Origin of the sequence: Slackia isoflavoniconvertens (assembly GCF_003725955.1) — a bacterium.
Lineage (GTDB): Bacteria > Actinomycetota > Coriobacteriia > Coriobacteriales > Eggerthellaceae > Slackia > Slackia isoflavoniconvertens.
Window position 1 is genome coordinate 1 of record NZ_QIBZ01000003.1, and the last position, 115,343, is coordinate 115,343.

At 58.9% G+C, this 115,343-nt stretch carries 91 protein-coding genes, 5 tRNA genes, 1 pseudogene and 2 riboswitches (1 of these 99 running past the window's edge); of the genes and pseudogenes, 22 read left to right on the forward strand and 75 right to left on the reverse strand.

Translation table 11 applies throughout. From position 1 onward, the window contains the following. Positions 1-546: 546 nt before the first annotated feature. From tyrS to DMP05_RS01845, 4 genes are all read right to left on the reverse strand, one after another. Positions 547-1,764, reverse strand: coding sequence for a tyrosine--tRNA ligase (tyrS, locus tag DMP05_RS01830; RefSeq protein WP_123218905.1), 1,218 nt, complete (start codon positions 1,762-1,764; stop codon positions 547-549). Positions 1,765-1,827: 63 nt separating this feature from the next. Continuing rightward, a tRNA-Ala gene (locus DMP05_RS01835) sits at positions 1,828-1,903 on the reverse strand. Between the two features lie 86 nt (positions 1,904-1,989). After that, the gene (locus DMP05_RS01840; protein WP_123218906.1) at positions 1,990-2,871 is read right to left on the reverse strand and encodes a P-loop NTPase; all 882 of its coding nucleotides are present in this window, start codon (positions 2,869-2,871) and stop codon (positions 1,990-1,992) included. 183 nt (positions 2,872-3,054) lie between these two features. Next, positions 3,055-5,175, reverse strand: coding sequence for a transglycosylase domain-containing protein (locus DMP05_RS01845; protein ID WP_244595002.1), 2,121 nt, complete (start codon positions 5,173-5,175; stop codon positions 3,055-3,057). A 179-nt stretch (positions 5,176-5,354) separates the two neighbouring features. Between DMP05_RS01845 and DMP05_RS01850 the strand changes: the two genes are divergently transcribed. Beyond that, entirely contained in the window at positions 5,355-7,793 is a 2,439-nt protein-coding gene (locus DMP05_RS01850) for a U32 family peptidase (protein ID WP_123218908.1), read from the forward strand. A 705-nt stretch (positions 7,794-8,498) separates the two neighbouring features. Then, the gene (locus DMP05_RS01855; protein ID WP_123218909.1) at positions 8,499-11,768 is read left to right on the forward strand and encodes an MSCRAMM family protein; all 3,270 of its coding nucleotides are present in this window, start codon (positions 8,499-8,501) and stop codon (positions 11,766-11,768) included. A 76-nt stretch (positions 11,769-11,844) separates the two neighbouring features. Here the strand turns inward: DMP05_RS01855 and rplT are convergent, their stop codons facing one another. Genes rplT through infC form a run of 3 tightly spaced genes read right to left on the reverse strand, consistent with a single transcriptional unit; the run spans position 11,845 to position 13,018 of the window. Next, positions 11,845-12,201: a 50S ribosomal protein L20 gene (gene rplT / locus DMP05_RS01860; protein ID WP_114616200.1), complete on the reverse strand. Its 357-nt coding sequence runs from the start codon at positions 12,199-12,201 to the stop codon at positions 11,845-11,847. A gap of 22 nt (positions 12,202-12,223) precedes the next feature. Continuing rightward, a complete protein-coding gene (gene rpmI, locus DMP05_RS01865) occupies positions 12,224-12,421 on the reverse strand; it encodes a 50S ribosomal protein L35 (protein WP_114616199.1) in 198 nt (65 codons plus the stop codon). 18 nt (positions 12,422-12,439) lie between these two features. Beyond that, on the reverse strand, positions 12,440-13,018 hold the full coding sequence (gene infC / locus DMP05_RS01870) for a translation initiation factor IF-3 (RefSeq protein WP_114616198.1): 579 nt from the start codon (positions 13,016-13,018) through the stop codon (positions 12,440-12,442). 203 nt (positions 13,019-13,221) lie between these two features. Between infC and DMP05_RS01875 the strand changes: the two genes are divergently transcribed. Beyond that, positions 13,222-14,139, forward strand: a complete 918-nt coding sequence (locus DMP05_RS01875; protein WP_123218910.1) for a PHP domain-containing protein — start codon at positions 13,222-13,224, stop codon at positions 14,137-14,139. Between the two features lie 22 nt (positions 14,140-14,161). Here DMP05_RS01875 and hisE read toward each other — a convergent pair whose 3' ends face one another. The 12 genes from hisE to DMP05_RS01930 all read right to left on the reverse strand — a co-directional run bounded on the left by hisE (position 14,162) and on the right by DMP05_RS01930 (position 24,374). After that, a complete protein-coding gene (gene hisE, locus DMP05_RS01880; RefSeq protein WP_123218911.1) occupies positions 14,162-14,479 on the reverse strand; it encodes a phosphoribosyl-ATP diphosphatase in 318 nt (105 codons plus the stop codon). Positions 14,480-14,481: 2 nt separating this feature from the next. Beyond that, positions 14,482-14,820, reverse strand: a complete 339-nt coding sequence (hisI, locus tag DMP05_RS01885) for a phosphoribosyl-AMP cyclohydrolase (protein WP_123218912.1) — start codon at positions 14,818-14,820, stop codon at positions 14,482-14,484. 225 nt (positions 14,821-15,045) lie between these two features. Beyond that, positions 15,046-15,828 carry an imidazole glycerol phosphate synthase subunit HisF gene (gene hisF / locus DMP05_RS01890; protein ID WP_123218913.1) on the reverse strand — a complete coding sequence of 261 codons (783 nt, stop codon included), beginning with the start codon at positions 15,826-15,828 and terminating at the stop codon, positions 15,046-15,048. Further along, on the reverse strand, positions 15,822-16,571 hold the full coding sequence (locus DMP05_RS01895) for a 1-(5-phosphoribosyl)-5-[(5-phosphoribosylamino)methylideneamino]imidazole-4-carboxamide isomerase (RefSeq protein WP_123218914.1): 750 nt from the start codon (positions 16,569-16,571) through the stop codon (positions 15,822-15,824). Before DMP05_RS01895 ends, hisF begins: the two co-directional genes overlap by 7 nt. Further along, the gene (locus DMP05_RS01900; RefSeq protein WP_123218915.1) at positions 16,568-17,308 is read right to left on the reverse strand and encodes an imidazole glycerol phosphate synthase subunit HisH; all 741 of its coding nucleotides are present in this window, start codon (positions 17,306-17,308) and stop codon (positions 16,568-16,570) included. Before DMP05_RS01900 ends, DMP05_RS01895 begins: the two co-directional genes overlap by 4 nt. Next, positions 17,308-17,895, reverse strand: coding sequence for an imidazoleglycerol-phosphate dehydratase HisB (gene hisB, locus DMP05_RS01905; RefSeq protein ID WP_123218916.1), 588 nt, complete (start codon positions 17,893-17,895; stop codon positions 17,308-17,310). Before hisB ends, DMP05_RS01900 begins: the two co-directional genes overlap by 1 nt. Before the next feature lie 148 nt (positions 17,896-18,043). Next, positions 18,044-19,162, reverse strand: a complete 1,119-nt coding sequence (gene hisC / locus DMP05_RS01910; protein ID WP_123218917.1) for a histidinol-phosphate transaminase — start codon at positions 19,160-19,162, stop codon at positions 18,044-18,046. A gap of 3 nt (positions 19,163-19,165) precedes the next feature. Next, positions 19,166-20,542: a histidinol dehydrogenase gene (gene hisD / locus DMP05_RS01915; protein ID WP_123218918.1), complete on the reverse strand. Its 1,377-nt coding sequence runs from the start codon at positions 20,540-20,542 to the stop codon at positions 19,166-19,168. Positions 20,543-20,547: 5 nt separating this feature from the next. Continuing rightward, positions 20,548-22,164 carry an ATP phosphoribosyltransferase gene (gene hisG / locus DMP05_RS01920; protein ID WP_183907159.1) on the reverse strand — a complete coding sequence of 539 codons (1,617 nt, stop codon included), beginning with the start codon at positions 22,162-22,164 and terminating at the stop codon, positions 20,548-20,550. A gap of 137 nt (positions 22,165-22,301) precedes the next feature. Beyond that, on the reverse strand, positions 22,302-23,225 hold the full coding sequence (locus tag DMP05_RS01925; RefSeq protein ID WP_123218920.1) for a flagellar basal body-associated FliL family protein: 924 nt from the start codon (positions 23,223-23,225) through the stop codon (positions 22,302-22,304). Between the two features lie 54 nt (positions 23,226-23,279). After that, a complete protein-coding gene (locus DMP05_RS10220; protein ID WP_260162761.1) occupies positions 23,280-23,411 on the reverse strand; it encodes a hypothetical protein in 132 nt (43 codons plus the stop codon). Between the two features lie 9 nt (positions 23,412-23,420). Then, on the reverse strand, positions 23,421-24,374 hold the full coding sequence (locus tag DMP05_RS01930; RefSeq protein WP_123218921.1) for a substrate-binding periplasmic protein: 954 nt from the start codon (positions 24,372-24,374) through the stop codon (positions 23,421-23,423). Between the two features lie 1,387 nt (positions 24,375-25,761). Here DMP05_RS01930 and DMP05_RS01940 point away from each other — a divergent pair. Then, the gene (locus DMP05_RS01940) at positions 25,762-27,117 is read left to right on the forward strand and encodes a glycosyltransferase family 2 protein (protein WP_244595003.1); all 1,356 of its coding nucleotides are present in this window, start codon (positions 25,762-25,764) and stop codon (positions 27,115-27,117) included. Positions 27,118-27,125: 8 nt separating this feature from the next. Here DMP05_RS01940 and DMP05_RS01945 read toward each other — a convergent pair whose 3' ends face one another. From DMP05_RS01945 to DMP05_RS01955, 3 genes are all read right to left on the reverse strand, one after another. Further along, a complete protein-coding gene (locus tag DMP05_RS01945) occupies positions 27,126-27,980 on the reverse strand; it encodes a TIGR03915 family putative DNA repair protein (protein WP_123218923.1) in 855 nt (284 codons plus the stop codon). Positions 27,981-28,092: 112 nt separating this feature from the next. After that, positions 28,093-29,592 carry a C69 family dipeptidase gene (locus tag DMP05_RS01950; RefSeq protein ID WP_161957445.1) on the reverse strand — a complete coding sequence of 500 codons (1,500 nt, stop codon included), beginning with the start codon at positions 29,590-29,592 and terminating at the stop codon, positions 28,093-28,095. A gap of 94 nt (positions 29,593-29,686) precedes the next feature. After that, positions 29,687-31,003, reverse strand: a complete 1,317-nt coding sequence (locus tag DMP05_RS01955) for a putative DNA modification/repair radical SAM protein (RefSeq protein WP_123218925.1) — start codon at positions 31,001-31,003, stop codon at positions 29,687-29,689. A 298-nt stretch (positions 31,004-31,301) separates the two neighbouring features. Between DMP05_RS01955 and DMP05_RS01960 the strand changes: the two genes are divergently transcribed. After that, on the forward strand, positions 31,302-31,754 hold the full coding sequence (locus DMP05_RS01960) for an LOG family protein (protein ID WP_280176479.1): 453 nt from the start codon (positions 31,302-31,304) through the stop codon (positions 31,752-31,754). Between the two features lie 310 nt (positions 31,755-32,064). After that, complete coding sequence (locus DMP05_RS01965; RefSeq protein WP_123218927.1) at positions 32,065-34,230, forward strand: HelD family protein; 2,166 nt, start codon at positions 32,065-32,067, stop codon at positions 34,228-34,230. Positions 34,231-34,544: 314 nt separating this feature from the next. Here DMP05_RS01965 and DMP05_RS01970 read toward each other — a convergent pair whose 3' ends face one another. From DMP05_RS01970 to nrdG, 8 genes are all read right to left on the reverse strand, one after another. Next, positions 34,545-36,320, reverse strand: coding sequence for an ABC transporter ATP-binding protein (locus tag DMP05_RS01970; protein ID WP_123218928.1), 1,776 nt, complete (start codon positions 36,318-36,320; stop codon positions 34,545-34,547). Between the two features lie 18 nt (positions 36,321-36,338). Further along, positions 36,339-38,930: a DEAD/DEAH box helicase gene (locus DMP05_RS01975; RefSeq protein ID WP_123218929.1), complete on the reverse strand. Its 2,592-nt coding sequence runs from the start codon at positions 38,928-38,930 to the stop codon at positions 36,339-36,341. 379 nt (positions 38,931-39,309) lie between these two features. Continuing rightward, positions 39,310-41,973, reverse strand: a complete 2,664-nt coding sequence (locus DMP05_RS01980; RefSeq protein WP_123218930.1) for an FtsX-like permease family protein — start codon at positions 41,971-41,973, stop codon at positions 39,310-39,312. A gap of 6 nt (positions 41,974-41,979) precedes the next feature. Next, complete coding sequence (locus DMP05_RS01985; protein WP_123218931.1) at positions 41,980-42,759, reverse strand: ABC transporter ATP-binding protein; 780 nt, start codon at positions 42,757-42,759, stop codon at positions 41,980-41,982. A 79-nt stretch (positions 42,760-42,838) separates the two neighbouring features. Beyond that, positions 42,839-43,921: an ABC transporter ATP-binding protein gene (locus DMP05_RS10070; protein WP_244595005.1), complete on the reverse strand. Its 1,083-nt coding sequence runs from the start codon at positions 43,919-43,921 to the stop codon at positions 42,839-42,841. Further along, complete coding sequence (locus tag DMP05_RS01990) at positions 43,897-46,329, reverse strand: ABC transporter transmembrane domain-containing protein (RefSeq protein ID WP_244595006.1); 2,433 nt, start codon at positions 46,327-46,329, stop codon at positions 43,897-43,899. Before DMP05_RS01990 ends, DMP05_RS10070 begins: the two co-directional genes overlap by 25 nt. A gap of 174 nt (positions 46,330-46,503) precedes the next feature. Further along, complete coding sequence (locus DMP05_RS01995; protein ID WP_123218932.1) at positions 46,504-47,037, reverse strand: adenine phosphoribosyltransferase; 534 nt, start codon at positions 47,035-47,037, stop codon at positions 46,504-46,506. Positions 47,038-47,179: 142 nt separating this feature from the next. Continuing rightward, complete coding sequence (gene nrdG / locus DMP05_RS02000; RefSeq protein WP_114616206.1) at positions 47,180-47,788, reverse strand: anaerobic ribonucleoside-triphosphate reductase activating protein; 609 nt, start codon at positions 47,786-47,788, stop codon at positions 47,180-47,182. Between the two features lie 366 nt (positions 47,789-48,154). Continuing rightward, positions 48,155-48,240: riboswitch (NiCo riboswitch) on the forward strand. An 89-nt stretch (positions 48,241-48,329) separates the two neighbouring features. Between nrdG and DMP05_RS02005 the strand changes: the two genes are divergently transcribed. Continuing rightward, a complete protein-coding gene (locus DMP05_RS02005; protein WP_123218933.1) occupies positions 48,330-49,241 on the forward strand; it encodes a cation diffusion facilitator family transporter in 912 nt (303 codons plus the stop codon). Positions 49,242-49,375: 134 nt separating this feature from the next. Here the strand turns inward: DMP05_RS02005 and nrdD are convergent, their stop codons facing one another. Further along, positions 49,376-51,598, reverse strand: coding sequence for an anaerobic ribonucleoside-triphosphate reductase (nrdD, locus tag DMP05_RS02010; protein ID WP_123218934.1), 2,223 nt, complete (start codon positions 51,596-51,598; stop codon positions 49,376-49,378). Between the two features lie 673 nt (positions 51,599-52,271). Between nrdD and DMP05_RS02020 the strand changes: the two genes are divergently transcribed. Continuing rightward, complete coding sequence (locus tag DMP05_RS02020; protein WP_123218936.1) at positions 52,272-53,189, forward strand: MarR family transcriptional regulator; 918 nt, start codon at positions 52,272-52,274, stop codon at positions 53,187-53,189. A gap of 178 nt (positions 53,190-53,367) precedes the next feature. On the opposite strand, the gene DMP05_RS02025 is transcribed toward DMP05_RS02020, so the two are convergent. The 3 genes from DMP05_RS02025 to DMP05_RS02035 all read right to left on the reverse strand — a co-directional run bounded on the left by DMP05_RS02025 (position 53,368) and on the right by DMP05_RS02035 (position 54,233). After that, positions 53,368-53,441, reverse strand: a tRNA-Gly gene (locus DMP05_RS02025). A gap of 3 nt (positions 53,442-53,444) precedes the next feature. Next, positions 53,445-53,521: transfer RNA gene (locus DMP05_RS02030), tRNA-Pro, on the reverse strand. A gap of 58 nt (positions 53,522-53,579) precedes the next feature. After that, entirely contained in the window at positions 53,580-54,233 is a 654-nt protein-coding gene (locus DMP05_RS02035; protein ID WP_123218937.1) for an HAD family hydrolase, read from the reverse strand. A 240-nt stretch (positions 54,234-54,473) separates the two neighbouring features. On the opposite strand from DMP05_RS02035, the gene dtd reads away from it, so the two are divergent. Next, a complete protein-coding gene (gene dtd, locus DMP05_RS02040) occupies positions 54,474-54,920 on the forward strand; it encodes a D-aminoacyl-tRNA deacylase (RefSeq protein WP_123218938.1) in 447 nt (148 codons plus the stop codon). A gap of 262 nt (positions 54,921-55,182) precedes the next feature. Here dtd and trpS read toward each other — a convergent pair whose 3' ends face one another. Continuing rightward, a complete protein-coding gene (gene trpS, locus DMP05_RS02045) occupies positions 55,183-56,232 on the reverse strand; it encodes a tryptophan--tRNA ligase (RefSeq protein WP_123218939.1) in 1,050 nt (349 codons plus the stop codon). Between the two features lie 152 nt (positions 56,233-56,384). On the opposite strand from trpS, the gene DMP05_RS02050 reads away from it, so the two are divergent. Beyond that, positions 56,385-57,020, forward strand: a complete 636-nt coding sequence (locus DMP05_RS02050) for an IMPACT family protein (RefSeq protein WP_123218940.1) — start codon at positions 56,385-56,387, stop codon at positions 57,018-57,020. Positions 57,021-57,151: 131 nt separating this feature from the next. On the opposite strand, the gene DMP05_RS02055 is transcribed toward DMP05_RS02050, so the two are convergent. The 4 genes from DMP05_RS02055 to metA form a co-directional block, all read right to left on the reverse strand. Next, positions 57,152-58,984: an ABC-F family ATP-binding cassette domain-containing protein gene (locus DMP05_RS02055; RefSeq protein WP_123218941.1), complete on the reverse strand. Its 1,833-nt coding sequence runs from the start codon at positions 58,982-58,984 to the stop codon at positions 57,152-57,154. A gap of 51 nt (positions 58,985-59,035) precedes the next feature. Then, the gene (locus tag DMP05_RS02060) at positions 59,036-60,361 is read right to left on the reverse strand and encodes a molybdopterin-binding protein (RefSeq protein WP_123218942.1); all 1,326 of its coding nucleotides are present in this window, start codon (positions 60,359-60,361) and stop codon (positions 59,036-59,038) included. A gap of 159 nt (positions 60,362-60,520) precedes the next feature. After that, positions 60,521-60,958 carry an acyl-CoA thioesterase gene (locus DMP05_RS02065; RefSeq protein WP_114615122.1) on the reverse strand — a complete coding sequence of 146 codons (438 nt, stop codon included), beginning with the start codon at positions 60,956-60,958 and terminating at the stop codon, positions 60,521-60,523. 292 nt (positions 60,959-61,250) lie between these two features. Then, positions 61,251-62,165, reverse strand: a complete 915-nt coding sequence (metA, locus tag DMP05_RS02070) for a homoserine O-acetyltransferase MetA (RefSeq protein ID WP_123218943.1) — start codon at positions 62,163-62,165, stop codon at positions 61,251-61,253. A gap of 352 nt (positions 62,166-62,517) precedes the next feature. On the opposite strand from metA, the gene DMP05_RS02075 reads away from it, so the two are divergent. After that, the gene (locus DMP05_RS02075; RefSeq protein WP_123218944.1) at positions 62,518-63,795 is read left to right on the forward strand and encodes an O-acetylhomoserine aminocarboxypropyltransferase/cysteine synthase family protein; all 1,278 of its coding nucleotides are present in this window, start codon (positions 62,518-62,520) and stop codon (positions 63,793-63,795) included. A 120-nt stretch (positions 63,796-63,915) separates the two neighbouring features. Here the strand turns inward: DMP05_RS02075 and feoB are convergent, their stop codons facing one another. Continuing rightward, on the reverse strand, positions 63,916-66,327 hold the full coding sequence (feoB, locus tag DMP05_RS02080; protein ID WP_244595007.1) for a ferrous iron transport protein B: 2,412 nt from the start codon (positions 66,325-66,327) through the stop codon (positions 63,916-63,918). A 339-nt stretch (positions 66,328-66,666) separates the two neighbouring features. Between feoB and DMP05_RS02085 the strand changes: the two genes are divergently transcribed. Together DMP05_RS02085 and DMP05_RS02090 are read left to right on the forward strand one after the other, a co-directional pair. Further along, positions 66,667-67,620, forward strand: coding sequence for an L-lactate dehydrogenase (locus tag DMP05_RS02085; RefSeq protein ID WP_123218945.1), 954 nt, complete (start codon positions 66,667-66,669; stop codon positions 67,618-67,620). Between the two features lie 199 nt (positions 67,621-67,819). Further along, positions 67,820-68,371: a phosphatase PAP2 family protein gene (locus DMP05_RS02090; RefSeq protein WP_161957447.1), complete on the forward strand. Its 552-nt coding sequence runs from the start codon at positions 67,820-67,822 to the stop codon at positions 68,369-68,371. A gap of 73 nt (positions 68,372-68,444) precedes the next feature. Here the strand turns inward: DMP05_RS02090 and murB are convergent, their stop codons facing one another. Continuing rightward, positions 68,445-69,374 (reverse strand): UDP-N-acetylmuramate dehydrogenase, encoded by a 930-nt coding sequence (gene murB / locus DMP05_RS02095; protein WP_244595008.1) that lies wholly within the window; start codon positions 69,372-69,374, stop codon positions 68,445-68,447. A gap of 266 nt (positions 69,375-69,640) precedes the next feature. Next, positions 69,641-69,755, forward strand: a riboswitch (FMN riboswitch). A 271-nt stretch (positions 69,756-70,026) separates the two neighbouring features. Between murB and ribD the strand changes: the two genes are divergently transcribed. Genes ribD through ribH form a run of 4 tightly spaced genes read left to right on the forward strand, consistent with a single transcriptional unit; the run spans position 70,027 to position 73,652 of the window. Continuing rightward, on the forward strand, positions 70,027-71,229 hold the full coding sequence (ribD, locus tag DMP05_RS02100; protein ID WP_244595009.1) for a bifunctional diaminohydroxyphosphoribosylaminopyrimidine deaminase/5-amino-6-(5-phosphoribosylamino)uracil reductase RibD: 1,203 nt from the start codon (positions 70,027-70,029) through the stop codon (positions 71,227-71,229). Further along, entirely contained in the window at positions 71,214-71,900 is a 687-nt protein-coding gene (locus DMP05_RS02105) for a riboflavin synthase (protein WP_123218947.1), read from the forward strand. Before ribD ends, DMP05_RS02105 begins: the two co-directional genes overlap by 16 nt. A 39-nt stretch (positions 71,901-71,939) precedes the next feature. After that, positions 71,940-73,139, forward strand: a complete 1,200-nt coding sequence (locus tag DMP05_RS02110; protein ID WP_123218948.1) for a bifunctional 3,4-dihydroxy-2-butanone-4-phosphate synthase/GTP cyclohydrolase II — start codon at positions 71,940-71,942, stop codon at positions 73,137-73,139. Between the two features lie 48 nt (positions 73,140-73,187). After that, the gene (gene ribH, locus DMP05_RS02115; RefSeq protein WP_114615129.1) at positions 73,188-73,652 is read left to right on the forward strand and encodes a 6,7-dimethyl-8-ribityllumazine synthase; all 465 of its coding nucleotides are present in this window, start codon (positions 73,188-73,190) and stop codon (positions 73,650-73,652) included. A 271-nt stretch (positions 73,653-73,923) separates the two neighbouring features. Here the strand turns inward: ribH and DMP05_RS02120 are convergent, their stop codons facing one another. From DMP05_RS02120 to DMP05_RS02235, 22 genes are all read right to left on the reverse strand, one after another. Further along, positions 73,924-75,675: an NAD(P)/FAD-dependent oxidoreductase gene (locus DMP05_RS02120; RefSeq protein ID WP_123218949.1), complete on the reverse strand. Its 1,752-nt coding sequence runs from the start codon at positions 75,673-75,675 to the stop codon at positions 73,924-73,926. 3 nt (positions 75,676-75,678) lie between these two features. Then, positions 75,679-77,289 carry an aminoacetone oxidase family FAD-binding enzyme gene (locus DMP05_RS02125; RefSeq protein ID WP_123218950.1) on the reverse strand — a complete coding sequence of 537 codons (1,611 nt, stop codon included), beginning with the start codon at positions 77,287-77,289 and terminating at the stop codon, positions 75,679-75,681. A gap of 3 nt (positions 77,290-77,292) precedes the next feature. Then, positions 77,293-77,652 carry a hypothetical protein gene (locus DMP05_RS02130; protein WP_244595010.1) on the reverse strand — a complete coding sequence of 120 codons (360 nt, stop codon included), beginning with the start codon at positions 77,650-77,652 and terminating at the stop codon, positions 77,293-77,295. A 256-nt stretch (positions 77,653-77,908) separates the two neighbouring features. Then, positions 77,909-78,139, reverse strand: coding sequence for a NifU family protein (locus DMP05_RS02135; protein ID WP_114615131.1), 231 nt, complete (start codon positions 78,137-78,139; stop codon positions 77,909-77,911). Positions 78,140-78,260: 121 nt separating this feature from the next. After that, positions 78,261-78,641, reverse strand: a complete 381-nt coding sequence (locus DMP05_RS02140; RefSeq protein ID WP_114615132.1) for a desulfoferrodoxin family protein — start codon at positions 78,639-78,641, stop codon at positions 78,261-78,263. Positions 78,642-78,805: 164 nt separating this feature from the next. After that, entirely contained in the window at positions 78,806-79,648 is an 843-nt protein-coding gene (lgt, locus tag DMP05_RS02145; RefSeq protein ID WP_123218951.1) for a prolipoprotein diacylglyceryl transferase, read from the reverse strand. Between the two features lie 65 nt (positions 79,649-79,713). Beyond that, positions 79,714-81,348 (reverse strand): LCP family protein, encoded by a 1,635-nt coding sequence (locus tag DMP05_RS02150; RefSeq protein WP_123218952.1) that lies wholly within the window; start codon positions 81,346-81,348, stop codon positions 79,714-79,716. Between the two features lie 12 nt (positions 81,349-81,360). Beyond that, entirely contained in the window at positions 81,361-82,647 is a 1,287-nt protein-coding gene (gene murA / locus DMP05_RS02155) for a UDP-N-acetylglucosamine 1-carboxyvinyltransferase (protein WP_123218953.1), read from the reverse strand. 255 nt (positions 82,648-82,902) lie between these two features. Further along, positions 82,903-83,772: a translation elongation factor Ts gene (tsf, locus tag DMP05_RS02160; RefSeq protein WP_114615136.1), complete on the reverse strand. Its 870-nt coding sequence runs from the start codon at positions 83,770-83,772 to the stop codon at positions 82,903-82,905. Positions 83,773-83,895: 123 nt separating this feature from the next. Beyond that, positions 83,896-84,648 carry a 30S ribosomal protein S2 gene (gene rpsB / locus DMP05_RS02165; protein WP_123218954.1) on the reverse strand — a complete coding sequence of 251 codons (753 nt, stop codon included), beginning with the start codon at positions 84,646-84,648 and terminating at the stop codon, positions 83,896-83,898. A 378-nt stretch (positions 84,649-85,026) separates the two neighbouring features. Beyond that, the gene (locus tag DMP05_RS02170) at positions 85,027-86,361 is read right to left on the reverse strand and encodes an MFS transporter (RefSeq protein WP_123218955.1); all 1,335 of its coding nucleotides are present in this window, start codon (positions 86,359-86,361) and stop codon (positions 85,027-85,029) included. A gap of 450 nt (positions 86,362-86,811) precedes the next feature. After that, positions 86,812-87,588 (reverse strand): GltB/FmdC/FwdC-like GXGXG domain-containing protein, encoded by a 777-nt coding sequence (locus DMP05_RS02175; protein WP_123218956.1) that lies wholly within the window; start codon positions 87,586-87,588, stop codon positions 86,812-86,814. 1 nt (position 87,589) lies between these two features. After that, complete coding sequence (locus tag DMP05_RS02180) at positions 87,590-88,951, reverse strand: NAD(P)/FAD-dependent oxidoreductase (RefSeq protein WP_123218957.1); 1,362 nt, start codon at positions 88,949-88,951, stop codon at positions 87,590-87,592. A gap of 1 nt (position 88,952) precedes the next feature. After that, positions 88,953-89,426: a 4Fe-4S dicluster domain-containing protein gene (locus tag DMP05_RS02185; RefSeq protein WP_123219040.1), complete on the reverse strand. Its 474-nt coding sequence runs from the start codon at positions 89,424-89,426 to the stop codon at positions 88,953-88,955. Positions 89,427-89,431: 5 nt separating this feature from the next. Continuing rightward, complete coding sequence (locus tag DMP05_RS02190; protein ID WP_123218958.1) at positions 89,432-90,940, reverse strand: FMN-binding glutamate synthase family protein; 1,509 nt, start codon at positions 90,938-90,940, stop codon at positions 89,432-89,434. Between the two features lie 3 nt (positions 90,941-90,943). After that, on the reverse strand, positions 90,944-92,173 hold the full coding sequence (locus tag DMP05_RS02195) for a class II glutamine amidotransferase (RefSeq protein ID WP_114615142.1): 1,230 nt from the start codon (positions 92,171-92,173) through the stop codon (positions 90,944-90,946). 1,037 nt (positions 92,174-93,210) lie between these two features. Then, the gene (locus tag DMP05_RS02205) at positions 93,211-94,296 is read right to left on the reverse strand and encodes an S-methyl thiohydantoin desulfurase family protein (protein WP_123218960.1); all 1,086 of its coding nucleotides are present in this window, start codon (positions 94,294-94,296) and stop codon (positions 93,211-93,213) included. Positions 94,297-94,700: 404 nt separating this feature from the next. Continuing rightward, complete coding sequence (locus DMP05_RS02210; protein ID WP_123218961.1) at positions 94,701-96,272, reverse strand: hydantoinase/oxoprolinase N-terminal domain-containing protein; 1,572 nt, start codon at positions 96,270-96,272, stop codon at positions 94,701-94,703. Positions 96,273-96,432: 160 nt separating this feature from the next. Next, on the reverse strand, positions 96,433-97,530 hold the full coding sequence (locus DMP05_RS02215) for an S-methyl thiohydantoin desulfurase family protein (RefSeq protein ID WP_114615146.1): 1,098 nt from the start codon (positions 97,528-97,530) through the stop codon (positions 96,433-96,435). A gap of 355 nt (positions 97,531-97,885) precedes the next feature. Next, the gene (locus tag DMP05_RS02220) at positions 97,886-98,596 is read right to left on the reverse strand and encodes a vitamin B12 dependent methionine synthase (RefSeq protein WP_244595011.1); all 711 of its coding nucleotides are present in this window, start codon (positions 98,594-98,596) and stop codon (positions 97,886-97,888) included. Next, complete coding sequence (locus DMP05_RS02225) at positions 98,596-99,459, reverse strand: methylenetetrahydrofolate reductase (protein ID WP_123218962.1); 864 nt, start codon at positions 99,457-99,459, stop codon at positions 98,596-98,598. The genes DMP05_RS02220 and DMP05_RS02225 overlap by 1 nt, the downstream gene beginning before the upstream one ends. Before the next feature lie 379 nt (positions 99,460-99,838). Then, positions 99,839-101,449, reverse strand: coding sequence for a peptidase U32 family protein (locus DMP05_RS02235; RefSeq protein ID WP_244595012.1), 1,611 nt, complete (start codon positions 101,447-101,449; stop codon positions 99,839-99,841). Positions 101,450-101,785: 336 nt separating this feature from the next. On the opposite strand from DMP05_RS02235, the gene selD reads away from it, so the two are divergent. The 4 genes from selD (at position 101,786) to DMP05_RS09785 (ending at position 106,684) form a co-directional block, all read left to right on the forward strand. Further along, on the forward strand, positions 101,786-102,844 hold the full coding sequence (selD, locus tag DMP05_RS02240) for a selenide, water dikinase SelD (protein ID WP_123218965.1): 1,059 nt from the start codon (positions 101,786-101,788) through the stop codon (positions 102,842-102,844). Positions 102,845-102,889: 45 nt separating this feature from the next. Continuing rightward, a complete protein-coding gene (selA, locus tag DMP05_RS02245) occupies positions 102,890-104,341 on the forward strand; it encodes an L-seryl-tRNA(Sec) selenium transferase (protein ID WP_123218966.1) in 1,452 nt (483 codons plus the stop codon). Between the two features lie 199 nt (positions 104,342-104,540). Beyond that, a complete protein-coding gene (selB, locus tag DMP05_RS02250) occupies positions 104,541-106,466 on the forward strand; it encodes a selenocysteine-specific translation elongation factor (RefSeq protein WP_123218967.1) in 1,926 nt (641 codons plus the stop codon). A gap of 120 nt (positions 106,467-106,586) precedes the next feature. Beyond that, a tRNA-Sec gene (locus DMP05_RS09785) sits at positions 106,587-106,684 on the forward strand. A 114-nt stretch (positions 106,685-106,798) separates the two neighbouring features. Here DMP05_RS09785 and DMP05_RS02255 read toward each other — a convergent pair. The 6 genes and pseudogenes from DMP05_RS02255 to DMP05_RS02280 all read right to left on the reverse strand — a co-directional run bounded on the left by DMP05_RS02255 (position 106,799) and on the right by DMP05_RS02280 (position 110,383). Continuing rightward, the gene (locus DMP05_RS02255; protein ID WP_148039675.1) at positions 106,799-107,062 is read right to left on the reverse strand and encodes a putative Se/S carrier protein; all 264 of its coding nucleotides are present in this window, start codon (positions 107,060-107,062) and stop codon (positions 106,799-106,801) included. 9 nt (positions 107,063-107,071) lie between these two features. Next, the gene (gene yedF / locus DMP05_RS02260; RefSeq protein WP_123218969.1) at positions 107,072-107,677 is read right to left on the reverse strand and encodes a sulfurtransferase-like selenium metabolism protein YedF; all 606 of its coding nucleotides are present in this window, start codon (positions 107,675-107,677) and stop codon (positions 107,072-107,074) included. A gap of 163 nt (positions 107,678-107,840) precedes the next feature. Then, positions 107,841-108,107 (reverse strand): putative Se/S carrier protein, encoded by a 267-nt coding sequence (locus tag DMP05_RS02265; protein WP_161957448.1) that lies wholly within the window; start codon positions 108,105-108,107, stop codon positions 107,841-107,843. 2 nt (positions 108,108-108,109) lie between these two features. Further along, entirely contained in the window at positions 108,110-109,270 is a 1,161-nt protein-coding gene (locus DMP05_RS02270; RefSeq protein ID WP_123218971.1) for an aminotransferase class V-fold PLP-dependent enzyme, read from the reverse strand. Between the two features lie 29 nt (positions 109,271-109,299). Next, positions 109,300-109,617, reverse strand: a pseudogene (locus DMP05_RS02275) (2-hydroxyacyl-CoA dehydratase); the annotation flags it as partial. Positions 109,618-110,017: 400 nt separating this feature from the next. Then, complete coding sequence (locus tag DMP05_RS02280; RefSeq protein WP_123218972.1) at positions 110,018-110,383, reverse strand: hypothetical protein; 366 nt, start codon at positions 110,381-110,383, stop codon at positions 110,018-110,020. Positions 110,384-110,600: 217 nt separating this feature from the next. Between DMP05_RS02280 and DMP05_RS02285 the strand changes: the two genes are divergently transcribed. Next, positions 110,601-111,101, forward strand: coding sequence for a YbhB/YbcL family Raf kinase inhibitor-like protein (locus DMP05_RS02285; RefSeq protein ID WP_123218973.1), 501 nt, complete (start codon positions 110,601-110,603; stop codon positions 111,099-111,101). Positions 111,102-111,472: 371 nt separating this feature from the next. Here DMP05_RS02285 and DMP05_RS02290 read toward each other — a convergent pair. From DMP05_RS02290 to metG, 6 genes are all read right to left on the reverse strand, one after another. Continuing rightward, a tRNA-Ala gene (locus DMP05_RS02290) sits at positions 111,473-111,548 on the reverse strand. A 120-nt stretch (positions 111,549-111,668) separates the two neighbouring features. Further along, positions 111,669-112,037 (reverse strand): Veg family protein, encoded by a 369-nt coding sequence (locus DMP05_RS02295; RefSeq protein ID WP_123218974.1) that lies wholly within the window; start codon positions 112,035-112,037, stop codon positions 111,669-111,671. Between the two features lie 167 nt (positions 112,038-112,204). Next, entirely contained in the window at positions 112,205-113,122 is a 918-nt protein-coding gene (gene rsmA / locus DMP05_RS02300) for a 16S rRNA (adenine(1518)-N(6)/adenine(1519)-N(6))-dimethyltransferase RsmA (protein ID WP_123218975.1), read from the reverse strand. Positions 113,123-113,251: 129 nt separating this feature from the next. Beyond that, complete coding sequence (locus DMP05_RS02305) at positions 113,252-113,839, reverse strand: flavodoxin family protein (protein ID WP_123218976.1); 588 nt, start codon at positions 113,837-113,839, stop codon at positions 113,252-113,254. Next, the gene (locus tag DMP05_RS02310; RefSeq protein WP_123219042.1) at positions 113,836-114,987 is read right to left on the reverse strand and encodes a TatD family hydrolase; all 1,152 of its coding nucleotides are present in this window, start codon (positions 114,985-114,987) and stop codon (positions 113,836-113,838) included. Before DMP05_RS02310 ends, DMP05_RS02305 begins: the two co-directional genes overlap by 4 nt. Positions 114,988-115,097: 110 nt before the next feature. After that, positions 115,098-115,343 carry the 3' portion of a methionine--tRNA ligase gene (gene metG / locus DMP05_RS02315; RefSeq protein ID WP_123218977.1) on the reverse strand. Its footprint extends 1,362 nt past the window's final position, so 246 of the gene's 1,608 nt are visible here — the last part of the coding sequence; its start codon lies beyond the right edge, outside the window; its stop codon occupies positions 115,098-115,100.

A 115,343-nucleotide genomic window follows, 5' to 3' on the forward strand; every position in this document is an offset into this window, starting at 1 on the left:
GGGGATGCGGGGCGGGAGGGGAGTTCCGAACTGGCGCTTCGCCCCGGTCCATAGACGCAACCGCCCCGGAGGCCCGGCGCTTGCGCGCCTCGGCCTTCCGGGGCATTCGACTCAGCTGCATGTATTCAACTACCTATATATAAGTTGAAGGATTGGGCTCACCTTCAGACCAGGAGCCCTTCCGCCTTCGATACGCAAGCGGCTCTTCCCCCCTATCGTTGGAGCTTCCTTATTCGCCTTCGTCAAACTTCTCACGAAGGAGGGGTAGCCTCCCGAAAGAAGAACGGCCGCCTCCGGGCCCGCCCGCCTTCCGCGCGGGCAATCCCCTCGGCGACCGTCCCTGGTCGATTCTCTATGTCGGAGGGCTTCCATCATTTCGATATTGAAGAAGCTAAGGTGCAACCGCCTATTCGAATACTCGAGCATTTCCACTGCGTCCGATCCTACACATGTATGCCGAAGCGCCCCTGGCCTCGTTCTTAAAACCAAAAAGAAGAGAGCTGCCGATGCAGCCCTCTTCTTGAATCGTTATATATGGAGGCAATCTTATGCAAACTTGAAGAACTTCTTCTTGCCAACCTGAACCTCAGCGCCCTTCAAGGATTCAGGCGCGAGATTATACGATTTCGCGGCAAGCGCCTCGCCGTTTACGCGAACCGCGCCTTCGTCGATAAGACGACGTGCGGCCGAAACGCTTTGTGCGGCGCCCGCGTCAACGATGACCTTCGCGAAGTAAACCATGCCGTCTTCGCCCGGCGTGAGATCGGCATCGAAAACAGGAGCGTCGGCCGGGAAGCCATGGGCTTTAAACTTCAAGTCGAAATCGGCCTCGGCGGCCTCGGCGGCAGCTTCGTCGTAGTAGGCAGCAACAATATTGCGAGCCAATGCGCGCTTCACTTTGTTGGGATGAAGCTCGTCGGCGGCAAGGCCCGCCTCAATCTCGTCGATCTTCGCAACGCTCTCGGTCGAAGCAAGACGATAGTACTTCACCATAAGTTCGTCAGGGATGTTCATAACCTTGCCGAACATATCGTTGGGCTCATCGGTCAGACCAATATAGTTGCCGTAGCTCTTCGACATCTTGCGCACGCCATCGGTGCCCTCGAGGAGCGGAAGAGTGAGGGCAACCTGCGGCTCCATGCCCATCTTTTCCATGAGCTCACGGCCGGCAAGCAAGTTGAACAGCTGATCGGAGCCACCAATTTCGACATCGGCCTTAATAACGACCGAGTCGTATGCCTGCATAACGGGATACAGGAACTCGTGCAGCGCGATGGGCAAACCGCCCGTGTAACGCTTATGGAAGTCGTCGCGCTCAAGAATACGAGCAACCGTAAAGTTGCTGATAAGCTTGAGCAGGTCTTCCATCTTCAAATCGAGAATCCACTCAGAGTTATAGCGAAGCGTGGTTTTCTCTGGATCAAGAATCTTAAACGCCTGGTCAACGTAGGTTTGCGCATTCACCGCAATTTGCTCGCGCGTAAGCTGCGGACGAGTGGAGTTGCGGCCCGAGGGATCGCCGATAAGGGCGGTACCGTCGCCAATGATGAGCGTGACATGATGGCCCAAATCTTGGAATTGACGGAGCTTGCGCAACGGAACGGCATGGCCAAGATGAATATCGGGCGCCGTAGGGTCAACGCCAAGTTTGATATTCAAAGCCGTGCCACGCTTGAGTTTTTCGAGCAACAAGTCCTGCGGAACGATAGTGTCGGTACCGGACTGAATGATGTGGAGCTGTTCTTCGGGAGTTATCGAACTCATCCCCTTCGACTATCGTGGATACTAAAAAAGGCGAACACTCTCGTGCTCGCCTCTTGTGAATTCTGGTGGAGCCTAGGGGGATCGAACCCCTGACCTCATGGCTGCCAGCCATGCGCTCTCCCAGCTGAGCTAAGGCCCCGTGTGCGCTTCGTCTATTCAAGGCGCGTTCATGTATTATACGCGTCCCTTAATACAGGTCAAGCGACAATTTTAAGAAAAAGCGACCTACTCCGCAGCTGCATCGCCTTCGACATGCTCAGGCAACGCTTCAAGAGCATCGATGATCGGCTTAAGAGCGCCCTTAACATCATAGGCAGGAATATTGCCGGCATCGACAAGCGCCGCGACGGCAGAATCCATGGGCAGCGTGGCGTACGCGGGAATGTTGTACTTCTTCGCTACTTCTTCGCCCTGAGGCTCGCCGAAAATAAAATGACGCTTGTGGCACTCGTCGCACTCAAAGTAGGCCATGTTCTCGACAAGGCCGAGCACGCTCACGCCCATCTCCTGAGCAAGATTCACCGCTTTGCCGACAATCATGCCGACAAGTTCCTGCGGAGCAGAAACGGTGACGATACCGTCGAGGGGCATCTGCTGGAATACCGTAAGCAGCGTGTCGCTCGTGCCCGGAGGCATGTCAATAAGCAAATAATCGAGATCGCCCCAGTTAACCTGATTGAAGAATTGGGTCAAAATGCCCGTAACCACGGGGCCGCGCCACGCAACCGGCATGTCGTCTTGGGGAAGCAGTAAATTGGTGGAAATGATTTCCACGCCTTCGGCACCAATGCCAGGATTCATGCCGTTTTGATCGGCGCAAAGCGGGCCCTTCGCACCAAAGGCCTTCGGGATAGACGGACCCGTAACGTCGGCGTCCATGATGCCGACCTTCTTGCCTGCGCGCATAAGCTCGGAAGCAAGCAAGCACGTAACCGATGTTTTGCCCACGCCGCCTTTGCCGCTCACAACACCGATAACCTTTTTAAAGCTCGACACAGAATTGGGGGCAAGCTTCGAAGGCGCCGTGCGCTCTCCGCACGATGCAGAACATGAGCCGCAATTATGCGAGCATGTATCGGGAGTTTGGTTCGTAGTATCGTCGGCCATTTCTTCCTTCTTTCTTCAGGTTGCCACCGGCATCGTCCAACCCCCTTGAACCCCGCTGAAACGGAATGCCGGCATGTAGCTTCGTTGCGATAATAGCACTTTATTCCCGAAATAGAATAACGCCAGCCATGGTCGGCTGGCGTTACGGATGCAATTGATGCTATTTAGGTTTATTTGGTCACGCTACCCAGCGGTATCGGTTCCACTCGAACCACCCGCCGTTCCAGACCCGGGTGTTGAAGACGACCCTGGGTCGGGAGCAGTAGTGCCGCCTCCCGTGGTGCCTCCTGGCGTTTCACCCGTGGCGCCTCCCGGCGTTTCGCCCGTGGTGCCTCCCGTGGTGCCACCCGTGGAGCCTCCCGGCGTTTCACCAGCGATGCCTCCCGCGGTTCCACCCGGAGTTTCTTCGGGGGTTTCCTCGGTAGTCCCCTCGGTCGCTTCCTCTTCCTTCTTCTCCTTCTCCTCGTCCTCGTCCTCTGACTTACCGCCGCCCTTATACGCGGAGTTATAGTTCGGAGCAGAAGCCGACTTGAAGTCTTCGTTCGGCTGGCCCTGCAGGCAGGCGCTTATGAGATCGCGCCATATCTCTTGGCACCACGTGTTCGTTTCAAGCTGAACGCTGTTGTCGCGCGAGCCCGTCCATACGGCGCAAGAGAGTTGCGGCGTGTAACCAACGAACCACAAATCGTGCCAATCGTCGGTCGTGCCCGTTTTGCCGGCAGCAATTTGGCCCGAAGGCAAAGCCGCAGCATTCGCGGTGCCGTACGAAGCGTTATAGATAACGCCCTCAAGCACCTGGGTTACCGCATATGCCACGGAGTCGGTGATGACCTGCTTGCCCTCAACACCAGCGGTGTTGTCGACGAGCACGTTGCCAGACCTATCGGTCACCTTCATGATACCCGTAGGGTCGCGATGCACGCCACCTGTGGCAAACGTGCCATAGGCGCCTGCCATTTGGGTGGTATTGGCGTTGTAGACACCGAGGGTAATCGTTGGAGCAGTGCCGAGGTTGTCGCCGTCGAGGCCTAGACGCTCGGCCACCGATTTCACCGATTCGGGCGTAACGCCGCTCGACGTGTCGGTAATAAGGCGTATGAAACCGGTGTTCGACGAAACGGCGGTCATGTTCGCGATCGAAAGGCTGCCGTAATTCTGCTTGCCATAGTTGTAGATTTTCGAACCATTGACTTCAACTGGGCCATTGCAATTCATATACGTCGTTTGCGGGTTGATGCCCTTTTCAATGGCATCGGTAATCGTAAACGCTTTGAACGTCGAGCCCGTTTGGGTGCCCGAGTTACTCGTGGCGATGTTGTACTGATCGGCATCGTAATCTTTGCCGCCGATCATGGCCTTAATGAAGCCCGTATTAGGATCGACAAGCGTGAGTGCGAATTCCTGGTTGCTCGCCGCAAGGCGCCCGGAATCGTACTGCTTCTGCACGGCGGCTTCGGCGTAGCCCTGCATTTCGGGATCGATGGTGGTCACAATTTGCAAACCGCCCTGGAAGACCTGCTCGTGATCGTAAGTCTCAAGAATTTGATCGCGCACATAGCTGGTGAAGTACTTATAGAGGTACACACCGTTCGTGCCGGTTTCCTCTTGAACGTTGAGGTTCAAGTCTTCGGCCTTCGCCGCGTCATATTCCTCTTGGGTGATAACGCCATTGGTGAGCATGCGCGAAAGCACCACGTTGCGACGATCGAGCGCATTGTCGGGGTTGACGACCGGGTTGTACATTGTGGGCGAATTCGGAATGCCGATGAGCGTCGCGGCCTGAGCAATAGTGAGGTCGCTCGCATTCACCGAGTAATAATGCTTCGCCGCAGCCTGGATGCCGTAGCAGTTATCGCCATAGTTGATGGTGTTCAAATACATCATCAAAATCTGGTCTTTGGAATAAATCTGCTCCATCTCTTCGGCGAGCGTCATCTCGCGAACTTTACGCTTGATGGAAATCTCATTCATCTCGGAAGACAAGATGGTGTTGCGCACATACTGCTGCGTGATGGTGGAAGCGCCCTCTTGACCACCGGAGAGATTCACGACTACCGCGCGGACAATGCCCTGCAAGTCAACGCCGCCGTGATCGTAGAAGCGCTCATCTTCCGTCGCAACCGTTCCCTTGAGCACATAAGGGCTCACCTGATCGATTGTGACGGGCTCGCGTTTCTCCATGTACAACTCGGCCAGCACGGTAGTGCCGTCGTTGGCATAGATGGTAGACTGTTCCGGCAAGTCGAAAGCAGTCGTATTCTGCACACTGGGCAAATCGGCGCACCAGTCATCTATCAAGGACATAACCCCCTGATAGCAGCCGTAGCCAACCAGCCCGATGCCGGCCAGAACAATGATGATGGCCCAAAGGCCTGCGTGTGCGCGTTTTTCGCGCTGTTTTCTCCGTGGTTTCATACTGTGCAACGATACCTGAAAGCGATACTATTCGCAAAGTTTTACACGAAGACGATTGGACTTTTTACATGATGAACCCATACAGGCATATGGAACTTCTCGCCCCCGCAGGCTCTATGACGTGTTTGCATGCCGCGGTGGCAGCCGGAGCCGATGCGGTGTACTTGGGTTGCGATGCGTTCAATGCCCGTCGCAGCGCAGATAACTTCACCCTTGACGACCTGGCGCGCGCGTGTGATTTCGCCCACCTGCGCGGGGTTCGCGTGTACCTCACGCTCAACATCGCGATTATGCCTGACGAAATATCGGCGGCGCTCGAGCTTGCCCGCCAAGCATGGCGACGCGGCGTGGACGCCCTCATCGTGCAAGATATCGGGCTCGCCGCCGAAGTGAGGCGCGCGCTGCCCGATGCGCGCCTGCATATCTCTACGCAGATGAACACGCATAACATTGACGGCGTACGAGCGGCGGCGGAATTCGGCGCCGAACGCGTAACGCTGGCGCGCGAGCTGAGCTGCGCTGAGCTCGCCGAAGTCACCGAAGAAGCGCATAGCCTGAATATGGAAACTGAGTGCTTCGCGCACGGCGCCCTGTGCATTTGCTATTCGGGACAATGCCTTATGAGCTCCATGATTGGCGGGCGCTCTGCGAACCGAGGCACCTGCGCGCAGGCATGCCGCCTTCCCTACACCCTTTGCGACGAGGACTCCGACGCAGAACTTTCGGCGCCGGGCGATCGCCTGCTGTCCCCGAAAGACCTTTGCACCATCGACATGCTTCCCAAGCTCGCGGAAACGGGCGTCGACAGCCTGAAAATCGAAGGCCGCATGAAATCGCCCGAATACGTATTCGCTGTGGTCGCCGCCTATCGCGCGGCAATTGATCGCTTGGCATGCGCCATCGACGAAGGCACGTCTCTTGAAGAAGCGGGCGCGACCGAGGAAGAGCATCGCGCGCTTTCCGAAGCCTTCAGCCGCGGATTCACCGAAGCCTACCTTTCCCGCCGCCGCGGGAACGACATCATGGGCTACGGCCGCCCGAACAACCGTGGCGTTTTCGCTGGACGCGTTACGAAGGCGAAAGGCCGCGAGGTTGCCGTGGAGTCCCAAACCGAGCTGCATGAAGGCGACGTGTTGGAATTTTGGACCAACAAGGGACATTTCGCCTCGACGCTTGAGGCGTTTGAGCGCAAGGGCGACATGTATTACTTCGAAATCGACGGCCGCGTGGGCAAAGGCGACCGCGTGTTCCGCGTTCGCGATGCCTCCATGGCATTCCACGATGACGATTTGGAACCTCGCCTTCCCGCGCGCATGCACGTCGTGGCCCATATCGGTGAGCCTTTGCGCTTCGTGGCGGAATGCGCTGGCGTGCAAGCCTCTTTCGAGGGCGCAACGGTAGAGGCGGCCCGCACGAAGGCCATTACTCCCGAAGAAGTGCGCGAGCACGTTGACCGCTTGGGCAATACGCCGTTTTTCCTTACGGACCTTGATGTCGACGTCGACGAAGGCGTGGGCATGGGCTTTTCGGCTCTGCACAAAGCACGCACGCAGGCGCTGAAGATGCTCGCCGAAGCCATGCTCGATCCGTGGCGCGATCGCATTATCGAAAAAACCGAGAAACCCGAGCACGGCCGCGCCATGTCGAAGCCGACCGCCGATGACGCGTGCGTCGTAGCGTTCGCCACGAACCCCGCATGCGCCCGTGCCGCCAAAAAGGCCGGTGCCGATGTGGTATTCGTCGCCGCCCTGAACTATCGTCGCGGCGAAGCATGCTGCGAGGGCCGCATCGTCGACGAGGAGCAGGCGGGATACCCCGGCCGCTGCGCAATCGCCCTGCCCGTGGTGGACAAGCTACCCATGAACAGCGAAGAAGACGTCGACTTGTGGAAGTGGGCGAAACCCGAAAAACCGCTATTCGTCGAAAACCTCGGCCAGCTTGTGCGCGGCGCGAACATGGGCTCGCTTGTTGAAGTGGGGCCGCACCTGCCCATCACGAATGCCGCCTCGCTTTCCGTCGCAGCTACCCTGGGAGCTCGCCGCGTATGGCTTTCCCCGGAGCTTTCCTTGAAGCAAATCGCCGAGCTCGGCAAAGATTCGCCCGTCGAACTGGGCATTGTGGTTTGTGGCAACCAGGAGCTCATGACCTGCGAGCACTGCCTGCTCATGAGCCAGGGCGCATGCAACCAGAAGTGTTCGCAGTGCGAGCGACGCGCGCACGCACACACGCTGCTTGACCGCAAGGGCTATCGTTTCCCCGTGGTAACCGATTGCTTTGGCCGCAGCCACCTCTACAACGCCGTGCGTTTCGACGCCGCACACGTGGTTGACGAGCTTATCGACGCGGGCGTTTCGGCCTTCATGGTCGACACGACGCTCATGAGCGCGAACGAAGCTGGCAAGGCGACCTCCCGAGTCGTACGAGCCATCGAAGCCGCCAAGCGCGGCACGAACGTCGCAAAGGCGGAAGGTTGCACGACGGGACACTTGTTCAGAGGCGTGCAATAAACGCTCCCATGCGAAGCGCCGCAACCTCGCAGTTCGCCTCAAATGCCGCCCGCGTTTCCTCGAAACGGAAACGCGGGCTTTTTTATTGTCCGCCTACCAGAATGGGCGATATGCACGAACGCTTCAGCAAAAACAAGGGGATTTCGAACGATTACCGCAGTATCTATGCGAGGAAATCGCCTGGAATTCAGCCACAACAAGCGGCAATTCGACGCTAAAACGCGAGGAAAAGCGCAGGAAGCGGACAAGGACCGGACAAGGTTTCACCGCTAGCATGGGCGTGCGCCCGCAACGACGCAGACCGCAGCAATCGATTAGGAGGCGACCATGCCTACGTCCCTTTGTCCGCCCAATACCCCCCACGCGTCCTTTTCGCGCCGATCATTTTTCGCCCTTGCTGCCACGGCGGCATCATATGCCGCATTGGGCCCCGTAGTCTTCGAAAACGCACCGTTAGACCGCGCTAGCCAACACCCGCTTTCCCGCCAGGCCTGGGCAGCAGAAACCCGAAGTCCACATAACACAATCGAGGGCATTTTAGGCGCCACGAGATGCGCACTCGATGAACTGAAAGCACACGAATACGATTCGTATTATTTAGGAACCCCCTATGGCAACACCGGGCCCGACGGCGCTGGAGGCGACATTTCCACCTGGGATTGCTGGCACCCCAACGGCAAGCCGAAATCAAATGGACAGGCTTACATGAACTGCGCGGGATTCATCGTCGCAGTGCTTGAAGCGTGCGGCGCCAACTGCGAACCCATAGGGTCTTACGTCGGCTCATCGGGATACAACAGAGGCAACAAATCAAACCTGTCGCGTTGGATTTCCTACCTCAACGACCACTCAGAATTGCGCACACGATACGAAAGCAAAGAAAGCATGCTCGCCAGCGGCAAGCTGCGTAAAGGCGACATCATCATCGCCGATCCGCTCGATTGGGGAACGCCTGGCGCCGATTGCCACATTCTGTTCTTCTGGGGCGACGCGCCGAACCACGACCTGGCATGGCATTCGTCAAGCCATGCAGACGGCGTGGTTGCAGGAGCGTGCCCCGGCAACATGATTTCCCAAATCACCGCAAAATGGGGCAACGTCTATTGGCTCCATGTACCGCTCACGAACCTCATCACGCTTACGCTTCAAAAGCGCTCTGCGGAAATCTCGGTCGCGACGGGCGATGAAGGCACTCCGTTTTATTCGCTTGAGGGGGCACAATTCAGCGTGTTCCAACATTGCGAAAACGGCGTATGCAGCGGACTGATTACCGAATTCTCTACGAATGCGCAAGGCTACGCCGAGATCGAACTTGCTCCGGGCCAGGGCGTGTGGATTCGAGAAGACCGCGCCCCCTTGGGATTTTGTGCCTGGGATGAACCGCGGTATATGGAGGTAGGCCAGGCGACGGGCACGCAAACGCTTGACGATACGCCGAAAACCGTGCGCGTCGCCATCGAGAAGCGAGACGCTGAAACTGGCGAGCGCGCCCAAGGGCATGCGACGCTTTCGGGAGCGCTCTTCGAGCTCGTCGATTCGCAGGGAAATTCCTATACCGCAGAAAGCGCATGGCATGAAAGCGAAGCTGGCGGCGCATGGATAGCGGAATTCCCCGAAATCGCACGAGGAGCTGTTCGCATTCGTGAGATTTCGGCGCCGAAAGGCTATGCCGTCGCGCCACTTCCGCACGCGGATGCCGACGGGTGGGCGGCCGTTGATTTAGCGCCCGAGAGCGATGAGGCCTGCGCAACTGTAGTCCTAACCGCATACGACCGCGTGTTTCGCGGGGACATCGAAGGCGCGAAATTCTTCGAGCATGAGGGCGAAAGCGACGAATCGCTCAAATCGCCTCTTGCGGGAGCGGAATTCGAAATATGGCTGCAAGACGACGGAGGCCTTGCAGACAAGGGCTACAGCGTTGTTCCTATTCTTGACGCACAAGGAAAGGCCGTCGCCTCAAACGATGGGTCGACGCTTTTCGGTTCGCTCATGGGAACCGTCACAACGAAAAGCGACGGACGCTTTACTTCGAAGGATTTACTTGAAAACTGGGAGCCAGAAGCCCATGGCGAACAATCGGCACCGAGCTGTGCCCTACCCTACGGGACATACACCATTGTTGAGACGCATTGCCCTGACGAAGCGCTCAGGCTCGTCGACCCAATCATCGATATCGAAGTGCATGCCGACGCGCACATTGCCTTCATGACGATTGAAGACCATCGCATCTACTCGCCCGTACGAGTAAAGAAGACCGATGCTGAGACGGGCAAAACCGTGCTTTCGCCGGGAACTGTCGTCGAGCTGCTCAGGCAAGATGCAAACGGCGAATACCAACCCGTGTCATTCGACGTGCATACGCCAAGCACTGAACGCATTTCCCGATTCACGATTCCCGAGTCGGGCATGGTGCAATTCCCCGAAAGGCTCGCCTGGGGCAGCTATGCCATTCGGGAAGTTTCAACCATCGCGCCCTACCTCACGCGAAAAGAGCCCGTGTACTTCGAGGTTGCACAAAATCACCGCTGGGAGGAAGACGACGTCATTGAAATAACCCTGCCAAACGAAAAAGCATACGGAGCCATCGAAGGACGCAAGATTGATATCCTGACTGGAGAAGACGTCTCGGGGGCAACCTATGAGGCGCGAGCCGCAACCGACATCGTATTCCCCGATGGGACACTCGCGTTACACAGGGGCGACTTCGCCGGAAGCGCAACGAGCAATGAGGCAGGAGCATGGACGATTGCCCCCTTGCCGCTCGGATCAGGCACCGCGGAATACATCGTAGTCGAAACCCTCTCGCCCGAAGGGTATAGAACCGAAACGAAGCACCACCACGTAACGCTGACATGGGAAAACGACACCGACGAAGTCGTATGCACGGGCATCACGATCGAGGAAGAGCCAACGGGCATCGAAATCACGAAGGTCGATGCGCAAACAGGCGCACCCATTGCCGGGGTCGAATTCATTTTGAGCGCGGGGAAGAGCGAAGGGTGTCAAGAAGGAGGGCAAGAAAAGGACGAGGCATCCCCGACCGTAATCATTCAGAATGACGGAACTGTGGGAAACAGCGAGACCACGATTGATGCGGATGAGACAAAAGAAAGCAAGCAGCTCGGTGAAGCATTGAGGAACGCAGAAGAAAGCACAGACGAAGCACCCGGTGAAGCAAACGCCGACGATGAGGCCGCCGATACGTCTGGCAAATACAAACTCGTAACCGACGAAGAAGGCCTCGCCAAAGTTACGCACCTGCCAAAAGGCCGCGCCTATACGCTCCGCGAAACGCTTCCACGCTTCGACTTGGGCTACGTGACAAGCGATTGGAGCGAAACGCGCTTCCTTGCAAACGACGGATGCTGGTACGAAAGCGAGAACGCCTGGATTGAAGCGCGCGATGCGGGATGCGAAAGCGAAAACGAAGGCGACGCCCTGTGGAAAGAGACCATCGAGAATGATTTCACACGCTTGGCATTTTTCAAGGTCGATGCTGAGCGCTACGAACAAGCCAGCAAAGCGCATGCCGATGACGGCAGCACCGAGCAGGCGGCTTCGCAAGCGAGAATTGAGGGCGGAAAATTCCGTCTTGAAGATTCCCAAGGCAACCCCATTGAGCCTTGCAATGAAGGACTTGAAGCCGAAGGATGGGCCGCCCAAGGAAAAACGCCAGTGGAATTCAGCCACCTGCGCGTTGGGGAAACGTATGTCCTCACTGAAGCATGCGCCCCTGAAGGGTATAAAACCGAAAACCAAGAGCTGCGGATCGAGATTCGCGATACGCCCGAAATCGAAATCGCGATTCTAAAAAACAAGCGAATAAAGCCCCTGCCGAAAACGCTCGATTTCGCAACAAGCCTTATCACAGGAGCGGCAGGGCTTGCTTTCGCGGGAAGCGCGGCGGCAATGGCCGCATACAGCAAGCGTCGATGCGAAATGGAAGCCGCGCGCAAGGCCGAAGAGCGCCCCTGACAGATGCAGCGTTAATCTCTCCAAGCACAAAAAAGCCCCCGCGCTGCGGGGGCTTTTGGCGTTCAGCAAGAACGAATTATTTCAGAGCAGCCTTAGAGACCTCGACCAGCGCGGCAAAAGCCTCGGGGTCGTTGATGGCCATGTCGGAGAGCACCTTGCGGTCGAGCTCGACGCCAGCCTTGTGGAGGCCATTCATGAACACGGAGTAGGACACACCGTTGATACGAGCAGCAGCGTTGATGCGGGTAATCCAGAGACGACGAACCTCGCGCTTCTTGTTGCGACGATCGCGGTACTGGTACTGCAGCGAGTGACGGACCTGCTCCTTCGCCTTCTTATAATGGCGAGACTTGGCTCCGTAGTAGCCCTTCGCACGAGCGAGGACAACGCGACGCTTCTTCTTAGCGGAAACAGAACGCTTAACACGTGGCATTGATAATCACTTCCTAAATCAATTAGCGGAGGCCGAGGTTGCGAGCGACAACACGCTTGTCGGACTCAGCGACAACAGTCTCTTTGCGAAAATTGCGGATACGCTTGGGGCTCTTCTTGCTCTTGATGTGGCTCTTGAAAGCCTTAGCGCGGACGATCTTGCCGGTACCGGTGACGCGGAAGCGCTTTGCGGTGCCCTTATGGGTCTTCATCTTAGGCATAATCGAAGTCCTTTCTGCTTACTCGTTGGATTCGCCGTTGTTTTTGGCGTCTTTATCGGCTGCTTTTTTCACCGCTGCCGGAAGCGGAGCGATGAGCATATGCATGTTGCGGCCCTCCATTTTGGGGGCATTCTCGATAACGGCAACGTCTTTCAAGTCGTCTGCCAAACGTTCGAGAATCGAGAGGCCCTGCTCGGGGTGAGCCATCTCGCGGCCACGGAACATGATCGTGATCTTGACCTTAGCGCCGCCTGCCAAGAAACGAAGCACGTGCTTCTTCTTCGTGGTGTAGTCACCCACGTCGATCTTGGGACGGAACTTCATTTCCTTGATCTCGACCTTGGTCTGCTTCTTGCGAGCCTGCTTGGCCTTGATCGCCTGGTCGTACTTGAACTTTCCGTAGTCCATGATGCGGCACACGGGGGGTTCAGCGTTCGGCGCGATTTCGACAAGGTCCAAACCGGCCTCTTCTGCGATGCGCATGGCCTCGCGGGTGTTGAAGATACCCATCTGAGAACCGTCATAGCCAATCAGACGGCACTCGCGAGTGCGGATTTCTTCATTGAGCCTGGGCTCTTGAGCTGCTATTGCGCTCACCTCCTACATCTCCCGCGGGTTGCGGGTTTGCACTGTAACAAAAAACCCTGCGCGCACGCACAGGGTTCAAGAAGTTCATGAAGAAGTATATTCTTGAGACCCATCAGCTTGCGCCGAAACAGGTGGGAGGTTTTTGCCTCCGCTTGAAACAGCTCGAATATAATAGCAACATTCCCTTTCGGTTGGCAAGAAGAAATTCTTAGATGTGGAGGAAAAGCGTGCACGCATCCATTATTGACTGCCATACCCATACAAATTTCTCCGACGGCGAATCGTCATTCGAGGAAAATGTGCGCGCTGCCGCAGCTAAGGGATGCCGTGTGCTCGTTTCTACCGACCACCTCACGCTGCCGGCCAGCATGGATCCACGATGCGAATGCCAGGTGCCAGCGCACGATTTGCCCGCCCACCAAGCGGCGTTCGATGCCGCACGCGAGCTTGCGGCGCAAATCGCGCCCGACATGGATTTCATTTTTGGATTCGAATGCGACTGGTACCCGGGATGCGAGCGCAACGTCGCACAGTGGGCGCAAAACGCCCGGGTCAAGCTTGGCAGCGTGCATTGGATTGGAGACGCGGGCGACACTTCGATCGCCTCAGGCGAACGCGGCTGCGAGCGCATTGATCCCGCCGATGAGCCCGGCCTCGCCGCGGGCTGGATCGATTATTCGGAAGACATGCACATTTGGGAAGAACTCGGCGCGAACGGCGTGTGGCGTGCGTACGTCGATGCGTGGTGTGCCGCGTGCGAAAGCCCTCTCGCCTTCGATTCGATGGCCCACCCCGATCTGCCTATGCGCTTTTCACAAGATGGATGGTCGGCACCCACGAACGTCGAAAGCCTTTGGGACAAAATGGCCGCGTGCGCGCACGACACGAATCGCCGCATCGAGCTGTCTACCGCGTCGCTTCGCAAAGGGCTGCCCGACTACTACCCCGCCACGGGCCTGCTCGAGCGCTTCTTCAAGGCCGGCGTGTCCATCACAATTGGCTCCGATGCGCATATCGCGAGTGACATATGCTTCGGCATTCTCGAAGCCCAAAAGCATGCTTTTGCTGCGGGGTATCGAACCTTCGACGTACCTCGAGCCGACGGTTCATGGGAAAGCTGGAACCTTTAGATGCGCCCTCACGCCGCGTAGTCTATTTCATGCGTGCGTTGAGCTCTCCAGCAAGCTCATCGATGCTCACACCATAGCGCTCAAGCGTTACAAGCAGGTGATACACCAAATCGCCCGCCTCATAGCGAATATGGTCATGGTCGTTGTCTTTGCACGCCATGATGACTTCACTCGCCTCTTCGGCAATCTTTTTGAGCAGCTCGTCTTCGACGTCGGTAAGAAGACGAGCCGTATAGCTCTCATCGGCACTGGCATCGCGACGGGCGTGAATGGTTGAAGCCAGGCCCTCGATGGTCTCTCCGATGTTGCCCGGTTGTACGTTTGCAGTACGAACACCCATGGCTATTCCTCCTTTGGCGCGCCTTCCGGCGCATCGTAGATTCGATTGAAAAAGCAGCTGCGCGCACCCGTGTGGCACGCGGGACCTGGCGAGTCGACCTTCACAAGCAACGTATCGGCGTCGCAATCGGCGTCGATGGAAATCACACGCTGCATGTTTCCGCTCGTAGCTCCTTTGTTCCAGAGCTCTTGACGGCTGCGGCTCCAAAACCACGTTGTTTTCGTCTCTTGGGTCAAACACAGTGATTCGGCATTCATCCATGCCACCATGAGTACTTCGCCCGTGTCGTATTGCTGCACGACGGCGGGAATGAGCCCTCGATCATCGAACTTCAATTCCATTTCAAAACCTTTCCTGCCACGCAAGAGACGGCGACAGCGACTATCAAGCACCGCTTGGCCGAATGCGCGACTCCAAATCGGCGCTCATCAGAATGCCATCGCCGCCGCTCCCGCACTCCCGCTCTTGAGGCGCATACGGCGCTGGCGGCGAGAGAGCCACGTGCAGGCCCAAACGCATCGCAACTACGCCGGGAGCCGAGCTTCGACACCCAGCGAATGGCGCTTCTAAAAGTCGAGCCGCACGGGAATGCCCTGGCTGGCCATGTATTCCTTCACCTGGCGAATGCTAAATTGGCCAAAATGGAATACGCTTGCGGCAAGCACCGCATCGGCCTCGCCATCGATGACGCCTTCTGCGAAATGTTCAAGCTCGCCAACGCCGCCGCTCGCAATAACGGGAATGCTTACCGCCCGGGCAACTGCGCGAGTGAGCGCTACATCGAAGCCGGCCTTGGTACCGTCGCGATCCATGCTCGTGAGTAGAATCTCACCCGCTCCACGTTGAGCAGCCTGCGCCGCCCATTCAACCGCGTCGAGCCCCGTGGCATTTCGGCCGCCAGCCGTAAACACTTCCCACTTGTCAGCGCCGGGAGCGCCGGGCTTGCCCACGCGTTTCGCATCGATGGCGCACACCACAGCTTGGCTGCCAAATGCTGAAGCCGCCGCGGTAATAAGCGACGGGTCGCGCACAGCCGCCGAATTGAGCGACACCTTGTCGGCGCCCGCCGCAACCATGGCACGCATGCCAGCAAGGTCGCGGAAGCCACCGCCCACCGCATAGGGAATTGAAAGCTCTTCCGAGGCGTGGCTTGCCATATCAATCGTGGTCGCGCGCCCATCGCTTGTGGCCGTGATATCGAGGAACACGACCTCGTCAGCGCCCGCGCGGTCATACGCAGCGGCAAGCTCCACCGGGTCGCCCGCATCGCGCAACGATACGAAGTTCACGCCCTTCACCACGCGACCGTCCTTCACATCGAGGCAGGGAATCACGCGCTTCGTCAGCATGGCGTACCGCCTTTCGCGGCCGCAAGCGCTTCGCTCAGAGCGAATGCGCCCTCGTAAAGCGCGCGTCCGGTGATGCAGCCCTCGATGACGCCGTCGCCCGCCTCCGCGAGCGCCGCGATATCGGCCACGGAAGAAATGCCGCCCGACGCAACCACGGGAAAACCAGCAACCTGGGCAATGTGGCGATATGCCTCGACATCGATGCCCGTCTGCATGCCATCGCGCGCGATATCGGTGAAAACGAGGTGTTTGAATCCCTGGCTCGACAAGCGCCCGACCACTTCATCGGCAGAAGCGCCCACGCCTTCGCGCCACCCATTCACCTTCACCTGGCCGGCCTTGGCGGCCACATCGGCCACGAGCAGCTCCCCAAACTGGGCCGCCGCTGCCTGGGCAAACAACTCGTCGCGCACGAGCACGGTGCCCATGGCGATGCGCTTGGCGCCCAAACGCGCCAGCTCGTCGATTCTTTCGAGCGAACGCACGCCGCCGCCCACGTCGATTGAAATTCCCTCGACCTGGCATAAGGCGGCGATTGCTTTCGAATTCGCTTCGCGGGCGGCCCCATCTTCCTCAAAAGCCGCCGAAAGATCGACCACATGCAGCCACGTAGCGCCTTGTTCGACAAAATCGCGAGCAACCGCGGCCGGATTTTCTGAATAGACCTTCATGCGCGAACGGTCGCCGCGCTCGAGTCGCACGACTTTGCCGGCAACCAAATCAATGGCAGGGAACACGATCATGCGCGGCCTCCTTTCTGCTCAGCAGCCGCTATGGCGACGAAGTTCTTTAGGATGTCGAGCCCACGGGACGACGATTTTTCCGGATGGAATTGGCAGCCGAACACATTGCCGCGCGCCACCACGCACGGGAAGCTGCGCGTGTAATGCGTATGCGCTGCAATGTCGGCGGCACATGCGTCGGCGTCGACCGCGTAGGAATGCGTGAAGTACATGTTCGCGCCTTCGGGAAAGTCGCGTAAAAGTTCGCATGCGCGACCGTTATCGGTCAGATGCACCTGGTCCCAACCTACATGAGGCACTTTGAGGCGCGTCGATTCCAAACGCGAACACGAGCCGGAAAGCACGCCCAAGCCACGCGCCCAACGCTTGGATGACGCCTCGAAAACCTCGGCGGGAGCAAGGTTCGACCCCATGGCATCTTCCGCTAAAGCCGCGGGCGTATCTTCGGGCACGCCCTCATCGCCGCGCTCGAAAAGCAGCTGCAGCCCCAGGCAAATGCCCAAAAACGGCGTTCCCTCGCCAATGGCGTCAAGCACCGCTTGGGCTTCGCCCGATTCCCGCATGAACGCAATAGCGTCGTAGAACGAGCCCACACCCGGCAGCACCACGGCATCGGCCGCGCGAATGTCTTCTGGCGAATCGCTCGCCTGCGCACGGGCGCCTGCGCGGGAAAGCCCACGCACTACGCTCGATAAATTGCCCTTATGGTAGTCGACCACCACAATGCTCGGCGCCATTACAGCGAGCCCTTCGTTGACGGCACGCCCTGAACGCGGCCGTCGAATTCGCACGCGCGGCGCAGAGCGCGGCCGCATGCCTTGAATGCCGCCTCGATGATGTGGTGCGCGTTGGCACCCGCGAGCTCACGCACATGCAGCGTGACTTTCGCATCGCGCGCAAACGCATAGAAGAATTCCACCGCAAGCTCGGTGTCGAAATCGCCTACGCGCGGCGAGGAGATAGGCAATTCACAATATGCCTGGCCACGACCCGAAATATCAACCGCAGCCATGACGAGCGTTTCGTCCATGGGAATGGTTGCGTCGGCAAAACGCGTGATGCCCGCCTTATCGCCAAGAGCCTGCGCGAACGCCTCGCCCAGCACAATGCCCACATCTTCAACCGTATGATGGGCATCGACCTCGACGTCGCCTTGCGCATGCACCGTCAAATCGAACAAACCGTGGCGGCCGAAGGCGTTGAGCATATGATCGAAAAACGGCACGCCCGTAGAAATGTCGCAAACGCCCGAACCGTCAAGGTCGAGCTTTACTGCGATGTCGGTTTCGCCCGTTTTGCGCGAAACCTCAGCAATTCGAGCCATGGACAACTCCTTTCGAAGCGGTTAGAGAGCACTCTATACCAGCTAAACGATTCGTACGAGCCAAAACACCGCTGCGGCCAACGTCTTTTCGGCGTTCGCCGATGGAGTTTTCGGCATGCGGGGGCATGCAGGGCCCAAGCCAGCATGCCTATTCGTGGCACGAATCAATTTCTTCTTTCAGCAACGCGGCCAACGCCGCCAACACTTCGTCGTTTTCTTCGGGCGTGCCAACCGTAATGCGCAGGCAATCGGCCAAGCCGGGCGCATAGCTGAAATCGCGCACGAGAATCGATTTCTCGTCGCGCATGCGTTCACGAACGCGCGTGGCGTTCGGCACGCGCACGAGCACGAAGTTGGCCTCGCTTTCCCAAACCTCGAGAGGAAGCCCGCAAGCGGCAATGCCATGCAGACTCTCGATCACGCGCGCACGCTCGCTGCGAATCGCGTCCACCACGGGTGCGAACTGATCGCGCGCACGAACCGCGGCCAAAGCCGCAGCCTGCGAAAGCACGTTCACCGAATAGATTTGGCGAATCGCGGCGAAAGCATCTATTACATCGGGCGCGGCAATCACATACCCAACGCGCGTGCCTGCCATGCCGAACGCCTTGGAAAGCGTATGCAGCACCACGAGGTTGTCGCATTCCGAAAGCAGCTGCTCGCACGAGGAAGCGGCATCGGCGAACTCGCCATAGGCCTCGTCGACCATCACAAGACCAGGACACGCGGCGCACATCTCGCGCACGAATTCAACTGAAGCCAAATCGCCTGTGGGATTGTTCGGCGAGGTCACGATTGCGATATCGCATTTCGGAGCCGCTTCAAGCACCGCCGCCCGGTCGAGCTCGAACGTTTCCGCATCACGCCACACATCGAGCACCTTGGTTTGCGCAAGCGATGCGAAAAACGCGTATTCCGAAAAGCATGGCGGACAGTTGAGCAGCGTGCGGCCCGCTCCGCCAAAAGCGAGCAGGAAGTTGTAAAGCAGCTCATCGCCGCCGTTGCCCACGCACACCCATGATGGATTGACACCGTGCCACGCAGCGATTTCCGCACGAAGCTCATTCGACATGGGATCGGGGTAACGATTAAGCGGCGTGGCCGCGAGCGCGGCGTCGATGGACGCGCGCGCCGCAGCAGGCATGGGATACGTGTTCTCATTCGCCGAAAGGTTCACGCGGCACGGCGTGAAATTCGGGTCGTAGGGCTCGATACTCGCCAAATGCGGCTGCATGAGCGCCCGAACGCGGTCGGAGAGTTGAGCCATAAGCTACTCCGCCTTTTTGGGAGCAACCAAATCAACCGGCCATGCAATGCGGTTGATGTCGCCCAAATCGACGCCATCGAAGCCCTCGAGGCCCTCTTCGACCATTTTGCGGCGAAGACCAGCCGAGAGCGCGTGAGCCCACAAGCCTTCCGCCTGCGCCATGGTCTGCGTGGCGGGGGCATCGTTCATAAGGCCTTCTGGCGTATAGCAAATAACCGACGAACGCGTAATGAAATCTTGCACAGAAAGAGGGTTCGAGAATGCGGCCGTGCCGCCCGTGGGAAGCGTGTGATTGGGGCCGGCAACGTAATCGCCCAAGGGTTCGGAGCTCCACGGACCCACAAAGATAGCGCCGGCGTTCTCGATTTTGCCGAGCAGGCCCATGGCGTTGTCGCAGTGCAGCTCGAGGTGCTCGGGAGCAATAACGTTCACGGCGTCGATTGCCGCCTCAAGGTCGGCCGCCACTACGACCACGCCCTGGTCGGCAAGCGATGCGCTCGTGATTTCGGCGCGCGGACTTGCGGCCAAAAGCTCGGCGAAACGGCCCTGCACCTTTTCCGCGAACGCAGCGTCGCAGGTCACCAGGTAGCATGTGGCCAAAGGATCGTGTTCGGCCTGTGCCATAAGATCGGCAGCAACCACGGTCGCATCGGCCGTCGCATCGGCGAGAACGCACACTTCCGACGGGCCCGCCACCATGTCGATGCCTGCATCGCCCGAGACGATTTTCTTCGCCGCGGCGACAAACGCATTGCCAGGGCCAACGATTTTCGCGGTCTTAGGAATAGAATCGGTGCCATAGGCAAGAGCGGCAATGGCCTGGGCGCCACCCACAGCATATATCTCATCGACGCCCGCAACTTTCGCGGCAGCGAGCGTGTACGGCGAAATGCCGCCTTCTTTTTGCGGCGGGGTAACCATAACCACGCGCTTTACGCCAGCGACCTTCGCCGGAATGCAGTCCATGAGCACCGTCGAGGGGTACTGGGCGCGGCCGCCCGGAACATACACGCCCGCGGCGGAAACGGGAGTAACCTTCACGCCCAAAATGGTGCCATCGGCGCGAGACGTGAACCACGACTGCTCGACCTCGCGCTCGTGGAATTCACGAATCTGCGCAGCGGCCTTCTTCAAAGCCTCGATGAACGCAGGGTCGACCGCCTGGATAGCTTCGTCCATAAGTTTGGGATCGACGCGGAAATCGTCAACGTCGACGCCATCGAACTTCTTGCAATACTCGCGCAGAGCGACATCGCCGCGCTCACGCACATCGTCGACGATAGCCTGGGCCGACTGCATGATGGCCGCAGGCAAAACCCCCTGGCGCGGAAGCTGACCAGCCGCGAGGCGCTCACCTGGGTTAAGCGTAATGGTTTTCATGGTATCTATGCCTTTCTCGAAGCGGCCAGCTTAGCTGCCAGGTCGCGAACTCTTTCATCACAGCGAATGCTCGCGGGACTTGCAAAGAAACGCGCGGAGCATTTCAGCACCTCATCGACTATGACCAGGTCGTTTTCTCGAAGCGTGGTGCCCGTCGCGGTAATGTCGACGATGCGGTCGGACAGGCCAACCATAGGACCAAGCTCAATGTTGCCATGAAGCGTAACGATATCGGCTTGCACGCCAATTCGATCGTAATACGCCTGGGTGATGCGCGGATACTTCGTCGACACGCGAATGGAACCGCGGCGCGCATAAGCGGCATCGGCCGCGCCCTTCGCGCTCGCAGGCTCGGCAACCACGAATCGGCACGCGCCATAGCCAAGATCGATGAGCTGCACCAAATCGAGGCCCGCCTCAACAAGCGAATCGCGACCGCAAATGCCGCAATCGGCTCCGCCAGAGGCAACGAAGGCAGGGGCGTCGGTGGGCCTCACGATGACATAGTCGACGCCCTGGCCGTGCACAATAAGGTGTCGCCCCACATCGTGCAGCGGTTCGGTGTCGAGCCCCGCCGCCGCAAGCGCCTCAACCGTGTCGGCGAACAGCGACCCCTTCGGCACCGCGATGCGCAGCGGGCGCGCTTCAGCGTTGTTCGCGACGGCTTCCTCGATTTCCTCGAGCGATAAAGCGAAGCCGGCCGAGGGCAAATCGCGCTCGCCCAACCGCGAAAACGCTTCGTCATAGCGCCCACCCGATCCAAGAGGGGTCGATACGCCATCGGCATATACGGAAAACACGAGGCCCGTGTAATAGCCGAACGAGTTCATGACCGAAAAATCAACCGCAAGGTTGTCGGCAAAGCCCGCTTTTTGCGCCGACTCGAACAACGCGCGCAGCTCCGACACGCCCCCATCGGCGATGCCTGCCGCCGCAAGCGCAGCGGAAGCCGCATCGAGCGCCTCAACTCCGCCGCTGATGCGCGGCAAGGTCGCTATTGCGTTCACAAGATTCTCGAGCGCGTCCACGTCTGAAAGCGCCGCATCCAAATCGACGAAATCGGACGCATGCACGCATGAGAGAAGCTCTTCGCGCTTGGAACCAGCGATGCCCGCCGCCGCGAGGAGCTCGTTCATGGGACGAACGCTTCCGCATACAATGCGCCACTTGGAAACGCCCACGGCGTTGAGCGCTTCGGCCGCCATGGACACCACTTCGAAATCGGCCTCGACACCGCTTGCGCCAATGAGCTCGATGCCAAGCTGCGTAAACTGGCGGGAGCGCGCCATGCATTGAGCCTGTTCACGCACGACGGGTGCGGCATAGCGCAAGCGAATGGGCGCTTCCGTATGCGCCAGACGAGTTGCAACGAGGCGTGCGATGGGCATGGTGAGGTCGCTTCTCACCACGAGCAGGCGACCATCGCCATCGAAAAGCTGGAAGGGCGTGACAGCAGACCCGCCGGCCATCGCCAGCGAAGATTGCTCTTCGAGCAAGGGCGTTTCGACCGGCAGGTACCCGCGGGACGCAAACCCGTCACTCACGATGCGGGTTATGCGTTCACGCTCGATGGCCTCATCGGGCATGATGTCTCGGAATCCTCGGGCGGTAATAGGCCTCACTGCGTGTCACCTTCCCCTTTCATATGTGGTAACGTGTTAGACACTTTATCACAGTAGAGTGCTCGAGTATCGCATCGTTACCCTGCTCTTCATAAAAGAAAACCCGCCATTTGGCGGGTTTCTATAAAATCCAGTTTCTAGGCGTTCACATATACATAGAAGAGTCTGAGCGTATCGGACAAATTGTTCGACACGTTCGCCGCGGAATAGTCGTAATTCAAACGGCACTGCCACGCGTGCTGGGCCCCGTCAAGCGCGGCGGGCGCCTCGCCCGAGAAGGTGTATTGCTCTTGGGCAATAGTCTTTCCGTCGTTCGCGTAGGTGCGGTATTCGTCGGCGGAAGGAAGCTCAACCGAGCCATCTTCAACCGTCAAGCCGGCATCGCCGAGCAGGGTCTCAACAACGTGCTTTTCGGTCACCGCGTCGGAAAAGCTCACATCGCCATACCCCAACGTCGACATCGCGGCGGAATAGCCCGCCTGAGTGATTTTTCCATCTTTATCGAGCGTGAGATACACCGAAGGCGTATTGCCCTTCGAGTCGGCCTGCTGCTCGGTAAGCGCAAGCGTCACCGTTTTGCCCACGACTTCGGTGGTCTTCGAATCGCCTTCGCCTTTTTCCTCGGTTATGTCGGAAGAGCTCGCCACGGTGGCACCGCGACCAACCTTCGAGATGGCCTCATCTTCCGTTGATCCGAGCAACGCAACCAAATTCGGAGCGGTAAGGCGGCTGCCCTGCTTTTTCGCATCGGTCGCCTCGGCGGTGTCTTTCAGCGTGGCGGCAGTCGAGCTTGAAGCCTGGCTCGCGACATCGCTTGCTTCCTGGTACAGCATGAATGCGAAATACCCCAATGCCGCGATAAGCACCACGAGCACCGCGCTCACGACGATGAGCACTGTGCGCATGCGCTTCGATTTCTTTTGATGGGCGGAAATGCCCTTCGTGGCTTCAGGCGCGTTGTTCTCCAAAGCATCATATTCGGGCGCAGCCTGAACGGATGCGCCATCAACGAGCTCCGCGTCAGCTTCCTGAACGCGAGCGTGCTTCCCATGCTTGGCCATTCGTATTCCTTTCAATACGCACGTGAGCCCGCCTTAAGCGAGCCCACGTGGAAATTAATGCAGCACCGTATATGCGATAAACGCGATGACGGCAACCACGGCCAGCCCTATAATCGCTTTTTGCATCGTGGTCATAGGGGCGATATCGTTCAGGTCGTTCTCGTCTTCGACGCTTCGCTTGCCCATAGCGATGCCCTACCTCGTCGAACCAGGCTGGACGGCATTCGCCCCCGCCGTGGAGCTCGAAGCGGTTTCGGCCGAGCCGCCTTCCGCGGATTTCTCATCGGAATCGTCTCCAGCGGAAACCGACTTGCTCGAAGACACCTCAATCGTGGAAAGCGCATCAAGGTTCATGGGGGAGCCGAGCCACTTCGTGCACACCGCATCGAAGACGCCGTTGCCGCGCACCGCAGTCAGCGCCGCGGAAATAGCCTTCTGCAATTCCTGATTGCTCGAATTGACACCGATGCAATAGCCGCCTTTGGAACCAAGCAGAGCGATGGGCTGCACGTCGACGCTTTGGACAAGCGCCGCATACGAGCCAATGACCGCATCGGCTGCGACGTACTGCGATTTGCCGGTTTCGACAAGCGAGAACGCCGAGACCAAATCGGAAGCGGGGTTCAGCGCGTCATCGCCGAAAGCGTTTTGAACAGCCCAGGCGCTCGTGGAAGAAGATTGCGCTGCGATGCTCGACGCCTGAACGCTTTCAGGAACGGTTGTAGACCCATTCGAGGCGAACAGGGCAACGCCCGTTTCAATGTAGGGGTCGGAAACCCACATGGTCGAGCTTTTCTCGGTGGACGTCTGGCTCATAACGATGTCGACATCACCATCGGCGAGGGCCGAAGAGGCATTGCCCGCAACGTCGACGAGCTCAAGCTTCAAGCCCAGCTGATCGGCGAGCGCTGCCGCCATATCAACGTCGATGCCCGCATAGCTGGCACTCGAAGAAGACGTGACAAACGGCGCGCCACCATCGGCATCGATGCCCACGCGCAACGTGCCATTCTGCCCAATGGTGGGGGAGCTAATCGTGGGAGTAAGGGTTTTTCCCTCATAGGAACCAGCCTGGCTGCAGCCAGCCAAACCGAGCGCAAAGCAAAACGCGCATGCAAACGCGACAACGAGCGACACGCGATGTTTCATCGTATGAATCCTCTTTCCATATCTATCCAGATTCTTCTTTCGGCTGACCTAGTCTTTGCCCCCACACTCGCGCACTGGGGTTTTGCGAATGATTTCGCTCTGCCCTCTCCCCCAGTGCGGCGTTGCCGCAAAAATCGGCCGGGAGGTGCGACTTACTTCTAGGATACGCCATGCTCGCACGCGCCTATATTAGGGCGGCGCGTACTTACGTGGATCCTTTTGACCGCATCTGCCATGGACTAAGGAGCCTTTTTGCCCCCGCAACTACAGACCCGAAAGAAGTCTCGGGTCAGTTTAGCAGATTTAATGCCCCTGCATGAACGAGCTGCCGTCCTCTATGCAGTGTTAACGCAATGCTGAAGGATTGATTGCGAAGGAATAACCCGTGAATAATTGAAAAATTCTTCACGCATTGCGCTCGCGGAAAGCATGCAAAACAACGGAAATGCCGAGGAAAAAGGAAAGAAAATGTCGGGCGAATGTCACGAAACGGGCAAGGTATCGACAAGGTTTGCGACCTAGCATATCGCCCAGGAGCACGCGAATCGGAAAGAAGGGACCATGGGACTTATCGCCGACGCGATATGCGAAACGCTCTGGCCCACGCGTTGCGCCCTTTGCGATGCTCCGGGCGCCGTTTTGTGCACACGTTGCGCCGCTCGGCTCGATTATCTCGATTTTTGGCGCGCATGCCCACGGTGCGGAGCCGCCTTCGGCTTTTTGCAGTGCGACCATTGCACTCCCCTCGTAAACAAAGAAGAGCACACGCGCCTTTGCGTAAGCGCGCTTCGGTACACAGCGGACACCGGCGTTTTAATCAAAACGTATAAAGACAAAGGAGAGCAACGTCTTTCCGAAACCTTGGCGGCGATTCTTGCGAACGCGCTCCCGCCATCATGGCTGAGGTGGGCGAATGGCGTGACCTACGTGAGCGCAACCAAGGCCGCTCGACGAAGACGAGGCTTCGATCACATGGAGCTTTTGGCCCGAAGCCTTGCGGGCCAATGCGGGCTCCCATGCATACGAGCGCTCAACCCTCCCACCGCGCGCGATCAGCGCATATTGGACAGAGCGGAACGCAAGCGGAATATGCAGGGGCGCTTTACCGCATGCGAGCCTCTTCCAGGCCGGCGCCTTATTCTGATCGACGATGTGTTCACCACAGGCGCAACGATGGATCAGGCGAGCATCGCGCTCGAACGTGCCGGCGCGCAGGTGCGTTGCGCCACCGTCGCGCGAGCGTAAGCGCTCCATCGAAGAACGACGCAACCCCATGAACCGCCAGAGGCCGCCCAATTCTGCAATGGTTGCGCATTTTATGTTCGCGCACGGAAAGGCATATAGGCCCCACGCCGCTCTAACCCTATAATCTTGAAAGTTTACGGAAGTGCCAACGCAGCATTTCAAGCCGCCAATCGATAGGAGCGAGAAGACCGTGTTCGAGCAAATGCTTTCGCATATGACGTTCGTTGACGTCTTCAACTGGTCCGTTCTGCTGGTTTTCAGCATCTGCTACATCTACCAGTTCTACTACGTATTCGTCGTGCTCACGCGCAAACCGCCTTTGCAGGAAGCCAAGGCCAATCACAAATATGCCGTGATGATTTCTGCGCGCAACGAGAGCCAAGTTATCGGCGACCTCATTCACAGCATTCGCGTGCAAAACTACCCGCAAGAGCTCATCAGCATTTTCGTGATTGCCGACAACTGCACCGACAATACCGCGGAAATCGCACGAAACGCTGGCGCAACCGAAGTGTACGAGCGCTTTAACGACGAGGAAGTCGGCAAGGGCTACGCGCTGAATTACGGCTGGCATGAAATCCAAAAACGCGACGATGCCGAAAGCTTCGAAGCGTATTTCGTATTCGACGCCGACAACGTGCTCGATGCGAATTACTTCCGCGAAATGAATAAAGTCTTTGACGGCGGCGCCGAGGCTTCCACGAGCTATCGCAACTCTAAGAACTACGGAAGCAACTGGATTTCTGCCGGCTATGCCATTTGGTTCTTACGCGAGGCAAAATACCTGAGCCAGGCGCGCCTCACACTCAACACGAGTTGCGCTATTTCGGGAACGGGCTTCTTCATTGCCGCCCATGTGCTCAAAGAAAGCGGCGGCTGGAAATGGCACCTGCTCACGGAAGATATCGAGTTTTCCGCAAGCTCCATTATTGAAGGCCGTCGTATCGCCTATTGCCCCACCGCCATGCTCTATGACGAACAACCTATTACTTTCATCGACTCCTGGAACCAGCGCTTCCGTTGGGCAAAAGGCTTTTATCAGGTGTTTTGGCACTATGCCGGCAAGCTGTTCAAGGGTATTTTCACCAACCCGAAGGGCAAGCGCTTTGCGTGCTACGACATGCTCATGACCATCGCGCCCGCCATGCTGCTCACGATTATTTCCATCGGCTTCAACGGCACCATCGCGTTGCTCGCGATATTCGGCGTAATATCGGCAGGCACCATGATCACTTCGGCTTTATCGTCGATGTTCTTCTGCCTGTTTAACTTCATGCTGTTCATGTTCATCTTCGGCGTGCTTACTACCTTTACCGAATGGGACAACATCCATTCCACCACGGCGAAGAAGATCGGTTACCTGTTCACCTTCCCCATTTTCCAGCTCACCTACATCCCCATCGCGTTGGTCGCGTTGGTGAAAAAAGCCAGCTGGAAGCCTATCGCCCACACCATTTCGGTTGACGTTGAGGAAATGAGCCAAACCGGCATGAAATAGAAACGCGCCTATTGGTCCAGAAGGCCACCGGCCGCACTTCCTTTCAGAGCGCCGTTTCGCTGCTTAGGCAGCGGGCGGCGCTCTTCTTTTATTCCCGGACCTCCAAGTGACACATCGCTCAATTCGACGATGTTCTTCCAGAGGCGCTTCGGCATAAAGCTGCGACGCAGCTCTGGGTTGTAGCGCGCATCGATTGCAACGCTGTCGTAGAACGTTTTCCAAGCCTGCTCATAGAAGGCATCATCGACGGCAGCGGGCGGCACAACGAAATCGGGAGAACGAACGAGCTGCCATTCTCCGTTGTGAGAAACGCCGGCAACATGGTGAACTTCATCGAACACGATGAATGGCTGCGTGTTGAACCGGGCCGAGAACCACCCCATAAGCAGCGGCACGACGCTCGCCTTGGGATTGCATACCGCCACATACACGCCATCGCGCGTTTTCGAGAAACGCATGAATTGCACCCAGTAATGATGCTCGTTTCTGACCGATCGAACAATTTCCGCGAAACGCTCAACATCGGGCGCAGCTTTGTCGAATCGTGCGCGAGGACCACGCTTCATGGCGTATCGAACGAAGGAAAGAACCGATGAGCCCGCATCGGGTTCATCGGAAAGCGAGGCGGCAACCACGCATTGATATGTCTCCATGCCGCATACGCGAATAATTCCCGCACGCACACGCCACGCCCGTTCCATATTCGTCTCGACCTCAACGATTCGCTGCCCGAGCCTGGGCATAAAGCGGCACGAAGCCGATACGTCAGAAGGGTATTCCTTCCGTTCAAAGGCGAGAAAGACCGCCGTGAGCAGCCCTTCAAGCGAACCATCATGCACGTAGGCAAGCTCAAGGTCGTCCATCGGCGGCAATCCTTCTTTCTTGAACGATAAGCGCGCTTCGCGCCCTGCCGCAGCATGGCAAACCGCACTATGCGCAAACCCCAACAGCCATCATTGGCCGCTGGGGACCATGCTACAAATTCGGGTTCATCTTAAACGTGAGCGGTGAGGCGATCGACAGGTCGAGCAGAAGCGTCGCAAGGTGCTTTTGAGCATCGGCAACAACCCACGAAGCAAGCTCGCTGTTGCCCTTTTCGTATACCGCCGCGCGTTCTTCGGCGGGAGCCGCCAGTGCCTCGCGATGCACGTGCTGCGCATGCCGCAAGGCTTTTTGCCACTGCTCGCTTTTGTAGTCGCCCGAACGCACCTGCGTGACCGCAAAACGCGCATCGCTTGCCGCCTGAAGCGAGCGGAACACCCAATACGGATGGCTCAAATCGGGTTTAGGCGCTGCATCGTCAAAGCACGCCGGCCACATGTGGGCGTCGCAGAACAGGGGCATATAAGGCGAGAAGCACGGCGTGCCCAGCGCGACCCAACAAATGGGAGATGCGAGTTCGCCTTTAAGCGCAGCCTGCGCGCACTGCTCGGCAGAAAGCCCAAACACGCCTTCGATTTGGAGCACATGCGATTCCTGCGTACGCGAGAGCGCGATAGCGCGATAGCGTTTGCGCGAGAATTCGTCGCCAGCAGTGCCAATGGGGTCGAATTCGGTTTCGTCGAAATGGCTCGAAAGCACCGCCGCCACATCTTCAACTCCAAGCAGGCGGTTGGGCCGGAAAACGAACGGCAAATCGCTGTCGACCACCGTATGTTCTTTCGCGATTTCGGGAGCAAGCAAACGCAAGCCATCCCATACGCGTGGCGTGTTGTAACGCCTGTCGCCATCGGAGCTGGTGCCGAAAATCTCACGGAAGTTGAACGGATGCTCCCCACCGCCGCCTAAGGCGCTATTAAGCGCATGCTCCTCGACGAATTCGCGAATTCCCTCCGAATACATGAATGAGTCGCTTTCGAAATCGACTTCCTGGATCGAGAGCTGATTCGCGACCACGGCAACGCAATCGTCGGGAATGCGCTGAGCAACCCAATGATGGCCTGTGGCGATTTCCATATACCACGCTTCCAGATGGTCGGCGAACAACACGCCGTTGCTTTCGGCGGAGCCATGCGCAGCCACGATTTCGCCCAAACGCTTCACGCCTTCACGTGCCGTTTTCACGTAAGGCAGCACGACGGTGAGCATAGCATCTTCGGCAAGGCCATTTTCCACATAGGGGTCGAATGCCAGAACGCGATCGTTTGCCAGCGCGCTTTCGGTAGCCGACATCGCAACGTGGGCGGCATTCACGCCGGCCTCTTCGAAAAGCCCTTCCTCGGGCGTAACGTCGGGCATGGCGGAATAGCGAAGGCCCCCTTCAGGCAACGTGATGGCAAACCCGTTCGCGCCCGATACAAGCTCGACGCCATCGCGTTCGCCCGCTGGCACCATGCGAAGCGATTTCGGCGCAGCAGGCGTGGTGTTGTCTTCGTTGCGGGCAATGAGAATAGAGCCGTCGCGCGTTGCGGCGCGGCCCACGAGAACCGATGTGCACGAGCGGCGCATAAGACCATCGAACCCTTTTTTCGACATACCGTTTCCTCCTCTACGAAAGCCCCAACGCATGCGCACGCTGAGACTTTTTTCACCTGCGCCCTATAGTAGCTAAAAATATGCGCTGAAGCGCCTAGCCTATGCCATCGAAAAGGCTCATTTGCCCTGCGAGCACTTTGCCCGACCGACGGCCATGCGACCCCGCTTGAATGGGCGCTGCGAGTTGAGCATGCAAGCTCTCTTTGTCAAAGCGCGTGCCATGGCCCTGGTAGCGACCCCGACACGTAATGAAAAACCGAGCCCGCTTGTATGCCACGCCGAGCTTGCGAAGCTCGGCTTCACCAAGCGCCGTGGCGCGCCTCGCACCCACAATCGCCTTCGCCCCGCGCACCCCAATGCCAGGCACGCGCAAAAGTTCCTCATAAGGCGCAGTGTTCACCTCGATGGGAAACCTATCGAGGTGGTTGATAGCCCAATTCGCCTTCGGATCGATGTCGGTGGCAAGAAACGGCTGGCCCTCATCGATGAGCTCCGCTGCGTCGAACTTATAGAAGCGCATAAGCCAATCGGCCTGATAAAGCCTGTGCTCCCTATCGAGCTGCACGGCATTTCCCTGTGGCAGCCGACCGTCTTCGTTTACCGACAAATACGCCGAGAAGAACACACGCTTCATATGCATCGTTTTATAGAGCGACGAGGAGAGGTTCAGTATTTGAAAATCGGTTTCGGGGGTTGCGCCGATGATCATTTGCGTGCTTTGCCCCGCCGGCGCGAATGCGCGCGTTTTTCGGGCAGGACGCCGCTGCGCCATATAACACGCATCGCGCCGCATAAGCGCCCGCGTATCGCGATCTTCGGCGATGCCCTCGCGAATTTGGCGCATAGGCGCAACGATGGAATCGCGCGTTTTATTCGGGCACAAAAGCGCAAGGCTTTCGCTCGACGGCAGCTCCATATTCACGCTGATTCTATCGGCGAGAAGCCCGAGTGCTGCCAGCAAATCGGACGACGTTCCCGGAACCGCCTTCGCATGAATGTAGCCGCGAAAGCCATATTCCTCGCGAAGAATGCGCAAGCATTCGATGATGCGCTCCGTCGTGTAATCGGGGCTCTTCAAAACCCCACTCGAAAGAAACAGGCCCTCGATGTAATTGCGCCGGTAGAACTCCATGGTGAGGTCGGCCAATTCACGCGGCCGAAAAGAAGTACGCGGAACATCGTTGGAGCAGCGGCTCGCACAATAGGCGCAATCGAAGACGCACACGTTGGTGAACAGCACCTTTAAAAGTGTGATGCAGCGCCCGTCGGCTGAAAAGCTATGGCATATGCCCGCCGCCGTCGCGTTGCCAAGGGCGCCCATGCGCGCATCGCGATCAATGCCGCTCGACGTGCAGGCAACGTCGTATTTCGCAGCATCGGCGAGCAATGCGAGTTTTGCCGTTGTATCCACCGCGCCCCTTCCGCAAAATCGAACATCTTTTCGTTATTCTAAAGCGAATAAATGTTCGATTCAAGATGATTTTTCGCGAAAATCACGACGCGACTGTACAGTAGCTTCGGTTCGAAAGCCACATTCCGCAAAGGCCGGAAACGACGTTGCCGTGTTTTGGAGAACCCGGACAATTGCGCTAGCATGGAAGAAACACCTCGAGAATCGAAAGGCGCACTATGAAAATTTGCGTGTTCTGCTCCTCTTCCGACAACCTTGACGCGAAATATGTCGATGCGGCGAAGGCTCTCGGCGAACCATCGCCGCGCGCGGCCACGAGCTCGTGTTCGGAGGTTACGACAAAGGCCTCATGGGCGATGTCGCGAATGCCGCCGTCGCTGCAGGTGGGCACGTGTTCGGCGTGACCACCACGGGCCTCACCGCCAAGGGGCGCGCCATTGTCGAAGGCATCGAAAACGTGGAGGAGCCCGACCTTTCCACGCGCATCAAGCACATGGTGAGCATGTCCGACGCCTTCGTCACGCTGCCGGGAGGCCTTGGCACATTCGAAGAATTCTTCAGCGTGATGTCGCAAATCAAGGCTGGCGAGCTGAAAGCCACCTGCGCGCTGCTCGACGTTGACGGTTACTTCAAACCGCTCGTGGAAATGCTCGACCTTTCGTGCGAAACGGGCCTCAATTCCTGTGATTGGCGCGCATTCTGCGATGTTTTCACCACCCCTGACGACATTATCGATTGGCTCGAGAAATAATGGCGCGCCCTTCTTCCTCCAAGGCGTTCGAAGCGGCGCTTGCGCGCAAAGCTGCCATGCAAGCAGCACGATGCGCAGGCGCGAAGGCGCCTTCCGCGAAGGGCATTGGCCCCAACAAGGCCTGCGGGCACAAAGGCGGCATTCGCAGGCAGGGCTCGAAACGCGGATAGCATGGCCATGGCCGCGCGGCGCTTTTAAAGGCCCGAATGCATGGTGATTTCTTTACGACAAGACGCGCCGTTGGCTTGTGGGCTGAAATGCGGGTAAACTAGTTTGTCCGAATTTTGGCCCGCGAATGCTAGGAGCCGCTATGCAAGAAAACACCGCAGCCGAAGACGCCCAGGCGTTCGGCACCTCGCCCGACGACCCCGTTTTCGTCACCGAGCAGGCGCATCTTTCTGAGGTATACGCCGAGCTGGAAAAGATGCGTGGCGAACTCGTGCGCAAAATGGAAGCCACGAGCGCCGCAGCCGCACGCGATAAGCTCGATTTGCTTTCCGAAATCTCGAACGACTTCACGAGCGATACCGAAACGAGCGAAACCTACGCGTCGTATGGTGCCGTGAACAGCGTCATCGATTCGTACAACGCGCAGCAGGAAGTGACCGCCGACAAATTGGCGCGCTGCCGCCTGCTTTTGCGCCAGCCGTACTTCGCGAAAGTCGCGCTGCAATTCAAGCCCGGCCAGCCGCCCAAGGAGCTTTACATCGGCGCCGCCGGCATTTCCGACGACAACTACAAGCGTCTCGTCGTTGACTGGCGAAGCCCTGTAGCCGAAACCTATTACAACCAGAGCAACGGGGCCACGAGCTATGTGGCAAACGGGCGAACCATTCATGTTGACCTCGCGTGCCGACGCCAGTTCGACATCGAAGCCGACACGCTCCACGCCTACTTCGACACCACCGTCGCCATTCAGGACGCGCTTCTGCTCGAATCGCTTTCGCATCAACGCACCGCGCAAATGAAGGCCATTACCGCCACCATCCAGCGCGAGCAAAATGAAGTCGTGCGCCACGAAGACGTTCCCGCGCTTTTGGTGGCAGGCATTGCGGGCAGCGGCAAGACGAGCGTGCTTCTGCAGCGCATCGCATACCTGTTCTACCAAAATCGCACCGAGCTCGACCCAAGCGAAGTGTTCCTTATTACGCCGAACCCGATTTTCCGCACGTATATCGAAAACGTGCTACCCGACATGGGAGAACGCAATCCCGAAACGCTCACGTGGGCGGAATTCGCAAGCCGCGTAATGCCGCTTGACAAGGCCGCCGAGAAGAAGAGCGTGCCCGTCGATGCCTTATGGCGCATTGACGAAGCCATCGCGAACCTCGAATTCGAAGACGATGACTTCCGCGAGCTGCACCACGGCAATGTGAAACTTCTGGGCATCAACCAGATTCGCAAGGTGAATGCGAAATACCGCAACGTTCCCGCCGGTCCGCACCGCGCCACGCTCATGCGCGAAGATTTGGAAGACGCCCTTGAGGCGCGCGTGAAGCAGCTCGCGTCGGGCTCTGCCGTGCTTGAAGAGCTCGAGGGCATGACGCTCAACGAGCAGCTTTCCCAGTTCGGCGAACCCTATGCGCCCGTCGACGAAAAGGAGGCGCGCGATTTCGCGTTGCGCCTTCTGCAAGACCGCTACCAGGGAGCATTCCGCGCAGTGCGAGACGACGCGTGGTTGCGCATCGATCGCATTGGCATGCGCCTTTTGGGGGAAAAGAGCCTCTCGGCGCTGGAATGGCTCTATTTGAAGATGGCCATCACCGGCCTGAGCGACGCTTATGCGAAATACGTGATGATCGACGAGGTGCAAGATTATTCGGCAGCCCAGCTCGCCGTGCTCGCGCGTTTCTTCCGTCGCGCGCATTTCATGCTCCTTGGCGACGAAAACCAGGCAATCAACCCCAACACGGCGTCGTTTGCCGAGGTGCGCGAAGTATTCACGCGTCTGCGCGGCGGCATTTCAACCTGCAGCCTGCTTACGAGCTACCGCTCCTCGCCTGAAATCACCGAGATTTTCGCAGGTCTTTTGCCTGCCGAGCAGCGCGCGAAAATCTCGTCGGTGCAACGCGCAAGCGAACCCGTGCGCGTCGATTGCTACGGCAACGACGACGAATACGCCGCCGCATTGCGCGAAGCCGTTGCGCACGCGAAGGAAAACGACGGCCTTACGGCCATCGTGGTTCCATGGAAGCACGAGGCCAAGCGCCTGCGCGGGTTCTTGGGCGATGCTGCCGATGACTTGGTCGATATGGAAACGGCAGCCGAGCTGCCCACGAACGGTGCCATGATTATCACGCTGCAACTGGCAAAAGGCCTGGAATTCGACCACGTGATCGTACCCGACGCGAGCGCACGCGTATTCCCCGCCGATGACCGCGTGGCGAAAAACCGCCTGTATACCACCGTTTCACGCGCGACTCGCTCGGTTCAGATTCTGTGCCGCGGAGAGCTTACGCCGTTGCTAAAGAAGTAGGTTACCTGTTCGGGAAGGCCCGGATGGGAGGCTCTCCAAGGCCACGGTTCGCTACCGCTGCGCTCCTTCGGAGCTACGCTATGCGCTCACCTGGCTGCGCTTAATTTTGAAATTAAAAGCACATTTGAGCGCAGACGGCGTTGGAGAGCCTCCCTCCGGGCCCTCCCTGTATTTTCTGCGGGAGCCGAAGCTAAAGCCGGCAGTCTTGGCGCGCCTTAACCTGTTAAATGCTCCGAGCATTTAACAGGTTCTCGCAGGCAATAATTGGGAACCGAAGCAACCGCCTGACCCCTTAGCGACGTTGGCCGATAGCGCTACTCCAAGTAGGCGCCGGTCTGTCTATTCCACAAGTTGGCGTATTCGCCACCGGCGGCGATAAGCTGCTCATGCGGACCGTCTTCGGCAACCTTGCCTGAATCGATCACGACGATGCGGTCGAGGCTCGCCACCGTTGAGAGGCGGTGCGCCACCACGATGCACGTGCGCCCTTTCATGAGCGTGGCGAGCGCATCTTGCACGAGTGCTTCGCTTTCAGAATCGAGCGCGCTCGTCGCCTCATCGAGCACAAGCACGGGACAGTCGGCCAGAATGGCACGCGCAATGGCGATGCGTTGGCGTTGGCCGCCCGAAAGCTTCACGCCGCGCTCGCCAACCTGAGTTTCGAAACCCTGGGGCAGACGCTCGATGAATTCCAGCGCGTTCGCACGCGCCGCCGCTTCGCGAATTTCAACCATGCTCGCGCCAGGCTTGCCATACGAGATATTCTCGGCAACGCTGCGATGGAACAGCAGCGATTCCTGCGGCACATAGGCGATTTGGCGACGCAGCGACTGCTGCGTGCATTGGGCGATGTTTTGCCCATCAAGAAGGATGCACCCCTGCTGAATGTCGGACAAGCGCAGCAAAAGCTTCGTGAGCGTGGTTTTGCCCGCGCCGGAAAGACCTACAAGGCCAACGCGCTGGCCTGCTGGTATATGCAGTTCGAAATCGTCGAACACCTGCGTTTTCGCATCGCCGTCGCCATACGAAAAGCCAATGCCCTCGAAATCGATCGCGCCTTCACGCACCTGCAAATCGGGCGCGCCGGCAACATCGGCCACCAGTCGCGGCTCGTCGAGCGTGGTCGTCATGCCGCTCGCATCGCCGAACGCGCGATTGAAGCGCTGCAGGCCATTGTTGATGAAGTTGAACTGGTTTGTGACCGTATAGGTATAGGTGAACATCATCACAAGCGTGCCCGGCGTGATGCCATACCACGCATTGCCGCCCGCGATGAATACAGCCACCACGCTCATAATGACCACGGTAATCGATGCCGTGATAATGCCGCGCGTAAGCGAGGCCCACATGCGCTTCGAATCGCGCGCGACCACTTCCCTGTTCGCTGCATCGAACAGCCCGCGCTCATAGTCTTCGCGCCCATACGTTTTAACGGCAAGGATGTTCGATACCGAGTCGGACAGCTCGCCCGACAACTGGTTTTGGGCGCTCGCCGCCTTCTCATTAAGCGACAGAATGCGTTTGTACATGATGTACGAAACCGTGGCATACACCGCGAGCAGCGCCATGAGAATAGCCACATACACCGGCACGCGCGGCGCCAAAATGCCGCACGTGAAAATGACCGAGCACATAACCGGCAGAAACGGAAACATGATAGTCTCGATAAGCTGCTGGTAGGCGCTCATGAATTTCGACGTTTGGCTCACAAGCGTTCCGCCGAAGCGATTGGAATGAAAGCTCATGGACTGGTTGCACAGCGCGTCAAAGCTCATCGTGGCCAAATCATACGCGGCTGCGATTTCCAGCTTATACAGCGTGTAGTCTTGGAACTTGCTTGCGGCCTGGCCAAAAACGTTGATCGCGATGAGCGCCACGATATAAGGCCCGTAGGCGGAAAACACTTCATCGGGGCCCACGCCGCCCTCGCTCACGCGGTCGACGACGAGGCTCATAACGTACGGGTTGCCATACGAAAGCAACGCCACGAAAAGAAACGTCGATACGATAAGGCCCCAAAACAGGCCCTTATGCTTGCGCGTTACCTGCCAGTAGTAATGCAGCGTGCGGCGTGTGGTCGATTGTTGCATGAATTCCCCTTGGCTCCTTTACTGTTCATCGATGAAGCCAACGCGATAATTCGCGAACACCACGCCATCGCCCATCTGGGTCGAATCGAGATCAACATCGGCGCTTATGCTGAAGTCGCGATCGTCCGACTCGTCGCGGAAAATTTGGCGCACATGCCACACATGGGCTGTTTCTTCATCGGATTCGTCGATAACCAGGTATTTCTTCGAACGGGCATCGGCATCGAGCACGATTTCTTCGTGCTGGGCGAAGTATTCATCAAGGGCCGCCTGCCAAGCGCGCTCGCCAAAGCCCCAGTCGACATCCATCTCGCCCAAGTCGGCCACGCGGCCAAGCGAAGCCAAACGCACGCGCGAGATGAGTGCGTTGCGCACGAGCACGGTAAGGCCGCGCCTGTCGCGCACCACGGCATCGGTTTGCGCCTCGGGCGGTGCCGCGTCAAGCGACGCGCCCGCATTGGCCCATTCGTCCACCAAACTCGAATCGACCGAGCTCACCACGAGTCCAAGCCAGGCGATGATGTCTTTCATCTGCTCGTCGCGCTTATCGATGGGCACCGTACGATCGAGTGCGCGAAAAGCCTCGGCCAAATAGCGAAGCAGAATGCCCTCGAAACGCGCGATTCCCAAGCGCTGGATATAGCCCTTGAAGTCGCTCGCCGTTTCGAGCATGTCTCGCAGAACCGATTTGGGGCTCAACTCGAAGTCGCGAGCCCACGGAACCTTCTCGCAATACTGCGCGAAGGCGGAATTGAGCAAATCCTCGAGCGGCTTGGGATAGGTGACTTCGGCGATGCGCTCCACGCGCTCATCGTAATCGACGCCGTCCATCTTCATTTCGGCCATAGCCTTATCGCGCGCCTTGCGTTCCTGCGCGCGCAGCACCTGGCGCGGGTTTTCGAGCGTCGCTTCAACCATGGAAACCGCATCGAGCGCATAGGTTTCGCTTTCAGGATCAAGCAACTCGAGCGCGGCGAGCAAGAACGGCGAAAGAGGCTGGTCGAGCGCGAAATCGTCGGGCAGGTCCATCGTGAGCACGTATTCGGTGCCGCCATCTTCGGCCTCGCGACGCTCTACCACGTCGGCATCGATGAGCGTGGCGAACACTTCATCGGCGCGCTGCGAGAGCTTGATTTTTTCCTCAGGCGTCTGCATGGAGTCGTCGATGAGCGCTTCGACGCGAGCACGTGCGTCGCCGCCCTGCTCCACCACGGAAAGCACCATGGAATGGGTGATGCGCAAACGCGGCGTGAGCTTTTCGGGCTGCGATTCAATGAGGTGGTCGAAGGTCTGCTCGCTCCAATTCACGAAGCCTTCGGGCGCTTTCTTCTTCTTGATACGACGCAGCTTCTTCTCGTCGCCGCCAGCCTTCACCATGGCTTTGTAGTTCTCAATTTCATGCTCGGGTGCCTCGGCAAGCACGCGGCCTTCGCTATCGAAGCCCGAACGGCCCGCGCGACCGGCGATTTGATGGAACTCACGCGAACGAAGGCGGCGCATTTTATAGCCGTCGAATTTCGTGAGCTGCGTGAAAACCACAGTATGGATGGGCACGTTGATGCCCACGCCCAACGTGTCGGTGCCACAAATCACCGGCAGAAGGCCCTGCTGGGCGAGCTTTTCAACAAGCAGGCGATAGCGCGGCAGCATGCCCGCATGATGCACGCCCACGCCGAAACCAAGCAGGCGCTTGAGCGTTTTGCCGAACGCGGTGGTAAACGCCGTGCCCTTCATGGCTTCCTTGACCGCCTCGCGCTGCGCCTTGGTGGCAACGCCGTAGCTCGCAAGCGCGCTCGCCGTGGAAAGCGCGGCGTCTTGGGAGAAATGCACCAAATACATGGGGCCCTCGCCAGCACGCAAAGCGAGCTCGACCGTGGCCTCGATTGGCGTTTTCACGTATTCATAGGAAAGCGGCACGGGGCGCGGAGCATTCATCACGCGGCTCACCGTGTTGCCCGTTTGGCGCTGCAGCGTCGCAGCAATTTCGTCAACATCGCCAAGCGTGGCGCTCATCAGCAGAAACTGCGTTTTCGGAAGCGTGAGCAGCGGCACCTGCCACGCCCAGCCACGGTCGAAATCGCTGAAATAGTGGAACTCGTCGGCCGCCACTGAATGCACTTGGGCGGCGGCCCCCTCGCGAAGCGCGAGGTTCGCGAGAATCTCGGCTGTGCAGCAAATCACGGGCGCGTCGACGTTGATATGCACGTCGCCGGTGATCATACCCACATTATCGCGGCCAAGCAATTCGACCAAGTTGAAGAATTTCTCGCTCACGAGCGCCTTGATAGGCGCTGTGTAATAGGAACGCTCGCCAAAGCACATGGCCATGAAATGCATGCCAAGCGCCACGAGCGATTTGCCGCTGCCCGTCGGCGTGCCCAGAATCACGTGATCGCCCACCATGATGTCCATGAGGGCTTCCTCTTGGTGCGGCCACAGCTCAATGCCGCGCGACTCGCACCATTCCATGAACGCCATGAACGACTCTTCGGTAGAGGCATCTTCGTCATAGAGCCTATTGGCGATGCGGCCAAGCTCGCCATGGGCGGCAGCTGCGATTTCGTCGGCCTCAACGACTTCGGTAAGGTCTTCAGGATGGACGTCTGACATGGCAGGCCTTTCATGCCAATCAAGTTGGCAAAAGAAAAATGCGGTGATAAAATGGGTCCAACGGCGAGCCTGCGGGTAGGATCCAGGCAATGCCGTCGTTGTTTGAAGAAGGTCACCCCCTATCGGCGGTGGCCTTTCTTTTTACGCTTTGGGCGCTGCTCACGTGCCGCGGATAGCCCGATTATCGCCGTCGCCAGAGCAACAAGCGCAGTCGCGAGGTTCGCTACCTCTGTGAATAAATCGGTCATAGGGCATCACCTCCCTTCTTGAGGAAGGCACTGCCCGGCACACAAACCGCCGTTGGGGTATCGGCTATTTTAACGCAGAAAGGGCCGCTCTCGCGACCCTTCCCAAAGCGCCTACACGCCAGACACTTTCGCTATTCCGCATTTTTCAACGCGAGCGCAAGCGGCACTTTCTTAATATGGCGCACATGCAGAAGCGCCACCACAAGATAGGTTGCGAACCCCGTGGCGATGACCTCAAGAATGCATGCCAGCGGCACGTAAATCTCGATGTTGCCGCTGTACGAGAGCAGCATTGCCTTGAATATTGCCGTGAGCGATGCGATGATGAGCGGCTGGCACACGATGAGCGATGCCGCCACACACCAGGTAATCGAGCGCACGTAGAGCTTGCTCACCTCCCTGTCGCGATAGCCGAACACCTTCATATAGCTGATGGAGCGCGCGTTGTGATCGATGACCGACTTCGTGAGCAAATACATGAATACGAGGAAGATGAACACCGACATGCCCACGAGCATTCCAATCATATCGTCCATCATGCCCGTGAACTGCTCGCCAATGGCATCCATGTCGGAAGGCGTAAGGTCGCTCGCCACATAGCGGGAATCGAGCGTGAGCGGCTCGTCGGAAACGTACCCGTTGAAATAGGCCGCATCGTTGCCGAACATCGCGTTGAAATCGTCCAGGCTCATGTAGATATTCATGGTCGACTTCGTGCCCCACGTGCCCTCGTCGCCCGTGAACGTGAGCGTATGCGTCTTGTCTTCGTACTTGTCGTACAGTTCGATCGCATCGCCCTGCTTGAAGCCGAACTTGTCAACCAAGCCGCCGCCGAAGACCGCCTTGCCGCTTCCAAGGTCCATATCGGTCCAATACCGCGAACCCTCCTGCACGCCATACACAGCTATCGTTTCTTCGCCATTGCCTTCGCCGCGATCGTATTGCAGCGTATACACGGCGAATTTCTCGGCCTGGGCGATTGTGTCAGCGCCGTTGTCGACCGTATTCACCGGATGCACGTTTTCGTCGTCAAGATTGAGGTCGGACACCTTGTCGATCATATCGACCACGTCGTCGCGCGTCGCACCCAAATCGGCGGCAACGCCATCGAGCTCGCTATTGAACGCATCTTGCGACTTCGCGAAAGCGTTCTGGGCATCTTGCGCCTTTTGCATGGCTTCAAGCGTCGGCTCGACCTGCAGCGTTTCCGCCGCCACCTTCAAGGCATCAGCCTTTTCTTGAGCATCATCGGCAGCGTTTTCAAGAGCCGAAAGCCGGGCGCCCTCCACACCCTGCAGCGTATCGGCGGCTTTCCACGCTTCGCGCTCGTCACTGGTGCCCTCAAGCTCCAACGGCGCCTTCAGCGAATACTGGTGCTGCGCAACAACGGTATTGTGCAAATTCTCGGCGTAGTGGCTCATCGTGGGAAGAATCGCGAGCGAGAACAGCAACAGCAGGCTCGCAAAGCCAATGCCCACGAACAGCGTGGCGAAGTTGCCCAAATTGCGCAGGAACACGCGCAAGCGGAATCGCGCAGTGAAGCTCAGCCGCTCGGGCAGCGCGAACCCACGCTTCACGCCGCCCTTGCTCGTTTCGTGGCGAAGGAATTGAAGGGGCGTGTGACCCATCTTGCGCAGCAAGCCGACGAGCGTAACCAGAACCAAAACCGCCACAGGCACAACGGTGGTCTGGAAGAAAACGCCCCAGCTCCAAGTCGCACAATACGGAGGCAGGCTGTATGACCCATAATACAAATTGCGCATAGGCTCGCTCATGAGCGTAAAGCCCACCACATTGCCCACCGCCGCGGCGGCAATGCCCACGATGCACGGCAGCGCGAGATAATGCGCCACCAGCTCGCGACGCCGATAGCCACTCGCCAAAAGCGTGCCGATAATCGCGCTTTCTTCTTCAATCGTGCCCGACGTGAGCACGACGAACACGAATGCCATAATCACGATGATGATATACAGCAGCGTCGTCCACATCGCCGAGTCTCCCGACACGTCGTCTTTGGCATACCCAATGCCTTGGTTTGAGTCGACGTCGGTCAAATCGGTCACGTTCGCATGGGCATCAGAAAGCGCGCTCACCATGTCTTTTTCGATATCGACACGGTCGGCCACGGAAAGGTCGCGGTCGGCGAAGCGATATGAATAGGTATAGCTCGGCAGAAAACCCGTATTCTCGAGTGCCCTGAATCCCTCGGACGACACTTCGGCCACGCCAAACGAAAGCGTATTCACCGTGAAATCGGAATTGCTCTGGAAAAGAGCCTGGTTGTCGGCCAGCGTCATAATGCCCACCACGCGGAACTCAACGCCGTTGAGCGCAACCGTGTCGCCCATGGATACATCGTTGTTCGTTGCAAACACACGATCAATGGCGATTTCGTCTGCCGCCTGGGGCTCGCCACCTTGCGCATACGCGGCCAAATCGACCTGCGTGCGATGCTCGAACGTGCGCACCGTGCAATTGCGGGCGTTATCGCCCTGCGTTTTCTCGAAGCTCGCATCGAAAGAATAGTTCTTGTACAGCTCAATGCCGCCAGAATCGGATGCAGTATCACGCACGGCATCGAGTTGCTCATCGGTTGCCTCGAACGCCGTAGTGAAGCGACCGTCTTCAATAACGTAGGTTTCGGGCATATCGTCAATGATGACCGAAATGGAATGGGCGGCGAGCAGAAATCCCGAAGTGAGCGCAATGCTCACGGCCATGAGCAAGAATATGCCGAGGTATTTTCCGATATTGTGGACAAGCTCGCGCGGAAGCCGTTTAATCAAGGGACTCATAACGGCCTACCAAACAAGCTCTGCGGCAGACACGGGGGCGGCGTTCATCTCGTTTTCAACGAGCACGCCATCGCGAAGGCGCAAAACGCGGTTTGCCATGCGGGAGATGGCGTCATTGTGGGTCACGATCACGATGGTGCAGCCATAATCGCGATTCACCTGCTCCATAAGGGCGAGAATCTCCTTCGACGTTTTGTAATCGAGCGCGCCTGTGGGCTCATCGCACAAAAGCAAGCCAGGGTTTTTCACAAGCGCGCGGCCGATGGCGCAACGCTGCTGCTGGCCGCCCGAAACCTGCCGGGGGAATTTCGCTCGGTGCTCGTAGAGGCCCAGTGACTTCAGAAGGTCGTCAATAGGGAGCGGGTTTTTTGAAAGATGCGCTGTGACTTCGATATTCTCCCGAATCGTGAGGTCAGGCACCAAATTATAGAATTGGAACACGAAGCCAAGCTCGCTTCGACGGTATTCGCCAAGCGCCTTCTTGCCGAGGGTCGTAATGGCGGTATCGCCTACTTCGATAGAGCCCCCATCGGCCGCCTCAAGGCCGCCGATAAGGTTCAAAAAAGTCGACTTGCCCGAGCCCGAAGGACCGAGCAGCACGCAAATCTCGCCACGCGCGATTTCCACGTCGATGCCGCGCAGCACTTCCATACGCGCCGCGCCCTCGCCGTAGCCTTTCACAAGGCCGCGCGTTACCAAATAGGGCGCACCCGCATTCACATGCGAGGCGCCCTCATCCAATACGCATCCCGCCGATGCGGCCACGTCCGTAACTTCATGAGGCATAAAAGCACCTTCCTAACAGTTTCCCTTAGGTGACTTTTATACCACTGAGCCATTTTGTTAGCAAATGGTTACTTATTGTTTACGAAACGCGCCCGTGTTCGACCGAATATGTCACGTCGGCAATGGCCGCAGCGCTTGGGCGGTGGCTTACGAGCAGCACCGTTTTGCCCGCACGATTGTCGGAAAGAGCACGCAGCACGGCAGCCTCGTTGAGCGCGTCGAGGTTGCTCGTAGGCTCATCGAGCAAAACGAACGGGGCATCGTGCAAGAACATGCGCGCAAGGCCCAATCGCTGGCGCTCGCCTCCCGAAAGGGCGTCGCCCAGCTCGCCCACCTGCGTGTCGAGCCCCTCAGGGAGCCTGTGCACGAAATTGGCGATCGATGCCTTTTCGCACGCCGCCATGATTTCTTCGTCACGCGCTCCAGGTTTCGCGAACGCCAAATTGTCGCGCACCGTTCCGGCAAACAAATGCGTCTCCTGCGTCATGAAACCCTCGACTTCACGCAGGCTCGCAGTGTTCACGCAGCGAATATCGCGCCCCGACACTTCAATTTCGCCACGATCGACATCCCAAAAGCGCATGAAAAGCTTAAGCAAGGTCGATTTGCCCGAACCCGAACGACCGGCAATTTGCACGACCTGGCCAGGCTCAACATGCAATTCGACATCGGAGAGCACCTTCGCATCTCCATACGAGAAATCGACATGGCTTGCAACGGCGCCCTCAAACCCGTCAAGCGCCACGCCGCCTTCGACTTCTTCGGTTTGAGGACACTCATCGAGCACATCGAGCACGCGTGCGCCCGAAGCGAGCGTTTGCTGCAACGTGGAGCCCAAATTCGCCACGGCGATAACCGGCCCGAACGACGACATGAGCGCCGCACACGCCACAACGGCGCATCCGAAATCGAGCATGCCGTAATTCACCAGGTGCATTGACGCGAGCAGCATGCCCATATCGAGCGCCAATACCGCAGCGCCCGTCGCCGTCATGGCGATCGCCGTGCGCCCCTTCAGGCGCGCCTCGACGCGAATAAGGCTATCCATGCGATTCGACAATTCCTGCGCGCGGTCGGCCGCGCGACCAAACTGCAGGGTTTCGCGCAAACCACGCAGGCTGTCGAGCACGAAGGCGTTCATCGAGCCAATGGCGTCACGCACTTCACGCCCGCCCGTACCGCTCGCTTTCGAGGAAACCCACGGCACCGCAATGCCACAACCGCATACGAGAATGCGACATAGAGCGCCAGCAGCGGCGAAAGCGTCGCGGTGAACGCGACCATGCCAAGCGAAACGATAAGCGCGATGGCCGCAGGCGAAAGCGTATGCGCATAGAAAACCTCGAGCAGTTCGACGTCGCTCGTTAAGAGCGAAACCAAATCGCCCTTGTCGCGGCCCTCGAGCTTTGCCGGAGCGAGCGTGCGCATTTTGCCGAAGACCTTATCGCGCACGAGCGCGAGAATCTTGAATGCGAGATAGTGGTTGCACAGCTGCTCGCCGTAGCGAAGCGGACCGCGCACCACGCCGCACACCGCCACCGCCACGCACGCCGCGCCCACAGGAATCGCAGCCCACACGCCTGCGGCATCGAGCAGGCCATACGCCGCAAACACCGTAAGGAAAATCGCCGCAACGAAACCGAACACGCCCAAAAGAATCGCGAGCGCCATAACGGGCAGAAGCGGACGGGTAAGGCCCACAAGCCTCGCCATGATGCTGAAGTTCGAGCGATGAGGTGGCCTTGAAGCCGCCTCATCGCCCGCATGATGGGAATCCTGCTGCGCGGGCTGAAGCTGCGAATCGGCCTCGCACGCATCGAATTCCTCGACGCCCTCCTGAGCGACGCCATGCGCGAAAACTTCAAGCTGGGACTGCTTTTCCCAGAGCTTCGCATATGCGCCGCCTTGCGCAAGAAGCTGCGCGTGCGTGCCATGTTGCACAAGCTTCCCCTGCTCAAGAACGTAAATTGCATCAGCATGCTCAAGGGCCGACAACCGGTGCGAAATCATGATGACCGTATGGGCGCCGGCCAGCTCGCGCGCGGCCGAAATAATGGCAGCCTCGCTTTCGGCATCGATATTGCTCGTGGCCTCATCGAAGATATAGATGGGGGCATCGTGCAACAGAGCACGCGCAAACGCCAACCGCTGACGCTGGCCGCCCGAAAGATTCGCGCCTTCAGCGGCGATTTCCATATCGAGCCCGCCCGACTCGCGCACAAAACCGGCGAGACGGCATTTCTCGAGGGCCTCCCAAAGTTCATTATCGGCCGCGTCGGGTTTGGCAAGCAGCAAGTTCGAACGCAGCGTGCCCTTGAACACGTAGCTCGAAAACGGCACTGTCGTAATAGTCTCGCGCAACGATTCGGCCGAAATGTCACGCAAATCGATGCCACCGATGCGAATATCGCCCGTATAACGAGCGTTCGTGCCAGACAAAATGCCGGCGAGTGTCGATTTGCCCGATCCGCTTTCACCCGTTACGCCAATAAAGCTGCCGCATGGCGCGTCGAAATCAACCCCCTCGAGCACCTGGCGCTGCCCATCGTAGGAATAGCCCACGCCGCGGCATGCGACGTTTGCACTGCGCGGGTCGACCGCACGCGCGCCGTCGACGGGCAAGGGCGCGTCGAGAATCGCGTACATTTTCTCGGCAGCGGCCATGCCGTTCATGGCCGTATGGAAAAACGAGCCCAGGGTACGCATAGGAATGAAGAACTCGCTTGATAAGAACGCGATGGAGAATGCAGCCGCGAACGTCGCAGCGCCAGCCGAGAATTGCCACAGCACAGTGATGATGCCAATCGCCGCTCCACCGAACGCAAACAGGTCCATAACGGTAATCGAATTCAGCTGCATTGAAAGCAGGCGCATCGTCGCTTTGCGGAAGTCTTCCGCAGCTTCGTTCATCTCCTTATGCTTTTGGGCATCGGCCGAATAGATTTTCAATGTAGTGAGGCCCTGAATAGCCTCGAGAAACATACTGCCCAAATCGGAGTAACTGCCCCAATAATTGCGCATGGTGCGGCGGGCGATTTTTTGCACGGCCACAATAGACGCTGGAATGAACGGCACGCACACGAGCAGCGCCACGGCGGCAGGAAGAGACAGCGGCGCGAGCGCCACGAACAGCGTAATGGGTGCGATCAGGGCGTAGAACAGCTGGGGCACATACTGGCCGAAATAGCTCTCGAGCTGCTCGGTGCCCTCGACACTCACTTGCACGGCAACGCTCGTTGCGACGGTTTCGTTATAGGCAGGGCCAAGAGCGACGAGCTTATCGTAAACCTGCTGGCGAATGGCGCATTTCGCCTTAGCGGCCGCGCGCTGCCCCATGCGCTGCGCCGCTGTTTGGCATGCCATGCGCACCGCAATAGCCAACGCGGCAGCAGCAAGCACGCCAATCGCCATGGCAGCGTCAGCCGCGCCCTCGAACGTGGCCTGCAAAAATAAGCCAATCACGATGAACAACGCGATGTTGCACACGAGCGCTATCCACTGGAACAGCACGTTGGCGAGTATGTATTTTGCGGCGCCCGGCACCATAGCAAGCAAGCGTTTATCGAACATTTCTCCCCCGTTTTCGCCTTTGCGAACGTCATAAGTTGTACGGGGTTAATAGTAACCCATGCGACACTTTTATGGGATCTTTCGAGAATACCTCCACGGGTTTCCATGCTTGTTGCAGGTCGTCGGAACAAAAAGCGCGGTGCTCAGGCGCCGCATTAAGAAACAGCAGCGAAATTAATCCACATGCACGAGCGCGAAGACTTCGGCATCGGTCGCCTTGGCAATAGCCTCGCAGGGGTTCAGGAAATCGAGCTCCATGAGGAATCCCATGCCCGCAAGCTTTGCACCGAACTGCTCGATAAGATGGGCCTGCGCCACCGCCGTGCCACCCGTGGCAACCAAGTCGTCAACAATAAGCACCACATCGTTTTCGTCGAGCGCGTCGGTATGAATCTCGAGGCTGTCGGTTCCGTATTCAAGCTCATAGCTTTCGCTGCGCACTTCACGCGGCAACTTGCCGGGCTTGCGAGCAGGCACGAAGCCAGCACCCAGGCTATACGCGACGGGGGCCCCAATCATGAAGCCGCGGGCCTCGGCGCCCACAACCTTGGTAATGCCCGCATTTTTGAAATGGTCGGCGATAGCGTCAATGGTTGCCTTGAAACCTTCTGGCTCCTTCAAAAGCGTCGTGATGTCTTTAAAAATGACGCCCGGCTCGGGATAATCGGGAATGTCGGTGATGTGGCCTTCAAAATCGTAAGCAGCCATGAATGCCCTTTCTCGCACGGAATATGCAACTGAGCCATTGTAGCGCTCGGTACCGTCGATTGCTTTGCCAACAACACCCATAAAGAACGCGTCATACACAGGTTGGTCGCAAACGGCAAACTATGCATCAAGGCGAAACGCACTAACCATGCTGAAAATACTCAGGCACATCGTCGCGCTTCATGGAATGCGTGGCGTAAACTTCTTCGTCCTGCCACAACGCCACTGCCTGCGACGGCTTCACGCCAGCCGCGCGAGCCGCTTCGCGCGTTGCGTTCATATCGATGACGCGCTGGTTGGACGAGCCGCGGAAGCGCAGCGTAATGTCGTGCAAGTCGTTTTCGAAAGGCCCGTCGACCAACACGTCGACGCAATCGAGCAAACGATTGGTGAACTCGGTGAAATGGGGGCCGCCGGGCTCAAGCTCGTCGAGCGTATCGCCCGTAAAGCACCAAATGGCCTTGTTCGGAACCTCGCGCTTTACGCGTTCGACGAATTCGACCAAACCTTCCTGGTTTTCTGGCTCCATGGGCTCGCCACCCAAAATCGTAAGGCCATCACAAAATGCCGCGCCCAGGCTTTCAATCACCTTGGCCTGCACCGCCTCATCAAACGGTTCGCCCGCATCGAAGCGCCATGCCTCGCCGTTAAAGCAATACGGGCAATGCCTGCGGCACCCCGACACGAACAGCGACGTGCGAACGCCTTCGCCATTCGCGATGTCGAAATATTTGATGGCAGAGTAGTTCATGGTAAGCCCCCTCGCGCCTGGTGGCGCGGTCATGCGTCTCCGCTTCGGTCAAGTCCTGACTCGCACGAACAGCACATTAAGTGCTGTTCGGCTCGTGCGGAATCTATCGGAGCCGCACGAACGCGCCACCAGGCGCACGAAAGTTTTGCCAACACCTTAGCAAATCGCTTTACAAGTAGCTCAGAAAACCGACAGACGGCCATACTCGAACCGTGACGAACATATGCTCAACTATTCACATATCTCCAGGTCAGACACATTTTCGTCACATTTGCAAGTTATTTGAGACTAACCAGCCGCCACTCGCATACAATAAAGGCGCTCTTTGCACTGCATTGCCCGTCGCGCAGCGACGAGGCGAGCTCAACAGCGCAAACTGATCAGGCCGTGGCGCATCGCCATGGAGCCGGGCCATATTTGGCAGCAGACGCACACGCGCCTGCGGGACAGTAGCTGACCCGCAGGCGCGTTTTCTTTTCTCCCAATTGAAAACGACCCCCCCCCGAAGAGCAACGACACGTTCGCAACCAGGAGGTTCATCATGACGCAAGCAACGCAATCTGATTCGTCGCGACAAACGAGCATTGACAAGACTGCCGTCACAAAACAGGTCGCCGCGGTTGGCGTAGGCGGAAACGTGGCACTTTCGGCAATCAAGCTCATCGCAGGCATCATGGGCAATTCCACGGCCATGATCAGCGACGCCATCCATTCGCTTTCCGACGTGTTCGCCACCGCAATCGCGTTCGTCGGCGTGCGCCTGGCCGAGCGCGACGCCGACGCGACCCATCCCTATGGGCATGAGCGCTTCGAATGCGTGGCGTCGCTCATGCTGGGCCTTATTTTGGCTGGCACGGGTCTCGCCATTGGGTATTCGAGCATCGAAACCATTGCCACCCGGTCATACACCTCGGCCAGCGCCCCGACGATTGTCGCGCTCGCGGCAGCCGTCTTGTCCATCGTGGTTAAGGAAGGCATGTTCTGGTATACGCGCCATTGGGCACGCGTGCTGAATTCGAGCGCCTTTATGGCCGACGCGTGGCACCATCGTTCCGACGCCATTTCGTCAATCGGCGCGCTTTTGGGCATTGGCGCGAGCATGTTGGGCTTTGCCGCGGGCGACGCCATTGCCAGCTTGGCAATTTGCGTCATCATTTTGAAGGTCGCCTACGACGTGATGAAAGATGCCCTAAACAATATGACCGACACGCCGTGCGACCACGAATTCGAGCGCAAAATCGGGAATTGCATCGAGAAGGTTCCGGGCGTGGTGCGCATCGATGCGCTGCGCACGCGCAAGTTCGGCAATCGCGTGTATGTCGATGCCGAGATCGCCGTCGATGGACAGCTCAAGCTTATAGAGGCCCATGAAATTGCTGAAGCCGCGCATGATGCCGTCGAGGCCAACTTCGAAGAAGTGAAGCACATCATGATTCACGAAAACCCAGCATAAATGCCACGTTTCGCAGCGAGGGCCGACCGATTCACATGAGATTGGCCGACCCTCGCTGCGACTCCTTATTTCCCGCAATACGCAAGAAGGGCCAGCCCCGAGGCTGGCCCTTCGTCTATTCAAGCGGCGAGGCGCTACAGATGAAGCACGCGATCGCGGATTTCTTCGGTGCGACCCTGGTTCCAGAACTGGGTTCCAATATAGCCGCAGGTGCGACGTGCAACGTTGAGCTTTTCCTGGTCGCGGTTGCCGCAATGCGGGCATTCCCACACGAGCTTGCCATCGTCTTCAACAATCTTGATTTCGCCATCAAAGCCGCACACCTGGCAGTAATCGCTCTTGGTATTCAGCTCGGCATACATGATGTTGTCGTAGATGTACTGCATCACGCGAATGACGGCCTTCAGGTTGTCTTGCATGTTGGGCACCTCGACGTAGCTGATAGCTCCGCCAGGGCTCAAGCGCTGGAACTGGCTCTCGAACTTCAGCTTGTCGAACGCATCGATTTCCTCGGACACATGCACGTGGTAGCTGTTCGTGATGTAGCCCTTGTCGGTAATGCCCTCGATAATGCCGAAACGGCGCTGCAAGCATTTCGCGAACTTGTACGTCGTGGATTCGAGCGGCGTGCCGTACAGCGAGAAGTCGATGTTGCTCGCCTCTTTCCACTCGGTGCACTTGTCGTTCATGTGCTGCATGACCTCGAGCGCGAAGGGTGTGCCTTCCGCCTCGGTGTGGCTGTGGCCGGTCATGTACTTCACGCACTCATACAGGCCCGCGTATCCCAGCGAAATGGTGGAATAGCCGCCGTAGAGTAGCTTGTCGATGGGCTCGCCCTTGGACAGACGCGCCAATGCGCCGTACTGCCACAGAATAGGCGCCGCATCGGAAAGGGTGCCCTTCAGGCGATTGTGGCGGCACATAAGGGCTTCGTGGCACAGCTCCAGGCGCTCGTCGAAGATTTCCCAGAACTTCTTCTCGTCGCCCTGCGAGGAGCACGCAACATCGACCAAGTTGATGGTGACGACGCCCTGGTTGAAGCGGCCGTAGTACTTCGGCTTGCCCGGCTCGTAGTTGCCCGCGTTGGCCACATTGTCGTAGCCGTTACCCGAGCGGTCGGGCGTAAGGAAGCTGCGGCAGCCCATGCAGGTATAGCAATCGCCGTTGCCCTCGGTCTCGCCCTTGGAAAGCTTCAGCTCGCGCATCTTCTTCTCGGAAATGTAGTCAGGCACCATGCGCTTGGCCGTGCACTTCGCGGCCAGCTGCGTAAGATAGAAATACGGAGCGTCCTCGGTGATGTTGTCTTCCTCGAGCACATAGATGAGCTTCGGGAACGCCGGGGTAATCCAGACGCCCGCCTCGTTCTTCACACCCTCGTAGCGCTGACGAAGCACTTCTTCGATAATCATGGCCAAGTCGCGCTTCTCTTCGGGAGTGCGCGCCTCATTGAGGTACATGAACACCGTGACGAACGGAGCCTGGCCGTTGGTAGTCATGAGCGTAACGACCTGGTACTGAATCGTTTGCACACCGCGGCGAATCTCGTCGCGCAGGCGAGCTTCGACCACTTCGTTGATTTTCTCGGACGAGGTCTCAAGGCCCAGCGTGTTGACTTCATCGAGCACCTGGCGGCGAATCTTCTGGCGGCTCACCTCGACGAACGGCGCAAGATGCGTAAGCGAGATGGACTGGCCGCCATACTGGCAGCTCGCGACCTGGGCAATAATCTGGGTGGCGATGTTGCATGCCGTAGAGAAGCTATGCGGGCGCTCGATAAGCGTGCCGGAGATGACGGTGCCGTTCTGCAGCATGTCTTCCAGGTTCACGAGGTCGCAATTGTGCATGTGCTGCGCGAAGTAGTCGGAATCGTGGAAGTGGATAATGCCTTCGTTGTGGGCAGCCACGACTTCGGCAGGCAGCAACAGGCGCATAGTGATGTCTTTGGAAACCTCGCCGGCCATGTAGTCGCGCTGCACAGAATTCACCGTGGGGTTCTTGTTCGAGTTTTCCTGCTTCACTTCTTCGTTGTTGCACTCGATGAGCGACAGGATTTTGTCGTCAGTCGTGTTCGATGTGCGCTTGAGCGTTTGGATATAACGATAGATGATGTATTTGCGCGCTACCTCGAAACGGCCAAGCGCCATGATTTGGTTCTCGACCATGTCTTGGATTTCCTCGACCGACACGGTATGGCCGGCACGGCCGCACAGCCATTCAACGCTGTGGGCAGCAAGGGCGATCTGGTCTTCCGTGAGGCGCTCGTGAGGGGCGGCATCGTTGTTGGCCGCAGTGATCGCGTTCACGATTTTCTGAATGTCGAACGTTACTTCCGAACCGCTGCGCTTGATGATTTTCATCGCATTCCCCAATCAATTCGCCGTCATGTGCCACTTTGCCAAACCGCGCGTTCAGATGCCCCATACGCGCGCATTATCGGGACCTTCGTCCCGCCCTAAAGACAACATCGCCTGGGTTTTCCCTTGCGAAAACCCAGGTTTCGATGCCTCTATAATAGCTCAAACAGACCACAATATCTTGTGATTGTTATTTGAACTCTGCACAGTATCGTGTTTATGCAGGTCGGCTCGAATGAAACCGCTCACAAATGAAAAAACATGCTCGAATTCGGCGATTGGCCTTGAAATTGAGAGCGCAACGTGCGTGGGAGACGCGAGCAAAAGCGGGGCAAAGCAAAGCCGCAGGTGGGGTCACATACGGCCAAAAAGAGCGGGCACGGCACGCGAAGGCGAGGCACCCACGCTCGAAGCAACGCGAAAGCGGAAGGTCGAGCAATAGCCAGTTTCACGCCTTTGTCGCAGAGGCCGATCGACGCATCTCTTCCCCATATGCACAAGATATTGGGGCCGCGCCAAAACGGGCCCAGGCGCCTTGGTGCCGGTTTCGATCGGCGAATCCGCGATGTTAACTTCTTGTTGCCAACCAATATCCACCGAATCGCCTTCGTGCGGTATAGTTCACCTATGAAATAATCAGTTGCACTCACGAACTAATGCATCGAAAGAAGGATCCATGCTTCGCCCGAAATTCGATTCGACGTTCTTTGTGGCGTTCAAACTCACCCACGAGGCGCTCGACGCCGCGCTGAAAAAGGCGAGCGAGCTCAATATCACGCAGTATCGCGTGCTCGTGAAACTGCTCACGGCGGGAACTGCCGGCCTGCCGCAGAAAGACGTGAGCGCGCTTCTCGATTTGAAGCCCAATGTCGTTACCCAAGCCATCAACACGCTTGAAGAACGCGGGCTCGCCCTGCGCGCAAACGGCGCGACCGACAAACGCTTTCGCCGCGCCCGTGCCACCTCCGCCGGCGGCGAGCATGTGGCACACGTGAATGCGGCAATTGTCGAGGAGCTCTACGACCTGTTCCCGACCGATAATGCCGCCTGGCGTAAGATTTTGGAGGCGTCCATCGCCGCCGGCGCTGACATCGACCCGCCGCTCTCTCCCGATTTCGCTGAAAAATACCCGGCGTCGCGCACGCTCGTTTCCATTGAGCTGGTGCGCTTAGCTATCGAGCGCGGCCTGAAAGAGACCTGCGGGGCGCCGCTTTCCGACTGCCTGGTGATGATGCGTCTTGGCGAGGCGACGCGACCCCTGCGCGTCAACGATATCGGCGAATCGCTCGAAATGCCCACGGCAAACGTGACCCGCGCAGTCGACCGGCTCGCGCAACGCGGCTGGGTGAAGCGCATGGGAAGCGAGCGCGATCGCAAGGCCGTCTTTGTCGTGCCCACCGAAGATGGGGAATTCCAGGAACGCATTATCAGTGAAAAATCAAACGAGCTCGCAGAGGAGCTTCTTTGGAGCAAACTCACGCCAGCCGACCAGGAAGCCATCGGCGATGTGGGATCGGTGGTTATCGACGGCTTGCGCCGCCGCCGCGCCGAAGAGCGCAACGTGGGTTTTGCCGACCTGCGACCGATCGACTAGGGACTAAGCGAAAAGAGACGTAGCCGAAAAGCTGAGTTATGCAGAGCCCCTATTGGGGTGTCGGCAGAAGCGATTGGAGAGCTTTCCGAGCTTGGTCCCAATTTGGTCCCCACGTAGCGCACATTTGGCGCACAAACAAAAAGGTCAGAGCACATAAGGCTCTGACCTGGCGTTTTAATGGAGCGGGTGACGGGAATCGAACCCGCGTTAGAAGCTTGGAAGGCTTCAGTTCTACCATTGAACCACACCCGCATATGGTCGGGACGACAGGATTCGAACCTGCGACATCCTGCTCCCAAAGCAGGCGCGCTACCAAACTGCGCCACGTCCCGTCGACCGTTCAGCTTGGCTATTATAACAAAGCGAGGCATATGTTCAAGAAAATTTCGTTTAATTCGAAAGCGCTTGAATCGCCGCCGAAAATTCAGCCACCTCGTGAATAATTTCTGTCGGGTTCTCAACCACAAGTTTTTCCTCGGGGAACATGCCCCACGTAACCGCAAGGGTCTTGCAGCCGGCAGCATTGCCCGCCGCGATGTCAAACGGGGAATCGCCCACATAGACGCATTCCTCGGGCTGCGCGCCCATACGCTCGCAGCCCAGCAGAATCGGCGCCGGATCGGGCTTATGTTTCGCGCAATCGTCGGCGCCGATAAGGCACCCGAGATACGGAGCCGCCCCAACCACCTGAAGCCCACGCCATGCGAGCGCATGCATTTTCGAGGTCACCACGCCCATCTCGAAGCCCTCCGCACGAAGAGCCGCCAATTCGTCGACGATTCCCGGAAACGCCCTTATGAGTTGGTCGTGCGTTGCTTCATTATGGGAACGATATGCCTTCAGCAAGCGCTGCTGCTCTTCAACATTGCGCGCGAAGTCGAGCATTTGCGTCGCGAGAGGCTGGCCAACCTTCGCCATATATTCCGCCTCGGAAAACTGCTTTCCCAGCACTTCTTGCGTGGCGTGTTTGAAACTTTCGAGAATCATGTTGTAGGTATCGACAAGCGTGCCATCGTTGTCGAGCAAAATCGTGGTTAGCGCCACTGTATCTTCTTTCTAATCGCGTTGCTTTCTTCTAAATCGGTATCCAAACGAATCGACCCTCGCCGCCGTGGAAACCCCAATGTACTTCCCTTCGCCTCGCAACGACAGTTCTACCATTGCCGTGCCCGCGCGCCCCCCAAGGCCGCATGCACCGGCGCGATGCCGTATTATTGCACCACCATATACGAACCACCGCCGCCGCGCGTGTACGTGGCGAGCTTTCCGCGATAGGAGCATGACATGAGGGCTTTGGTACAGCGCGCCACGCGCGCAAGCGTGACGGTTGAGGGCGAAACGATTGGCGCCATCAACGACGGATTCCTGATTCTGCTCGGCGTCGGACACGAAGATACCGAAGCGCAGGCCGACAAGTTGTGGAGCAAGATTTCGAAAATGCGCATTTTCGAGGACGAGAACGGCAAGACCAACCTAAGTCTTGCGGACGTGCGCGGCGAAGTGCTCGTAGTGAGCCAATTCACGCTCTACGCGAACTGCAAGCGCGGCAACCGTCCGTCGTTTACCGAAGCAGGCGCACCCGATGAAGCAAATCGCCTTTACGAGTACTTCGCAAGCCTCGTCGCGCGCGATTTGGGCCACGTGGAAACAGGATCGTTCGGCGCAATGATGCAAGTCGAGCTCGTCAATGACGGCCCATTCACCATTTGGCTCGATACCGATACGCTGTAAAGCAAAAGCTTGCTCGCCGCCCCTCTCACCCGCGCTACAAGCGCATAAGGCGCACAGCATGCAGGTAGCGCCTGCGCAACAACGCAGAATGACAAGCGTCAAACAACGAATCGACCAGGACATGCGGCTTCTGCCAAACGGCGGCGCCCACATTCACGCGCGCTGCGCAGATGGCGCCCACAACCCAAAAAGAAAGGAGCCAATCGGCTCCTTTCTTGCATCGCAATTATTTTCGACGCGAACGCGGGGCGCTTTTTTCCGCCTAGTACACCATGCCCATGGCTTCTTGCACTTCACCAAGCGTTTTCTCGGCAACTTCGTTTGCACGACGATTGCCCTCATGCAGCACGTCTTTCACATAATCGAGATCGGCCTCGAACTGGTGACGGCGCTCGCGAATGGGCTCGAAGTAATTATTCACGGCCTCAGTCGTGTATTTCTTCAGCTGGCCCGAACCGCCCATGCCGATTTCCTCGGCGATTTCCGCAGCATCACGACCAGTGCAAATAGCCGCCGTAGAAAGCAGGCCCGACACGCCAGGACGATTCTCGGGGTCGAACGTGATCATGCGCTCGGAGTCGGTCTGGCTCTTCTTGATGCGCTTGGCGGTTTCTTCGGCCGTCATGGAAATGGAAATGGCATTGCCGTAGCTCTTTGACATCTTGCGACCGTCGAGGCCTGGAAGCAGCGGCACGTCAGAGAGCAGTGCGTCGACCTCGGGGAACACCTTGCCATAGCGGTTGTTGAAACGACGGGCAATGGTGCGCGTGAGCTCGATGTGGGGCAGCTGGTCGCGGCCAACCGGCACCACGTTGCCCTTGCAAAACAGAATGTCGCATGCCTGATGGACGGGATAGGTGAGCAGAAGGCCCGTGAGCTCGTGGCCCGACGCCTCCATCTCGGCCTTCACCGTGGGGTTGCGCTGCAGCTCGGCCTCGCTCACGAGCGAAAGAAAGGGCAGCATGAGCTGGTTGCACGCCGGCACTGCAGAGTGGCAGTAAATCATGGTCTTGTTCGGATCGAGGCCGCACGCCAAGTAATCCATGACCATGTTATACACGTTGTCCTGAATATGCTCGGTAGTGTCGCGGTCGGTAATAACCTGGTAGTCAGCAATGAGCACATTGGTGCGGCAGCCTTTTTCCTGCAGCTCGACACGGCCTTTCAGCGTGCCGAAATAGTGGCCCAAATGCAGGCGGCCCGTGGGGCGGTCGCCCGTGAGCATGGTGTATTTCTCGGGGTGGACCTCGAGGTCTGCGGCAATTTCGTCACTGCGCTTCGATGCCGCTTCGTAGCTTCCTTCGTTGGCCATAATGGGCCCTTTCTATTCACGATTAATAAAAACGATTTATCAGCGAGTCGCGCGCTGGAAGCATCGCGACCCTATCTCGAACTTTGCTATGGTACCACGACTTTCCCTGGCAAAAACGGCAAGGGCCGCTCCACCATGGTATAGTTGCATGCATGAGTTCTTACACCACCATTGACGGACGTGCCGTCGCAGAAATCGAAGAGAAGAAGAGTCGCTTCATCGCAAGCCTCGCACATGTCGAGACTGAAGAAGAAGCACTCGCGTTCCTTGACGAAATTCGCGTCGCCAACCGCATGGCGCGCCACAATGTGTACGCTTACGTGCTCCGCGAGGGTGGCGCAGGCGCAGCTGGCCGTGTGCGCTACTCAGACGACGGCGAGCCACAGAAAACCGCCGGCATGCCAACGCTTGAAGCGCTGCAACATGCGGGGCTCACCGATGTGATTTGCGTGGTCACTCGCTATTTCGGCGGCGTGCTCCTGGGCACGGGCGGGCTTGTGCGCGCCTACACGGGCGCCACGCAGGCGGGCATCGAAGCCGCAACGAAAGTCGTGGTGTCGAGCTGCGTCGATATTTCCGTACGCATCGAATACCCGCTCTACGATCAAATGCTCCGCATCGCCTCCGACTGCGGCGCAAAAGTGCTCGATACGCAATACGCCGAAGCGGTCACGCTCAAGCTGCGCATGCTCGACGGCACCCAGCAACCCCTGCTCGACAAAATCACCGAGCTGTGCCGAGGCCAAGAACGGGTCGAAGTCAGCGACCCCATCGACGCGATGTTTTAAAAAACCGGCCTTGAGCGAAACCCTCTCGAGCCAATCTCGCAGGACATGAAGCCGGCCCGTCCCATAATCCCATTTTGCAGAAATGCCCCATCAGCCAGCACGGCAGAAGCTTGCCCTTATCGCGTTTTCGCCTACTCCACGCCCAGCGCTTCAGCGAGCTCAAGCCACTCGTCTTCCATGGCTTCTTTTTTGGCCTTCAAGTCATTGAGTTCGGCCTGCAGTTCGCCTAGGCGCACAAAGTCGGTCGGGTCGGCGGCAGCCATCTCGGCCTCTTTCGCCTTCACCTTATCGCCCGCGGTACCCATTTTGCGGTTGATGCTCGCCAGGCGCTTCTTCATCTCGCGAAGCTCTTGGTTCGAATACTTCGGGGCCTCATCGGCACCCGCCGCAGACGCAGGCGCTTCTTTGTTAACCTGACCAGCGATTTCGGCAAACGAGCGACCGCCCGAGCGCACAGCGTCGCGCTCATCGAGGAGCTCGAGGTATTCGTCCACACCGCGCGGGCAATGGCGCAAGTGGCCGTCGATCAGCGCGAACTGGTCGTCGGTCACGCGCTCCATCAAATAGCGATCGTGCGTCACCATGACGAGCGTGCCCGCCCATGTATCGAGCAAATCCTCCAATACGGCAAGCATATCGGTGTCAAGGTCGTTGCCCGGCTCGTCGAGAATGAGCACATTAGGTTCTTCCAGAAGAATGAGCAGCAGCTGCAAACGGCGCTTTTGACCGCCCGACAAATCTTCGATACGCGTATACAAGTGCTTCGACGAAAAGCCGAGACGTTCGAGCAGCTTGGCGGGCGTGGTTTCCTTTCCGTCGACCACAATGCGGCTCTTGTGGCGCGAGAGCACCTCGGTCACGCGATATTTTCCCAGCTCGTTCAATTCATCAAGGCGCTGGGAGAGCACAGCGAACTTCACGGTTTTGCCGATTTTCACAAAGCCCGAGCTCGGACGCAACGAGCCGTCGAGCACCGAAAGCAGCGTGGTTTTGCCGGCGCCGTTTTCGCCCAGAATGCCGTAGCGGTCGCCCGGCCCCACGTGCCAGTCGATATGGTCGAGCACCGTTTTGTCGCCGAATTTCTCGGTGACGTTCGTGAATTCAACCACTTGCTTGCCCAAACGCTGCATGGCCATAGCGCGCAACTCGAGAGTATTGCGCACAGGAGGCTCGCCAGCGATAAGCTCCTCGGCGAGCGCCACGTGAAATTTCGGCTTGGTTGAACGGGCTCGGGCACCGCGCGAAAGCCACGCAAGCTCTTTGCGCATGAGGTTTTGGCGGCGCTCCTCAGTCACACGCTCGATGCGCTCGCGCTCGACACGCTGCAGCACATAGGCGGAATAGCCGCCCTCGAACGGCTCGACTTTGCCGTCGTGCACTTCCCACATGCCCGTGCATACCTCGTCGAGGAACCAGCGATCGTGCGTGACGCACAAAAGCGCGCCGGAATTACGCTGCCAGCGGCTATTGAGATGCCGCGCAAGCCACGCAATGGCGCGAATGTCCAAGTGGTTGGTGGACTCGTCCATCATGATGACGTCGTAATCGCCGATAAGCAGGCGCGTAAGATCGACTCTTCGTCGCTGGCCGCCCGAAAGCGTTCCAACCTTCGCGTTCCAATCGATATCAGCGATGAGCTCAGAGATAATCTCACGAATGCGAGGGTCGCTCGCCCACTCGTACTCGGGCGCGTCGCCCACCACCGAATAGCCCACGGTGGCGTCGTCGGAAAGCGAATCGGTTTGGCCGAGCACGCCGACGGTGAGCCCGCGCGTGCGGCGCACAAGCCCGCCCTCAAGCTCGATTTGCCCGGCGAGCACGCCAAGCAGCGTCGATTTTCCGTCGCCGTTCTTCCCGACAATGCCGATGCGATCGCCTTCGTGCACGCCGAGCGTTACATAGTCGAGCACAAGCTTTGCGGGAAATTCGAGATGGGCGCCTTCGCACCCCATAAGAAACGCCACCGATGGGTCCTTTCTTTTCGCGTAACCCGTCGATGATAGCACGCAAAGGCGCTAATACACCGGGCCGATGATCTCCACCTCAAGAAGATCGCCAACCTGCACAGGCGCCGCCCCGCCTCCCGACGGCATCATGAACAGGGCATTCGCGGCATTTGCCGCAGGCGTGCCCCAATGGCCACGCACTGGGCGCACTTCCAGCCGACCCTCGGCAGAAACCAACAAGCTCATGGGCTTGAGCCCGAAGAACACATCGGTCGGACCCGTGGCCTCTGGGGGACGGCCCTCCCCAGCAGGCTTCTTTTCTTTCTCAGATTGAATATCAGCAGCGCCGCCGCGGCGAGGGGCAGGCATTTCTTCTACAAGCGTCGCCTTCACGGCGATGGGAGCCGAGTTGAGCGAAAGCGCCGCGCGAATAAGCGGCCGCAAATAGAAGCCGAGCGTAACGGCTGCGCCCGTCGACGGGCCCGATATACCCACGATAGGCACGCCATCGACCATGGCGTAGGAGCTATGGTGTCCAGGGCCATGGTTGGTTTGGTGGCATATCATCGTGCCGATGCTCTCCATAACCTCGCACGCCCAGTCGCCCGACCCTTTCAACGAGCCCGCGTTGAGCACGACGATATCGGCCACGGCGCACGCTTCGCGAATCGCAGCCTCGATAGCCGAGGGGCTATCGGACACGACCTGCATCGGCACGAATTCGCCGCCCCATGCCTCGGTTTTCATTTTTACAACAAGGGAATTCGTCTCGATGTTTTTGCCCCGTGCGACAAATGCGCTGCCAGGAATTTGAAGCTCGTCGCCCGTAGGGATAAACGCCACGCGCGGTTTCGCAAGAACGGGCACGCTCACGACGTTGCCACCCGCAATGCGAGCTGCCACCTCGGGCGTGATTTGCTCGCCGGCATGGGCCAAAACATCGCCCGCATGCATGCGCGACCCCACGGGGCGGGTGCCCGCGAAACGCTTCGAGGGCGCCGCATCAATTTCAACATGCTGTTCATCTGGAGACACCTTTACATGCTCAATGACGATAGCCGTGTCAAACCTCTCGGGCATAGCAACGCCCGTATTCGCGAACTCCCAGTTCACGCCACGCGTCCAAGTAGACGTGTCCGGCATTTCCCCGCCCTCGAAGTCGTCGTATCGCACCGCGATGGAATCGAGCGCGCAGGTAAGGGCGTTCGGAGCGTCAAACTGCGCCGCAACATCACGCGCGAGCACGCGGCCCACCGCATCGGCAACTGCAACCCGCTCGACGCGCAAAGACGACCCCTCTGGGTTGCCCACAACACCCGCAAACCCACTTGCTTCAAGCATTCGACGCACGGCTTCTTCACGCGCAAGCTCAATATGGTTGGAATGATCCCTCATGTTCGCCTCTTCCAAAATCGAGAAGCCGCCAGCACGCAGGTGGCAGCAGCTTCGACGAAGGGCCTTCGCCGTTCAAGACGACGGGCCCCTTATTCCATATCGAATGTCCTCAATAGAGAATAAAACAAAATCGGCCCCGTAGGGCCGATTGTTTTTTGACTATTCCGAAGGCTCAAGCACCTGTTGATACATTTCATACAAACTTGGAAGCTCGCGTTTTTGGCTTACCGGCTTGAACGTTTGCTTATCAACGAGCGTAAGCACCGTTTCCCCGACCACGCAGGGCTTTTCATGCTCAACGTCTTGCCCTTTGCGATAAACCTCACAGGTATACGTGGTTTTAACGGGAGTCACTTTCGTCACTTTCGTGCGAACGAGAGCTGTGTCGCCGTAGCGAAGCGGCGATCCATACTTCAAATGTACGTCAACCACAGGAGACATGAGCCCTTCAGACTCAATGCGCGCATAGGGATACCCGATTTTCTCAAGAAAGTCGGTGCGAGCAACCTCGAAATACAGCAGGTAATTCGCGTGATACACCACGCCCATGGCATCGGTTTCGGCATAGCGCACCGGAATTTCAGTTTCAACAACCATCAAACAACCCTTCAATCGCATCAGCGTAAACGAATGAGCCAAAAAGTGACAAAAGTTGCGAATCCGGGGGCGTCAAACAGCACTCTGGCATCGATTTCGGCCCTATAGGCCCTTTGGAATGCCTAAAATTGGCTCCCACGGCTCTAATATGCCATATATACATTGCATTTATGGATCCCCAGTCGGCCAACGAGGTAGACGATGCCCCCGAATTCGCAACTTTTGTCACTTTTCGCGGGTTTCGTTTACGCAAAGCGGCCGAAGGCACTCCAGCCCCCGGCCGTCCCAAACATTACAACGTGCCCAAGTCGTAAGGCGTAGTCTGATACACATAGTAGTTCAGCCAATTCGTGTAAATAAGCTGGCCCTCAGCACGCCAACTCACAATGGGATCTTGCGAGGGGTCGTCATTGGGGTAGTAGTTCTTCGGAACCTTGATATCGATACCCTTGGCAACGTCGCGATCGTACTCGAGCTTGAGGGTATCGCGATCGTATTCAGGGTGGCCGAACACAAAGAAGTGCTTGGAATCAATACTCTTGGCAATCGAGACACCGCATTCGTCGGAATAAGAGATAACCTCGAGCTTCTGATTGGCGACGATATCCTCATAGCGCGTTTCGGAGTTGCGCGAGTGCGGCATCATGGAAACATCGTTAAAACCGCGCACCAGAGGAGACGAAGGCTTGATCAGGCGATTTTCGAAAACGCCAAAGCACTTCTCGGACAAGTTGTGCTTGGGCACGCCGTAATGATGGTACAGCGCAGCCTGCGCGCCCCAACACACATGGAGCACGCTGTGAACATTGGTAAGGCTCCAGTCCATGATCTCAACGAGCTCGGGCCAGTAGTCAACGCTCTCGAAGTCGAGGGTCTCAACGGGGGCTCCCGTAATGATCATTCCGTCGTAGCGAAGATCGCGCACCTGGTCAAACGTGCGATAAAACGTCTCAAGGTGATCGGCTGAGACATTTTTTGACTTATGGCTCGCAATGCGAAGCAGGTCGACCTCAATTTGCAGCGGAGTGTTCGACAGTTTACGCATGATCTGCGTTTCAGTGACGATTTTGGTGGGCATGAGGTTGAGCAGCAGCACGCGCAGCGGACGAATATCCTGATGCATCGCGCGATGCTCCGTCATGACGAAGATATTCTCCCCCTCCAAAATAGAAGTCGCCGGCAGGGCATCGGGAATTCGAATGGGCATGGCATGCTCCTAACATATATAGGGAAGCGGACGAGCCGCTCGTTAAACCGCCTGTCATTGTAGCGCTATGTTAACCAGGGAAATAAGGCAGAGCGGCATCACGAGCAAGAAAATAGCAACGGCAGCGACCATGCAGGCAAGAAATAAAGGGGGAAGGCGGTCGCTGCCACAAAAGCCCCATACGAACCCGCAATGCTGCAGATCCGACAACGCCCGCACAGGTTTCCAAGCGATTCATGCGTTCTTTCGTTACCCGATAGAAACACTTAATACCTAAGGGCATTGGGGTTTATACTTTTTCGCACCATACAATGCGCCGTCGAAGGGCGGCACACCTGAAGGAGGCAACGCTATGACCGAACTCGGTACTACATGCGTGCAAGGCGGTTACCATCCCGGCGACGCCGAACCGCGCCAGATCCCCATTTACCAGTCGACCACCTGGAAATATGACACCTCGGAGCACATGGGCAAACTCTTCGACCTAGAAGAGTCGGGCTATTTTTACAGCCGCCTGCAAAACCCCACATGCGACCTCGTTGCCGCAAAAATCGCCGAAATGGAAGGTGGCGCGGCAGCCATGCTCACAAGCTCTGGCATGGCGGCAAACTTCTTGGCCATCTTCAATGTCGCCGGCATGGGCGACCACGTGGTGGCGAGCTCGGCCATTTACGGCGGCACGTATAACCTGCTCGCCCACACCATGGGCCGCATGGGCCTGAGCTGCACGTTCGTTGCCCCTGACTGCACCGACGAGGAGCTCGAGGCGGCCTTCCAGCCCAACACCAAGCTCGTGTTCGGCGAAACGATCGCCAACCCCGCGCTCGCCGTACTCGACATCGAGCGATTCGCAAACGCCGCGCATGCGCATGGCGTGCCGCTCATGGTCGACAATACCTTCCCCACGCCTGCGAATTGCCGTCCCATCGAATGGGGCGCCGACATCGTGACGCACTCCACCACCAAATACATGGACGGCCACGCAGCCTATCTTGGCGGCGCAATTGTTGACGCCGGCAAATTCGACTGGATGGCGCATGCCGATAAATTCCCCGGCCTTACCACACCCGACGAAAGCTATCACGGCGTAACGTATGCGGAAAAGTTCGGCCTCGAGGGCGCATTCATCACGAAAGCCACCGCTCAACTGATGCGCGACCTGGGCCCCATGCAGAACCCGCAAGCGGCGTTCTTCCTGAACAGCTCGCTGGAAAGCCTGCATGTACGCATGCCTCAGCATTGCAAGAACGGCCTGGCCATGGCGGAATTCTTGAAGAGCCATCCGAAAATCCGCTTCGTAAGCTACCCGGGCCTCGAAGGCGACAAGTATTACGACCTGGCGAAGAAATACATGCCGAATGGCACCTGCGGCGTGGTAAGCTTCGGCTTCACTGGCGGACGCGCGGCGGCCGAACAGTTCATGAAGAGCCTGAAGCTCGCGCAAATCGCCACCCACGTGGCCGACGCCCGCACGTGCTGCCTGCATCCCGCCAATGCCACGCATCGCCAAATGAACGATGCCGAGCTCGAGGCGTGCGGCATCAGCCCCGATATGGTGCGTTTGAGCTGCGGCCTTGAAGCGACCGACGATTTGATTGCCGACGTCGCCCAAGCCCTCGATACCATCTAACGAAGAAAGCGCCGCCGGAATTATCCGACGGCGCTTTTGCTTTTCGCGTCCCGCCGCGTAGCCGGCCGTGACCCCAGGCGCGCCCGCCTCGGGCGGAAGGCGACCGCCAACGATTCCCTACTACACGATTCCGAACGCCAAGCACCCAGCATGGATGCAGAACGCAGCCACCCACGCGACGGCGCATTGCGCGACAACGAGCTTCGCCGCCGTGCGACCATTCGTCTCCTTTTTCACCGTGGCGATAGCCGCAACGCACGGCGTGTACAGCAGCGTGAACACAAGGAACGCATATGCCGTCGCAGGCGTGAAAATCGTGGGCAACAAGCTCACATCGCCACCGAGGAGCACCGTGAGCGTGGACACGACGCTCTCTTTCGCCATGAAGCCCGTGAGCAAAGCCGTCGATGCGCGCCAATCGCCAAAGCCCAACGGCGCGAACAGAGGCGCAAGCACGCCGCCGATAGCCGCAAGCAAGCTGGAATCGGGAGATTCCGCCACAGATAAGCTTGCGTCGAACGTTTGCAGGAACCACACGACGAGCGTCGCGATGAACACGACCGTGAACGCCTTCTGAATGAATCCCTTCGCCTTATCCCACACAAGGCGCGCCACGCTCTTCGCGCTCGGAAGGCGATAATTCGGCAGCTCCATCACGAATGGCACGGGCTCGCCGTGGAATTTCAACCGCTTCAACGCGAGCGCATACAGCACGCCCACCACCATGCCAAGCAGGTACAACGACAGCACTACCCACCCGCGCGCGGCGGGCTCGAACAGCGCGGCCGCGATGAAGCCGTAAATCGGCAGCTTTGCCGAGCAGCTCATGAACGGCACGAGCAAAATCGTCATTTTGCGGTCGCGCTCGCTCGAGAGGGTGCGCGCCGACATAATGGCCGGAACCGAGCAGCCAAAGCCCATAAGCATCGGCACGAAGCTGCGTCCCGAAAGGCCCAGGCGGCGCAGCGGCTTGTCCATCACGAACGCCACGCGGGCCATGTAGCCCGAGTCTTCCAAAATCGACAGGAAGAAAAACAGCGTGACAATCGTCGGCAGAAAGCCGATAACAGCGCCCACGCCACCGCACACACCATCGGTCACGAGCGAGCACAACATGGGCGCCACCTCGGCCGCCGCAAGTGCATCGCCAATCGCGGCAATCGCCACGTCGATGCCCTGCTGGAGCCAATCGGACAAAAATGCTCCAAGCCAGCTGAATGTCATAAGGAATACGAATGCCATAATCAAAATGAAGCACGGAATGGCCGTGAATCGCCCCGTAAGAATGCGGTCCGCGGCAACCGAGCGCTTATGCTCGCGGCTTTCATGCGGGCGCACTACCGTAGTGGCGCACAGGCGCTCGATGAACGAGAACCGCATATTGGCCATCGCGGCCTCGCGATCGAGTCCGCCTTCACGTTCGAGCGCGTCTACGAGCTGATTCAACGCGGCATTTTCCGCAGCAGGCAGCGCGAGCGAGCACTCGATAAGCGGGTCGCCCTCGACCATTTTCGTCGCGGCGAATCGAAGCGGCAGCCCCGCCTTGCGCGCCGCTGGCTCAAGCACGTGCATGAGCGCGTGAATGCAACGGTGCACCTCGCCAAGAGGATCGCCCTCAGCCGTGTCGGCCGGGCAGAAATCGACGCGTTTGGGTACCTCTCGATTCAGCGCGACATGCATCGCATGATCGACGAGCTCGTCGATGCCTTCATTCTTTACCGCGGAAATGGGCACCACGGGAATGCCGAGCGCGGCCTCAAGTTCGTTGATGCGCACCGAACCGCCATTGGCGCGAAGCTCGTCCATCATGTTCAGCGCAAGCACCATGGGAATATTGAGCTCCATGAGCTGCAGCGTAAGATAGAGGTTTCGCTCGATATTGGTCGCGTCAACGATGTTGATAATGGCCGTGGGCGCATCGTCGATAAGAAAATCGCGCGTAACGACTTCCTCATTCGAATACGGCGACAGCGAATAGACGCCCGGAAGGTCGACCACGGTCGCCTCGGGATGGCGCCGCAGCTGGCCTTCCTTTTTGTCGACCGTCACACCCGGGAAATTGCCCACGTGCTGGTTCGCGCCCGTGAGCTGGTTGAAGAGCGTAGTTTTGCCGCAGTTCTGGTTGCCCGCCAAGGCGAACGTTATAGGTTGTCCCTTCGCGATGGGCTCACCCACATTGCGAACGCCCTCGTCGCCCGCAGCGCCCGCCTCGCCAATGCCCGGATGCCCGGCGGCAACCACCGGCACAATGGACGCGGCACCATACGAAGGCGCGGGGAGCTCGTCGACGGGCGTTATCGCCACCTGTTGGGCATCGGAAACGCGCAGGGTAAGCTCGTAGCCGCGCAGCTCAACTTGCAACGGGTCGCCCATGGGCGCCACTTTGCGCAACCGCACGCCGACACCAGGCGTTAGCCCCATATCGAGCAAATGGCGCCGCAGTTCGCCCGACCCATTGACCCCATCGATTATCGCGCACGCGCCCACCTCGAGCGCATCGAGCGTCATGCTCGCCTTTCCGTTCTCGCCCACGTTCAACATCTCCCGTTTTTCATTAACGTAGGGTATCTTCACGCACGACAATCGAGTAACGCAAGGGTGACTTGCGGTTTGTGAAGAGGGTCGGAAAATCCCCAAATAATGGAACTGAATCCGATGATTTTGCGAAAGAAAAACGATTCCAACTTGAGCTGCGCCCGAAACGAGCTCTTCCCTCAATCACGCAAATCCCCTATCCCGCATGATTTCAGAATGAGGAAAGACCTACACCACGGCGTCTCCACATTTACGCCGCTCGCCGGCGATGAGCGACCGCACGCGCATATAATTGCCCGAAACGCTTCGCACCACACAGGACAGAAAGGGTCGCGCATGTCCAAGCCAATCAATGATCGCAAAGTTGCCATTATCGGATGCGGGTTCGTAGGATCGTCAAGCGCATTCGCGCTCATGCAGGGCGGCCTGTTCAGCGAAATCGTGCTCGTCGACGTCGATCGAAACCGCGCCGAAGGCGAGGCGCTCGACATTAGCCACGGCATGCCGTTCGCCCACCCCTGCAAAATCTACGCGGGCGATTACAACGACATCGACGACGCCGCGATTATCGTGATTACCGCCGGCGCGAATCAGAAGCCCGGCGAGACGCGTCTTGACCTGGTCCAAAAGAACGTCGCCATTTTCAAAACGATCATTCCCCAAATCAGCGAGCGCAATTACCAGGGTATCATTTTGGTGGTCAGCAACCCGGTCGATATTCTGACGTACGTCACGCTGAAGCTTTCAGGCATGCCAGCGACCCGCGTTCTCGGCAGCGGCACCGTGCTCGACTCGGCGCGCTTCAAATACATCCTCGGCGAGCACCTGAGCGTCGACCCGCGCAACGTGCATGCGCGCATCGTGGGCGAGCACGGCGATTCCGAGGTCGCCGTATGGTCGACCGCGAACATCTCGGGCATTCCAATCCACGATTTCTGCGAGCTTCGCGGCCATTACGACCATGAAGCGGCCATGAAACGCATCGCAGAAGATGTGAAGAACTCCGCATACGAAATCATCGAGAAAAAGCATGCGACGTATTACGGCATCGCGATGACGGTGAAGCGCATTTGCGAAGCCATTGCGCGCGATGAGAAGACCATCATTCCCGTATCGAATTACCAGAATGGCGAATATGGGCTGGACGACGTGGTGCTTTCCATGCCCGCCATCGTGGGCCGCGGCGGCGTCGAGTACAAAGTGCCCGCACCGTTCAACGCGCAAGAGCTCGCCCAGCTGCATGAATCGGCGAAAACGATGAAAGAAGTCATCGAAACGCTGGACTTGTAGGCCTTCATTGATGCATGGGGCAGGCTCGTTGCGCTCCATGCATCCGCCTATCTCACTGCCCGCCGGCTCTCCTACTCTCCTGCTCGCCTGTCTCACCTGTGAAAACCTCGCGTTTTCGTTGCAGACGTTGCCTGTTTGTCAAATCGTCGCAAAGTCTCCTCCAAGCATCTCGCGTATGCTTGGAGGCATGATGATTGAAATGATACAGAACGCAGATTTGTCCATTCTGCACGCCATTCAAGGGGCGGCAAGCCCCGCCTTGGACGCATTCATGGTCGGCTTTACCACGCTCGGCGAATTTGGCGCGCTATGGGCGATCGTCGGCGCAATCATGATCGCCCTCAACAAGCACCGAACGTTCGGCATCGCCATTTTCGTGGCAATCGCGCTCGCGTTCGTCATTGGCGACATAGGGCTGAAAAATGTCATCGAGCGCCCGAGACCTTTCCTGGTCGACCCCGTGCTCACGACATCGCTCATATCGCTACCTGACAGCTTCTCGTGCCCATCGGGCCATTCGTCGACCTCGTTCGCGGCCGCAACCGTGATATGCCTGGCGCCACTCGCACATCGTTGGCTGAAGCCCATCGCCATAGCGACAGCTGCGGCAATCGCGTTCTCGCGCCTGTATCTGGCCGTGCACAACCCCACCGACGTAGTGCTGGGCGCACTGCTCGGAATCGCATGCGGATGCATCGCTGTTTGCATCGTGAATACAATCGAATCACGTAGGAAAGGCCGCCAGGCCTAAACGAACCATAAAGAAAGAAGGGCGCCGCTCGCAGCAAACGAACGGCGCCCTTCGTATAAGAGGTCTCAATGCATTAGAAGCCCCACATCTTCACTTCGGGCTCAAGTTCAACCCCGAATTTTTCTTTCACGCGCGCTTGCACATCGGCAATGAGCTGGCGCACGTCAGCAGCGGTGGCACCCCCGGCATTAACCACAAACCCTGTATGCTTTTCTGACACCTGCGCGCCGCCGACCTTATAGCCACGCAAGCCGGCATCTTGAATGAGCTTGCCTGCGAAATAGCCCTCGGGGCGCTTGAAGGTCGAGCCGGCGCTCGGCATTTCAAGCGGCTGCTTTTCTACGCGACGCGTGTGGAAATCATCCATGCGCGCCTGAATTTCGGCTTGCGCATCGGACGTAAGCTCGAGCGTGGCCTCAACCACCACATAGCCCGCATCGGCCATCATAGAATGGCGATAGCCCCATTGTGCCTGTTCACGTGTTACTTCAACGATTTCGCCTTCGGGCGAAACGCACTTCAGCGACACAGCCGCCGCAGAGAAATCACCTACATAGGCGCCCGCATTCATAATAGCGGCACCACCAATGGTTCCGGGAATGCCCTCGGCGAATTCGTAGCCCGCAAGGCCCGCCGCGCACGCAGCTTCGGCAACCGATAAATTAGTGGCGCCCGCCTGCGCGATCACGCGATTGTCTTCAACGCGAACCGCATTCAAATTTTCCGCCAAACGCATTACGACGCATGCGAGGCCCCCATCGGCAATAAGCAAATCGCTTCCCAAGCCAATGACGCGCATCGGGGCTTCGGCAGCACCGCATGCGCGAACCACCTCGGCAACCTGTTCGGGCGAGCGAGGCGACACCATAACCGCCGCAGGGCCGCCAATGCGAAACGTTACATGCGCGGCCATAGGCTCACCGACGCTCACATTTTCGGTACCAACGATTTCACAAAGCGTATCGAGAAGCGCCTGGCTCGGCATCCATTTCTGTTCGGGCATACGAACCTCCTTGTCGAGGGTGCGTCCACTTCTTCTAAGGGCGCGTCTTCAAGCGCGCAACCAACTGTTCAACATTCGCAAATCATTGTAGCGGCATTGGCGCAGGCGCGCCGAAGTTCGCTGAAAACGCACCGCCAGATGCTGCACCTGTTAAACGCTACGAGCACTTAACAGGTTCCACGAGCACTTAACACCTCTCGCAAACTTTTTCGGATTTCTTATTGACACCGCAAAAAGCGCAGCGGTATAGTCCCTGCCAACGAAATACCAATCTTCAGGGCGGGGTGAAATTCCCCACCGGTGGTTACAGCCCACGAACCGCAAGGTTGATTCGGTGAAACTCCGAAGCCGACAGTACAGTCTGGATGAAAGAAGATTGCACCACGCGGCAGCATGCCGCGCACCAGTGCATTTGCAAGCCCTGAAACGTTCGCGTTTCAGGGCTTTTTGCATTGGCGGGATTTCGGGAGTTTGGACTCGCGAGAGCCGAGCGACGCCGGGCATCCATCGCCCACCCGCTCCAAACCCACGCGAGTTGATCGGCCGCCGACTTCGACATCATGCGCATCAGCGCTCGCATGACGGAAATCGCAAGCCGCAACCTCCTTCCTTCTGCAAACGCCCTGATACGAGGCATAAGCAGGAGGCAACCGTGGCACACAGCGAAGCCGATATCGAATACATGCGCCGAGCTATTGAGCTCGCGCGCCGCGGCACGGGATTCACGAATCCCAATCCGCTCGTAGGAGCCGTGCTCGTGCGCGATGGCGAAATTATCGCGGAAGGCTGGCACGCACGCTGCGGCGATCTTCATGCGGAGCGCGCCGCTCTTGCCAACTGCCGAGCTCGAAACATCTCGCCCAAAGGCGCAACCCTCTACGTAACCCTCGAACCATGCTGCCACACTGGCAAGCAGCCCCCGTGCACCGAAGCCGTCATCGAATCGGGCATCGCGCGCGTCGTCGTAGGGTCGGCCGACCCCAATCCGCTTGTCGCAGGACGAGGCTGCGAACAACTTCGCGCAGCTGGCATCACAGTCGACGAGGACGTCGCGCAAGCGGAATGCGATGCCATTAACCCCATCTTCTTCCATTTCATCACGCACCGCGCGCCTTACGTCACACTGAAGTACGCCATGACGCTCGATGGCAAAATCGCCACGAAAACCGGCGCATCGCGCTGGATTACCGGCCCTGCTGCACGAGAACGCGTGCATGCCGAACGCCTGAGGCACGCCGCCATCATGGTCGGCATCGGCACCGTGCTCGCCGATGACCCGCAACTCACCTGTCGAATCGAAGGCGGACGAAACCCCCTACGCGTTATATGCGACTCGCGCCTTCGCACTCCCATAACTTCCGCAATCGCCCAATCTGCCCACAACGTGCCGACGATTATCGCGTGCGCTCCCAACGCATCAGGCGAGCGCGCCTCAAAGCTCGAGGAGACAGGCTGCGAAATCATGCGCGTTCCCGAGCACGACAGACGCATCGATTTGCGGCAGCTTATGGTCGCCCTTGGAAAACGCGGCATCGACAGCGTATTCATCGAAGGCGGCGCCACGCTCGCCGCATGCGCCCTCGAGGCCGGCATTGTAAACCACGTGCAGGCGTTCATTGCGCCGAAAATTTTCGCAGGCGTCGGCGCGCCTTCCCCGCTTGGCGGCACGGGAGTCGAATCGCCCGATCAAGCATGGATGCTTTCCGCAACCACCGTCGAGAGGCTTGGCGATGACGTGCTCATCGAAGGTGACATCGTAGCCGCCGAAAACGCCACGCCTGAGCATGCGACAACCGCACATGACGGCGAAATCGCAAACGCCGCGCCAAAGGAGGACGCATGTTCACAGGACTAGTCGAAACCGTGGGCCGCGTGCGTTCCATCAAACGCGGCGCGGCAAGCTCGGTGCTCTCCATTGAAGCGCCAGCGATTATGCAAGGCGTGCGCATCGGCGACAGCATCGCCACCAATGGCGTATGCCTCACCGCAACGCGCGTAGACGATGCGGGTTTTTGCGCCGATGTGATGCACGAAACGCTGCAGCGATCGTCGCTCGGAGCACTGAGCGCTGGCAGTACCGTGAACCTCGAGCGCGCCATGCCGGCCAATGGCCGCTTCGGCGGACACATCGTGTCGGGGCACATCGACGGCACGGGGCGCATCACCTCCACGCGGCGCGACGACGTTGCCGTGTGGTACGACATCGAGGCGCCCGAAGCCATCACCCGCTACGTCGTTGAAAAAGGCTCCATCGCCATTGACGGCGTCAGCCTCACCGTGGCGCGCGTTTCCGAAAACGGCTTCTCGATTTCGATGATTCCTCACACCGCCGACGTAACCGCGCTTGGACGCAAGCGGGCGGGAGACATCGTGAATTTGGAATGCGACATCATCGGCAAATATGTCGAAAGGCTTCTTTCCTCGGGCCGCGCAAGCCCCGTCACTAAACCGCACACGTCCGATTGCGCGAGCAAAGCGCAATCGATGCTCACCACCGAATTCCTTGCAAGCAACGGCTTCTTCTAAACCCGTCACACCGCTTCGGCATACCGAAAGGAACCTTCCATGATCGAATACTCCACCATCGAACACGCGCTCGATGAGCTGCGCGCCGGCCGCCTCATCATGTGTACCGACGACCCCGAGCGCGAAAACGAAGGCGACCTCATTTGCGCGGCGCAATTCGCCACCACCGAGAACATCAACTTCATGGCAACCCACGCCAAAGGCCTCATTTGCATGCCCATGAACGACGAGTACATCGCCAAGCTCGCCCTGCCGCAGATGGTCGCCCGCAATACCGACAACCACGAAACGGCCTTCACCGTATCAATCGACCACGTCGACACGACCACGGGCATTTCCGCCGCCGAGCGATCGATTACGGCCATGAAGTGCGTCGACCCCGACGCCCAGCCGCAAGATTTCCGCCGTCCGGGACACATGTTCCCCCTGCTCGCCAAAGCGGGCGGCGTGCTCGAGCGCAATGGACACACCGAAGCGACCGTCGATCTGTGCCGCCTCGCCGGCCTTGAGCAGTGCGGCCTGTGCTGCGAAATCATGCGCGACGACGGCACCATGATGCGCGCAAGCGAGCTCGCTGAAAAAGCCAAAGAATGGGGCTTGGCGTTCATCACGATCAAAGACCTGCAAGAATACCGCAAAACGCACGACCACCTGGTCGAGCCCGTCGCGGCGGCCAAAATGCCGACCGCATACGGCACGTTCGTCGCACACGGCTTCCGCAACACGCTCAACGGCGAACACCATGTGGCGCTTGTGAAAGGCGATATCGGCGACGGGGAAAACGTGCTCGTGCGCGTGCATTCGGAATGCCTCACGGGCGATGCATTCGGCTCACTGCGCTGCGACTGCGGCGAGCAGCTCGCCGCGAGCATGCGCCAGATCGAGCAAGAGGGACGTGGCATTGTTTTGTACATGCGCCAGGAAGGCCGCGGCATTGGCCTCCTGAACAAGCTGCGCGCCTACGAGCTGCAGGACCAGGGCATGGACACGCTCGACGCGAATCTCGCGCTTGGATTCCCCGCCGATGCGCGCGAGTACTACATCGGCGCCCAAATCTTGCGCGACCTCGGCGTGAAGAGCATGCGACTGCTCACCAATAACCCCGACAAGCTCTACCAGCTTTCAGGCTACGGCCTCACCATCGCCGAGCGCGTACCCATCGAAATCGCCCCCACGGAGTGCGACAAACGTTATTTGGAGACGAAACGCGACCGCATGGGCCACATGCTCACTGTGTAATTGCCGAAGAACCCACAAGCAAGCAACCGCAAAGAAAGGCACCGCATCATGAAACTCTACGAAGGAAAAGTCGTATCGGAAGACATCAAAATCGGCATCGTCGCCGCCCGCTTCAACGAATTCATCGTCTCGAAGCTCGTCTCGGGAGCGCAGGATGCGCTCGTGCGCCATGGCGTTGCCGATGAGGACATCGCCCTAGCATGGGTGCCAGGTGCTTTTGAGATTCCCTTGGCAGCAAAGCGCATGGCGGAAAGCGGCAAATACGACGCCGTCATCACCCTGGGCGCTGTGATTCGCGGAGCCACGAGCCACTACGACTTCGTATGCTCCGAGGTTTCCAAGGGCGTGGCGAACGTCGCCCTTGGCGCTGACATCCCCGTGATGTTCGGCGTGCTCACCACCGACACCATCGAGCAGGCGATTGAGCGTGCTGGCACGAAAGCGGGCAACAAGGGAGCCGAGTGCGCGCAGGGCGCCATCGAAATGGTGAACCTGCTTCGCGAAATGGCGTAAAACGGCCAGCCGAGCGTCCAGCACAATTCCCGAGAATCGGAAGCGCGTTTTCCGCCGTCTCCCCGCCCGCCCTGAGAGGCCTTTGGGGGGCGTCGGTGTTCAAATATGATCTTCATTTCAATATGAAACACCGCCAGCGAGGCGCATAGCGAGCATCGCGAGCGGTAGCCGAGCGTGCCCCCGAAAGGCCTCTCAGGGCGGGCGGGGAGACGCGAACGATTTGGCGTAGAAAGAGAACGGACGGCCTTTGCGAGCCGTCCGTTTCGTTTCTTTATTCGTACGAAGCGATAATCGCTTCCGCCACGCGAAGACCATCGACCGCGGCACTCATAATGCCGCCTGCATAGCCCGCGCCCTCGCCGCACGGGTAAAAGCCGCCCGCGATGGGCTCGCCTTCCGCCGTGCGAGAAGCCGCCGCAGCTCCAGCCAACTCGTCGGCGATCTTCAAGCCGCAGTCGGTCGTTTGCGAGAACAGCGCCTGGCACGTCGCCTTGTCGCGCACGATGCGAACGGGGCTCGAGCTGCGCGTTTCGACGCCCGTAAGCACGGCATTCGGGTCGCTGAAGCCGCGAATACGCCCATTGAACAAGGGAATCGCCGCATGCAGCGAGCGCGCCACGAAGGGCGGCAGCACCTGATTCAAATCGACCCACTCAACACCTCGAGCATACGTAGGTTCAACCTCGAGCCTCGAGCGATGCTCGCTCTGGCTGCGGTTGAACTTCCCTGCCGAAGCCATGAAATCGCCCACGCGCTGAGCCGGCGCCTTGTAGCTTTCGCCGGCCGCTCGATATGCTGCCGTTTCCATGCGACGCTGAAGCTTCACACCTGCCAACACGTCATCGCCACGCAAGTCGCGGTCTTCGACGTTCACAAGCAATGCCGCATTCGCGTTGCGCCCGTTGCGAGCATGGCGGCTCGCACCGTTCACTACAACGCCACCCAGCTCAGACGCCGAGCACATTACCTCGCCGCCCGGGCACATGCAGAACGTGTACACGCTGCGGTCGTTGCGCAAATGCACCGCCATTTTGTAGTCGGCCGCGCCAAGCGCCGGATGGCCCGCCGCATTGCCATATTGCGCCTTATCGATGAGCTTCTGGGGATGCTCGATTCGCACGCCCACCGCAAACGGCTTGCGTTCCATGAGCAAGCCCGCATTGCGTACGCGGTCGAACACGTCGCGCGCCGAATGGCCGCACGCGAGAACTACATCGCTTGCCGGCAGAACGAATTTCTCACGCGTTCCGTCTTCTTGGCGCTGGGAGCCCCGCACCGCCACAATGCGGCCGTCTTCGAATTCCATGCCTTCAAAACGTGCGCCGAAACGCACCTCGCCACCCCACGCGATAATTTGCTCGCGCATGGTTTTCACGACATTCACGAGCTTGTCGGTACCAATGTGCGGCTTGCCTTCCCAAAGAATCTCTTCAGGGGCGCCCGCCTGCGCGAAAATATGCAGCACGTCGCGGCAACGAGGATTCTTGATGTTCGTGGTGAGCTTGCCGTCGGAAAACGTGCCCGCGCCACCCTCGCCGAACTGCACGTTCGATTCAGGGTTCAAAGCGCCGCCTTCTTTGAAGGAATTGACGGAAGCCATGCGCGCATCGACGTCTTCACCGCGCTCGAGCACGATGGGCGCCGCGCCCGACTTCGCAAGAGCCCATGCCGCGAACAAGCCCGCAGGGCCCATGCCCACCACGATGGGATGAGCGTCACCCCCAAGCCATTCGCCAACGCGATAGCCCTCATAGGGAACATGGCGCTTGACCTGGATTTTCGTTTTTGTTCGCTTGCCTGCCAAGGCTTCTTCGATTTCCTGGTCGGCCACTTCAAAAACAAACGACGCCGTGAAATGGACATCGTTTTTACGACGCGCATCAACCGAAAGTTTCGAGAACTTCCACGAAGTGATATCTGCATAGCGAATGCCCAACGCATGGGCAAGCTCCGCCTGAGCCATGCCGGCACAGCTTGGAAGCGCCGCGTCGAGCGGCAGGTACACATTGCTTGCTTCGAGCATCGATTACCTTCCTAGATTCAGCTTCGGGCGCCCGTTGGGCCTTTTCCCGCCATTGTTGCCGCCATTGGAACGAGTGGCGCCAGCATTGCTTCGCTGGCCACCCTTGCCGCGCTGGCCACTGTTCTGGCCCTTGCCGCGCTGGTCGCGCGCATCGGCGCCTCGACCGCTCGCCTGGCCGCGGGATGCCCCATCGCGCCCCTTTTCGCCGCCGCGCGCGCCGTCGCCGCGTTTGCCGGCAACACGAAAGCCGCCTTTGCCGCACGAGCGCTGGCCGCCCGAACGCTGGTCGCGACCGCCTTCATGCCCCGAAAGCGTTGAGCGACGAGCGCGTTGCGCCAAACCTTCGATCGAGCTCAGCGAAAGCCCCTCGAAAGAACCCTCGGGGGCATCTTCGACATGGGCCGCGGAGGCGCCCGCAAGCAGGCCGCTCGTCCAAGCCCAATGCAGGTTGTAGCCGCCGCAGCGACCATCAACGTCAAGCGCCTCGCCGCACGCGAAAAGGCCGGCGTGCTCGCGACATTCAAAGGTATGCGCGTCGAAGCATTCCGTCGCGAAACCGCCGCGCGTAACCTGCGCCTGCTTCGGGTCGGCGATGCCGCGCACGGAAAGCCCGAACGACTCAGAAACCATGGCCAAAACCACGGCCTCCTGCTCGGCGATAATAGGCTCGTCGGGGTTCAAGCCGCCCCCAACCACCACGGCGCGCGCCACGCGAGAGGGCAAAAGGCCGCTCATCACTTCGGCAGCGGTACGGCTCGGATGCGCCATGGACTGCTCCCAAATGAAATCGACCTTGTCTTGCGGCTCCATATCGGGCAGAAGGTCGAGAAATACCATTTGACCGGGTTCGACATAACGAGACATATCGAACACGGCAATGCCAGAGATGCCCCAATCGCGGAACAGCACTTCGCCGCGCTCTTCGGGGCCCTGATAGCTCGCCTCGAATTCAGGATCGACCACATCGAGCCAGGCGTCGCGCAAATCTTCGGGCTCTTCATCGAGATACACGCGCGCGCGAACGCGAATGCCGGAAAGCGCCTTGATATTCGTCGTGTCGGTCTTCAGCGCCGCAAGCACAGGCGTGCATGCGTGGAACGCAATATCGCTCGGCAGAAGCGCGCGCGAGGGGTTGCCGCCCACAGCGCACACAACCGCATCAAAGCCCTCAACGGCATCGTCGGCAAAAGCAACCGCCCAACCGCCGCGCGAAAGAGGCGCTACCGCGCGAACCTCGCGATCGCAATGCTCGACAACGCCAGCTTCCTTCATGCCCAAACGCAGCATATCAAGAACCGTCGCGGCCTTGTTGCTGTAAGGGTAAATGCGGCCTTCGTCTTCCTCGAACGCGAGCACGCCCAAATCTTCGAAGAAAGCCATAACCGATTCGGGCGGCAACACATTCATTGCTTCCTGCACGAATTCGGGATCGTTGTAATCGGAGCTCATGATGTCAGTGTTGCTCATGTTGCAACGGCCGTTGCCTGTCACGAGCAGCTTCTTGCCAACGCGATCGGCTCGCTCATACACATGGGCTTCAGCCCCTTCTCGAGCCGCCGCGATAGCACACGCCATGCCCGCCGCGCCACCGCCGATAATTGCCACTTTTGGCATACACTAACCTCGCTTCACGGCATAGGGGCGCGCATCGACAATCTCGCGCGCCTTGATTGATTCGGGAGAGCCGACCTTTGGGCCATGCGCGATGAAGAACTTGCACGTCAGGCAGAATTCCTTCACCACGACTTCGCGGTCGACATCGGGATTTTCGAGCATATCGAGCCCCCACGCGGTTTCATGGGTGGGACGATCGCACACCGCGAACTTGCAGTCGCCCGGGCAACGCTCGCCTGGGATATTATGCGGGCAGCGGCTTGCCATTTCCTCGTCGCAACCGCGCGTTTCCCAACAATGCAACGCCATTTCGGCCCCCTTCTTCAAGCCGGCGGCACACGCCACCACGTCTTCTGCAGCCATTTTCCCAGATGCCGCCCGCGCAGATGCCCACAAGCCCCTAAAAACAGCGGAAGGCCACCATACGGTGACCTTATCTTCTTACAAAGCGGCACATTCCCAATAAATGTCAGCGAGAACGGCCCTGGCGAGTCGGATTGGCTTGAAAAAGGAGCGACGCGTACTTCGGTACGCGAGCGACGATTGAAAGTCAAGCCAGCCGTCAGGGCCGTTTGCAGCGTCGGCGACTTTCGCCGTTCGACAGAACGGCGAAACCAAACTAGGCAGACACAACCTTGGTGATGCCCGGGATGTGCTCTTTCAGAATGCGCTCAACGCCATTGGCAAGTGTCATCTGGCTCATGGGGCAACCGTTGCATGCGCCATGCAGCTGAACGGTGACAACGCCCTCTTCGTCAACGTCGACCAGCTGAACGTCGCCGCCGTCGGCCTGAAGCGCCGGGCGAATAAGATCGAGCACGCGGCTGACTTGGTCTTTATCGATAGCCATAGTAAGCTCCTCACATCGGATGTTCTTGTCTGCGCCATTGTATCGTAAGACGTCAAGGGCCTTGCGACGAAACCTCTTTTCATTCGCTTTTCTTCCCGTGGCGCCATGGGCGTTCGGCCCGCTAAAGCTCTTTCACCCAAAGGCCATGGAGGTTGCAATGTTCATAGACCTTGACGGGCGCATCCCCTTCGGCAAGCGCAAACGTTGCCACGGGCTTATCGGCCGGCGTGAGAGGCGCGACCTGGTACCCTTTTTCGGTCACGAGCACAATGAGCTGAATGTAATGAGCATCCATCATCGGGTGCTCGACTTCGCCCACCTGCACCTTGACGGTCGACCCATCGATCGCGACGGCAGGCACGTGCTTCTCGAATGCGCCGTCGACAGCGCCTGCAACGAGCTCTTCCATCGGCTCGCCGCAGCACACCAGGGGAACGCCGGAATCGACGACCTTAATCGCGATGTTTCCGCAGTGAGCGCATTTGTACAGTTTGATGTCCATGACTCCCCCTTTTCCCGTAAACGGATTCCGCGTCGCGCTACCGCAAAGGCAGCTTCAACATCTCCATTATGCATCCTTGGGGCATGGCTGGAGCAAACCGTTGCCAACCTGGTTTCGCACCGCTGTTTTTGACGCCTTGTCGTAGCCGAAAAACAGGAAACGCCCTAAGGCTGGCTTATCTCAGAATCAGGAAGGCCCATCTGCGGCTTTTTCGTTTTCCATGCATATATAAGGAAAACAACACCCGCAACCATAAGCGGAATGGAAAGCGCTTGCCCCATAGTGAACCAATGGGTTCCCAAAAGATAGCCAATTTGGGCATCGGGCTGGCGAATGAACTCAATCGTGAAGCGGAACAAGCCATAGAACAGTAAAAACGTTCCGAAGAAGGTTCCACGCGGACGCGCCGGAGTTTTACGCGAGAGCGCGAACAGAATAATGAAGAGCACTACGCCCTCAAGCAGCGCTTCGTACAACTGCGAGGGATGGCGCGGCATCGTGCCCGCAGCGCCTCCAAACACCACGCCCCATGGCATATCGGTGGGAGCGCCCCACAGCTCACCGTTGATGAAGTTCGCGCAACGGCCGAAGAACAGGCCGATGGGCACGCCGACAACGCCCATATCGGCCAACGTGAGAAACGGGATCTTCGTGATTTTCGCCGCGATAACGCCGCCAATGATCACGCCCACAAGCCCCCCGTGGAAACTCATGCCGCCCTCGTTGAACGCAAGAATTTTCTCGGGGTGCTGAAGGTAGTATCCGTCGCCATATACGAGCACATAGCCCAAACGACCACCAAGAATCACGCCGAAAATCACGCAGAAGACCACCGTGAAAAAAGCGTCGTCGTCAATGCGAATCTTCCAGCGCTGGGAGAGTTTGGCAATAACGAGAAAGGCGCAAATGAAGCCGGCGACATAGGCCAGTCCGTACCAACGAATTTGCAGCGGCCCCAAAGAAAGCGCCACGGGGTCAATTGCGTGGTAAATGTCGTTGAGCGTCATAGAGGCTCTCCTTCTAAAAACTCGCCCCGCACGAAGGCGGGGCGTGCTTGCGTTTCGTCTATCGACTACGCCGCGCTATTCGCGGCAGCAGCGAACGAACCTTCCGCATCGACATCAGAATCGCTCGACGCGCTTGAATTCGATTCGTCGCTCGAGGTTGCCGATGCGTCCTTTTGCGAAAGAGGCACGATGTTGCCGTCCTCGTCGACCGTTTCGTTGCGCGCGGCGAGCACCGTGCGCCAGTCCTTGCCGATGACCACATACACATTCGTGTCGAACGAGTAATGCACGGTATCTTGCAGCGTGCGGCCAATGCCAAGGGCGGCCACCACGGCATTGGCGGCGTTTTCCTTATCGGCATCGCCGTACACGACGAGCGTTTCGTCATACACCTGCATGGAGGTATTGCCCGTATCGGTCACGTTGAAACCTACCTGGCGCAGCATGTCGGCCGCCTCAGAAGCAGCACCCACAACGTCGCCGCCGTTGTAAACCGAAACCGTATAGCTGCCCGCATCGATAGAGCCCAACACATCGGCAGCATTGGCCTGCGGCGTCTCGCCAGCGCGAATGCGATTCATCATTTCCGTAATCGCATCGTCGGCAGGAACTTGATACGTTTTACCGCTCGACTGCGCAGAATACGTAGGCAAAGCCGCAACCTGCATATTCTCGGCCGAAATGGAGCGAATGCTCTCGAGGAATGCTCCGATTGCCTTTACATCCATGTCGGTTTGCACGAGGTTCGCAAGTCCGTCCATGCGCATATAGTAGCCAAACCCACCCTCTACCGAGGTCGCCTTCTGCATAAGGGCCACTGCCACGAGCGCCTGTACCTTGCCACGCGTCTCTTCAGCGTTCACGGCGTAATCATCTGCTCGGCATGCGAAAACCGCTTGCTCGCCACCGAGAGTCTGCTCGCCTGCAGAAAGCCTCATATCGCCCGCCTGGGCATCGACGATATCTTCGGGAAGATTGACATCAATGCCGCCAAGTTCGTCAACGAGCTGAGCGAAATTCTGCGCATCAATCGTTGCATAATGGGACAGCTTGATGCCCAAGAGGCTGTTCACCGCGCTAATCAGGCCCGCGCTGCCCTCGGAAGCGCGAATTTCGCCGAGCGAAGTGCGCGAAGAGCCATCGGTTGACACACGGGTGTTCGAGGGAAGCGAAATCGCATAGGCGGTATTCGCTTCAGGGTCGGTGCGCATAACGACAATCGAATCGGGCGATGCGCCATCTTCTCCATCATCAAAATCGGCGCAGAGCAGCGAATAGGTCGCTTTCCCCTCACCCGAATCGGCAACGAGGGCCGATTTCAGCGAAGAATCGTCGAGCACGAGGCGCGAGTTGATGCCGTTCGCGAAGACAAACGACGCGACGACGCACGCGACGATCACGATAAGCACCGCAAGCGCAGCCACGAGCGCGATCTTGCGCCTTCGGCCCGCAGCAACATTTCGCTCGACATACGAGCGTCGGTTCATGCGCGCCTCGTAGGCAAAGCGGTCCTCGCGCGTCGTGGTGTTCGGCAGCACTTGATGGATTTCGCCGCGCACCGCTGAGCGAGCATAGCGCTGATTCGCGCCCTTGCGATGCCCCACTGAAGGGCGGGGCGCCGACACGTGCGTCTCGATCGTCGATTCGCGCACGCGGCTCGACAGTCGCTTGTAGTTGTAACTCGATGGTTTACGCGACATGCAACACCTGCGCTACCAGTCGATATCGTCTTCGTCGGGAACGCGACGAACGTTCGCGCCCAGGCCCGTGAGCTTGCCCACGTAGTCTTCGTAGCCGCGATCGATGTGATAAATGTTGTGCACCTGCGTTTCGCCTTCAGCAAAAATGCCGGCAAGCACCAAGGCAGCGCCGCAACGCAAATCGGTCGCCTTCACGCTTGCGCCCTGCAAGCTAGGCACGCCTTCGACAACCGCGTGATGGTCCTCAATGGTGATCTCGGCGCCCATGCGGCCAATTTCAGCGGCGAACATGAAGCGGTTTTCGAAAACATTCTCGGTAATCACGGAATTGCCGTTTGCAACAGAGGCGAGCAGCATGAACTGCGCCTGCAAATCGGTGGGAAACCCAGGATGTGGCAGCGTTTGAATATCGGTAGGCAGAAGAGGGCCTTTGCGCGAAACCGTGATGGAATCATCGCCCACATCGACCGAACAGCCCATGGCGGACAGCTTCATCAATGCCATGCGCAAGAAGCTCGGATCGATGCCACGAACGGTAACGGGGCCGCCCGTAAGCGCACCGCCCACGAGGAAGGTGCCCGCTTCAATGCGGTCGCCGACCGTGGAATGCTCGCACGGATGCAAGCTGGAAAGCTCCACGCCGTCGATGATGATTTCGGCCGTGCCAGCGCCCGAAATGCGAGCGCCCATGGAATTGAGCATGTTCGCAAGGTCTTCGATTTCGGGCTCACGAGCAGCGTTTTCGATAACGGTTTGGCCCTTCGCCGTCACGGCGCACATCATAGTATTTTCCGTGGCGCCCACGCTGGGGAAATCGAGCGCAACATACGCGCCGTGCAACCCATTGGGCGTGCTTGCTTCGATATAGCCGTGATCGGTATGGAAATGAACGCCGAGCGCCTCCATGCCTACCATATGCATATCGATTTTACGAGCGCCCAAGTTGCAACCGCCCGGCATGGCAACGCGAGCCTTGCCGAAACGAGCCACCAAGGGGCCAAGAACCGAAATGGATGCGCGCATCTTCGACACGAGCTCATACGGCGTTTCCCATGTATCAACGCCAGCAGTGTCAACATGCAGCGTGTGGCCATCGCGGCGAACGCTGCCGCCAAGGGTCTCGATGACCTTCGACATAACCACAATGTCGGAAATAAGAGGCACGTTATGAATGGCGCTCTCGCCCTGGCCTAAAAGGGCAGCCGCGATAAGCTTGAGGGCCGAATTCTTCGCGCCCGAAATATGCACCTCGCCCGCAAGCGGCGTTCCGCCTTCGACGACGATTTTCTCTTTTGCCATAAGATTACCTCCGCAATCGTTTGCGCCCCCGACGCATCGGCGGCGTATATGCAAGCTATTATTGTCGCACGAACAGAAGCAGCATTAAAGAGACGAAGGCCGAAACAAGAAAACCCCCACTGCACACGCAGCAGGGGTTTGTCGCAGTCGACGCCGCGCGAAACCCTCACGGGCACCTTGTCCTTCAAGTCTCGCACATGGCCATAATCTGCGCAAAAAAGCCGGCCCGAAGGCCGGCATGGTAAAGGCGTCGGTTTATTCGGCAGCCTCGCCAAGCGCGAAGCGCTTGAAACCGGTGACCTTGATGGAGCCACCGAGCTGCTTGGCAACGGAGTCGACGTACTCGGCAACAGTCTGGTCAGGGTTCTTCACGAACGCCTGCTCAACAAGGCACTGCTCCTTGTAGAACTTCTGCAGACGGCCGGTAGCCATCTTTTCCTGGATAGCCTCGGGCTTGCCAGATTCGGCAGCCTGAGCCTTGTAGATGCCCATCTCATGCTCAACAACAGCAGGATCGACATCTTCGCGAGAGGTCGCGATGGGGTCGACAGCGGCGACCTGCATGGCAACGTCGCGGCCGCACTGAGCAAACTCAGCAGCGGTGGTGTCAACGCCCTCGGTGGCGAAGGAAACCAGAACGCCAATCTTGCCGCCCATGTGGATGTAGGAGCACACAGCGTCGGCCTCGAGCGTGGCGAAGCGAGCGAGCTGGGTGTTCTCGCCCATCACATGGATGCAGTCGGCGACAACGGCCTCGACGGTCTCGCCGTCAATCTCGGAAGCCTTCAGGGCGTCGAGATCGGCAGGCTTGTTGGCAACAGCGGCGCGAGCGATTTTCTCAGCGTAAGCCTTGAACTTCTCGTTCATGCCCACGAAGTCGGTCTCGCAGTTGAGCTCGACGAGAGCGCCCGTCTTGCCGTCCTCGGAAACCAGAGCCATAACGGTGCCCTCGTTGGTGGCGCGGCCGGCCTTCTTGGCGACAGCGGCAAGGCCACGGGTACGCAGGACGTCAACGGCGCCGTCCATGTCGCCGTCGGCCTCGGCGAGGGCCTTCTTGCACTCCATCATGCCTGCACCGGTCATTTCGCGCAGTTCCTTGACCATGGAAGCGGTGATGTTTGCCATCTTTGCGGTTCCTTTCTCAAGTTCTCTCTTGGAAAAACGGGCCCCGCTTCGCTCTTCAGAAACAGGGCCCGACCTCTACGTATTGGTAGAAAGCACTGGACTTTCGACGTATGCGTAAATTAATTACTCAGCAGCAACTTCGGCAGCGGCTTCAGCAGCCTCGGCCTCGGCGGCCATCTGCTCTTCGATGACGGGAGCGCCCGTAGCGGCGATCACGGCGTCGGCAACGAAGGTGCAGAGCAGGTTGACCGAACGGATGGCGTCGTCGTTGGCGGGAATGCCGAACTCGACGTCGTCGGGGTCGCAGTTGGTGTCGAGGGTGCCCACCACGGGAATGCCAAGACGCTTGGCTTCGTGGATGGCGAGCTGCTCGCGGTTGGTGTCAACGACAAAGATGGCGTCGGGGAGCTTCTTCATGTTGCGGATGCCGTTGAGGTTGGTCTGCAGCTTGGCGAGTTCCTTCTTGAGCAGGATCTGCTCCTTCTTGGGCAGAACCTCCATGCGGCCGTCGGATTCCATGGCCTCGAGCTCTTCCATGCGCTGAACGCGGGAGCGAATGGTCACGAAGTTGGTGAGCATGCCGCCGAGCCAGCGTGCGTTGATGTAAGGCATGCCGCAGCGGTCAGCCTGAGTGGCGATGGCTTCCTGGGCCTGCTTCTTGGTGCCGACGAACAGAACCGTGCCGCCCTTGGCAGCAGTGTTCTCGACGAAGGTGTAAGCCTGGTCGAGACCAACGAGGGTCTGCTTGAGGTCGAGGATGTAGATGTCACCACGGTTGCCGAAGATGTACGGCTTCATCTTGGGGTTCCAACGACGGGTCTGGTGACCGAAGTGAGCGCCTGCTTCGAGCAGGGACTTGACGCTGATTTTCGCCATGTCATTCTCCATTCGTTAAGCGTCTGCCCGAGGTCATCCCCGACACCGCAGCCTTTTTCGGTGGCCACTCGCGGTGCTAGGTCGCTCGGACATGTGAAATATAGAAACCATGGCATTATACGACCTTGCAGGCGCAATGCAAGAGAAATCCACAAGGAAGTGGAGATATGCAGACGAAGAGCATCTCATGCCTGAGTATCGGGGCGGATGGGCGCTCTGCCAAGAGCGTACGCACGAGCCGAACAGTCCAGTGGACCGTTCGCGCGAGCTCAGTTATCGCCTCTTGGCAGAGCGCCCATCCGCCCCGATACGACCTACCGCACGGCTAACAGACGCACCCCACTTCGCTCCATGCGATAGCAACCGCCAAAAAGCGCGCTATTTCTTCTTCCCCGCAATAAGGCCAGCTCGACGGAACGCCATGTACACGACGTAGCTCGCCGCCACCACAGGCACCATGACGAGGAATAGCACGCGATAGCCGAATGCAGGCGCAATCCAGCCAACCAAGAAGGGGCACAGCCCAATAGCCACGTCGAGCAACACGAAATAGGTGGAATTCGCGGCGGTGAGACGATCGTCGGGACAACGACGCATGGCAAGCACGAGGCCATTGGGCTGCACCGAGCCAACACCTACGCCAGCAAGCGCCGCCGACACAAGGAGCATGGCGCCGTTTTGCGCGAAGCCCATGATGAGCATGCTTGCGCCCAGGCAGGCAAATCCCAAGGTCATGATGCCTTTATCGCCAGCCGAATCGAACCATCGTCCCGTAAACGGACGCGTCACGAACATGGCAATGGAATACGACACGAAGAAGAAGCTCGCGGCGCCTGTAAGCCCCACTTCGGCCGCGTACGGATTGATATAGGTGATAAGGGCGCCATACGCAAGATAGCCCACCGTGATGGCCACCGACACGGGCAACGCACGCACTTCGATGAAATTCGCCAGGCTGAGCTTGTGCTTTTTCGCGGGCTTGCCGGCATCACCAGATTGTTCGGATACCCCGGCCTTTTCCGCAGCGATAGGCGCTTCCTCTGTATTCACGCTATGCGCCACCTCGGTCGCCCCAGTTGCCTTAGACACTTCCGAACTTTGCCTACGACCGGGCAAAACAACTCCGAGCGCGGCAACGTAACCCACAGCGATCATGCCGAGGCACGAGAAGAAAAGCATATCGAAGTCGCCCGCGTTCGAGAACGCCGAACCCATCAGAGGACCAAGCGCCGCGCCGAGCGTGACCGAAAGCATGTAATAGCCCACGCCCTCGCCTTTGCGGGAAAACGGAACAGCGCTGCTCACGATAGACGTGACCGTTGTTTGTGACAGACCGTAAAACGCGCCGTGCAAGAAGCGCAACACGATGAATACGCCAATGGCCGGCACGTGCTCAAAAGCCAAATAGAGAAGCGTGCACGCAACCTCGCCCGTCATGCACGCCACAAGCACGCGGCCGCGACCGACCTTGTCAATCGCGCCGCCGAAGAACAAGCGCGAGCACAACGCGCCCAAAATGAAGACGCTCGCCGTAAAGCCACCCTCGGTTGCTCCTGCCGCGAATTGCATGGCAGAATAACCCGCCATGGCGACCATAAGCGCGTAATACTGCATATACAGAATAAAGTTCACCGCAAAGCCGGCGATGAAGCGCGGCGTGAAAATGGGCTCATTGGGCTTGACGGTGTTCGATTTTGCAGATGCCTGAGGCATAGACTTGGACTCCTTGGGTAGTTCTTCGTGCGCGACTTCCGCACGTGGACAAGGAGTATCTCGCTGAAATGCGGGCAATTCGCGAATTTCAGCACACCTTCACGAAACGTGCGAGTTTCCCAAGAGGCCGATTGGATACAAGAAGGGCCGGGAGGCGCAAGGCTCTCCCGGCCAAAAAACGGCCACGCGGTCGCCACGTTGTCGCGGGCCGATAGGATGGTCAAAACGAGCCGCCGCTGGACGAACAAAGTCAGCGAGCGGGATTCTGGCGAGTGTAGTTCGAGCGAGGCAGAGGCGACGCATACTTCGGCACGCGAGCCATTGAATATACCCAAACGGCATATTCAATCCCAAACTTCCGCGCACGAGCGGGCGTAGCCAGCTCAGCTGGCTACGAAATACACCGTCAGAATCCCGTGCGGCGTCAAGCAAGTGCGCCGTTCATTAGCATCAGTTCGCGTACATGCTGGCGTAGGGGCGGCTGTTTGCGGGGCGCAGACGGAAGAACCCCTCGCCCGTAGCATCGACCGGACCGCCAATTTCTCCGGCGAATTTCTCGTTATATTCGCCAAGCAGGCGCGCAAGCACGCGGCAATCGTGCTCATCGACCGGCTCTTGCACCAGGCCAGCGGGAATATCGCGCTCGTCGAGCACATGCTTCAGGTAAATCACGCCGCCATGCATGCCCGTTGCCAAATACGGACCCGCCGTGCCCATGAGCACGATTACTCCACCGGCCATGTATTCGCCCAGAAAGCTGCCGGCGTCTCCGCCAATCACGATAGCCGGCGCCTTGTCGCCATACTGCTTCATGTGAATGCCGACGCGCCAACCGCAGCCGTCGCGCACCAAAATGCGGCCGCCGCGCATGCCGTAGCCCGCAGCATCGCCCACGCGCCCGTGAATTACGATGTCGCCATCGTTCATGGTGTTGGCAACCTGGTCTTGAGCATTGCCGAAGACCTCGATTTCACCGCCATCCATGTAGCACGCCATGTCGTTGCCGGGCACGCCATGAATCTCGAGGCGCTTGCCCGCGGGCATGCCGCATCCCAGATAGCGCTGGGCGAACGTTTCACGCAGCTCCACCACGTCGGCATCTTCAAGAGCCGCGCGCACCGCGGCGTTGCCCTCGGTGAAATGCACCGTGCCGAGCGTGACCACCGTTTTGCCGTCGAGCTTTTCAACGACGGGCTCAATCGTGGGAAGGTTTCCGAATTCTGCCATGTTACTCCTCGCCTTCTGCCTTGGGCCAGCCAAGCTCATTGAGCGTCGACGGGTAACCGCGATGCATGCGTGCGGCCCCTTGCGGGAAATCGATGTTGAGGGGAACGCGATCGAACGTATCGGCGGCAAGCGATGCCACAGGCACTCCGTGCTCGATCATCGCCGTATACATGCCCGCATTGTCGGGTCGATTCAGCAGCACGTAGCCCACGAGCTTGCCGTCGCGCATGACGAATTTCACATATTCGTCGCCTTCGACTTCTACGCGAACATCGAAATCGCCATCGACTGGCGGATTGATGATTCCCGAGGTTAAAAGTGTGATATCGAAGAAATCGACCGCATTCACCGCAAAGCTGCCCTCATCGGGAAGGGCGCCGGGCACGCCCGCCATGTGCATGGCGGCAATGCGACCCTGACGAACGGCATTGGGCCACAACGCCAAGGGACGCTCGCTGCCGTCAAGCGCATCGGTCACCTGGGTCACATCGCCTGCAGCGTACACATCGGGCAGGCTCGTTTGCAAATCGGGCCCGCATATAAGGCCTCGACCCTGCTCGGCGCCCGCCTCGACGGCAAGCTTGCTCGCCGGGCGCACGCCGACCGCGACGATAACCATATCGCACGCTTCGTCGGAACCATCGGTCAGGCGCACATGCGTCACGCGCTCGCCTTCGCCAAGCATCTCGTCAACCGACATGCTGGGATGGCAGAAAATGCCGTGCGGCTCCATAAGACGCGAGACAACCGCGGCACCATCTGCGTCGAGCACGGCAGGCAAAATGCGCGGGCTGCGATCGAACACATCGATGCGGTCGGCATGGTGGCTCAGCGCTTCGGCCGCCTTCATGCCAATAAGGCCGCCGCCAATCACCACGACACGGCTTTCACGACCTTCCGCATGCGCACGCTCGGTTGCTGCGAGCACATCGTCCCAGGCCGCCAACGCATCATCGAGCGTAATGAACGTATGCACGTTCGTGCGGCCCTCCATGCCGGCAATAGGAGGAATGAAGGGGACGGAGCCCGTAGCGAGCAGGCACTTCCCGTAGGAAATCTCTTCTCCGCCCGCAAGCTTCACTTCATGGGCGGAAACATCGAGCGCCACGGCTTCAAACTCAGCGCCAAACAGCGTTTCGATGCCACGCTTCTCGTAGAAATCGGCCGATTTGTAATCGAGATGTTCACGGTCGGTTTTGCCTTCGAGTAAATACGAGATAAGCGGTCGGCCATAGCAGCGATACGGCTCGTGGGAAACCATGATGATGCTCTTATCCGGCGCAGCCGCAGAGAGGAATTCCGCCGCAGTCACGCCCGCCGCAGAATTGCCAATAATCAAGTAATCACACGTATGGTGCGCCATGCTACATCGCCTCGCTTTCCACGTACATGAGTGCGCGATTCGGGCAGGCCGCAACGCAGCTCGGCTCGCCCGGCGCGCCCGCGCCGTCACCGCACAAATCGCACTTCAGCGCAATGGACTTCACGCCCGAAGGAGCCGGAACAACCGAAATGGCGCCGAACGGGCACATGCTCACGCACGTGCGGCAGCCCACGCAACGCGACGGGTCGCTCGTGACCACGCCGGTTTCAGGGTCGCGCTGCATGGCGCCCGAGATGCAGCCTTCCACGCACTTTGGCTTGGCGCAATGGCGGCAATTCGCCGCGAAGCTCACGATGTTGTCGCCCTCGACGCGCACGCGGTTGTAGATTTCATCGCCCGCAAGCGTAAACGCCTTCACGATGTTTCCTGGCCACGGCGAATGCTGAGCCTTGCAAGCCACCTCGCAACGGCGGCAATTCACGCACCATTCGGGAATCGCGTAAATCCTCTTCATGCCGATCACTGCTCCCCTGCGTATTTCACGCCCAGAATCTCGAGTTCTTTCTCGTTCAGCCCCACGCCGCGCAGCATAAGCCGATTGCCGCGCAAACTGTCGATGGCATTGATGCCCATGCCGCCCATGAGCTCCTGAACCTCGTGGTTCCACGCGCGGACCAAATTCACCACGCGCTCGGCACCGATTTCGGGATTGAGACGCTTCGTGAGGTCGGCGCGCTGCGTGGCGATGCCCCAATTGCACTTGCCGCCTGCACACGCCTGGCACTGATGGCAGCCCAGAGCGATAAGCGCGGAGCTTGCGCAGTACACAGCGTCGGCGCCTAAAGCGACGGCACGCACGATGTCGGCCGAATTGCGAATGGAGCCGGCGGCCACCAGACTCACGCGGCTACGAATGCCCTCGTCGCGAAGGCGCTGGTCAACGCTCGCAAGCGCGAGCTCAATGGGAATGCCCACGTTGTCGCGCGTGCGAGCCGGCGCTGCACCCGTGCCGCCGCGGAAGCCGTCGACGACGATCACGTCGGCGCCCGCGCGTGCCATGCCGCTCGCGATAGCGGCCACGTTGTGGACGGCAGCCACTTTCACCGAAATGGGCTTTGTGTAGTGCGTCGCTTCCTTCAAGCTGAAAATGAGCTGGCGCAAGTCTTCGATGGAGTAGATGTCATGGTGCGGTGCAGGGCTAATAGCATCAGTGCCCTTTGGAATCATGCGGGTGCGGGACACTTCATCATTGATCTTCTCGCCAGGAAGGTGTCCGCCGATGCCGGGCTTTGCGCCCTGGCCGATTTTAATTTCGATCATCGCCGCGGTTTCGAGGTAGTGCATATCCACGCCGAAACGGCCCGACGCTACCTGCACGATAGCGTGATTGCCATATTTCTCGAGATCTTTATGCAGGCCACCTTCGCCGCAGTTGAAATAGGTGCCCAGCTCCTCGGCCGCCATGGCGAGCGACTTTTGGGCATTCAGCGAAATAGAACCAAAGCTCATGGCCGAGAACATAATGGGCACATCGAGCTTGATGCGGGGCGGCATCGGCGAGACCACCTTGCGCTCGCGCTCATTGATGCGCAGCGCCTCGGGACGGCTGCCCAAAAACACACGGGTCTCCATAGGCTCGCGCAGCGGGTCGATGGAAGGATTGGTAACCTGGCTCGCGTTGAGCAGCAGATGATCCCAGTAAATCGGATAATGCTGGGGATTGCCCATGGAAGAAAGCAGCACAGCGCCGGTTTGCGCCTGCTTGGCGATATCTTGCATGGCGGCAAGGTTCCAGTTGTTCGAGCCGTTGCCGACCTGGGGCCAATTCGTAATGGCAAGTGCGTTCGTGGGACACATGACCACGCAACGCTGGCAGTTCACGCACTTCTTGTGATCGGCGACCACACGGCCCAAGTCGGTATCGACCATATGCACCTCGTTAGCGCACTGACGCGCGCACACGCCGCATTGAATGCATTGGTTGGGATCGCGCTCGACCTTATAGCGCGGATACGTGAAATCGAGCATGGCTTAGGCCTCCTTCCGAGTGATGCGCGTTTGCTGGTGGATGTCGGGCTCGTTTTCCGCAGCGGCGTTCTGCTTGGCGCGCGCGACCTCGTCGAGCTGCACCACAAACGGCACGCCGCCTTCGATAGAGCGCACATTCTCGACATCGGGGCACACAAGCTCGATGGACGCCTGCTCACTGGCCAAATACACCATGGAGTCTTTCTCGCCAACCATCAACGCGCGCAGCTTCAGGCGGTCGTTCAGGGCCAGCAGGCCCTCTTCCGAACCCAAAATCACCGAGAACGGGCCATTCACGAGCGCGTCGGAATACACGCAACGCAGCGCCGTTTCGAATTCGGCTTGCTCGGGCGGCATGCGGTCGATGGCATCCCACGAAGGAGCGGCCATGATATGCGCGGCCATTTCCTGAGAGAAACCGTGGCGGCGAACGAGCAGATCGAATAGATAGGTGATGACTTCGGTATCGGTCTGCAGCGCGCAGTCGTAACCGAATTGCTCGACGTAGCGACGGTTGGTGTCATAGCTGGAAATCTCGCCATTGTGCACGATCGACCAGTTCAAAAGCGTGAACGGGTGAGCACCGCCCCACCAGCCAGGCGTATTGGTGGGAAAACGTCCGTGCGCAGTCCACAGCCAGGCCTTGTATTCGTCGATACGGTAGTACTCGCCGATTTCTTCAGGGTAGCCCACGCCCTTGAACGCACCCATGTTCTTGCCAGAGCTTGCGACAAACGCTCCATCGATGTGGGCATTAATGTAGAACACGCACTGCATGACGTATTCCTGCTCGTCGAATTCGCCCAGTTCAAGCTCATGGTGAGACGGGTGCGGGGTGAGGAAGTAGCGCCAGGTGTCGGGCGGATTCTTGATCGCCTTCACCGTGGCGGTGGGAATGCGCTCCTGCTTTTCGGAAAGAAAATGCTCGTTGAGATACGCTTCCGTATTCATGCGTGCTTCATGGCTTTCATAAAGCACGTGGAACGCATAGAAGTCGGCATATTCCGGATAGATGCCATACGCGGCGAAGCCTCCGCCCAAGCCATTGCTGCGATCGTGCATGAGCGCGATGGCCTTCAGAATGTCGCGGCCGTCATGGCGCGCGCCAGACTTGTCCATGATGCCGGCAATGGCGCATCCGGCGGGAATGCGCACGTCGCCTTCACGCAGGCCGCGGCTGTCAAGCGCGCGTGCGCGGGCTGCCGCCTGCTGCGGCGTTTCAGCATAGTGCATGCTGCACCTCATTTCCCCCATTGGCCCAACCCGGGCAATTCGAGACGTGGCGGCCTCGTCGCGACGGGCGCGTGGCGATGCGCCGCGCCGCAAGGGCTGGGTAGCGAATGTAGTGTTTTTAGGGTATGGGTGCAGCGTTTCACGAGCGTGACACGCGTGTTACAGCGAAGTGTAATGTGTGTTTCAAAGGCGTTAACGCCGCAGGAGGAGCACGGAGGTTCGACATACGGCGATAGGAGGAATAGCGAACGCTCGCAGAAGGCGGCGGAAAGCGCTACGCGGACGGAAAGGAGCAAGCGCCGGGGGGAAGCGGCGAGCGGCGAGCGACAGAGCCGAGAGGCCAGGGGCAGACAGCAGCGGCCAAACAGAATGGCAAGCACCAGGCACCAGGCGCCAAGCGGCAAACGGCAGACAACGATTGACAGAACCGGGAGATCGGCAGCGAACGGCAGACGGCAGGCGACGAGCATGCGCAACGACGCCGCGTTCCTCCGAATCGTCCATTGCGTCCAAACAAGGGCGTCGTGGCAGAAAATGGCGCAATGGGGCCCTTCTGCAAGGTCAATAATTCAAGAAAAAGCGAGTGGCCCGCAATAAGGAATACGTTGTGCCTGATGGGAGGCAACATCGATTTCATAGCGAAGTCCCGCCCCGCGAAAAACAGGCCCCATAGCCGCCATTTCTGGCATAGAAATACAATTCCTATGCAATGAGGCCCCCTTCGCGCATTTCCCGCCATGGGCAGGGTCATGCCTCGGACCAAAAATCGTTCCATGGACAAGAGCCCATCTCGCAAATGCAATCGATATCAAACAAGAGAACGACCATGGCCCACATGCGCAACGAATACCCTCGCCATAAACAGAGAACGAGCCCCGCCAGGCCATTGGCCTGATTGGGCTCGTCTCGTATAACAGCGAAACGCTTTCGGAGAATCATTATCGAAAGTGTTTCCGTCTTTTCGAACCTTCTTCCCTTAACGCATTTGCGGCGAAAAATCGCCACAGACCGCGCGGTGCCGCATCAGTTGCAGCACGTTATTGCTTGCAGCGCTCTTCGACAGGAACGAACTCCACGCCCTCGTAGCCAAAGACGGCAGGACCAACCGTGGCCAGACCCTCAGGCGTGCGCCACTGCGGCGCGCAAGGAATGCCCAGCACAATCGCGCGGCAACCGTACTTCAGGGCCTCACCCGTGATGGGAGTGAGCGTTTCGCTATCGAACATGGCGATAAGATCGGGTGCCGTGCACACCACTTCCCCATTGCACTCGGCGATGAGGAATTCGTTCTGGAAACGCACATCGAGCACGCCGCCCTTATAGGCATCCATGCCCTCCAAATGCACCAAGCCACGCGCGAAACCACCGACGGTGCGGCGTTCCACGTCTTCGACCTTGCCGCGGAACAGCTCCACCGCGCCAAGCGTCTCGCGAAGCTCGGAAATGTCATTGGAGCGCTCTTCGCGGGCACGGCGCAGGATGCGGCCGACGTTTTCGCACAGCGTATACGTGCCGGCCACGCTGTGCGCCTTGGCCTCGGCGCCCATCATGCCGTAGCACGCGAGCGAAATATTGCCGCCCATTTCCACCGTAGCGCCGCGGCACAAATCTTCGCCGCACTTATTCGTGGCCGCATGCATGAGCAGCGTATTGCCACGCTCATCGGCCACACCAATGGGACTTGCCGATTGGCCGTACATCGACCACGTCACCATTTGCAACTCAGGGAACGCGCGGCCCATGCCGTCGGCATCGAGCAGCGGAATGTGGCGCTGCGCCGCAGGAAGCATAGGATGCAGCGAGTTCCAGCCGCCCGCTTCAGACGGAATAAGCGCATCGAAGGTATGCCCCACTTCGCGTTCAAGCGCCTCGAGCGCATAGACCGGCTCGGGGCCTGCGGGCACCTTTTCGACGAGCACCGTAGGCGCTCCAAGGCCCATAGACACCGCAACGCGAGCATCATCAGGCAATTCATCGAGCATAAGCAGCGGAATAGGGCCATTGTCGGCCACGCACTGCTTCGCGATGAGAATGCCCACATAGGGATTGCCACCGCCGCCCGACGCCATAACGGCCGCGCCCATCGCGATGTCTTCAACTTCTTGTTCGCCCAAATATCTCACGGGGCGTTCCTTTCACTCCAATGCGCTGTAGTGCTAAAGTATTTTGATAAAGAATAAGAGTTGGGCAAAGCCCAACTCAACTCGTCCGTCTTGCTTCCAAAAGGCGCATTCGCACCAAAAGCCAGCGAGCATGGGCCCTGGCGAGTGCACTTCGGGCGTTGAAAATGCCTGTGGCATTTTCAATTCCTGCCTATGCGCCCGAGCGGGCGCGCCCAGCTCAGCTGGGCGAAGCGTACTTCGGTACGCGAGCCGCAGCTTGAACCCGAAATGCGCCGCCAGAGCCCAGCGCAGCGCCGGCTTCGTGCGCCGTTCGGTAGAACGGCGCAACCTCAAACCCGAAATGCGCCGCCAGAACCCAGCGCAGCGCCGACAACTTTCGTCGTTCGCCAGAACGACGAAAACAATTAAATCTTCAGGTCACCCACAGCCTTCACGCGCACGCGGGTCGCATTGCCGGGCAGGTAGGCCAAGGGCACGTCTTCCACTTCGACAATTTGAATCGAATCGGGATCGGCTCCGGCCTTGATAGCTTCTTCGGTAGCCAGACCCTTCGCGACCTCGAGTGTTTCGGCGCGGCCGAGCTTGTCGAGCGAGAATACGCGCTCGATCTGGCCCGACACCTGAGAAATCGCACTGCCCACAGCGTTGGCTTCGCCGAAATTGTTCGGCTTGAGCACGCGAGCTACGCCCTCGAGTTCGCTAGGAACCAGAATGGAGCCGCCGCCAACGAGAATGACATCGATATCGCCCGCGCTCGTCTTCATGCGGTCAACGCAGTTTTCGACCATTTCGGTCATGACGGCCCGAGCCTTCTTCACGAGTTCCGGATCCAAATCGGCCACAAGCGCTGGGTCGCCCACGCCTTCAGCAGCGCCCGCCGCAACCACGATGTCGGTCGCGGTGAGCGTGTGACCGCCGAAACACAACGCCTCTTTCGTCACGCGATAGCCCACCGAATCGGGACCGACGGTCACGGTGCCGTCTTCGTGCTGGCGCACAATCGAACCGCCGCCAAGGCCGATCGAAATAATGTCAGGCATGCGGAAGTTCGTGCGAACGCCGCCGATTTCCACGGCAAGCATGCTCTCGCGCGGGAAGCCATGCGTCAAAACGCCCAGGTCGGTGGTGGTACCACCCACGTCGACGACCACGGCGTCTTTCAAGCCCGTCAAAAACGATGCGCCGCGAATGGAGTTTGTGGGACCACACGCAATGGTGAGAATCGGATAGCGCATGGCGTATTCGGCGCTCATGAGCGTGCCGTCGTTTTGGCACAGGTACACTTCAGCGTCGGTGATGTCTTCACCCGCAAGAGCCGCGATGAAGCTTTCCGATGTGGTTTTCGCAACGTCGACGAGCGCCGCATTCAAAATGGTGGCGTTTTCGCGTTCAAGCAGACTCACGCTGCCGATTTCGCTCGAAATGGAAATGGGGAAATCGTCGCCGAGCGCCTCGCGCATGATGGCCGCGGCGCGCGTCTCGTGGCTTGCGTCAACCGGCGAAAACACGCTCGTGATGGCAACGCTGTCGCATTCGCCCTTCACCTGGTTCGCAATGCGGCGCAGCTCGTCCTCATCGAGTGGGGCGATTTCGCGACCGTCGAACTCGTGCCCGCCGCCCACAAGGAACCACTGATCGCTGATAGCCGTGCGCAGCTCTGCCGGCCAATCGATCATAGGCTTGATGGCGCGCGTCGCGGGCGCACCGATGCGAATCACGGCAACGCGATCAAGACGCTTGCGCTCGACGATGGCGTTCGTGCAGTGCGTCGTGCCAAGCATCGCGTAGCCGATACGGGAACGATCAACGCCCTCACCGGCAAGCACGGCCTCCATGGCGTTTTCGATGCCGCTCATAACGTCTTCGGTCGTGGGGCTTTTCACGGCCGAGATAAGATTCAGGTTCTCGTCAAGAACAACGGCGTCAGTGTTGGTGCCTCCGACGTCGATGCCAATGCGCCAGTCTTTGTTGGACATCGTTTCTATCCCTTCATATATCTATGCCGATGCGAGCTTGCGTAGCGCGTTGGAACCTATGGGCTTGCCATTTCCGAAAACGGCCGCTAAACCGCTTCGAGAAACGTCAAACCCCGGCACCTTCAACGCGCCAGAACCCCGCTGGCTCATCCAAAAAAACCTACTGCTCGTTCGCGCTTTCGACAACGCGTTCCTCAACGGGAACGAAATCGATGTCGTAGCCGAAATAGCGCGGGCCAGCGATTTCGAGGCCGCGCTCGCTGCGCCAATGCTCATGCACGGGAATGCCAATGACTACGCCACGCGCACCATACTTCATGCCTTCAGTGGTAATGGGCAGCGCGGTTTCAATATCGAGCACGGCGATGAGGTCGGGGGCCGAGCACAACACCTCGTCGCCCGATTTGGCGAGCAGATGCTCGTTTTGGAAGCGCAGCTCGCATTCGCGGCCCGCATAATCGTCGATGCCCGCGAAATGCGCGTAGCCACGCACGAAACCGCCCTCGGTACGACGCGCCACATCGTCAAGCTTGCCTCGGAACAGCTCGAATGCACCGAGCAAATCGAGAATCACCGGCAGCGGATCGACGTTTTGTTCGTGGGCCTCGCGAATGGCACGGCCGATTTGCTCGCAATAGGTCGACGTGCCGGGAATAGAGGCCTTCTTGGCCTGGGCGCCCGTCATGGCGTAGTCGGCCATGAACACGCTGCCGCCCGTAGTAATGGCGGCGTTGCGCGAAAGGCGCTCGGCCCATGCGTTGTCGACAGCCTCGACGGTAACCACGTCGCCCTTTTCGTCGCACACCACAGCCGGGCACGCGGGAATGTCAAACAGCGTCCACGTCACATGGCGCAGCTCGGGAAACGCGCGGCCCATACCGTCACAGTCGACGATGGGCACGCCCTTGGCCGCGGCCACCTGAAACGGCAGAAGGGAGTTCAGGCCGCCCGCTTCGAGCGGCATAATCGCGTCGAATTTACGGCCCAGACGCTTCTCCAGCGCATCAACCGCGCCTACGCCTTCCATGCCGTTGGGAACCTTCTCCACGAGTACCGTGGGCGCACCCAACATATGCGATGCGCAGACGAACGCGTCATCGGGCAACTCGTCGAGCGATATCATTTGGAACGGACCATATTCATCAATGGCCTGAAGGGCCATGAGCTTGCCGATATACGGGTCGCCGCCGCCGCCTGATGCGAGAACCGCGGCACCAACCGCCATATCCTCGACTTCGCGCTTGCCAATAGTGCGCACGATGTTCCCCTTTCCCTGAAACGGCGTTGCCAGGTAGGCTTTTCGCCACAATACACATACGAGCACTCTACCCCATTGGAGCATACAAAGGAATGAGCGACCGGGTGAGCTTTTACAATTTCGTTACGAGCGGCGACGGAATGCGCGCGATTGCCGCCCCAGGGCAATAACGGCGGCTTGGCCATGAAAACGCGAAAACGCCTATGAATTCGCTGAACCCACAAGGCGTTCCCACTCAAACTGGGATGCAAAGATTGGCCGCCCAATAAAAGGATTCCCCCACTATTAACATGCGGGGGAATGGGCGCATCAGGCATATGCTCCCAATTGCGAGAAGGAGGCAAGGACCTGTACGCTACCGCTTCCAACAAGGCGTGCCGGCGGCGCGCAGCGTACAGTTCTGCCTGCAGGCGCACCCCTCGCAGCTCGCCTTCACGCCCGAAGCCTCGTCGAGCTTCGCATCGGCATCGAACAGGCCCACGAACGCCGTGACGCTCTTTGCGGGAATGAGCAAATTCGATTCCGTCGCCACCATGCCAAGGCGCTTGTCGGCTGCGAGCACGCGCACGATTTCCGGCTGAAGCGCAAGCGGCAAATCGCCATAGCCGGGGCTATAGCGCCAGTTCGTGCGCATGCCTCGCTTCGCGGCATCGGCAACCACGGTCGCTTCACACGCATCGGCCACACTTTCCACGAGCGAACTTCCCGCCGCACCGTAAATGGCCGCGTCGAGCGCGCTCTGCGCTTTCCGCCGCGCCATGGCCGCTTCGTTCGCCATGCCAAGTGTGCAAGCCAGAACGGCGCACTCCGCCGCACCTTTCAGATGGCGCGCGATGTCGGCGCCCTCGAGCACAAGCGAGCTGCCCACAAGCCGCACGCCCCGCTCGCACGCCTCGATAGGAAACGAGCGAAACACGAACCCCGGTCGAGCCTCGCGCTCGCACGCCGCGATGTTTTTGTCGATGCGCGCCTCCATCTCGGCATCGAGCGTTTGCCCCGCGTAGCCCAAATAGCGCAGCGCCTCTGCCCTATTAACCCTGTAGTCGGGCAATTTGCAGCCAAGCATTACGCAATCGCACCCGCGTCACGCAGCGCCTGAACGGCGGCTTGTGCGATATCGGGGCGATTCATGGTGTAGACATGCAAGCCGTCGACACCTTCTTTCGAAAGGCCCACGAACTGCTGGCACGCATAATCGATGCCCGCCTGGCGCAGCGCCTTCGGGTCGTCTTCGTAGCGCGCGAGCAGCTTGATGATGGGCGACGGCAAGCTCGCGCCGCACATGAATACCATGCGCTGGATTTGTGCCTTCGAAAGAAACGGCATGATGCCAAACGTGATAGGCACGGTAATGCCCGCCTTGCGCGCGGCATCGAGGAATTGCAGCGCAACATCGTTATCGAAGAACAGCTGCGTGACAAAGAATTGTGCGCCCGCGTCCTGCTTTTCCTTCAAATGGCGAATGCTCTCGTCGAAATCGAGGCAATCGATATGTCCTTCCGGATACGCCGCCGCGCCTACGCAAAAACCAGCCTCGCGCGCAACGGGAATCAGGTCTTTGGCGAATTTGAAATCTTTCGGGGTCGCTCCCGGCACCGCGTCGCCGCGCAGGGCGAGCACATTTTCAATACCCGCCGCCTTCATCGATGCAAGCACGGAATCGATGCCCGCGCGATCGGCGTTCATACACGTAAGGTGGGCCATCATGTTCAAGCCATATTCGTCTTGCGCCATTTTCGCCACGTCGATCGTGCGCGAGGAATTGCCCGACCCTCCCGCTGAATACGTGACGGAGACAAACGACGGCGAAAGCGGCGCCAGGCCTCCGATAACCTCGCGGGCTTCTTCCACGGGAAGATCGCCTTTCGGGGGGAAAATTTCAAACGAAACGGGCAGCTTCTCGCCACCAAAAACATCGATGATGTGCATGCGAACTCCTTTGCGCAAAACAGCCCATCGTTTTTGCTTCGACCCACCGCTTCTGCTTTGCCGCTTGGCGATTCATTCTTTATGGCTTATCGCGAATCGCCTCGTGGGTTCGACATCCCAAGCGAAAGCATCGCCATTGGGCGCTTGACGCGAAATCAACGCAGGCAAAGCGCACCGCTTGCTTTCGAAATCGAGCAAAATCGAGGGGTCGATGCAAAAAAACTACCAACTTAAGCGATATGGATAATAGCGCTTTATCGCGATGGAGTAATTTGCAGCGGCAAGAAATGCACGAGAAATCGAGCGCCAGCCTTGCGCCCAAAATGCAGCGAACCCGGCATGGACCGTCTCCATGCCGGGTTCGCCTTCTTTTCATACATTATTCGATGGTTCGGCCTTCACACTGGTCGGTTCGAAACACGCGAAGAATATCGCCCGCGTGCAGCTCTTCCCCGCAATCGAACGAATACGTCTCCATCGTGCGATTTGCCACATTAACAGCGCACAGCGTGCCGCCCGCAACGCGCGGATCGGCGCCGGCAAGAACGCCCTCGCGGCGGCGCTCCACATCGTCGGGGCTCGCGTCGTCGGCGGCGTGCCATACCAAACGCGTAGGCTGAATCGTGAACACGCCGCGCCCAGGCGAGAGCACCTCAAGGGTTTCGCCTTCGAAGAAACGGTTGCGGCACATCACGACTGCCCGATATGCCTGCGCAGGCGATGCGGCCAGCTCATCGATAAACGAGAGGCTCACGCACCCCTTCTTTTCCGCATAGGGGTCCGACGCGATTGCCTGGCGACGCGCAGCGATTCCGGCTTCGGGCCACGACTGAATCTCGGCAGCGTTGCAACCGGGCGCATCCGCCTGGTTGGCAACAACGGCCTGCGGGAACGGGCGCGAGACATTGCCCGCGGCCTCGCCCGTCGCTGGCGATGACGCATCCACCTGTCCACCCGCTGCCAACGAGGGCGCGTTCTTCCCGCACGAAACTACGCGAGCGACCATTTGGTAATCGCGCGCATATTCCTTCACGCCCTGGTTTTGACCAGGGGCGCCAAAGTAAAAGCCCGTCGAATACGGACGGTGGCTCGTAGTTTCGAGCTCGGCCTGCCACGCATCGGCAGGCTCGCCATCGAGCACATGGCGATACGCGTTCACGGCCGATGCCACATAGTAGGCGCCTTTCGCGCGACCCTCGATCTTAATGCTGTCGACGCCCGCTTCGGAAAGCTCGCGCACATGGGAAAGCATGTTCATGTCCGTAGAGCTCATGATGAAGCTGCCGCCGTCTTCCTCGATAACCGAGAAAGGCTCGCCCGGACGCGTTTCTTCCACAACCGTGTACTTCCAGCGACACGGCTGCGCGCAGTGTCCATTGTTCGCACCACGCGAGGGGCTCACCATGTAGTCGCTCATAAGGCATCGACCCGAATAGGCCATGCACATGGCGCCATGCACGAACGCTTCGATTTCCAAATCGTCGGGAATGCTTTCGCGCATACGAGCGATATCGGAAAGGCTCATTTCACGCGCCACAACAACGCGGCTCACGCCTAAATCGTAATACGCCTTCGCAGCTTCGGCGTTCATGCACGATGCCTGGGTTGAAAGATGCAGCTCGAGCTTTGGCGCCGTACGCTTGCATATGGAAAGCGCGCCCATGTCGCTCACGATGGCCGCATCCACGCCGGCATTTTGCAGCATGGCGAAGAAATCTGGCAAAGCCGCCACGTCGCCATCTTTCATAAGCGTATTCGCCGTCACAAAAACCTTCACCCCATGCTCGTGAGCGAATTTCACGGCAGAGGCGATGCCCGCATCATCGAAGTTCGAAGCGCGGCGGCGCATTCCAAAACGTTTACCCGCCAAATATACGGCGTCGGCGCCGAAATGGACGGCGCATTCCAACTGTTCCATGCCGCCCGCGGGCGCCAGCAGCTCCATAGGTCGCGCCATACCGGCGCAGGTGTGTTTCAGTGAAGTAATCATGGCCACAGCATAGCAAAAGGACGGCGAAAGACGCTTTACGGACGAATATGCAAACGACAACCGCACGACCACATGCAAAAGGCCCCTTCAATGAAGGAGGCCTTGAGCAAAACCGTCAGCACTCAAAGAGCGACCGCCGCGCTGAGCTTAGCTGTTTTCTTGCGCTTCTCGATGCCGCCCATTCCCGATGCATCCCCACCCTTCCTAAAGGGAAATCATGCCGCTGAAACTCTTCCCTCAAACGCCAAGTCGACGGTCTCTACTACGTCCAAAAGGCTCCGCCCACACGCGAGTGCGCTATGATGGAGCCATTGAAACCACGCGACGGGAGGCATCGTGAACGACAAAGAACGCATTCGTTTGACCGAGCTCACCTCACGTGGCGGTTGAGCGGCGAAGTGGGGTCCGGGAGACCTCGAACGCATTTTGAAAGACATCTCCATTGCGCAGACGATGCCGCCCGAAGCCATGCTCGGCTTCGACACGGCCGACGACGCTGCCGTATGGCGAATCGCGCCGAACATCGCGGGCATTTTGACGATTGATTTCCTTACGCCTATCGTCGATGAGCCCTACGACTTCGGGCGAATCGCCGCCGCCAACGCGCTTTCCGACGTTTTTGCCATGGGCGGCGTGCCCAATGTGGCGCTCAACGTGGTCGCCATGGATTCGACCCTGCCTGAATACGTGCCGCGCGATATGCTGCGCGGAGGCCTCGAAAAAGTCATCGAGGCGGGCGCCGTTATTATGGGCGGCCATTCCATCGACGACGAGGAGCCGAAATACGGCCTGTGCGTTTTCGGCACCGTCGCCCCCGACGCGCTCGTGCGAAACGAAGGCGCAAAGCCGGGCGATACCCTGTACCTCACCAAGCCGCTCGGCACGGGCATCGCGAGCGCGGGGCGCAAGGTCGGCATTCTGGACGATGCCGCGTTCTCGCCAGTCGTCGAATCGATGGCCGAGCTCAACCGCGCTGCGGGCGAGGCGATGGTCGCCGCCGGCGTGCATGCCGCGACCGACGTAACCGGCTTCGGCCTTGCGGGCCACCTGCACGAAATGCTCTCTGCAAGCACGTGCGCCGCGAGCATCAACTGGAGCGACGTGCCAACATTTGCGGAAACCGTCGATCTTGCGCGCCAATGGTGCCGCCCGGCGCGTTCGTTTTCCGTGGAAGACTTTGCGCAGCCGTTTTTGCACGTGCCCGACAATCAAATGGGCGAAGACGCCACTGCCGTGCTATGCGACCCGCAAACGTCGGGCGGCATGCTCTGCGCCATACCGTCCGAAGCGGCCGCAACTTTCGAAGAGGAGTTCGCGGCACGCTGCGGCCGCACGCCCGCAAAAATTGGCCGCGTGATAGAGGGCGAATCGGGGCACATTCACGTAGTGGAATAATGTTCGCCTATAAGAACTTTGTCATATATGCCGCAAAGGAGAATTATGGCAACCGAAAAGAGCCTCAATGAGCGCATGCGCGCGCTTCCCAAGGTCGACGAAGTCGTAGGACTCGTCGAATTGAGCGACGCCATTCGCGCATGCATTCCCGAAGCCGCCATAACCGATGCAGTGCGCGCGAGCATCCAAGCCATGCGCGAACGCTTGCTGCGAGGCGAAGACGTCGACATCACTTCGCACGCCGCCGCACGCGAAGCCGAATGCCGCGTGCGCGCGCTCGCCCGCCCCTCGCTTCGCGCCGCGGTAAACGCCACGGGCGTCATTCTGCACACCAACATCGGCCGCAGCCCCTTGGCGCAAGAGGCCCTCGACGCCGTTGTCGACGTGTCGCGCGGCTATTGCACGCTCGAATACAGCATCGAGAACATGGCGCGCGGCAGCCGCCACGACCACATCGAGTCGCTTGTATGCGCACTCACCGGCGCCGAGGCGGCCATGGCCGTCAACAACAACGCAGCCGCAACCCTCATGGTGCTTTCCGAATTCGCGAAAGGCCACGAGGCGGTGGTTTCGCGCGGCGAACTCGTTGAAATCGGCGGATCGTTCCGCATTCCTGAAATTATGGCAACCTCAGGCGCCAAGATGGTTGAAGTCGGCACCACCAACAAGACTCACGTATTCGATTACGAGCGCGCAATCACGAGCGACACCGCGATGCTTTTAAAGGTGCACACCTCGAATTACTGCATCGTAGGCTTTTCGGAAAGCGTGACCACCCGCGATTTGGTGGGCGTCGCCCGCGCCGAGAACGCGCGCCGCGCTGCCGCCGACACGCACAACCGTGTGGTGGTGTATGAAGATTTGGGCTCCGGGTCCCTTTTGCCGCCCATCTTGAACGCGCCCGACGCCGAACCTACCGTAGGCCAGTCGCTTTCGGGCGGCTGCGATTTGGTGTCATTCTCGGGCGACAAGCTGCTCGGCGGTCCGCAGGCGGGTATCATCGTGGGCAAGAAAGCCTATATCGACCGTCTGAAGAAAAATCCGCTCGCACGCGCCATGCGCCTGGACAAGATGACGCTCGCTGCGCTCGAGGCCACGCTGCGCCTCTATCTCGACGGCACCGCCTACGAACGCATTCCCACGCTGCGCATGCTCAATGCGACGCTGGGAGAAATGCGCGAAGCCGCCGACGCTCTGGCCGCCGCTATCGAAGAGCGCCTTCCGAGCGGTTGCGCAAGCGTCTCGGTCGTGGAGGAATTCGAGAAGGCCGGCGGCGGGTCGCTTCCCACCCTCGATATTCCCGGCGCCGCCGTGCGCATCGATTACCTGCGCGGCAACGCGAACGACTGTGAACGCGCCATGGGCAACCGCGCGGGCTCACCGGTACTGGCGCGCACCAAACACGAAGGCACCCTGTTCGACGTGCGATGCCTGCTGCCCGGCGACGAGCAAATCATCGCCGACGCGCTTGCGGAATACTTCAAAACACTGGATTAGGCCACTCTTCCAACGCCCCTCGCCGAGACAAGCGAGGGGCGTCTTCAACCTACGCATCGGTAGCGGGAAGGGACACCCGTGCTCAAACAGTCCTGAGCTCGCACAAACGCCCCACCGAGGCGTTCGACTCGTGCGGAACTGCGCCGGAGCCCCTTCCCGTCACCAATGCCGAGCCCTTCACAATTGAAAGAAGGCATCCATGTCTACCCACGAATACAACGAACCCTCTATCGTCATTGGCACCGCGGGCCACATCGACCACGGCAAATCGACGCTTGTGCAAGCGCTCACCGGCACCGACCCCGACCGCTTGGTCGAAGAAAAGCGTCGCGGCATCACCATTGAGCTGGGATTTGCTCGACTCGACTTGCCAGGCGGCGCTTCCGTCGGCATCGTCGACGTGCCCGGCCACGAGAAGTTCGTGCGCCAGATGATCGCCGGAGCCACGGGCATCGATGCCGCCATTTTAGTCGTGGCGGCCGACGATGGCATCATGCCCCAAACGCGCGAGCACCTCGCCGTGCTGCGCCTGCTCTCGGTACCACAAATCGTCGTCGCGCTCACCAAATGCGACATGGTTGACGAGGAATGGGTCGAATTCATGAGCGGGGAAATTCATGCAGCGCTCGCCTGCGGCCCCTATGCCGAAGCGGAAATCATTCCCGTTGCCGCGCGCGAAGGCCGCGGCCTCGACGAGTTGAAAGCCGCGCTCGCGAATATCGTATCGAAGCAGCAGCACGCCCACCACGGGGGATTTTTGCGCATGCCCATCGACCGCTCGTTTACCGTGAAGGGTGCGGGCACCGTTGTTACGGGCAGCCTGTGGAGCGGCACCGTCGCATCCGGAGACACCGTGCGCGTGCTGCCAAGCGGCAAAAAAACGCGCGTGCGCTCGGTGCAAATTCATGGTGAAGGCGTCGATGCCGCGTTTTCAGGCCATCGCGTAGCCATGAATCTCGCCGATGCGAGCCGCAACGACGTGCGCCCCGGCGATTTCATCACGGCGCTCGATGTCCCCGACGCCAGCGACCGCTTCGATTGCGAACTCACGTATTTCGACTGCGAGAACGCAAGCAGCGCGCTCGAATCGGGCTCCACGGTGCGCGTCGCCCACGGCACCAAAGAGGTGTTCGGGCGCGTGCTGTTCATGGATGGCCACGCCAAACTCAAGCAAAACGAGCAGGCCACAGCGCAGATACGCCTCGACGAGCCTTTGTGCGTGCTTCGCGGCGACCGATTCGTCATTCGCGCCACAACGCCTGTGCGCGTCATCGGCGGCGGACGCGTGCTCGCCGGCCATCCGCGTAGGCGTTCCATTCTTTCCGAAAGCGACAAGGCGGTGCTTTCCGCCCTCGCTTGCGACGATGTGGCCGCCGCCGCTCAAGCATATATCGAAGAGCCCAATGCCATTCGCACCGTGGCCGACATTGCAGGCGCCCTCGACGTGAGCGAAGCCGAAGCCGCACGCATCGCGAAAACCATTGTCGGCAAAAATATCGTCGCCGCGGGAAGCGACGCCGACCTCCTGTTCGCTACAAAACAAACTCTGCAGCGCGCCGCCTCGAAAATCGCGAGCACGCTGCTGAAATTCCACGCGACATCGCCCAATGAGCTGGGCATGCCGAAAGCCGCGCTCAACCACGCAGCGTTACCTTCGCTCAACGGCACCCGCTTTGACGCCGCTCTTGCTGTCGCCCTTGAAAAAGGCGACGTCGTATCCATGGACGGCGTTTTGAGCCATGCCACCGCGGGGGCCGCCGCGCATGCGCGCGCCCAAGAGCGAGCCGATGCCGCATTCGCGCTTCTCGAAGGCACGCTTACGCCTCCCTTCGCCGATGGCGTGGCCTCGTCGCTCAACTGCACGAAGAGCGAAGCCTATGCCGCGCTCGGCGACCTCGAAGAACAGGGGCACGCCGTGAAAATCGACCGCGACCTCTACTACGACGCCGCCGTATTCAACAAGCTTGTCGAAGCCGTGCGAGCCCATATCGAAGCGAAGGGGCCCTCGCTGGCCACTGATTTGAAAGACGCCATGGGCGTTTCGCGCAAGAACGCCATTCCCGTGCTTGAAGCTCTCGACGATAGGGGCATCACGAAGCGCGATGGCGACCTACGAACGCTTTAGCGCCATCGATTCTTGGCCCCCTCTTACGCGCTTTTCACGACCGCATAACTTTTCTCGTCGGCCCCCGCGAAAATTGCGTAGAATGTTTGCCTGGTTTGACCTTTGAAGCAACCGACATATGGAGATGAATAGGTTCCTGGTGGACCTCGCGGCCTTCAAAGCCGTTGCGGGGCGCGCAGAACGTCTCGGGTGTGTTCGATTCACACGCATCTCCGCCAGCTTTACTGCGCCGTTCTTATGAACGGCGCTTTTTGTTGGCTGACCGAAAAAACGACCGCCATATACAAAAAAGCGAGGAAGGGCACACCCTTCCTCGTTTTGCTTTGCGGGTTTTACAGCTTCTCGAGAAGCTCGAATTCCGTTTTCGACATCTCGCGATACAGCGCCGAGAGGCCTCGGGCATCGACGCACACCCGTGCGAGCATGCCCGCTGCGGCATCGTCTTCCGCATCGAAGCGCATCGACATGCCGCAACCCGCCGATATCGCGCGCGGGGTCGGAATCATGGCCGCGTGCGCATGCGCGGCTCCAAGGGCTGCCTCCGATGCCATAGCCGCATGCGTCGACTCAAACGCCATAACGTAGGTATGTGACACGGCGCGCCCTTACAGCGTAATGGTCTTGGCGGCTTCTTGCATACGGCCCAGGATGTCATACATATTCGACACCTCGCCAACCTTGAGCTGCTCTTTTAAGCCATAGAAGTCGAGGCACGTACCGCATACGAGCACTTCGGTGCCCTTCTCGATAAGTTTGTTCACCGAATCGATGATCTGCTGCTCATCGCCAGCCACGAGCTTCACGCCACTGTTCATGAACAGCACGCTCGACGGCACGTCTTCGCTTTCCGAAAGCGTGTAAATGGCCATTTTCATGAGGTTATAGCCAAGCTGGGGATCGCCTTCGCCCACGTGGTCTTTGCCAATGAACACGGCATATCCGCAGCCTGCCGGCGTGCAGGCAGGCGCAGCAGCAGGAGCGGCTGCGGCCGCAACGCTCCTGTCGCCTTCCGAGAAGTTCACGCTCCAGCCGCCCTCGATGGTCTCGACGGCAACGTTGAGGCCATATTTTTCAGCCAAGCGCGAAACGTTCTTCACTGCGATTTCGTTGTCAACGTGCACGGAAAGCTCGCGCGCGCCTTCGTCGATCTTCGCCTTCGCCATCATGAGCGGCTTGGGGCACGCAAGACCGAATGCATTGACAGTTTCCATGGGATGCCTCCTTCGTTGTTCTGGCTTACGCCAGCATATACCTCAATTTTCCATTCGCGAGTTTGGCCTTGCGCATTCGCGCGAATTTGGAGTGCACAAGGCCAAACTCGCGCACAATGGGCGGCCTTGCGTTCAACGTCGCAGGTCGCAAGGCCGCCAAACGCTAGCAATACGTGTCGCGCGCAGGGTTGATGGCGCCCGCGACGCGCACAATGCGCTCAATGGGGTACGGCGCGGCCTCGATAACCGGTCGCGCCGCATCGACCACTTCGGGGTCAAGAAGCACCGAAGTGCCGCAACACGCCTGCATGCCGTGCGGGGCAGGCGCCACGCGCGCCGGAACGCCAGCATCAACGAGGCGCTGATACAAATCAAAGCCTTCGGTGCTCGTGCGAACGAGCACGTAGCATGCGTCTTTCGCCTGAAGCACCGCTAACACCCCTGGCCAACGGCGTGGGCGATTTCGCGCACGGCCTTGGCTGCCGCATCGGCGTCGGCTACGGTATTCGCTGCCGCGAAGCTGAAGCGAACCGCGCCTTGGCTCTGAGTTCCAAGCGCTTTATGCATAAGCGGGGCGCAATGGGCGCCCGCACGCACGCAGATGTCGTAATCGCTCGCCAGCCGGTCGGCCACCTCGGCCGAATCGACATCGGCGATATTCAATGCCACGATGGAGCCGCGATCGCACGCATCGCTTCGGCCATACACCTTCACGCCGGAAACGCCCGACACGGCGTCGGCGAAATGCTGCGCAAGCGCGCCCGCATGCTCGTGCACGCCGGAGGGCCCGCCAAGCGTTCCCTCGATGTAGCCAATACCCGCGGCCAAGCCCGCCACGCCATGCGCGTTCAGCGTGCCCGCTTCGAGGCGCTCGGGCATGAAAAGCGGGTGGCGTTCGTCATAGCTGTGCGTGCCCGAGCCTCCTTCAAGAAGCGGGGCGATTTCGGTTCCGCAGGCCACGCACAAGCCACCGGTCCCTTGCGGGCCCAACAGGCTTTTATGGCCCGTAAAGCACACCACGTCGGCGCCGATTTCAGCCATGTTCAGCGGATACGATCCAGCTGTTTGTGCGGCATCGAGCACGAATTTCGCGCCCGCCTCATGGGCCATGGCGCACATGCGCGCCACATCGTACACATCGCCCGTGAGGTTCGACGCATGCGTAACCGCGACCAGCGCAGGCTTGTGTTTGAGCAGTTCGGCATACACCTCGAAATCAAGCGAGCCATCGGCGGCGATAGGCGCGATGTCAACCGAGCAGTCAGCCGTATCGCGCAGGCGGAACAACGGGCGCAGCACCGAATTGTGCGATGCGGCCGTGGTGAGCGCCCTCTGGCCCGGAGCGAGCAGGCCATCGATGGCGATATTGAGCGCCATGGTGGCATTGTTCGTGAACGCCACGCTCGAAGCGCCCGGCGCACCGAGCAAATTCGCCACCGCCGCGCGGGCGCGGTATACCGCCATACCCGCCGCGATTGACGCCAAATGCACGCCGCGGCCCACGCCTCCGAACGACGTCATGGCATCAGCCACGGCGCGCACCACGCATTCAGGCTTCATCATCGTCGTGGCCGCATTGTCCAAGTAAATCACGGGCGCTCCCTCGTTTCCTCGGTTGGGATTTACAGCATTTCGATGAACGCGGCAATGCGCGTTTCAAGCTGTCCCGCATCGCTTTGCGAATAATCGGTCTCGAGCTTCATGTACGGAATGGCCATGGGCGTGCCAGTAATAAGGATGCGCTTCGTGCCCTCGGGGAATACGCTCACGCCGTCGGCGATGCGCTGCTCGAGCTCGTCGGCGAGCTCGTTGGCCTTCTGCGCGCAGCGGGCGGGGTCGTCGAAGAAGGCGATCTGGGTCATGAGCAGGCGATCTTTGCCAGAAATGGGAATGCAGTTTTCGGCTTTCGTGGCATCGAAGACGCGGGCGAGCGCACGACGCACAGCTGGTCATGGGTTTCCAGGTCCATGCCGAGGCTTTGCCACATTTCACGATTGTCTGCCATGTTCGATTCCCCCTTCGTGCGAAGGCGGCATCCCACCCCTGGGGCCATACGCACATGCGCCCTTCGCGCTCGGTTTCCAATAACTATCACGCGACGAATCACCAGCCCATAAGGAATAAGGGCGCAAAAAAGAAACGTCGAGCGACGGTGCAGAATGGCGGACGCGCTGCAGATGCGCGAGCGTTGCCTCGCCTTCGAGGCATATGGGGCATACGCTTCGCGTGCAGAATGACGACGGGGGCAGAATTCGTCGTCGAACGAGGCGTTGCTGTGTATGGAGTCAGTGTAGCGCGCGCGGGATGCAAACGGAAGCTATAACCCTGCAAGCGGAGATTTTATGCGGGAGCGCTTTGCCGATGCGAAAAGGGCCACCGCATACGCGATGGCCCGAAATCACATAGGAGCTCCTGCAGTACGACTGCGTGATTGACACTGGCCGAGGGGGTCGGTCCGATCGATTTCGCCCCGAAATACGGCATCACATCGGACATGCCGCACACATTGAACGGCAGTGCCTCGGTGTTGAAGCGCATGAAATACGGCTCGGCGCCCTCAGGCAGCGTTGGTTCATCGGACGCATCGAGGCCGGCGACCACGGCGGCTGCATGGCCGGCCGAAAGCTCGCAACGCACCATTTCCGCCAAATACACGCCGCTTCCCGTCGAATCAGGCTTTTGCGCCGAGATATTCAGGATGCGCATACGCGCCACCTTTCCTTCGAATTCGAATCATCATACCGTGGCGCAAAGGGAAGCTGCGCAAGCAGACCGCGAATCGCACAGGCAAGCCCGCGAAAAGCCGAAAGCCCAAAGGTTCACAAAGATTTGTCCGCACGCAAGCGCCATGCAAGGTATGATTGAGCCATAGACCGAGCGATACGCAGCGCGCACAGCGCGTTGTCGAGCGGAAGGAGTCGCCATGAGAATCCAAATGGAACTCGACCGAGGATATTTGCCCGACGCTTACGGAAAATACGCAGCGCCCGAAGACTGCTATGACTGGAGCTGCCGCCGCTCGTTTCCCTTTACCGTCGAGGGCGTTCCTTATGGCACGCGCGCACTCGCCGTTTTTTTCATCGACTGGGACAGTGTGCCCGTATGTGGCTTCCCATGGATTCACTGGTGCGCCTACGTAAATGGCGACTTCGAGGGAGATATCGAGTTTCCCGACGATTTGAGCCGCAACGAGCACTCTCGCCTTGTGCAGGGATATAACTCCGCCGCGAAAAGCGAGCCCGAGCGAGGCGTGGGGTATGTTGGCCCCTGCCCGCCCGACCGCGACCACAAATACACGCTGCAGGTTATCGCCCTCGATGACGAACCACTCGTCGAGGCCCCCTTCTGGGCCAACGAACTGCTCGACGCCTGTCGAGGACATGCAATCGACGAAGCAGGCAGGATTTTGCCCAGCAGGTGCTAATGTTTTCCAGATGTAAAAAGCGTTGTCACGCGACTGTCACACACGACGCCAAAACACGGGGAACACGCAGGGAAGGGTGCATCGCAAAAAGATTTGCGCCCGATTTGCACCAGCCCTGCATAAAAGGGCATTTTATCGTGCAAAACAAAACAGGCCAGGCAATCGCCTGATTCAAGGCATATCTCTGCCACAAAAGAATCGTTGGTCAGGCAAGGACAGCGAGCGAAAGCCCAGCGCTTCAGATTGGCCTGAAAGAGGAGCGACGCGTACTACCTGTACGCGAGCGACGATTGAAGGCTAAGCTGGAGTGTTGGGCTTCCGCGCAGCGGCAAATAAAAAGGCCGTTCGTAAGAACGGCCTTTGAAACGACGTGGTGGAGATGATGGGATTCGAACCCACGACCCCCACGTTGCGAACGTGATGCTCTCCCAGCTGAGCTACATCCCCACGTAAGACGCGCTTGTGCGCAAGCAAGTATTTTGCACGTTTGTCGCTCAGGTGTCAACACTTAATTTCATCTTTGGGAAAATTACGTGCTGGCCTAGGCGGCATCGACGACGAAACCGCTTACAGATCGTCGTCGCCATCGTCCTCAAGGTCGTCGCTCAGAAGCACCTCAAGGGCCGAAGCCGCGGCGTTCTCTTCGGTTTCATCGTCCATGAACTTGCCGAAAATGGGCTCTTTCGTTTCGGCGTCGAACAATTCGACCATGCCGGTAAGAATGTCGACGTACTGATACGACTGGCGAGCCTTGCGGCCACGCTTGCGGTCGACCTCGACGACGAACAAAGCGGGGTGCGCCTGCATGAGCGTACCTTCGCATTCGACGATTTTCGAGCGACCCATATTCGCGCGAACCTTCAGGCGGGTATTGATGCGATCCATAAGCTCAGCACGAATATCGCCGACAAGATTTGCCTGCTTTTCAAGTTCCATTCGGTGGATTCCTTTTCATATATAGTACGGCGCCGACATACAGCGCACTTATTACACGCAGGGGAGCATAATACCACGGAATGGAAGAATTCATAGAATCTGCAGGTAGATGCCTATTTATCGTTGAGGTGCCGTTGCTTTTGCGCCGGGCGGCGGCACGTATCGTTTTATTCTTCGGTCTTCGCCTTCGCAAGCACGCGGCCAAGTTCCACGAATTCCGACAGCTCGAGCGTTTCGCCGCGTCGCTTCGCGTCGATGCCGGCTTCGGCAAGAATTTCAGGAAGCTTCGCAGCGATGGCCTTGCCCTGCTCGCCACGGCTCGAGAAATAGCCCTTCATCGAGTTCGAGATAGTCTTTCGACGCGTGAAAAACGCCGCGTCGGCCGCCATGCTCGCATTCGCGATTTCCTCGGCAGACAGGCCCAAGTCGTTGCGGCGGTCAAGACGAATAACCGAGCTCGTCACGCGCGGCGGCGGGAAGAAATTGCCCGGCGAAACTTGGAAGCGGCCCGTAGCCTTTGCGATAAGCTGCAGCTTCACCGAATACGCAGCGTAATCTTTCGTGCCCACAACGGCCTCCATGCGGTCGGCAACCTCGCTTTGCACCATAACCGTGGCGCTCTGCAGGCTGGGGATTCGCTGGAAATAATCGAGCACGAGCGTCGCCGCGACAGCATAGGGCAAATTCGAAATGAACTTGTTGGGAGCCTCGCCCGCTTCGACTGCCTGCTTGCCAAATGCAGCAATCAAATCGTCGTCGTTCAGACGCAAGGCGTCTTTGCTGATGAGCGTGAAATTGTCGAAATCGTCGCACGTCTCGTCAAGTACGGCAGGCAAATCGGGGTCGCGCTCAATGGAGAGCACGTGCTTCGCGCGAGGCAAAAGCGCCACGGTCAGCGTGCCAATGCCCGGGCCCACCTCGAGCACGTTGTCTTCTTCACACACCTCGGAAAGCTTGCAAATGTTCGCGATAACAGCATCGTTCACCAGAAAGTTCTGGCCGAGCGAATGTTTCGTGGCCAAACCGTGGCGCGAAAGCACGTCGCGCGTCGCTCCAACCGATGCCAAATGCGATGCGATTGCCATAGAGTTTCCTTTTCTTTGTCCCCATTGCTTTTAATTGGCACGTTTGCGCCTCACGGCTCACCGAGCCATGCGCTCCCACGGGCTTTGAACTCCCGAAGGCGGGCGAGCCCCACAAATCATGCCCATGGGCTACGAACCAAACGTTTCTTTCTGCGATTCCGCCTCTGGCTGGCCCCAGCCAATGCGGTCGACCACTTCTCCAACGCGCCAACCTGCGGCCCCGAATGACGAGCGCACGCAACTTTCCAGAGCGGCAAACCCATAGGGATCGCCGCCCGAACCGATCACGTACAACGTAACGGGGCGCTTTGGCGCATCGGCAGCACCCGGCTGCCTATTCGGCCCACGCCGTTTCTCCCAGTATGGCTGAAGTCGGTCCAAAACGGCCTTGAACTGCGCCGTTGGCCCCGAGAAATACACAGGTGCCACCACATGAACCGCCGCCGCGCCATCGAGCAACGCATACAGCCCATCCATGTCGTCACGAATCACGCAATGTGTCAAATGCCCTGAGCATTCGACACATTGCAGCGCGCGGCGGCACCCTTCGCAACCGATACAACCGCTCACAGCATGGTCGGCCACATTCCAATGCTCAATAACGACGCCCTTCGCTTCGAGTTCAGCGGTCAGCTGCGCAGCATAACGCGACGACACGCCGTTTTTGCGCGGCGAACCACAGAGTACCAGCTCATAAGAACCCTGCGCGGCGCTCATCGTGCGTCCCTCGCTATATCGGCATGCGCACGCTGCCATTCCGTGGGCTCACGATTCAAAAACGCCACACCCGCATCGTGCATCTGCTGCAGCAATGCGCGGCGAGCCTCGCCTGGGGCGACTCCCCGAACTTCGGCGATGCGCCCTGCGGTGAAAATCGTGAATTCAGGCCCGCACTCGATGCCGCGAAACGGCACGGGGGCCATATAGGGCGCATCGGTTTCGGTAAGCAGGCGTTCGGCCGGAACCATCGCAGACGACGCACGCAAATCGTCGCTTCGCTGGAAGGTGACCGCGCCGCCGAATGCCACATGCGCCCCACGCTCGACCCAGCGCGCAAGCTCATCGGGGCCCACGCTGCAGCAATGCAGCAACGTGCCAGCTTCAGGCCAGCCTTCTTCTTCAAGAATGCGGAATGCGTCTTCGTGCGCATCCCTCACGTGAAGCACGAGCGGCAAGCCCGTAACATGGGCCAGCTGCACCTGGCGACGAAATACGTTCTGCTGAACATCGCGTGGAGACAAATCATAGTGGTAGTCGAGCCCAACCTCGCCCAAGGCAGCGGTACGTGGATCGGCCAAGCGCTCAAGCAAGGCCGCTTCCATATCGGCATCCCACTGGCTTGCGACATGCGGGTGAACTCCGCACGCGATGCGCATGTGCGGTATAGCCGGCTCTGCGCCCCAGCACAAATTGCATGCGCGCTCATCAACAGCCACCGACTCCAGCAACACCGCCGCCTCGGCCGCTTGGCCCGCATGCTTCTTGCCAGCGGCATGAGCCTGCGCTTCGAGCGACTCGCGCTCGGCCGTCACATTGCGACGCGTGGCCTCGAATACCTCGGGCAGTAAGCGCAACGCCTCGGCACGCCATATGTCCAGGTCGCGATATGTGCGTTCGCATTCATCGCCCTCGGCCGGGTCGCACATCGCACATACGAAATCGACGCCCACCACAGCGCAACGCGCAAGCGAGAGCGCCGGATGCGACAGCATAGCAAGGTGCGCATGCGTATCGGCCACGGGCGCCTCGAGCGCAGGCACCGGCGAACCCACATAGGCCCACCCCTTTTTGCGATGCTTGCGAAACAGCGCATCGCCATACAACAAATAACCGGCGTCCCCTTCGGGATCGATTCCCGCGTTCATTGGCATTTCTGATTCCACGATACGAGCCTTAATAACCGAACTTCCTTCTTTTTCAAAAAAGCCCGGCACGCGCCATGCGATACCGGGCTTTCTGCGATTCTCAGAAACGATTAGTCGTTCTTCTGCAGGCGCGGGAACAGGGCATCGCCCTTCTCAACCGGCACGCCGCCGGCCAAGCCGCCCCATACGCAAGCTTCAGCCAGGTTGTCGCTGCCAGCCTCGGCCTCACACGAAATGCGACGCAGCGCCTCGGCGCTCGTGGTGGGCATGAACGGCTCGAGCAGGTGCGCGGAAATGCGAATAGCCTCGAGCAGGTTGTAAATCACGAACGCGAGCTGGTCGGCCTTTGCCTCGTC

Coding starts and splice junctions, on each gene's coding strand:
- tyrS (WP_123218905.1), bottom strand. CDS start 1,764: ATGAGTTCGATAACTCCCGAAGAACAGCTCCACATCATTCAGTCCGGT.
- DMP05_RS01840 (WP_123218906.1), bottom strand. CDS start 2,871: ATGGCCGACGATACTACGAACCAAACTCCCGATACATGCTCGCATAAT.
- DMP05_RS01845 (WP_244595002.1), bottom strand. CDS start 5,175: ATGTCCTTGATAGATGACTGGTGCGCCGATTTGCCCAGTGTGCAGAAT.
- DMP05_RS01850 (WP_123218908.1), top strand. CDS start 5,355: ATGATGAACCCATACAGGCATATGGAACTTCTCGCCCCCGCAGGCTCT.
- DMP05_RS01855 (WP_123218909.1), top strand. CDS start 8,499: ATGAACTGCGCGGGATTCATCGTCGCAGTGCTTGAAGCGTGCGGCGCC.
- rplT (WP_114616200.1), bottom strand. CDS start 12,201: ATGCCACGTGTTAAGCGTTCTGTTTCCGCTAAGAAGAAGCGTCGCGTT.
- rpmI (WP_114616199.1), bottom strand. CDS start 12,421: ATGCCTAAGATGAAGACCCATAAGGGCACCGCAAAGCGCTTCCGCGTC.
- DMP05_RS01875 (WP_123218910.1), top strand. CDS start 13,222: ATGTGGAGGAAAAGCGTGCACGCATCCATTATTGACTGCCATACCCAT.
- hisE (WP_123218911.1), bottom strand. CDS start 14,479: ATGGGTGTTCGTACTGCAAACGTACAACCGGGCAACATCGGAGAGACC.
- hisI (WP_123218912.1), bottom strand. CDS start 14,820: ATGGAATTGAAGTTCGATGATCGAGGGCTCATTCCCGCCGTCGTGCAG.
- hisF (WP_123218913.1), bottom strand. CDS start 15,828: ATGCTGACGAAGCGCGTGATTCCCTGCCTCGATGTGAAGGACGGTCGC.
- DMP05_RS01895 (WP_123218914.1), bottom strand. CDS start 16,571: ATGATCGTGTTCCCTGCCATTGATTTGGTTGCCGGCAAAGTCGTGCGA.
- DMP05_RS01900 (WP_123218915.1), bottom strand. CDS start 17,308: ATGGCGCCGAGCATTGTGGTGGTCGACTACCATAAGGGCAATTTATCG.
- hisB (WP_123218916.1), bottom strand. CDS start 17,895: ATGGCTCGAATTGCTGAGGTTTCGCGCAAAACGGGCGAAACCGACATC.
- hisC (WP_123218917.1), bottom strand. CDS start 19,162: ATGGCTCAACTCTCCGACCGCGTTCGGGCGCTCATGCAGCCGCATTTG.
- hisD (WP_123218918.1), bottom strand. CDS start 20,542: ATGAAAACCATTACGCTTAACCCAGGTGAGCGCCTCGCGGCTGGTCAG.
- DMP05_RS01925 (WP_123218920.1), bottom strand. CDS start 23,225: ATGGCCAAGCATGGGAAGCACGCTCGCGTTCAGGAAGCTGACGCGGAG.
- DMP05_RS10220 (WP_260162761.1), bottom strand. CDS start 23,411: ATGGGCAAGCGAAGCGTCGAAGACGAGAACGACCTGAACGATATCGCC.
- DMP05_RS01930 (WP_123218921.1), bottom strand. CDS start 24,374: ATGAAACATCGCGTGTCGCTCGTTGTCGCGTTTGCATGCGCGTTTTGC.
- DMP05_RS01945 (WP_123218923.1), bottom strand. CDS start 27,980: ATGGACGACCTTGAGCTTGCCTACGTGCATGATGGTTCGCTTGAAGGG.
- DMP05_RS01950 (WP_161957445.1), bottom strand. CDS start 29,592: ATGTCGAAAAAAGGGTTCGATGGTCTTATGCGCCGCTCGTGCACATCG.
- DMP05_RS01965 (WP_123218927.1), top strand. CDS start 32,065: ATGCAAGAAAACACCGCAGCCGAAGACGCCCAGGCGTTCGGCACCTCG.
- DMP05_RS01970 (WP_123218928.1), bottom strand. CDS start 36,320: ATGCAACAATCGACCACACGCCGCACGCTGCATTACTACTGGCAGGTA.
- DMP05_RS01975 (WP_123218929.1), bottom strand. CDS start 38,930: ATGTCAGACGTCCATCCTGAAGACCTTACCGAAGTCGTTGAGGCCGAC.
- DMP05_RS01980 (WP_123218930.1), bottom strand. CDS start 41,973: ATGAGTCCCTTGATTAAACGGCTTCCGCGCGAGCTTGTCCACAATATC.
- DMP05_RS01985 (WP_123218931.1), bottom strand. CDS start 42,759: ATGCCTCATGAAGTTACGGACGTGGCCGCATCGGCGGGATGCGTATTG.
- DMP05_RS01990 (WP_244595006.1), bottom strand. CDS start 46,329: ATGTTCGATAAACGCTTGCTTGCTATGGTGCCGGGCGCCGCAAAATAC.
- DMP05_RS01995 (WP_123218932.1), bottom strand. CDS start 47,037: ATGGCTGCTTACGATTTTGAAGGCCACATCACCGACATTCCCGATTAT.
- nrdG (WP_114616206.1), bottom strand. CDS start 47,788: ATGAACTACTCTGCCATCAAATATTTCGACATCGCGAATGGCGAAGGC.
- DMP05_RS02005 (WP_123218933.1), top strand. CDS start 48,330: ATGACGCAAGCAACGCAATCTGATTCGTCGCGACAAACGAGCATTGAC.
- nrdD (WP_123218934.1), bottom strand. CDS start 51,598: ATGAAAATCATCAAGCGCAGCGGTTCGGAAGTAACGTTCGACATTCAG.
- DMP05_RS02020 (WP_123218936.1), top strand. CDS start 52,272: ATGCTTCGCCCGAAATTCGATTCGACGTTCTTTGTGGCGTTCAAACTC.
- dtd (WP_123218938.1), top strand. CDS start 54,474: ATGAGGGCTTTGGTACAGCGCGCCACGCGCGCAAGCGTGACGGTTGAG.
- trpS (WP_123218939.1), bottom strand. CDS start 56,232: ATGGCCAACGAAGGAAGCTACGAAGCGGCATCGAAGCGCAGTGACGAA.
- DMP05_RS02050 (WP_123218940.1), top strand. CDS start 56,385: ATGAGTTCTTACACCACCATTGACGGACGTGCCGTCGCAGAAATCGAA.
- DMP05_RS02060 (WP_123218942.1), bottom strand. CDS start 60,361: ATGAGGGATCATTCCAACCATATTGAGCTTGCGCGTGAAGAAGCCGTG.
- DMP05_RS02065 (WP_114615122.1), bottom strand. CDS start 60,958: ATGGTTGTTGAAACTGAAATTCCGGTGCGCTATGCCGAAACCGATGCC.
- metA (WP_123218943.1), bottom strand. CDS start 62,165: ATGCCCATTCGAATTCCCGATGCCCTGCCGGCGACTTCTATTTTGGAG.
- DMP05_RS02075 (WP_123218944.1), top strand. CDS start 62,518: ATGACCGAACTCGGTACTACATGCGTGCAAGGCGGTTACCATCCCGGC.
- DMP05_RS02085 (WP_123218945.1), top strand. CDS start 66,667: ATGTCCAAGCCAATCAATGATCGCAAAGTTGCCATTATCGGATGCGGG.
- DMP05_RS02090 (WP_161957447.1), top strand. CDS start 67,820: ATGATACAGAACGCAGATTTGTCCATTCTGCACGCCATTCAAGGGGCG.
- murB (WP_244595008.1), bottom strand. CDS start 69,374: ATGCCCGAACAGAAATGGATGCCGAGCCAGGCGCTTCTCGATACGCTT.
- DMP05_RS02105 (WP_123218947.1), top strand. CDS start 71,214: ATGTTCACAGGACTAGTCGAAACCGTGGGCCGCGTGCGTTCCATCAAA.
- DMP05_RS02110 (WP_123218948.1), top strand. CDS start 71,940: ATGATCGAATACTCCACCATCGAACACGCGCTCGATGAGCTGCGCGCC.
- ribH (WP_114615129.1), top strand. CDS start 73,188: ATGAAACTCTACGAAGGAAAAGTCGTATCGGAAGACATCAAAATCGGC.
- DMP05_RS02120 (WP_123218949.1), bottom strand. CDS start 75,675: ATGCTCGAAGCAAGCAATGTGTACCTGCCGCTCGACGCGGCGCTTCCA.
- DMP05_RS02125 (WP_123218950.1), bottom strand. CDS start 77,289: ATGCCAAAAGTGGCAATTATCGGCGGTGGCGCGGCGGGCATGGCGTGT.
- DMP05_RS02130 (WP_244595010.1), bottom strand. CDS start 77,652: ATGGCTGCAGAAGACGTGGTGGCGTGTGCCGCCGGCTTGAAGAAGGGG.
- DMP05_RS02135 (WP_114615131.1), bottom strand. CDS start 78,139: ATGGCTATCGATAAAGACCAAGTCAGCCGCGTGCTCGATCTTATTCGC.
- DMP05_RS02140 (WP_114615132.1), bottom strand. CDS start 78,641: ATGGACATCAAACTGTACAAATGCGCTCACTGCGGAAACATCGCGATT.
- lgt (WP_123218951.1), bottom strand. CDS start 79,648: ATGACGCTCAACGACATTTACCACGCAATTGACCCCGTGGCGCTTTCT.
- DMP05_RS02150 (WP_123218952.1), bottom strand. CDS start 81,348: ATGTCGCGTAAACCATCGAGTTACAACTACAAGCGACTGTCGAGCCGC.
- murA (WP_123218953.1), bottom strand. CDS start 82,647: ATGGCAAAAGAGAAAATCGTCGTCGAAGGCGGAACGCCGCTTGCGGGC.
- tsf (WP_114615136.1), bottom strand. CDS start 83,772: ATGGCAAACATCACCGCTTCCATGGTCAAGGAACTGCGCGAAATGACC.
- rpsB (WP_123218954.1), bottom strand. CDS start 84,648: ATGGCGAAAATCAGCGTCAAGTCCCTGCTCGAAGCAGGCGCTCACTTC.
- DMP05_RS02170 (WP_123218955.1), bottom strand. CDS start 86,361: ATGCCTCAGGCATCTGCAAAATCGAACACCGTCAAGCCCAATGAGCCC.
- DMP05_RS02175 (WP_123218956.1), bottom strand. CDS start 87,588: ATGGCAGAATTCGGAAACCTTCCCACGATTGAGCCCGTCGTTGAAAAG.
- DMP05_RS02180 (WP_123218957.1), bottom strand. CDS start 88,951: ATGGCGCACCATACGTGTGATTACTTGATTATTGGCAATTCTGCGGCG.
- DMP05_RS02185 (WP_123219040.1), bottom strand. CDS start 89,426: ATGAAGAGGATTTACGCGATTCCCGAATGGTGCGTGAATTGCCGCCGT.
- DMP05_RS02190 (WP_123218958.1), bottom strand. CDS start 90,940: ATGCTCGATTTCACGTATCCGCGCTATAAGGTCGAGCGCGATCCCAAC.
- DMP05_RS02195 (WP_114615142.1), bottom strand. CDS start 92,173: ATGCACTATGCTGAAACGCCGCAGCAGGCGGCAGCCCGCGCACGCGCG.
- DMP05_RS02210 (WP_123218961.1), bottom strand. CDS start 96,272: ATGTCCAACAAAGACTGGCGCATTGGCATCGACGTCGGAGGCACCAAC.
- DMP05_RS02220 (WP_244595011.1), bottom strand. CDS start 98,596: ATGCTTGGCTGCAAATTGCCCGACTACAGGGTTAATAGGGCAGAGGCG.
- DMP05_RS02225 (WP_123218962.1), bottom strand. CDS start 99,459: ATGCACATCATCGATGTTTTTGGTGGCGAGAAGCTGCCCGTTTCGTTT.
- DMP05_RS02235 (WP_244595012.1), bottom strand. CDS start 101,449: ATGATTACTTCACTGAAACACACCTGCGCCGGTATGGCGCGACCTATG.
- selA (WP_123218966.1), top strand. CDS start 102,890: ATGGCAACCGAAAAGAGCCTCAATGAGCGCATGCGCGCGCTTCCCAAG.
- selB (WP_123218967.1), top strand. CDS start 104,541: ATGTCTACCCACGAATACAACGAACCCTCTATCGTCATTGGCACCGCG.
- yedF (WP_123218969.1), bottom strand. CDS start 107,677: ATGGAAACTGTCAATGCATTCGGTCTTGCGTGCCCCAAGCCGCTCATG.
- DMP05_RS02280 (WP_123218972.1), bottom strand. CDS start 110,383: ATGCGCATCCTGAATATCTCGGCGCAAAAGCCTGATTCGACGGGAAGC.
- DMP05_RS02285 (WP_123218973.1), top strand. CDS start 110,601: ATGAGAATCCAAATGGAACTCGACCGAGGATATTTGCCCGACGCTTAC.
- DMP05_RS02295 (WP_123218974.1), bottom strand. CDS start 112,037: ATGGAACTTGAAAAGCAGGCAAATCTTGTCGGCGATATTCGTGCTGAG.
- rsmA (WP_123218975.1), bottom strand. CDS start 113,122: ATGGCAATCGCATCGCATTTGGCATCGGTTGGAGCGACGCGCGACGTG.
- DMP05_RS02305 (WP_123218976.1), bottom strand. CDS start 113,839: ATGAGCGCCGCGCAGGGTTCTTATGAGCTGGTACTCTGTGGTTCGCCG.
- DMP05_RS02310 (WP_123219042.1), bottom strand. CDS start 114,987: ATGAACGCGGGAATCGATCCCGAAGGGGACGCCGGTTATTTGTTGTAT.